The following is a 115343-nucleotide window of genomic DNA, read 5'->3' as shown; positions in this document are numbered from 1 at the left end:
GCGGGAAGTTCCTAACCCCTCAGAGTTATTTTTAGGCAATCGTGACGACCCAGCACCAGGTACAGCAATTGTAGTGGCTTGTGAAGGTACTCGCCCCATTGTTGTGGAATTGCAAGCCCTTGTAAGTCCCACCAGCTACCCCTCACCCCGACGTGCAGCCACCGGCATAGACTATAACCGCCTCGTGCAAATTCTCGCCGTCTTAGAAAAACGCGTGGGAATTCCCATGTCGAAATTAGATTCTTACGTTGCTTCTGCTGGCGGATTGAATGTAGAAGAACCAGCAGTAGATTTAGGAATAGCAATTGCCATCGTTGCTAGTTTCCGCGATCGCATCGTTGACCCAGGTACAGTATTGATAGGGGAAGTTGGGTTAGGCGGACAAGTGCGATCGGTTTCCCAAATGGAACTGCGGTTGAAAGAAGCCGCTAAATTGGGATTTAAAAGAGCGATCGTGCCAAAGGGACAAAAATTTCCCGACCTAAATATTGAGATTCTACCAGTATCTAAAGTCATAGATGCAATTATCGCCGCCATCCCCCATCAAGAACTGACAACCGACGATTTAGAACCCGATGAATATGAGTAAAGGGACTGGGTGCTGGTGGCTAGGTACTGGGTAGTGGGTATTAGAAAAACATTCCCCAATCCCCAATCCCCAGTCCCCAATCCCCAGCCCCTACACAAAAGGAAAACCCATCATGACAGTCATCACCCAAGATTACAAAATCACTTGGGAAAAACTCCCCAATGATTACAAACTGCCAGATGACCCAGTGGACAACATCAACCAACCAGCCTTAGCTGCTGCACTCACAGAAAGCCTACAATTAGCCGGAAAAATTTCAGCTAATGCCCTGACAACAACTAATTACGGAATTTGTGCCACTCTCAATAACAAAATAGTCATTAAAGCCCCTGATTGGGCTTTCATTGCCAAAATTAATGTTAATAGAGAAGAAGTAATCCGCAGTTACACGCCTCAATTACAGGGTGATATTCCTGTAATTGTGATGGAATTTGTTTCTGATACACAGGAGACAGAGTATTCTATCAAATCGACATATCCCCCTGGAAAATGGTTTTTCTACGAACGCATCTTGAAAGTACCAAACTACATCATTTTTGAGCCAGAAAGCGGCAGTATCGAAACGTATCGCTTACAAAATCCAGAAGAGTACATCTTGCAAGAACCTGATGAAAATCAACGCTACTGGATACCGGAAATCAATCTTTTCCTTGGCGTGTCGGAAGGGACTCGTGAAAATCGTACAGGAAAGTGGTTACGGTGGTGGGACGAACAAGGAAACCTTCTACTTTGGGGTACAGAATTAGCCGAACAAGAACGCCAACGCACTGAACAAGAACGCCAACGCGCCAAACAAGAACGCCAACGCGCCGAACAAGAACGCCAACGCGCCGAACGACTAGCAGCACAATTGCGGGCTGCTGGAATTGAACCTGAAGATTAGACTTTTTGTAAATAATTAAAGATTGCTAGGTTTAGTTAAAAATTTGCTAAATCTAGCATTTTTTTTATAGCAATGAAATTTTAAATATCTCGAATTAGACATAATCTATTCTCGTTAAAACTTGGGAATTATTGATAGAAATTTTTGAATTTATATTTGACAAGTATAAATTTATACATTAAAATGAAAGCATGATAAAGGCGATCGCCCAATCCCGCAAAGATGAATGCGATCGCCCTTATCTGTCCCCCTTATCAGGAGATAAATACAATCATGGCACAACCAGAAGATTCCGCCCAGTCAAAGTTAGAACAGTTCCTGAGTGAAAATTTAGATACACCCAGCGTCAATCAACCAACTCAAAAGCCAGTTCCTCAAAGAAAACCGGTTAAGCATCTACTGATTGGTTCAACCAAAGCCGTTACCAGTACAATTCACTACTTGCAGGTAATTGGCTACGCCAGTGTAGGGGAATGGAGTCCACTGATACCCACCGGCAACTCAGATGAGGTAATGAGTATTTTAATTCGGCAAATTCTGATGCAATAACCTAGATGTAGAGACGTTGCATTGCAACGTCTCTAAATTTTTTAGACATTAGTTTTTATCTAATTTCTGTTCCCAAGTCTCATTTTCCTGGGATTGTTGCGCCTCATTAGCAATCATCCCATTCATGTAAGTAACAATTACGATTAATTCGCCGATCGCTTCTAGTTCCGCCGCTTGTTCTGGTGTAAGAGAGTCTGCTTGTTTTCCATCTACAAGTTCTTGCATTCGAGCTTGCAATTCGTCTGTCAATTTAAAAAAATTCAGATTATTAACTTTTGTGACTACAATACCATTTTCTAGCCAGGAAGAGGGTTTAACAACTGCGATCGCCATAAGTTGATTACGATTGAATACACTGCTTATTGTAGGCTGCATCAGAATTGCCTCAAATCTCCTTTGCCAAACGCCGACATCTATGGTATGCCAAAATAAATATCAGTAAAACTACGGTTTTGACCAATGGCGTGGAATCCAGGGCAGCAGTTGTTTGGCAGACGCTACATCATCGAGAGAAAATTAGGCGAAGGTGGTATGGGTATTACTTACCTGGCTAAAAATAGTCAGGGTGAACTATGCGTAATTAAAACCCTGTCCGAAAGTATTCTAAATTATGCTTTTAATAATCAAAGCAAAATCAAGCAAGACTTTAAGAATGAAGCAGTACGCTTGGCAGTGTGTCACCATCCCCACATTGTAAAAGTAGAAAACGTGTTTGATGAGGGTGACTTACCCTGCATGGCGATGGAGTACATCGAAGGGGAAGATTTACATGAGCGAATAACCAAAAAGGGGGTATTGCCAGAGGCAGAAGCACTGCAATATATTCAGCAAATTGGCGATGCTTTGACAGTAGTTCACGCAAAAGGCTTGCTGCATCGAGATTTAAAGCCCAGTAACATCATGATACGTGCAGGTAAGCCAGAAGTTGTACTTATTGACTTTGGTCTTGCTAGACAATTTATTCCTGGTGAAGTTTTACAGCATACACAACTATTAACCCCTGGTTATGCACCACCAGAGCAATATTTAGAGGATGCAGAAAGGGGAGAATATATTGATGTTTACGCCTTAGCTGCCACATTATATTATTTGCTAACTGGAGAGTGGCCTATTCAAGCAAGAGCTAGAGAGCAACATGATACCCTGCAAGCACCGAAAGATTTAAATATCAACATCAGTGACAGGGTAAATGAGGCAATCATGAAGGGGATGGAGCTAGATTACAAATCCCGTCCCCAATCGGTGCAGGAATGGTTGGGTTTGTTGGGATTACTCAAATCAATTAACTGGGAGTGCGCCTATGTTATCCCAAAAATTTCAGAAAAAATAGTCTTTAGTCCTAATGAAGATATTTTAGCAACTGTAGCAGATAGTCTTATTCACTTATTTTCTTCAACTACAGGTGAAGTTATCCGTACTCTTCCCTCAGAAGACTACGCTTACACGGGTCATACCGAGTGGGTTTATTCTATAGCTTTTAGTCATGATGGGCAAATACTGGCTAGTAGTAGTTTTGACAAAACTATCAAACTATGGGAGGTGGCAACAGGTAGAGAAATTCGCACTCTCACTGGTCATACCGAAGCAGTTTATTCTGTTGCTTTTAGTCATGATGGGCAAATGCTGGCTAGTAGTAGTTATGACAAAACTATAAAACTATGGGAAGTGGCAACAGGTATAGAAATTCGCACCATCACTACTGAAAGTTCTATTGATTTTCTAGTCTTCAGTAGTGATGGGCGAATACTGGTTGATAGTCATTACAAACTGTGGGAAGTGGCAACAGGCAGAGAAATTTGTACCTTAACTTTAACTGTTAATTCCAGGTTTATTTACCCGATCCCCTTGAGTCATGATGGGCGAATGCTGGCTGGTAGTGATGGAAATAGTATCAGACTGTGGGATGTGACAAAAAACAGAGAAATTCACACTCTCAAGGGTCATACTGAATCAGTTAAGTTTATTGCTTTTAGTAATGATGGTCGAATGCTGGCTAGTAGTAGTTATGACAACACTATCAAACTGTGGAATGTAGCAACAGGCAAAGAAATTCACACTCTCAACGGTAATACCAAACCAATTAAATTTATTGCTTTTAGTAAAGATGGTCGAATACTGGCTAGTAGTAGTTATGACAAAACTATAAAACTGTGGAATGTAGCAACAGGCAAAGAAATTCACACTCTCAACGGTCATACCAAATTAGTTAAATTCATTGCTTTCAGCCATAATGGTCGAATGCTGGTTAGTAGTACTGGTAGGGATCATATTGTTAATGACACAACTATCAAACTGTGGGAAGTGGCAACAGGCAGAGAAATTCCCATTCTCAACGGTCATAACGAGTATGTTTCCGTCGCTTTTAGTAGTGATGGGCGAACACTGGCTACTAGTGGTAGGTACAACAAAATTATCAAGCTATGGGAAGTGGCTAGTGGTGGTTCGTGCAAAACTATCGAACTACAGGAAGCAGCAACAGGTAAACAAATTGATGATTTTTCGCTTGTCTTCGAGTCTTTTACCTCAGTAGACTCTCCAGCTTTCAGTAGTGATATGCGAATTTTGGCTAGTACTAGTAGGGAAACGTTCGGCAATATCACGTTGTGGGACGTAGCAACAGGCAGAGAAATTCGCACTCTTAAGCTATCTATAGGCGATCGCCTTTCTCTAACTTTCAGTAGTGATGGGCGAATGCTGGCTAGCGGGGGGGACTACAACACTATCAAACTATGGGAAGTGGCAACAGGAAAAGAAATTCGCACTCTCCCTAGACCATTTTTCAGCTCGTTTATTTTGTGTAACATTAATTCCCTAGCTTTCAGTAGTGATGGACGAATGCTAGCTAGTAGTAGCAGACATACGATAAGACTGTGGGAAGTGGCAACAGGAAAAGAAATTCGCACTCTAACTAGTCATCATTCCAAAACAGTTAATTCAGTGGCTTTGAGTAGTGATGGACTAATGGTGGCTGGTGGTGAGAGTTACAACACCATAACACTCTGGGAAGTGACAACAGGCAGAAAAATTCGCACTCTCGTTCATTCCCACTCTGTTAAATCTGTAGCTTTTAGTAATGATGGGCGAATGCTGGCTAGTGGTAGTTATGACAAAACTATTAAATTGTGGGAGGTCGCAACAGGGAAAGAAATTTGCACTCTCAGTCATTTTAGTCAGGTTTATTCTGTCGCCTTTAGTCCTGATGGAAATTGGCTTGCTGCTGGCGACGAAAGCGGAAACATCAAAATTTGGAGATGCAGCTAGTTGTAGAATAACAGCGTCACAATAATATTAGAACTAGCAGGCGATCGAAACAACATGAAAGCATACGAATTTCCAGCGAATGTCACTAGCGAAGGCAAAATAGAATTACCAGATGTGATTTTGCAACAGTTAGTAAATAAACAGCAGGTAAAAGTAATTATTCTTGTCAATGAACCCACAGAAGAAGAACAAGAAGAAGCAGCTTGGCATCGTCTTGCATCTGAGCAATTATTAAAAGGCTATAGCGAAGATGATGCTATCTACGACACGATTTAAGCAATGCAAAATTATCAATCTGGCTCAGTTCTTTTACTCAAATTGCCTTTTTCTGATGCAGTAACATTCAAACTGCGTCCGGTATTATTGCTTTTAGATACAGGAGATGATGATGTTATTGTGGCGCGGATTACCAGTCAAACAAGATATTAAGTCACAAAGTCTTACTTGGGCGATCGCACTGCAAAATCGCCTGATTCGCGTCAAAAAGCAGAATCAACCCAAATCCAGTCGACAAGTTTTCATCATTCAAGAATACTCAAGATAAGTGCCAAAGGTGTTGAGCAAACACAAATTTTTAATTTGAAACGAAAACGTTTTGACTTCAAACCAAAACATTCTCACTTCAAACGAGAACTTTCTCACTTCAAACCGAAATGTTCTCGTTTCAAACCAAAACGTTTTTACTTCAACCCAAAACATTCTCACTTCAAATCGGAATGTTCTCGTTTCAAACGAAAACGTTCTCACTTGAAACCAAAATATTAATGCTCTGAACTCGGAGTATCTCACTTGAAACTGAAACACCCAAGCTCAGAGCAACAAGTTTTATGTTTTTAGGTACAAGCGTCGAGTTAATTTCTCAACTTATGAAGTTTGTGGTTGCACTTTTTTAGCTTTACGGGCGAATCTTCGCCCTAAATCATCAACCATTGACTCTAAACCTGCGCCTTTACCGCTGACTTTGGCATAGTTATATACCATCAAACCCGCCGCATAAGCTTCGCTACCAACAGCCACAGATGTATCATCCACCAGTCCTTGCAGTTGCGTCAACGACAGCATAATGGGATACAGGGCTTCAAATAATTCAATATCTTGGCGCATTTCATTCAAGTCAAAAGAACGAGGTAAGAAATCAGGGTTTTGTGTGGCGATTTCCAACGCCTTACTCACAAACGCCCGACTCTTATCTCCCAGTTTGGGTAAAGCTTTACGTTCCTCGGTTGTCAAATCAATCAAGAAGGGTAACTTTTCACGGATAGTAGTTATAGCTTGCATCACGGCTTCCCTGTCTGTAGAGGAAAGTTTTGCACTAACTTTATTATCTGCCATTTTTCATACACCTTTAATGCTACTAAACTTCAGTATTCCCGAAAATATTTAGGCAGTAATAGTTATTTATTAGCAATTAAGAAAAAAATTTTATACTTTTAAATAAGTGATATCTCGCTAATTACCAACCTTGACTAAGTTTGACGATTGGAGTCCAGTGGCATTTGACCCAAGGAAGCCGAACATTTAGAGATAATAGTAGTAGCGGCAATCTCAAAATTTGCCATTAGCGGTGCGGTGTGCTAGCACTTGTGTCTATGCGATCGCCTGATTTTTAACACAGTCACTACACCAGTTTTATCATTAAAGTACATTGGGCGATCGCAGCAAGACTTAGAATAATTCTAAAAACAAGTTATGACTTATTTTCCTTCCTTTATTCCCCAATCCGATCCGCCGCTTCCTCCTTGGGAAACCCTACCAACGATGTATGATTTACCCAGCGACAACCCAGAGGAACCAGGTTTGCCAGACGATTTTCACTTTTTACAGCCTTTACTTTTATACTTAACTTTTCAGCCAATTAACTGGAATCCCGAACTAGTTTACAGCGCTGCTGACCTCAATCTCTACTACACTATCGAGCATCCTTTGTGGTACAAACGTCCAGATTGGTTCGGTGTAGTAGGAGTACAAAAACTATACAAAGGTCAAGATTTACGTTTAAGTTATGTAACCTGGCAAGAACCAGCAAATCCTTTTGTAATTGTGGAATTACTATCTCCAGGTACAGAAGAAGAAGATTTAGGCATCAAAAAAAGTGCAACGGATAAACCTCCTAGTAAATGGGAAGTTTACGAACAAATTTTGCGGATTCCTTACTATGTTGTTTTCAGTCGCTACACTAATGAACTTCAAGCATTTCAGTTAGTAGGCGGCCATTACGAACCGATGAATTTGACTGAGGGACGCATACTAATGCCAGAAATAGATTTAAGTTTAGGCTTATGGCAGGGTTCATTTCGAGACGTTGAAAGGTTGTGGTTAAGGTGGTTTACTTTAGCAGGAGAATTAATTCCCGCACCCACAGAAGAAGCTGTTGCCGCTAGCCAACGAGCTATAATTGCTGAACAAGAGGCTGCTCAAGCTAAACAAGAAGCTGCTCAAGCTAAACAAAAAGCAGAAAAACTGGCGGAACGTTTACGTCAGTTAGGCGTGAATCCTGACGAGATAGATTAAATATTGTAACTGCGGATATTATTTCTTTATTTTTTATTAATTTATGTTACTAATAACCAGCTTTTACAACACAGAGAAGAAACAATAAAAGTAGAAATTCCTCTATTAAGGAGCATAATTTTCTATTTTAGAACAATACTGACTTATACTCAGAGTTTATATATTATGTTGATGTAGCAACATCAGGTTGCACAAAGGTTAATTTTTAAGAGCGATCGCACATAGAGTACTTGAAATAAATATAATATTTTAGTTTGATAAATCTATAGCAACTTCAGTTTTGTCAAAAACTATGAGGTCATGCTAGATGCTAGGTGTTTGTAGGCTGAGTAGCGATCGCGCTACTGAGGCTAAGATAAGGTTAAACAGCCAATCTCAAAAGCGATTCCCAAAGCACTCGCAGATATTACCGCAGACACGGGGTATATCCCGACTGCTAAAATACTTATATATCAAGTAGTACTAAATTACTAAAACCTACTCAACAAAAAATTGCTAATTTGGTCACACAAGACCATCTAGAGATTGTAGAAAAGTGTATTTCCTAGTATTGACAGTGGTGCTAACCTCTATTTTATAGATGATATAAGCCTTTATCTGCTAGAGTTTCTGACTTTGAGCAACTAAATAATTTATCACTAATGTAAGATCGCTAGGAGTGCGATGATGATGTCACAGTCCCCTTTGACAAGACCAGAAATAGCCGCTGGAACTCTAATTGATAACCGCTATATTATCCAAAAACTTTTGGGGCAAGGAGGATTGGGGCGAACTTATTTGGCGTTTGATACCCGTCGCTTTAATGAAGCTTGTGTTCTCAAAGAGTTTGCACCCATCGGTACAGGCGAAAGTGGACTCGAACAATATCGTAACTTATTTAAAAGAGAAGCTAAAATTCTTCACCAACTGCAACATTCTCAAATTCCCAAGTTTTTGGCTTGCTTTGAAGGAGACGGTCGGCTGTTTTTAGTACAAGAATATGTCGATGGTAAAACATATTCTCGGCTGCTAGGAGAACTTCAACGCCAAGGAAGAAGTTTTTCTGAAGAGGAAGTTATCCAATGGCTAAAAAATCTATTGCCTGTGTTGGAATATGTCCACCAGCATAACATTATCCATCGAGATATTTCCCCCGACAACATTATGTTGCCAGACGGCAAAGATTTGCCAGTACTGATTGATTTTGGTGTCGGCAAACAAATTACTGATATCAACGAAACCAAAACTTCTAACCAAGTAACTTTCGTCGGTAAAATGTCCCTCGTGGGTAAAGTAGGATATGCTCCCCGCGAACAGATTAGCTTAGGTTTATGTTCTCCCTGTAGTGATATTTATGCATTAGGAGTAACAGCTATTGTACTGCTCACAGGTAAAGATCCATCCTTATTAATGGATCAGTATTCCTTAGAATGGAACTGGCGTTATTATGCCTATGTTACTGATGGTTTCGCTCAAGTACTCGATCGCATGTTAGCCGATAGACCCAACAAGCGATACCAAACAGCAACAGAAGTAATCGCGGATTTAGAGCGTCTCGAACAACCACAAATAGTGATGTATTCTGCGACGGCGAATGATTTGCCTCCCACCGTATTTAATCCTGAATATCAGGCCATGTCCGCAATTTCCGACTCATACAACCAAATGGGAGAAACCATATTTAGTTCGCCCGGTTTGCCTATGAGTCAACAATTGGGGCAAATAGAACAACAACAACCTTCTCTTAATCCAGCATTTGTGAAGCATTGTCAGCAAGAGTTAGCTTACCATATTGGGCCAATGGCAACTCTAGTTATAGAAGAAATATTGGCTCAAAATCCTTACATTCCACCTGACCATTTTGTAGAATTGATAGCCGCAGAAATTCCTGACTTTCAAGCAGCTTTTGAATTTAAAAAAAGCCTATTTTCCTAAGGCTTTAAATAATTCGTAATTAAGTTTACGCACACTCTACAAATTCTTGTAACTATTCTCTACGAGACACTACGCCAACGCGTTGGCGTTCTCGCACAGAAGCTGTTTTGGCAGCAGCCTCTGTCTTACCGCAAATAGCTTTTTAGCAATTTTTACTTAAGTGCTGCTTAATTACGAATTATGAATTACGAATTACGAATTATTTTAATCTCCCGTGCTTCCATGAGTACGTTTGATTCGTTTCATTGCCATTTCTAAGCTTAATTGCATCCGCTTAAAAGCTCTAGCTAGATTACCAATTTCATCATTAGACATCTGCTCAAATTCAACTTCTAAATGTCCCGTACTGACTTCCTCAGCAATGCGAGTCATACGTTTGAGAGGCATCACAACCTGTCGATTTAAGAAAAAGTTCACTAACAGAATAGTTGCGATAAAAATCGTTGATACGATGAGAACGATTAGTAAAGAAGATTGATTAGCTTTGTTAATAACGTTATTAGCTGGTACTGATATAATTTGGGCGCCAACAATTTCATTCAGCTTCCACCCAAATCCATTCGCTGTACCATAAAGAGTAATCATACTTTGAGGTGCAGCTTCAGGTACACTGTGACACTTCAAACAACTTTCTTCAGAAATTGGCAACGGACGAGCAACATAAAAGATATCTCCACCAGGAATTGAGCGAAATCCACTCACTTCTTTCAAGTCTGGTTTATTTCTGAACTTTTCTACAACTTCTGTCTCAAAACCGTCTGCTTTATCTCGAAGATTCGTGGGATTGAGAGTTGCTTCTTTATAAAAGAAGTCACGGTAATCTGGTGTTTTCCGCAAAATTTCAAATACCTCTCGTGCTGAGTATGCAGGTACACTTTGCGGCAAAAACTCCGTTACTAATTTATCAGCTAACTCAGGATTGACTTGAGTACTGGTGTACTTACGAACAGAACTCATTGTTTGCATCAGCATCAAAGCTGTTGAGCTAATATCTTGTTTGGCATTCTCCCTCAGCAAAGAAGAAAGGGCAAATCCGCTTAAGCTTAGACCAAATGTCAAAATCACTAGTAGCAGAATTGTAAACTTTTGTTTCAAATTTAGATTCTTCAGCATAATTTTAGATTACCTACAAGTCAAATTATTATGAACAAATATGGCTAAAGTCATCGTTGATAAGATGAGCGATCGAGTTTCATATTTTGGTGTAAAGGCATAGTTTAACTAAAACTATAAGGATATATCCAACTTTATACTATTAATTAATAGTAATTATTGAGGTGATGAAAATGTTATCTAAGTAACTAACTTCAGAAAGCTACAACAACAATACAAATGGAATTCCCAAAAATTCGTGTTGGCTGTTCTGATACCGTGCCAAAATAAATACCAGAAAACGTCAAATATTACTAATGGTGTGGAATCCAGGAAAGTCTTTATTCGGAGGGCGCTACATTATTGAAAGCCAACTAGGCGAAGGTGGAATTGGCATCACTTATCTTGCCAGAAATCAAAGAAATCAACAGCGAGTCATAAAAACTCTCAAAGAAGAAATCCTGAATCACCCCGCTTGGATACTCCACCGAAATAAATTACGGCAAGACTTCCGTGATGAAGCAGTTCGGCTGGCTGTGTGTCACCATCCTCATATAGTAAAAATCGAAAACGTCTTTGATGAAGGAAATTCGCCTTGTATGGTGATGGAGTACATCCAAGGCGAGGACTTAGGACAACGCTTGAAGCGGGTAGGTTTGCTATCAGAAACAGAAGCACTGTTGTATATCCGGCAAATTGGCGACGCTTTAACGCTGATTCATTCTAAAGGGCTGTTGCATCGGGATCTCAAACCGCGCAACATCATGATTCGCATTGATAAATCAGAAGCAGTGCTGATAGACTTTGGCATTTCCAGAGAATTTATTCCCAATGTAGTTCAAAGGCATACAGTGTATCGCACTCCTGGTTTTGCCCCACCAGAACAGTATGAATTAGAAGCCCCACGAGGAGAATACATTGATATTTATGCCCTAGCCGCGACTTTGTATAATTTGCTTACAGGAGTTGTACCAACAAGTGCAGACGATCGCCGTCACAATGTTAATTTAGAACCACCACAATACTTTAATCCCAACATCAGTAATAGAGTAAATCAAGCTATCATGTGCGGCATGGATTTGGAGTCAACTTATCGTCCCCAGTCCGTGCAGGAGTGGTTGAATTTACTTGAAGGCGATTCTAGAGAAGATTTAGCAACAATACCATTATCTTTAGCGGCCAAGCCCAAACAAGAATCAGCTAGACCCGTTGTTCAATCACCTGGGCCTGTTGTCATACTAGATCAGCAGAACTGGCAATGCATACAGACCCTTAAAGGTCATTCTAGTATGGTTCATGCGATCGCCATTAGCCCAGACGGACAATATCTTGCCAGTGGTAGCAACGACAAAACTATCAAACTTTGGCAACTAAGTACTGGTAAGCTAGTGCGTCAACTGGGTCGTTGGTTTTCTGGTCATTCCAGCATGGTTCATTCCCTTGCCTTTAGCCCAATTTCCCTAAATTCTTCTTATCAAGGAGAGTCTGGCAGAACTGGGGGGTTAACAGATATCAACTCAAGAATTTTGGCTAGCGGGAGTTGGGACAACACTATTAAATTGTGGGATGTCAACACAGGCAAAGAAATTCGTACTCTCATTGGTCATACCAACTGGGTAAATTCCGTTGCCTTCAGTCCAGATGGCAAACTGCTCCTGAGTGGTGGTGCTGACTGTACAATAAAGCTTTGGCAGGTACACACTGGTATAGAAATCCAAACCTTTAAAGGTCATGCCGACCCAGTTTCATCAGTCGCCTACTCTCCGAGAACAGCTACAACCGCCAACAGCCAAGAAAGACAGCTTGTAGCTAGTGGCAGTAATGACTACACCATCAAACTTTGGCAAGTATACACAGGCAGAAACATTTGCACGCTGGTTGGACATAGCTTTTTTGTCAACTGTATCGCCTTCAGCCACGACGGAGAAATCATCGCTAGTGGGAGTGGCGATAACACAATTAAACTGTGGCATGTCAACACAGGCAGAGAAATTCGCACACTCAGCGGTCATTCTGATTCAGTTTGGTCAGTCGCCTTTAGCCGGGATAGGCAATTTATTGCTAGTGGTAGTTGGGACAACACCATCAAACTGTGGCATTTACACAGTGGTACAGAAGTCAGCACACTAACAGGCCATTCCAGTTATGTCAGATGTGTTGCTTTCAGTCCTGATGGACAAACCTTAGTCAGTGGCGGTGATGACGATACGATCAAAATTTGGCGACGTGGGAAGTAAGACAGATGGGGAGATGACGAAGTGTGGGGAGTGTGGGGAGTGTGGGGAGTGTGGGGAGAGAGGGGAGTGTGGGAAGAGAGGGGGGAGAGGGGAGTGTGGGGGGAAAGAGAATTAATGCTTCCCCATCCTCCCACACCTCCCACCCCTCCTACACTTCCTGCTTGCCCCATGCCCCATGCCCTATGTCCACCTCCCCATCTCTTCTAGCCTTGCGATAGAATTGCGATCGCCCAAAAATTGTCACAATAATGGCGGCAACCGTTATTTTTGACCAATAAATAAATTTATGGGCTTTGGTATAGGCGATTTATTTTGGATTTTCCTGCTTCTTACTTCTTTGCAACCCCTTTGGCAAAAACGCCAAATAGAATATCGGCGCTTGCGTGCTTTACAAGAATTCCAGCAGCAACGCAAAAGTCGGGTGATTTTGTTAATTCACCGTCAAGAGTCCATTAGCTTACTGGGAATTCCCTTATCTCGCTATATCACTATCGAAGACTCAGAACAGATACTGCGAGCAATTCGTCTCACTCCCCCAGATGTGCCAATTGATTTAATTTTGCATACTCCTGGTGGTTTGGTTTTAGCTACAGAACAAATTGCTAGAGCATTAATTCGCCACCAAGCAAAAGTTACAGTCTTCGTACCCCACTACGCCATGAGTGGCGGTACCATGCTAGCTCTAGCTTCTGATGAAATTGTTATGGATGCCAACGCCGTTTTAGGGCCAGTCGATCCCCAACTCGGTAACTTCCCAGCAGCTAGTATCATCAAAGTAGTCGAAGATAAACCCATCAGTGAAGTTGATGACCAAACTTTAATTATGGCTGACCTCGCACGCAAAGCAATACAGCAAGTACAACGCTTTGTGCGGACTTTGCTCAAAGACAGTATACCTAAACAAAAAGTTCAGCCAGAAAATATCGAATCGATTATCGAAGCCTTAACAACTGGACGCGTTACCCACGACTATCCCATCACTGTTGAGGAAGCTACAGAAATGGGGCTGCCCATAACCGTCGGACTGCCCAATTCTATTTATGATTTGATGGATTTGTACCCACAGCCACAAGGAGGACGACCCACTGTCCAGTACATTCCTATGCCTTACAATGACCGTAGTCCATCTCTACCTGTGCCCAAAGGCAGACCTTTAGAAGAACCCAATAATCTGTAATTCGTAAATTGATAAGGTAGGGCATTTAGACCCCAACTAATTCAAGACCACCAAATCGGAGATTTTGGTAGAGGACTCAAACCCAATAATTACGAATTAGTAATTAATTGAGAAGCCTACACCTCCCTTTGGGGAAGTGTAGGAAATGTCACAAATTAACAACTACGAATTATCTTGAGTTGAGGCTTCGAGGTAGAAATTTTTTGGTGGCAATTAAGGTGTAGATGTAGGTGAAGCAGTTGGCGTAGCTGTTGGTGTAGCAGTTGGTGTCGCTGTTGGCGTAGCAGTTGGCGTAGCAGTTGGTGTCGCCGTCGGCGTCGGACTTGGTGTAGCCGTTGGTGTCGGACTCGGTACACTTCTTGGTTTAGTCGTCGGTTTAGCCGTCGGTGTTGGTGATGGCTTAGGAGTTGGCTGACCCACAAGTCCTTTTGCTTCTGCATCCAGTTTTTGCCGGAGTGCTAAATTAGCAATTCCGGTTTCTTGCAACTGATTTTTCTTTTGGTATTCCTTCACCGCAGCTTCAGTCTGAGGACCATAAAAATTATCGCGAGGAAGCGGAGGATTAGGCTTCACCACCGCATTCAAATTCCCTTGCAGAATTTTAACGATGTTAGCAGCATAAGCTTGGGTTTGTGGCCCCGCTATGCCATCAACTGGTTTTAGCCTATAACCAGTCTGAAATTCACGAATTGCTTTTTTGGTTTCTTCGTCCGTCAACGGCGTATTTGTTACCTTGACGTTGTAGCCTAATCCCCGCAACACAGCACGAAATTGCTGTGGCGTATAACTACGTTGAGGGGCTGCAAAACTTGTGTCTACAACTACTATGCTAGCAGTTAACAAGCAAGTAGCAGCAAAAGCCGCGCTTGATTTTCCAAACCCACACCACATAAATGAAAACTCCTTTGGGTTAAATCAGCAGGATTATAGACGTTAACAGCTGCATTTTAAGTTTCTTTAATAACTTTTTTCGTAATTGTTTAATGATTTTTGAATAATTTGTAATTTATGTTTGTCAAACTTAACTGCCAATACAAAAACTAATCTGTGTCATCCATCAAAAGAAGTATCTTATATTAGCGGAGATAATTGGTTGCCGAAATTTGGTAGTCAATAAATCAGAGAGTTAATATTGGAAATCACGGAAAAATGTATAATTCAAAACAAAAAAAATGAAAAATATAAAAACTTCTGACAAGCGCAATCTTTGGTTTGAAAGATTTATGGCAATCCTGGCCACGGTAAATTTAAGTTTAGTTTTGTTTGATTTAAGTTACGTACATTGGCGGGATTTATACTTACAAAAACTTCCCCAAATTGTCCAAATTTATGACCCTATCAAAGGTATTGAACCGCATCGAGAGACGAAAAAGTATCTAGAAACCTTAGACGCATTGGAAGAACAAGTCAGCCAAACAGGATTACAGTCGCCTGAAGTCAAAAGCAAACTAGAGGAAATAACTCGTCTGAGCAACGAGATAATTGACACTAACCCATTTGCAGGGGCGAATAAGAGTGGTACCCTAGAAAAAATCAAAAATCGGATGCGCGATCGCATCGACAATGAATCTGCAAAACAGTCCTTTGCCATTTTTTGGAGTCAACCGTACTTAACCCAAAAAGGCTGGCTTCCAGAAATTAATTTTTTCAACCAGAGAATCCGCCCTTTGATTGCCACTAACTACTACCGCCGAATTGGCGAAAGTGGCGAATTTATCAATAATTTCTGGATTATCGACTCAGTATTTGTGATTTTATTTGCCCTAGAATTGCTGGGGCGTACCTTTTTAATCAGACGCCAACATCCTGGTTTAAGCTTCTTAGAAGCACTCTTGTGGCGTTGGTACGACCTGTTACTATTAATACCATTTTTTAGATGGCTGCGGGTTCTACCCGTATTGGTTCGTCTCGACCAAGCAAAGTTATTGAGCTTGTATCGAGTGCGCCGACAAATTAATCAGGGAATTGTTGCCAATTTTGCCGAAGAACTGACAGAAATTGTAGTGGTAAGGGTAATTAACCAAGTCCAGGCTTCAATTAAGCGGGGTGAATTAATCCGCTGGCTGTCGCAACAAGAGAATGTGCGTTCCTACATAGATATTAATAATGTCAATGAAATAGAAGCGATCGCAGGCCTTTTGGTAAAAACAGTTGTTTACCAAGTGCTACCCGAAATCCAGCCGGCGATCGTTGCCATTTTGCGTCACAATATCGAAACCGTCATCCATCAAGTTCCCATCTACCGCAACCTCCAGAACCTCCCAGGCGTCGGGCAAGCCCAAACCCAACTCAGCCAACAACTAGCAACCCAAATCACAACAAATCTTTACAAAACTTTAGTTAGTGCTGTTGAAGACCCTGTTGGTGCAAAACTCACCAGTCAACTAGTACAAAGTTTCACCGAAGCCTTGACAGGGCAAATCAAAGAAAAGCACTTGCTTGCAGAAATTGAAAGCTTACTTTCTGACTTCTTAGAAGAAATCAAACTCAACTACGTTCAGCGTTTGTCCCAAGAAGATATCGAGCAAATCATCGAGCAAACCAGACAACTACGAACACAAGCATCACTTCCAGCAGCAGTGGAAAGATGAGGGAGGGAGAGAAGAGGACAAAGGGACAAGGGGACAAGGGGAGAATAACTCCTAACTCCTAACTCCACAGTCCCAATGCCCAATGCCCAATGCCCCACTACAAAAGAAATGCGCTAAACTCGAATTAGGGCGAACCTGTATTGGTTCGTCACAAGACTTCTTGGAAGATATCCCTATCGCAGGAAGTGGGTCGATGCCCACTTTTTTTATTGAATTTTCTCATGGCTCATCCCTTAGTACCAAAAATTATTGATTTGGCAACACCAGTGGCAGAAGAACTGGGATTAGAACTAGTGGGCGTGGTTTTTCATACTAACCAAAGTCCACCAGTACTGCGGGTAGATATTCGCAATCCTCAGCACGACACTGGGTTAAATGATTGTGAGAAGATGAGCCGTGCTTTAGAAACCTCCTTAGATGCTGCGGAAATCTTTCCAGATGCTTATGTCTTGGAAGTGTCCAGTCCTGGTATTTCGCGGCAATTGGTCACCGACAGGGAGTTTATCTCTTTCAAAGGATTTCCTGTCATTATCTCCACTTCCCCACCTTATGAGGGACAACAAGAGTGGACTGGTCAGCTGATTCGCCGGGATGAGACAGCAGTTTACTTAAACCAAAAAGGTCGTGTAGTCGAAATTCAGCGCTCTCTAATTACTAGAGTGCAGCTAGACGAACGTCGATAAACAAATGACTAAAGACTAGGGACTAGGGATTAGGGACTGGGGACTGCGGACTGCGGACTGGGGACTAAGAACTGGGGGAGCTTCAGGTGCAGAGGGGCTTCAGGTGCAGAGGGAAAGTTGCAGTAAATCTTTCCCCTCCGTCCCCCTGTGTCTTACCATGCCCCATGCCCCATGACGCCACTTGCTCCACATTTGGAGACCAAATGACCGCAGTGGCTCCCCCATGCCCCAATCCCCAGTCCCCAATACCTAGTCCCTAATTTTTACAGGAGATTGCTTATGTCAATGGTTACTTTACCTGGATTAAAAGAATTAATTGAAAGTATTAGTCGAGAGCGTAATTTACCTCGTCTTGCAGTTCAATCAGCTATTAGAGAAGCACTACTCAAAGGCTACGAACGTTATCGTCGCGCTCAAAATTTAGAGCGCAAACAGTTTGACGAAGATTATTTTGAGAATTTTGAAGTAGAACTGGATATAGAAGAAGAAGGATTTCGCGTTCTTTCCACTAAAACTATTGTTGAAAAAGTCAGTAATACAGACCATCAAATTTCTCTAGACGAAGTTCAACTAGTAGCTCCCGAAGCACAGTTAGGCGACTCCGTAGTACTGGATGTGACACCAGATCAAGGAGAATTTGGTCGCATGGCAGCCATGCAAACCAAGCAAGTACTAGCGCAAAAACTCCGGGATCAACAGCGCCAGATGGTGCAAGAAGAGTTCCAAGATTTAGAAGGAACCGTTCTGCAAGCAAGAGTCCTGCGGTTTGAACGTCAATCAGTAATTTTGGCAGTTAGCAGTGGTTTTGGTCAGCCAGAAGTGGAAGCGGAATTACCAAAGCGCGAACAGCTACCCAACGATAATTATCGGGCAAACGCCACTTTCAAGGTATATCTCAAAAAAGTTTCCCAAGGTCAGCAACGGGGGCCGCAGTTACTAGTATCGAGAGCCGATGCTGGTTTGGTAGTTTATCTGTTTGCTAATGAAGTACCAGAAATCGAAGACGAAGTAGTACGGATTGTTGCCGTAGCTAGGGAGGCAAACCCCCCTTCCCGTTATGTAGGCCCCCGGACTAAAATAGCAGTAGATACTCTCGATCGCGATGTAGACCCAGTTGGTGCATGTATCGGAGCTAGGGGTTCGCGAATTCAAGTGGTAGTCAACGAATTACGTGGTGAAAAAATAGATGTAATTCGCTGGTCACCAGACCCAGCAACATATATCGCTAATGCCTTGAGTCCAGCACGGGTAGATGAAGTCCGCCTCATGGATCCAGAAACCCGGCAAACTCACGTACTAGTGGCTGAAGACCAACTGAGTTTGGCCATTGGCAAAGAAGGACAAAATGTCCGTTTAGCAGCACGCCTGACGGGCTGGAAAATTGATATCAAAGACAAAGCCAAGTACGACCATGCCGGAGAAGATGCTAAATTTATAGCTTCGAGAGCGAAATATCAAGCAGAGCAAGAAGAGGATGAAGATGATGTTGATTTTGAAGAATTAGAGTCGGAAAATCAAGACGACTTGGAAGAAGAACTAGATAATGATACTTTTGATGCTGAGGATGAAGAATAATTTCTCAATTTTGTTAAATTTTGTTACTGTTGATTTTAATCCCAATCTCAAAGATTTTTTGTTGAAAACGAGTTGGTATAAGTAAAAAATAGTAATAACGAACTTCTTTCTACACGGAAAATGCTGAACTGAGATCCTCACAAAACTGATGAAACCAAATTATCGGCGCTGTATTAGCTGCCGCAAACTAGGTTTAAAAGAAGAGTTTTGGCGGATTGTACGCGTCTTTCCTTCTGGAAAGGTACAATTAGATCGGGGTATGGGGCGTTCCGCCTATATTTGTCCTCAAGCGAGTTGCCTACAAGCAGCTCAAAAGAAAAATCGACTAGGGCGATCGCTACATGCATCAGTGCCAGAAACGCTGTACCAAAGCTTGTCGCAACGTCTAGCCAGCAATAATACCCAAAATCAAATTTAATTATTTGGAACAACTTAGTAGCGTCATCAGTAGAGAAATTGTGCGAAAGTCGAATTAGTCGCGCCTTTTTCATATTCTCTGTCGAACGTTAGGGTTAGTGCCAAAATAGTAAATGGGTGTAGAAAGCATTCGGCTCTTTTGTCAAAAGAGGGGCGGAGCAACACTACCAGAACAAATGTACTCGATTGTGTTGTGGAAGACTCAGAATCAGCAAAACAAAAAACTAGAAAATGGCAACCTGGTAGCGCTCAGGCGCATTTCGGCGTCAAGGGTTCCCATAAAAATCTTTTATTTAAAAAATTTTTATGGGCATCTCTCAACCATCATTCTTGGTGGGGATGCCATCATTAAACCGAAACATCTCTCTTTCCTGATTGGAGGCACCGGCAAAATCACCAAGGGCAACCTAAAAACAGTAATCAAAGGATGGAGATGTCGCAAACCAGGCAGCCATCCGCTAAAACTGTAAATTAAAGGGGAAGAGTGGATGAACAACGGCAAAGTTAGAATCTATGAATTATCAAAGGAATTGAATTTGGATAACAAAGAGCTATTAGCAATTTGCGACCAGCTCAACATTGCGGTCAAAAGCCATAGCAGCACGATTTCAGAATCCGAGGCAGAACAGATTCGTACTGCTGCACAAAAACTCGCAGCGACAAATGTCACGCCTAAAAAGGAACCAGGTACAACCAGCCATAAATCAAATTCACTACCAAACGGCGGACGTAACCGACCTGCTGCACCCCACAAACAGCAAATTTTGGAAATACGCAAACCGAAAATATTGAGAAATACTACCTCCAACGCCTCAGAGGCGTCAGTTGCTACCAATACCCAAGCTGCTTTGTCTGAAGCTAATCCTCCCTCACCTCCACGGCCTTTCGCTACACCAGTCTCACCCATGAAGCCGACGGCACCAACTCGACCCGTACCCCGGAATCAATCTGAGACCACAGAGCAACCTCCTGTGCAAGATTTGGAACAAACACCTCCTCCAAATCAGCCACAGGAAAAAACAGTTGCCCAAAAACCGGAAAAAGTAATTTCACCCAGACCGAAACCGGAGAAACCTCAAAAACCGCAATTAGTTGCGCCACCGGCAAGACCAGCGGCAGAACAACCACAGGTAGCTGACCAGCAACCTCCGGCAGACAAACCGATCCTCAAACGCGAACGTCCACGGCCCGCAGAAGGCGATCGCGACCATCAAATTATTAAGCCAAAAGTCGCTAAGCTGCCAACAGACCAGGCCTCGCCAGCGGCACCACAAAAACAGCCTCGTCCCACTACTTCACCCGGCAAACCGGAGCCAAGGGGAAGTCGTCCATCAGCACCATCACCAATAGGAGATGGGCAACGACCAAGACCTGCCCGTTCTGGTGAAGCTGTAGCAGCAGCAATGCCAATTGCTACTCCACCAAGACATTTGTCAGCAATAGCGGCGAAAACCGAGGTATTAGGTGAGGAGCCAATCGCCCCTGACCTCCTGGATTTAAAACGCCCAACTCCACCCCGACCAACCAAAGGCGGCAAAAAGTGGGTAGAAGAAGAAATCATCGACGAAGTTAAAGAAAAAGCAGGCAAGGCCGGCGTTAAAGGCAAGCGAAGCAAGCCAATACTTCTGGATGATGACGAGTTTGAAGACGATTTGCTGGATGATGACGATCTAGACGCACCAGCCACCGTCCAAGTCAGCCTTTCCATCGCCCGTCCCCCCAAACCCAAATCGGCTCGGCCCGCACAAGCCCCAGCGGCAGCCTTGGTTAGTGCCCCAACAGCAAGAGGTAAAAAATCGACTTCTAACCGCGACCAAAACCGTCGCCAAGAAGTCGAAACCAAGCGCGAACGTCCAGAAAAAGTTGTGGTCACAGGGCCAATGACTGTCCAAGAATTGGCTGACCTGTTGGTTGTTGCCGATACAGAGATTGTGAAAATCCTGTTCCTCAAAGGCATGGCAGTCAGTATCACCCAAAATCTGGATATTCCAACAATTACTCTGGTAGCAAAAGAACTAGAAATAGAAGTTGAAACTGCCGAACCAGAAGCAGAAGCTCGGAAAGTTACCGAAATGGTCAGCGCTGAAGATATGGAAAATCTCCATCGCCGTCCGCCAGTGGTAACAATTATGGGTCACGTAGACCACGGTAAAACAACTCTACTCGACTCGATTCGTAAAACCAAAGTAGCTGCTGGCGAAGCAGGTGGTATTACCCAACACATTGGTGCATATCATGTGGATGTGGTACATGAAGGCAAACCACAGCAGATAGTCTTCCTAGATACCCCTGGTCACGAAGCCTTTACAGCGATGCGGGCACGAGGAGCGCGGGTAACAGATATTGCTGTGTTAGTAGTAGCTGCGGATGACGGCGTTCGTCCCCAAACCATCGAAGCTATTAGCCACGCCCAAGCAGCAGGAGTGCCAATTGTCGTCGCCATCAACAAAATTGATAAAGAAGCTGCCCAGCCAGACCGGGTGAAACAAGAACTCACTCAGTATGGTTTAACAGCAGAAGAATGGGGCGGCGACACAATTATGGTGCCGGTGAGCGCTATCAAAGGCGAAAACCTAGATACGCTCTTAGAAATGATTCTCTTGGTAGCAGAGGTAGCAGAACTATCTGCCAACCCAGACCGGGCTGCAAGAGGAACTGTCATTGAAGCACATCTGGATAAAGCCAAGGGAGCAGTTGCTACCCTGTTGATTCAGAATGGTACATTGCATGTAGGAGATATGCTAGTAGCAGGCTCCGCCTTTGGTAAGGTGCGGGCAATGGTGAACGACAGAGGCGTCAGAGTAGAAGCAGCCTCTCCCTCCTTTGCTGTTGAGGTATTGGGCTTAAGTGATGTACCAGCAGCAGGCGACGAGTTCGAGGTCTTCGAGAACGAAAAAGAAGCCAGAACCCTAGCAGGCGATCGCGCCGACAAACAAAGGCTATCCCGCCTGTTGCAAGGACGTGTCACCCTCACAACCCTCTCAGCTCAGGCACAAGAAGGCGAGTTGAAAGAACTCAACTTAATCTTGAAGGGAGACGTGCAAGGTTCTGTGGAAGCCATTGTGGGAGCGCTCAAGCAAATCCCCCAAAACGAAGTCCAAATTCGGATGTTATTGGCTACCGCTGGGGAAATTACCGAAACAGATATCGACTTAGCATCAGCTAGTAACGCTGTAATTATTGGCTTCAACACTACCTTTGCCAGTGGCGCAAGACAAGCCGCTGATGAAGCGGGTGTAGATGTTCGGGAATACAACGTTATCTACAAACTCTTGGAAGATATCCAAGATGCCTTGGAAGGTCTTCTCGAACCAGAGTTGGTGGAAGAGCCCTTGGGTCAAACCGAAGTCCGCGCCGTCTTCCCAGTTGGTCGTGGTGCCGTTGCTGGGTGTTACGTTCAATCTGGCAAGCTAGTTCGCAACTGCAAAGTGCGGGTGCGACGTGGCGGTAAAGTGATTTATGAAGGCGTGCTGGACTCCCTCAAACGGATGAAAGAAGACGCCCGCGAGGTAAATGCTGGTTATGAATGCGGTGTCGGCATTGATAAATTCAATGACTGGGCTGAAGGTGATATCATCGAAGCCTATCAAATGGTTACCAAGCGCCGTACTCTCACCTTAACTAGATAGTGCTGAGGGTAAAATGGTTACAAGTTAGGAGTTAGGAGTTATGAGTTAAAACTCTCTAACTCCTAACTCTTAACTTTTAGCTCATAACTTTAATATATGGCTTCATTTCGCTCTGAACCAATTTTATGGATTCACGTCGCCGGATTAGCGACGTTACCTATTTTTTCAATACTCTGCTTATTGTTCCTGTCTGTGGGTGAGCCGTTTTTGCCCGTCTGGATGGAACTATTCTTAGTAGCCGCCATTGGTGTTGTGCCGCTGCTATGGATGCAGCTGCGTCGCCCCTTTTACATCTTTGGCCTTTTGGGAATAGCCTTAAAACCAGAAAATTTGACAGAGCGGCAGCGAAAAATTCTTTATTTAACTAATACAAAGTTAAATCGTATCCTAGCCCTAGTAACAGCAGTATTGTCGATTTGGGCGTTGTGGCATATATATCAATTTGCCCCATCAGTAGCAAATACAGCTAAGTTTTTACCGCAATGGCGCAGCCTTGGTTTAATACTTGCTGCCTTAGCCTTTTTAGCCAGTAATCTATTTTTACAAATACCCGTTAGTGTCATGCGAGTTTTAGTGACTAATGACACAGAATTTGCAGCCATAGAACCGTTATCTTTAGAAAAGATTAAACAAGATTTTACAATTTTAGGCGTGCGGGTTAATCAAATGTTACCCCGATTGTTTGAATCTTTGTTCGCAAGAAAAATAGATTCGCAGCAGCCCCCAGAGTAAATACTATTTTATTTGAAGTGGCTAGGAGCAGACGGTCTTACGCGCGGACATGAGGGAGTGAGCGAGAAGTATTAACCAATACCCCATGCCCAATGCCCAATTACTAATAACAGAGGAATGAGGAATTATGGCTCAAATTCCAGCTTATAGTGATCGCCAATTTTCTGCTGATAGTGAAATTTGGTATAGCCTCAAATGTGCTATTTCTACTAGTTCTGGTTTTCAACGCTGGCAACTAGAACGCGGCGCTCAATTACAGGGACTTCGCTTAGAACAGCAGGTACAACGATATTTACGAGAAACTTTAGAAACTTTAGCTTATTAGATACTCAGTAAATCTTGTAGGTAACAAAGTTGGTGGTAGCCGTTGTCCAAGCGATCGCCACAACTTCCAGTCATGATATCCCAGCATAATTAATTCCGAAATCCAGCTATAGTACTTTGACCCAGTAAGGAATTTAAACCCTTGTCTGGTTAATGGAGACTTTAGCTGGATTTATGCTGTGCTGTACTATTAGGACTTGAAAAGGCTGATTCTCCACTCCTACGGAAGTCAAAAATCAGATCCGATTGCCATAGTAAAATTTTCTGAATTAAAGTATATAACTTATGTATAAGTTCTGTGATTTATCTCAGGAATTTAGCTGAATTAGTGCTAATCATTCGGTATAGTTTTGCATGGGTTTTATAGCAGCTTACAAAACTGCTAGCTTTAACCTTGTTCGACATACCGTAATTCAGCACATCACAGACTCAAAAATGAAACATCGGGGTTTTGAGACTTCTCCAGCGAAAAATTTTCGCCATCTTTCTGGCAATCATCTCAGATATAGTCTACGCATGGCAGCCGGGCTAACGGCTTTGTTAGTTGTTTCTGGTGGGTCAATAGTACTACCTGGTGAGGTCAATGCTGGTGCTACTCACCCAGAAGGTATCGTCCCAATCACAGCGCAAGTTCCCACCACTGCAACAGTCATTTACGTTAATCCTACAACTGGTGCAGATAACGCTGGTGCTGGTACTACCGCTAATGCACCTTACAAGAGCATAAGTTTTGCTCTTAGTCAAGCCCAACCAGGGACAACAATTCAGCTTGCACCTGGAAATTATAGCCAGGAAACTGGGGAAACCTTTCCCATCTTGCTGAAACCAGGGGTGACACTGCGGGGTGATGAAGCTACTAGAGGTCAGGGAATATTAATTTCGGGTGGAGGTTTCTACACTAGCCGCACCTTTGCCAGACAGGACATTACCATCCTTGCCGACCAAAATACGACCATTACAGGGGTCACTGTCACCAACCCAAATAGCCGAGGTACTGGTGTTTGGGTGGAATCAACGAATCCCATCATCAAAAACAGTACTTTTACTAACAGCATCAGAGAGGGCGTTTTTGTTACTGGTACAGGCAACCCCAAAATCGAAAGTAACATCTTTGTGCAAAATAAAGGCAATGGAGTTTCAGTTGCTAAATCTGCCCAAGGAGAAATCCGCAGTAACTTATTTCAGGATACTGGTTTTGGTATAGCGATCGGTGGCACTTCTACACCCTTAGTTGTAGAAAACCAAATCATCGAAAACCAAGACGGTCTTTTTATCTCAGAGTCAGCTAAGCCCGTATTACGTAAGAATGTCATTCAAAACAATAAGCGGGATGGTGTTGTAGCGACTGTTAGTGCTTTACCTGACCTTGGTACCAATGAAAATCCTGGTGGTAATCTGATTCGTAATAATGCTCGTTATGATGTCAACAATGCTACTAAAACTGGTACAATTCTCGCTGTTGGCAATGATATCGATCAAAAACGAATTGCTGGTTCAGTAGATTTTGTTGCCGCAGTTGTTGACGTACCCCCAGGAGGAACTGTCGCCTTTAAAGATGTGCCAGCAAATTACTGGGCAAAAGTGTACATCGAAGCCTTAGCTTCCCAAAATATTATTGCTGGGTTTCCTGATGGTACTTTTAAACCCAATGAACCTGTAACCCGCGCCCAATTTGCCACCATTATCACTAAGGCTCTGACACCACCAGCCAAGCGCCCAGCTATTAAATTTAAGGATGTAGCAAGCAATTTTTGGGCTTTTGCTGCAATTCAATCTGCTTACCAAAGTCAATTTGTTTCTGGTTATCCTGATGGTACTTTTAAGCCACAACAACAAATTCCGAGAGTGCAGGCGTTGGTAGCTTTAGCAAATGGTTTGGGCTTGACTGCCAACGATCAAAGTGTTCTTTCGTTTTACACCGATGCTGGTCAGATTCCTAATTATGCGATCGCCCCTGTTGCTGCTGCAACTGTACGACAGCTAGTAATCAATTATCCGACTGCTAAGCAACTCAATCCTAATCGTCAGGCGACTAGAGCAGAAGTCGCTGCCTTTGTTTACCAAGCACTTGTTAATAGTGGACGTGCCCAACCAATTCCTTCATCGTATTTGGTAACGGTTCAATAAAGAGTGCTCAGTTGTAAAGGCTTAATTGATTAATTGAAAGCGCCAGACTGGTAAATTACCAGTCTGGCGCTTTCAGTATTGTGAATTTTATTAAATTTCAGGTTTGAGTTATAAAATTTGGGGTCTTTAAATATAGTTGACCCCATTTGAATGAAATTGAGTTTATAGTCAGGGTCTTTATATTGGCTGACCCCGTTTCAACGATTTATAGTTTCTCAGAAATTTTTACTTTTTGAGATTTCGTAATAATTTCTTTATTTTTTCTTTCCTGATATTTTAATTATTATCAAAATATTTAAGCTGATAAAGATATGTAAAAAAGCATTGCAAAAATTAACAATCCAAATGGATTCAGGAATTAGTATTTTTACCAGATTTGCGGCTTTCTTGGCGACGCTGCTCCCAGCGCCAAAGAAAAACCATCAAGGTAACGATTCCTATTTGGAGAGCTAAATTCGGCAAAGCACTGTCAATATCGCGCCCTGCAAGCACTCTGAAAAAAAAGATGAATGCCCCAATTAAGCCAGAAGCACCAAAAGTAATATAGAAAAATTGTCGCAAGCCCCGATAAGGCGCTGCCATTTCTGCTTTGAGGCGGTTATATTGTTCGGGGCTAAGGCGATTTTTCGGATTTGGATTTACCATAGGTGAATCATGCTATACTATTCGATTGTGTACGCCGATGTGGCTCAGTGGTAGAGCAGCTGATTCGTAATCAGCAGGCCGTGGGTTCAAATCCCATCATCGGCTTTTATCAAGTATTACTAAACACTAAAGCTTGGCATAAAGCAAGCATTTAGCCAAATCAGTGTCAAAAAATAGCATAGCTAGATCGATTAACGATGGTGAATCAGGCTAAAAAATCCAAAAAATTAAATCTCCAACTCAGTTTCGCAGAAGGCTTTTAATAAATCAATACAATTAGCGATCGCTCCTAAATGAGCAATTTCATAACCGTGGGTATTTTGAGTAGGAAATGCTAAACAAGCAGCACGTCCAACATGTCCAAATTTCATGGCAATTGAACCATCGCTACCAAATCCACTCAGAGTTGTGAACTGAATTGGCATATCCAACTGCTTAGCACATTGGCGTATTTGTCCATTTAATCTCTCATCATATATCCCATAAGCATCTTGAGATAAAAGTACAGGGATTTCCCCATCCTTAACAGGATATTCCTCAGATAATGGACAAATTTCTAAAGCAATTAAGGCATCTAAACGCTGATTTTGAGTAAAAAATAAGGCGCCAATTGCCCCGACTTCTTCTTTTGCTGAAGCCACCAGATAAACATCCACAGGTGGCTGTTTTAGACTTTCAGCTAAAGCTAGCAAAATGGCAACAGAGGCTTTGTTATCTAATGTGTAACTAGCAATATGATCCTTTAATCTAATTGGCAACTTGCGATGTTTGCCAATCACCATTCTCGTTCCAGGTCGAATCCCAGCAGTTTCGAGTTCAGCCGTAGTGCGTTTGGTTTCAATCCAGGCATTTTCCCACTTGACGCTAGTATCTTCCTGCTGGACTTTTTGCGGAGATTCGTGGGAAACGTGGCGGGAACCAAAGCTGAGAATTCCGTTGATGGTTTCATTGTCTCCCAGCAAATCTACCACACCTTCGCCGTAAATCCAGGGAAAAGAACCGCCGAGTTTGCGGACTTCAACGCGACCTTCATCACCGATATTTTTAACAATCCCACCAATTTCATCTTTATGGGCTGTAATGGCGATGGCTCGGTCTGGACTTCGCCCAGGGATTTTTGCAATAATGTTGTCGGCGCGATCGCACCAGACTTCTACACCCAGTGCTGTAAATCGTTGGATTAACAACTGGTTAATTTCGGCTTCTGCACCACTAGGAGAATGATGCATCACCAACTCTGCAATAATTTGAAATAAGCGATCGTAATCCCACATTAATAATATTACTTGTCAACTGTATGAGACGATTGTGCGCTAGAAACCAGACCCGCAGTCGTAAGTGCCGACCTTTTTTGCTGGCGCTTGAGTACTCCTACTGTACCGAAAGTACCAACTGCCAACAATGTCCCCAACTCTGTCGAAGGTTCCGGAACAGACTTAGCCTCAATCGCCGCCAGTGTAGTGTCCGCTATCACCTGATGAGTAACGGTGGTTGGGTGGTAATTGCCCCAGATGAGAAGCTTGTTGTTGACAGGGTTACATATATCTAACTGAGATCGACAAGATTCCATTACATTCGTAAAACCCAATTCACTTGCCTGATTAAATTAAAGAATAAATATTAACAGGGGTAATCTTTGATATTTGTTAGACCTGTGAAGATTTTTAATAAGTTTAAAAATCATCAAGGGCGATAATGTGACAACTTGTTTTTCTGGCTTACTTCAAAACTAGGCAACTCTGTTAAGTTTCTTTACGTTATTTTACTTAACTATGCCTTAAAATTTCATCAATCACAGATAAAAATGCTGTAAATACTTAGATTTACATTATCTTTGATAAAGTAGGCAATAACTTTAACTTTGCTTTAATTTCAACGCATCAGCCGCTGAGACACCTTCCCCTTGAGTTCCGAAGTACCACAAAGCTGTAGCAGCCTCAGCACGAGTTACTGGTTTTTTGGGTTGAAACAAGGTCGTATAGCCAAATACCCGCCGAATATTCGATTGTTCCCCATTTTGAAAATCAGCCAAAACTGCTCTTAAAGCCTTAGAATCAATTCGGGCTGCGTCTTGAAAACCCCAGGTTTGTTTGACAGCATCCAAGTTAGCAGAGGGTAAGGCTTGGCGAGTATCTAAGGGTAATTTCCACAGCAGTAACACCTCCCGTGTTAAGGGAGCATCAGGACGAAACAAAACAGCTGTAGAATCTCCAGATAAAGGACTGGGAATTAACCCAGCCTCAGCTAATCCCTGAATTGCTGGAAAATCAGGGTCTTTTGAGGATACATCACTAAAAGCTGGTTGAGTGCTTTCTGCTGCTAGGCGAATTTGTTTAGCTGAATTGCTGGCATACATAGCATTATTAGCAGCAATTAGCCAACGGGCGTATTCGCGACGTGTAACGATTTTACCGGGTTCAAATTGGTTAGTTGTGGCAGCAGAATTACTCTTAGTTGTCTTTGGTTCTATAGACAAAACACCTAAAGCAGCTAAATCTTGAATGTGCTGTCGCCATTCTTGTGGTGCTTTATTGAGATCGTTGAATGTCTGAGATTCACGTGTGACTGTGGGAGTTGTTTGGTTATTAGTTGTGGTTGGTGGCTGCGATGCCGAGTTTGCAGGTGGTACAGGGCCGATGAACTGCGGATCTCCTGCTTGGGGAACATCCTTACTACTATTGTTAGCATTTGTACTTGGAGTAGGTTGTGCTGTTGCAGTACTACTATTTGGTACGTACTCAATCAGTAATTCTGTGGCTGTTTGGGGTTGATTCGGTGTAGCGTTAGTAACTGATTGAGGCTGAATCGAAACTTTCAACAGTGAATTATCACGACGTGCCTCAAAAGCACCTACTCCATCATCTGTTGGCTGTTGCGAAATTTGCCAGTTATTTGTTTGCAACTGGTTACGATAAAAGCTAGCAATCAAGTTGCTAGGATCGGAACTCAACCAACGAGTTGAGACTTTGTTTTCGGAATCGCTAGCAGGTGTAACTTCCTGTAGTTTGGCATTGGAATATAGTGGAATATCTTTAGGGAAATCAGCTGGTAACTGAACTGTTGAGTCGTTTTGCTGTGCTTGTGGTTGGTTAGTCTGAGATTCTCCAAAGACAACCGGATTATTTTGCAGTTTAGGATCTGCTGCCAAAGACTCCTCAAGGTTTTTGGACACTGGACTGTTAGCACAGGCTGTTAACGAAGTGAATAAAACAGCCAAACTCAGAAATACAGCTGGACGTTTAGCAGGAAGCACAGGAAATCACAAATTGAGTTTCAGTTCCTACCCTAGCGCAAACTGTCCATTAAATGGGAATGGAGGATGGGGGGACGTGGGACAGGGAGACGCAAAAACATGGAGAAATTACTCACTGCATCTTCTTCTCTCACTGCATCTTCTTCTTTCACCCCGTCACCGCGTCCCCCAGTCTCCGCGTCTTCTTTATTGAGAATGTCTCAAAAAATTAGTAAACGGTAGCAGAAGCTACCGTGTTGTCTTCGTTTTACAGCCATTAGGTTTTGATAATTCCCATGCTTATTTATAGATTTCCCTAAAATTCTGCGAAAGTAACATTTTTGGGAAAAAACATAAATAAACCCACAGTGGTTACCATAGAGGAGTTTTATGCTGTAAATACTCAAATTTTAGGATGGTTATTGAGATTTTTCGTTACTAGACAGGATAATTGATTGATATCTCATTAAATAACAATCTAGCAAGCAAAAGCGTCAACCTACGCCCAAATGCACTAATTTGATGCGATCGCCAAACAACTGAAGTGGTAGACTATGAATAAAGCCCCCCTTAGCCTCATCAAAAAAGGGGAATCAATGAAATTGGCTAACGCTGGCTTAAATATCGATTCTGAAGATTATTCATCTGACGATGGTAAGCTGGATAATGAAATGTCTGAAAAATGCCAGTGTTGAGTAATTCCAGGAACTTAGCGTAAGTTTTTAGTTCTTGAGGGTAGGGGTTATGTAAAGCAGTTAACTGGTTTTGGATTTTGGATGAAAACACACCACGAGGCTAGCGCGCTGCTGAGGATTTTAGATTTGTTTCACTCACTAGGGGTGAGGTATGTAGCTTGCTAAAAAGCAGCAGTGCTAAAAAATCTCAAATCTCAAATCTCAAATCTCAAGTTCCTAGTTAAGTGTCGTAGCCGTTTGGGTAGCATCTAGCAATGATTCTTTACCAAGAGTGCTACTTATGCTCTAGTGAAGAGTTTGTTGGTAGCGCTACATAGGCGGCACATCACCCCCGAACGATTAAACAAACACTTTCTCCTCGCCACTCCCGTATGTTTCTTAAAAGCCTCAAAAGTAGTGAGTGCTTCCTCTTAAAGTGCGATCGCTGGTATGTTATCCAAAGCTCCTTCAAAGCAACTTAACCTCTATTCTTTTGGAATAGCAAAGCAGTTGTTTGAGAAAGGCCCCCAACACCCCGTCCCTGGCAATTTATGAAGGCAGTAATTACTATAGACTATTTGCCAATCCTACTGTTGATTGGATAGAGGTACAAAAGATACTTCATCGAACGCACTGGCAGTTGAAAAAACTACACTCTTGGCCTAAATAGTTAACAGCTACCTGATAGATCGGATACAATTAGCATCTACGTTTGGTTCAGTGTTCCCTTGTTCAAAACGACTAATCATATTCACATACTGCTGTACTAGCCAATTTGACATAGTATTAAATTTTTGACATGCTGACTCTGCCGAAAAATTTTGATTCAGGGCAAATAAGGCTTATATTCAAGGAATATGAGTGTTTCTTGAAGATGAAGTCAGCCAAAAGAAGGCAAAAGGCTCAAAAACGTATATCTTATGTCAAAAATGCAGATCTGATATGAGTATGAAAAATCTAAAATAGATATTAAATTGAAGACAAACCAACGACCATCGACAACCATTAGTCCATTTTACTTTTTGTAAAGCGTCGCCGGGTTGTTACCAGTGCTGAAACACGATTACATGCAAGTTTCCCAGGATCAGCCTATTTATTCTGAGGCTCCACTCCAGCTGCTACTTTTTGTCGATGGCCGCCCAAAGTCCCGACAGCAAGTGCAGCGAATACGTGCTTACTTAAAAGAGTTGCAGGCTGAGTATAGTTTTGAACTGCAAATAATCGATGTTGGTCAACAACCTTACTTAGCAGAACACTTTAAATTGGTAGCAACACCAGCTTTAATCAAAATCCATCCGGAGCCACGGCAGATTCTAGCTGGGAGTAATATAGTAGCGCAATTGAAAAACTGGTGGCCTCGCTGGCAAACCGCCGTAGACACCTATTTAAAATTACAGGAAGACTTACAAGAGCGTATAGACGATAATGGTCGGGTGGCCTCACCCAAATCTACAATTCGTTCGGTCGCCGTTTCTGCTGAACTTATCCGCCTTTCAGACGAAATTTTTCGCTTGAAACAGGAAAAAGAAAACCTTCAGGAACAGCTACAGTTTAAAGACCGAGTGATTGCTATGTTGGCACACGACCTCCGCAATCCCCTAACTGCTGCGGCGATCGCCATAGAAACTCTTCAATCTAACTACAATGTAGAAACAGGCGAATTCCAGCGCCTCAAACCGTCCATGACGGCACATTTATTAAAACAAGCCCGCGGTCAAACTAAAATTATTGACCGGATGATTGCCGACCTTTTGCAGGTAGGTCGTGGCAAAGACACGGAGATACCTATTTTACCACAAAAAGTAGAACTAGGTAAACTGTGTTTAGATGTGCTAGAAGAATTACGCGATCGCTACACCGCAAAATGCCAAGAGGTAGAAACCGATATCCCCAAAGACTTGCCATGCGTATATGCTGACCCAGAACGCATCCGGCAGGTGGTAGTAAATCTGTTGGATAATGCGATCAAATATACACCCAAAGGCGGGAAAATTAGCATTGCTGGATTACACCGCACCACCCAGAAAGTTCAGTTCAGTATTGGTGATACTGGGCCTGGTATTCCTGTAGAAAATCGCGATCGCATCTTTGAAAACCACTTCCGCCTGCAACGGGATGAAGGTACAGAAGGTTACGGCATTGGCCTTTGTTTATGCCAACGCATCGTTCGAGCACATTACGGTCAAATTTGGGTAGACTCTGCCCCCAATAATGGGGCATGGTTCCACTTCACACTACCGGTTTATCCTTCTTAGTCATTGCGTATGGGGCATTGGTTCTTGTGAACTCACAAAGGACTAATGGCCAATGATTAATAGATCTGCCTTGAAAATAGGGACTGGGGACTGGGGACTGGTGACTAGGAAAGAAATATTTTCATTCCTTCGTTGTGAATTTTGTTCATGGAGTCTCTTGCATAAATCAAAAATAAGAACCCCAAACACCCAAAGCTATGCTTTGTCTCCCCCCGCAGGCGGGGTGGGGTGTTTGGGACTTCTGCAAAAGGTCTAATGAATACTTGAAACAAAGCGATCGCGCCCCCCAGCTTTTGCTTGGTAGAGTGCTTTATCTGCCCGCACAATTAAATCTAAAGGTGAGGATTCCCAAGTCGGGACAACAGTTGCTACGCCCATACTGAGGGTGACGTACCGACTCACCGCTGAACCATCATGAACAATTTGCAAATCTCTGACTGCTGCTTGCATTCCTGCGGCAACGTGAACTGCACCAGAGGCATGTGTATATGGCATAATCACAGCAAATTCTTCGCCACCATAACGGGCTACTAAATCCTGATGTTTTTGTGCCTTTTGGCTTAAGACAGTACCCACCTTTTGTAAACAGACATCGCCGGCAGGATGACCATATTTATCGTTGTAAAATTTAAAATAGTCGATATCGCATAAAATAAGTGACAGGGGGCATTCCTCCTGTGCTAAATTAATCCACTGAGTATTAAGATAATCGTCAAAACGACGACGATTCGGTAAACCTGTTAAGCCATCAACATTTGCGAGGTGCTGCAAAGCTTGGTTTGCTGCTTCTAGCTGTTTGTATACTTGCGCTTGCTGTAGTAGTCGGCGTAGCCTTTGGCGCAATACAGGCCAGTGAATTGGCTTAGTAACATAATCAGTTGCTCCTGCCTCAAAAGCACGGTCTACAGATTCCTCATCGTCCAAGCATGTGATCATCAAAATGGGAGTTCGCTCCCATATCTTGGAGATTACAGTATTGCCAAGCACAGAATCAGTATCAAAGGTTGCGAGTGCTGAGATCAGATTATTTCTAGCAATCTGAAGCAATTGTTTACAGCAAGTAAAGCCATCCATTACGGGCATTACAGCATCCAGCAAAACTATATCTGGTTTAATAGTCTCATAAGCATCTAAACATTGCTTACCATCATTGACCTCGACCACTCGGTAACCTTCTTGCTCCATAGCTTTACGCAGCAACACTCGAATGGTCTTGTCGTCATCAGCCACTAGAATCAGTGGTGGTTGCTTAGAAAGAGAAAATGGGCTTATGCCTGACATGAGTTACATTCTACTTGCGAGACTATCCTGAAAAAGGCTGAGCAATCACATCGCATCGGAGCGATCGCTGTTTCCATCGACGCCAGCATTTGTGGCAAGGGTATGTTTAGCTTGACAATCAACTGTTTTTTGAGAATAGACTGCTCAATATTATTGAGCCAAGCAAGCGGTAGATAACTAATTTGCATATACAATCTATAATTGGAACTCAAAGGCAATTGCTACCTTTTTGTTCCCCTATGGTTAGGGACGAAATGTTACTGTTATATTTCCCCATTATTAAAGTTAAATTGCAATTCTCTTGAGAATTGTAAATTCACAGCTTAATTATTTAATTTTGTCGTTCGTTTAAAAACGTAGCTAGATAGGTCAAAGTAATTGTCAACCCTGAGTGAGAATATAGCTAATACTAAATAAATAGGAATATTACTTAAATTCAACCAATTGAGTCTATTCGTCAACCATTGAAGTGATTTAGTATAATTACATAAGATTGATATTCATTATGTAGAAAGGTTTATTCTTTAATTAATCATTCTTGAAGAAATCAGTAAAAATTCTTATGTTCGCTCATGAATTTAGGATACTTAGGATACTTAAATCAGTTGAGAGCAGATTAATTTAGTAATTAAGATTTTATAAATATAATTAATAAAAAATTTAAAATATAATTTTTATATATATCAAAATAAAATTTATAATTAGATTAAAATCAAGACACCAAAATCGAGCATTCGATGATTGTTGATGAATCCAAAAGAATAAGCGATCGCGTAAACAAGGAAAACTCAGAGTAACAAAGTAAGCAGATAAAATCTTTAGATATTATTTACAGAATTGTTACACAAAATTTATGATTTGATTGCTGTATAAATTATGCTTTTTATACAAAATAAACACTAATTTTTTTGCAAAAAAAATCAAAACCATCTACATTCACTAAAACTCAAAAATGCCAAATCCATTAATGTATCAACAAGATAATTTTGTTGTTCTAGAAACCAATCAACCAGAACAATTTCTGACATTATCAGAGTTATTAGAAAAACTTAAAACAACTATCCAGCAACTTCAAATTCAAGATTTGCCACCTGACTTGCAAAAATTTGATACTGTCGAGACCCAAGCACAACATTTAATCGACACCAGTTGTGAATTAGATATTGGCCCTGGACAATATTTGCAATGGTATGCAGTTCGTCTAGAAAAGTAATACCATTTTGGATTTTAGATTTTGAATTGGGAATTGCTTTGTGTGCCTGAATTGTATGAATTAGGTGGGGAGCAAAGGGGCAGAGGAAGAGGAAGCACAGGGGAGAGTAATCGCTTCTCAGTCAACAATAAACACTCTCAGTCCCCAGTCCCCAGTCACCAATATTATTGACTATTGACTATTGGCTCCTTTTGAGCATCTTTTATTAATGCTACTTCAATTTTATTTTCAGATGGTTGGGTTATTTGAATTTCAACTCCAGGCCCGAAATAATTGGTCATCTTTTCTTGTTTTTTTTGCCATAAGTCAATTGGTATTAGCGGTGAATCAAATTCTAAAATTAAGGTGTAACTTCCATTGACTTCTGTTTCTCGTAACCCTGTAACTATTGGTCGTTCTTCATCGCTAGGACTCAAACCCAAAAAATCAAGTGTTGTATCAAAATGGGCATCTTGACCATAGCAATATCTGGTAATGTCTTTGCGAATTTTATTTTGAGTTACAGTTGCTTGCTGCTGACGCAATTTTAATGTTGATGGTGACGTAGGTTGGCTAAAGGGTATTGGCTTGAGTTCATTAGCTTTCAGTGCCAGCCCCCCCAACAATAGAGGAATCCCGTAAAAAAATCCGACAAGATTGAGTGTCGCATTATCAGCAGCATAGGCAACAAAGCCAATGACGGTTAATATGCTACCGATAGTTAAACCGAGTGTTCCCAAAGAGATTTGGCCTAGCATGAGCTTAGATGAGTATAAATTGCTAATATTTCATACTATTTCTCAAAATCTTGGCAACAAATGAATTGCCTGTAGGGGTTTACAGTTGTGTGCGCCTACCTACGTACCTATAGTAGGAATTTTATGAAATAGTATTAGTTTTATTATCATCGGCTATGAGTCACAAATTACGAAAGAGTATTAGCCCATCTTGCTTGCAGCATTCTCAATGAGTCATACCAATTTTGGATTTTGGATTTTGGATTTTGGATTAAAACCCTTTGCCAACTGTCTTTAGAAGCAAATACGCTTGGGTTAAAGGAAGTCAAACCCAGCCTACTTAGTGTTCCAGAATATTAGATTATGAGTTAAGTTTAAACTTAAAGGTACTTAACACGAAGAAAAAATAATGGATCTACAGACTATAAAAGAACGAATCGCCGTAGTGCAAAGTAAGCGGGACTACTTGCTGAGTCTACTGGAACAGCCAAACTTGGGAACTTTAAGAATTGACGTAAATCAGGCTTTGGAGGAACTAGATGAGTTAATTGATGAATTTAGACGCACGGTTCCGGAAACAGAAGTATAGTTAGGGAACTCCAAGACATAAAAACAACCCCTTGAAGTTGCTGACTGATGACCGTTGACTGTGAACAGTGGGATATTTTTTTATTTGGAAGTGCCTTCAGCTAGGCTCTCCATTAGAGTAGAAAGTATGAAAAAGCGCGTCGGTGTAACCTTAAACTTCAGGATATACCGACGTTTCTTAAGAATATAGTGTCTTCAAATCCCTGGAATTGAGCTAAGCTTGGGCTGCTAATGTAATATATTATCAATCATTCACTCTGTGACTGTGCCATTTCCTGCACGCATACCTAACTGCCTAACTAAAGCAATTAGTTCTGAGGTAGGTACGTCTTTTTTACAAACATCATCAAAGCTAGACATTTTTTTTGTCTTCTGGAAACTTACATCCTCTACTGAAGAGTAAGCAAGGATTTGAGTGTTAGGAGATATAGCTTTGATTTGGCTAGATGCACTCCAGCCATCCATGACTGGCATTTGTAAGTCTAGAACAATTACATCAGGTTGCCAACGTTTAACCATTTCTATTGCTTCTTGACCATTACTGGCTAAGCCTACAACTTGGATATTTTCCTGGCAGGAAAAAGCCAATTGTAAGGTTAAACGAGTAAGTTCGTGGTCATCAACTACTAGAACGCGCAAGGTAGAAAACTCACAGGATAACATTAACATTGAGGGATAAAGACAAAATTATTTACAATAACCCCTCTAGTTTATGGGAATAAGTGCCAGTACTTACTCTATCCTATGGTTGAATAACTTCTATAAACCTATGACAAATAACTTAGATAACTTTTCAAAAAATTAAAATTTTGTAAAGAAAACTAAGTCGATCTAGTTTTGACACTCCCAACAGCTAGAAGCTGGCAGATTCTTGCTTGACAGGGATTCAAAATAGGTAGAAGCTAGCAACTTGCGCCTTTGATTTTCGGTCAAGATATGGGGAACTTAATATTTATTAATCAATCAGGTTTGAGGCTACACCAGTTGAGCGTAAGGCCATATTAAGCAGAGTTTTTTGAGAATTGGCTTCTGGAGAATCATCATAAGGACGCCGTTGAATATAAGTGCCATCGGCTTGTAATTCCCAAGCTTGACGATTATCTGCGAGCATAATTCCTAGAATTTCTTGCAAATCTTTAGCAATATCTGGGTCTTTGATTGGGGTAATTACTTCCACTCGTCGATCTAAGTTGCGGCGCATCCAGTCGGCACTGCCAATATAAATTTCCTCCTGTGTGTTGTTATGAAAATAATAAATCCGAGAGTGTTCTAGAAAGCGACCGACAATGCTGATTATATGAATGTTTTCACTAATGTCTTTGAGTCCTGGGCGTAAACAACAAATGCCTCTCACAATTAAATCAATTTGCACTCCAGCGCGGGAAGCTTCATATAAAGTAGCGATAATTTCTGGATCTACTAGAGAATTCATTTTGGCAACAATGCGTCCAGAAAAGCCATTTTGAACATTTTCGATTTCGCGGCGAATAAGTGCCAAAAAACGATCGCGCATATTCACAGGTGCAACCATCACCTCTCGATAAGACTTTTGCCGAGAGTAGCCTGTTAAGAAATTAAATAAATCTGTGATGTCAGCACCCACTTCTTCACGGCAAGTAAACAATCCCAAATCTGTATACAACCGTGCAGTTTTCGGGTTATAATTACCAGTTCCAATATGTACGTAGCGACGCATCCGGTCTTTTTCTCGTCGTACCACCAAGACGGTTTTACTATGAGTTTTTAGCCCGACTAAACCATAGACAACATGAACTCCAACTCTTTCTAGTCGTCTTGCCCAGTAAATATTATTTTCTTCATCAAACCGCGCTTTTAATTCCACTAGCACAGATACCTGCTTGCCATTTTCGGCGGCGGCGATTAAAGCGTTAACGATGGGTGAGTCGCCAGAAGTCCGATAAAGAGTCATTTTGATGGCTAGCACATTCGGGTCGTAGGCGGCGTAGGTAATAAAGCGCACCACCGAAGCCGAAAAAGATTGATAGGGATGGTGTACTAACAAATCTTTTTCGCGAATTACCGCAAAAAAGTCTTTTCCTTCGTCTGTTTCTAGTGCATCTGGGTCTAAACTGGGTTCTCTAAGACGTTGGAGGCGTGATGGTACAACAGATTGACGTGGTGGATCTTTGAGTTCTGGTAGTGGTAAGGACATGAAAGACATCAAATCCCGCAGTCCTAAAAGGCCATCTACTTCGTAAACATCACTGTCTGTTAATTCTAAATCTTGCAATAATCGCGATCGCACTGGTTCAGGTGTTTGGGATTGAATTTCTAGCCGCACTGGACTTCCACCCAAACGCCGTTTTCGCAGTTCTTGTTCGATCGCTAATAATAAATCATCTGCTTCATCTTCTTCTAAGATTAAATCGGCGTCGCGGGTAATCCGAAATGGATGATATTCTTGAATATTCATCCCTGGAAATAAAGATTCTAAGTTATGAGCGATCGCTTGTTCTAAAGGTACGCCAACCCAATGAATTGGCTTTTCATTATCTAGGGTTGCTAACTCAGGAGGTAACGGTAAAAATCGCGGCAGAACGTTAGGAACTTTAACTCTGGCAAAAAATTCTTCATCGGTGTCTGGATTTTTCACCACAACTGCCAAATTCAGACTGAGATTAGAAATAAAAGGAAAGGGATGACTGGGGTCAACAGCCAGGGGAGTCAAAACAGGAAAAACTTGTTCTTCAAAATAGCTGTCGAGATGATTCCGCTGTGTCTGATTTAAATCTATATAATTCAGGATATGGATGCCGTAATTTGCTAATAGCGGGCGGAGTACTTGCTCAAAATGTTGATGCTGTTTCTTTACCTGGGGAATCAGGGTAGACCGAATATCGTCTAGCTGTTGTTGTGGTGTGCGACCATCGGGAGTTAACAGGCTGACCTTCGCTTCAACTTGTTGCTTTAAAGCAGCAACGCGCACCATGAAAAACTCATCTAAATTAGAACAGAAGATTCCTAAAAACTTCAGGCGTTCGAGAAGAGGAGTGCGATCGTCACACGCTTCATGTAAAACTCTGCCATTAAATTCTAACCAGCTTAACTCTCGGTTAAGATAATATTGTGGATCGTTAAGATTAATAGGGGTAGTGCTTTTTTTAGATTTCGCCATAATGACTTAAGGGCAGGCAGGTGTAGCCATTTAACTTGGGGATACTAAACATAGTAAGTTAAATGGTGCTTGAGCGTTACCTGAGGCAACAGTTAGTTATAGCTGCTTTTAATTATGTGGAATATTAATATTTCGTAGGGGCGCACAGCTGTGCGCCCCTAAAACGTTATGTCTTAGAATTCAAATCATTGCTCAGAGCATATTACCCATGAAGATGCACTCAAGATTTAGCAAAGATATGACATGGTTAATTTGGAAAATTTCCGAGCAATTATTAAGCGCAGTTTACAGATGATTTTGGTCTAAAAGTAAGTCTCAAGTCATACCTTTAGTATTTTTTAGATGTAGTTTATAAAATACAAAGTTTAGTAAACATTACCACAACTGCTATACAGGCATCGATTAGGCAAAAGGTTTGCTGAATCTCTTGTATAATTGAGATTTTGTTGTTGGCATTGAGATCTACACTCACAATTTTTTTATTAATTTTTTTAATTTATGACCACCAGTATTTTGAAAAAATTCAGTGTTATCACTGAAATGTTTATGGAGAGCAATAGTTATATTGAAAACGCAAAGATGAATACACAAGGAGCTTGTGAATCATGAAACTTTCTACAATTATCAAAGGCAGTGTTTGCGTATTAGGTTTAGTTGGTGTTAGCAATTTCTTTGCTGCACCTGCAAAAGCAGATCAAGCTGCTGCTCGTGGTGCGGTTACAATCGTTAGACCATCAGGTTCTTCTATTAGTGTTAGTGGTGAAGTAGTTGCAGCTCCAGGTGCAGACTTTAGCGCTGTTAAGGTTGAATTTACAAGTTCTGGTACAATAGGTTCAAACCAAGAAACTCTCACAGATTTAACAGTAACCCCAACTGCGGGTAGTGGAACAGTGGCAGATGCCAGTACAATCGAAGGGGCGATCGCAGCACTAATTACTAGTGACACTTTTTCAACAGTTGAAGACATAGCAACCCTTGTCAGAGCAAATAGTGCTGGCGGTTTAGAATAGATTGATTGTTAGCTCAAAGAAAATCACGATAGTGTAAAAACTCATAGGCTTTTAGTCTAGATTTTCTTGGCTTTGGTTTTAGGAAGCATTGCCAGCAGTAGAGATAAAATCATTGTGCATCCCCACGCTAGGCATTTGCATCGAAATATTTGGTAATAGGCAGATTAATTCCCTGACTCAATCTCCTTTATCTATATCCATAATCTTGATGCGGGATAAGATAAACGGGAAGATGTAAAAGATTTAAGAAAAAATACAGCCCCTTAAATGTAGTTTAGGGGCGGTATTTCCAAACTTATCCACAATATTACCATATAAACCCGGTTTCTCTAAGAAATCGGGCTTTTAATCTTTGTTTAAATAGATACTTCACGAAATCTTCTTAATAAGGCAAGAGGCAAGAGGCAATAGGCAATAGTCAATAGCTAAAAGGCAATAGGGACAAGACAATAACGCAATAATTACTCTTGCCTTTTGCCCTTTGCCTTTTGCCTTTATTGCCTAAGTGTCAATCGTTATACCAAATTTTAGTAGTCTAGCAATCAAATCTTTTGGGAAGTTACCGCTATATTTCTCATGCCAATTTAAAACAGCATGAGGAATAAATCAGACATGTATAGCGTATTTTGCCAACTATCTGTAACGTGCAAAAAAAGCATTTATTTGCTGGGCTTTATCAGTTTAACTAATTTTATTGCATCGCCAGTAAATGCACAAGAAGCTGTGGCGCGTGGTGCTGTTTCTATAGTTTCGCCTTCTGGCGCTTATCAAAGTGTTAGTGGTGAACTGTTTTTACCTGTTAGTAATAATGTTTTAAATCCCGGCACAAGCACCACTCTAACAGTCACACCTACTTTTACAAATATTGGCACAATTAATGAAAGAATAACTTCCTTATCTCTCACGGTAGGAACAGCCACAGAAGTAATAACAAACAATAACAATTCACTTTTGAATCAAAATGTAGAAACAGTCAATAATTTAACATCAATTACCGATGCAGGCTCTCTGATTGAGACAATTAACGATACTAACAGTTTAGGAGCTTTAGAATAATTCATAAGTATTTAATGTTCTGGCTGCATCTACAAATATCAGGAATTTCGAGACAATAGGCAAGAAGTTTTAAGTTTCTAATTTTTTGAGAAAATAAATAATCACTCTATTCTGTTTTTGGGGATATTGAATAATCAATATAGATCTCTAAAAAACTACATATAGTACATTTGATTTTTGAAATATAGGTAGGGTGTGTTATGCCGTAGGCTAACGCACCGCAAATAATTCATTCAAGGTGCGTTGCGCTGCGCGACAACGCACCCTACATGTACCACATCTTGCAGCATCTAAAACCTATAACCTCCTTTAATTTGCATATCAAACCCATTTTCGCCCGTACCAATTAGAGACTCTAAAAAAACATTATTATCTGGAAACTGATGTCTAAAAATTAATCCGTAATTTATGCCAGAGACTCGGCTATTTAAACCAACATTTCTCGTGGCATAATTTTTAACATAAGCACCAAGAGAGAAATTTGTACCGAGTCTTTGTAAACCCTTTAATTCATAGAATAAATTTTCACCAAATTCTAGGTTTGCATTAATATTTAAACCCGTGCTAGTGCTGAGTTCACCACTAAATAAGCCTAATAATTCACCATTGCTATTTTCTTGAATATAAGCGATCGCAGGCGCTAAAGAAAAGCTTAAATATTTTTGTTGACGATTAAAGTAATAGCTTAAGACGGCAGACAAAGGATTATTGACATTCGATGCACTATTCCAGTTAACTTGTAACGACGGTACGTGAGTATTGATAGCTACTGGTTTTTTATTTGCATCTAACTGGACATGAGTTTTAATCTGGTTAACCAAAGCAGTAACATATATACCTACAGATGGTTCTGGTAATCCTAAATTATTATTAGAAACTCCTGGTGCTGATTGAGCATCTACATTAAACCAAGTTCCCAGGCTAGCGCTATAGTTTAAATCACCACTGGAACCAGCTGCTAATAATTCGACTGAAGGTAAAGAAAGATAACCATTAAAACCGTTAAAACTCACACCTATGAGGTCAACTCTGGTGAGTTCAAAATAATCGAATGCCAAATCAAATGTCCGGACTGGAAGTGGCACTATAGTATTATCTGCTGAACTAAATTTTTGTACAAATTGTCTGCCTTGGGAATTAGTTAAAATAACTTCAGCGGCACTAGATTCGTTAATGGGACTAATACCAGTATTATTCAAAGGAATTTGATTTCCTATGAAAGTCAAAGGGCCAAATCTTTCATTAGAAAGTCTCAGGGTTGAAAAGAATGTATCGCCTGGATCTAAAAGTTCAATATCTCTTTGTAAAAATTGGACGGCGCGTTTGTGATTTCCTGTTCTCAGTTCTAAGATACTAGAATTATTGGGAGTAATTTTACTCTCAATTGTCATATTACCAGATACTTGTTCCAGGTTACTTGCTGCATTAGAATAGGCTAAAGTACGATTAAGTCTGTTATTAATTTGTCTTCTTTGATTTGGTGTAGACTTTGTATTTAATTCAGCAAAACTTTCTCCATTTTTAAATCTTTCCCGCGCCTCTTTTAAACTTTCATCGATATTATCTATTTTAATTAATTTAAAAATTCCACCTAATGCCAGTCCTAAAGTAGAATTAACTGTTTGTATGCCATCAATATTAAAGTCACTAAAATTAGCTGTAATCGAGAATCCTGGGCTAGCAAAAACATTAGAATAACTGGCACTAATTTTTTCTGGGTCGTATTGAATAATAGTGCGGTTATGAGGATAGCTAGCATATAACCTGTGCCAATCAGAAGTTTTTTGTGGAGCCTGGGATACAACCTCAAATTGGGGGTCTCTTTTGCCAAAAGATACCCAAAATAAAGAATTTAAATAACTTAAGTCTCTCTCAGTTTGTGTGAGATAAGGATTGACTGCTATATTTAATAAATCAGGATTACCAAATCTCCCTCGTTGGGCAATCTTAACGCCTGGTAATGAAGAAACAGGAGCAGTAAAACCAAAACCTTCACCTGTTAAGATATCGCCCCAAAAAATGCCAGCTGCTTCTAGAGCCGAATTAGGAATAATTTCGCCGCGTTCGAGTCTAACATTTCCTCCATCTAATAAAGGCTTTAAATTAGTAGTCGGAAAGGCTTGCAAAATTCGAGGGGTATTAGTAGCATCTAATAAATCAAATAAAGCTTCGCCACCTTGATTACTCAAAGTCGAACCACTGCCAAGATTTGGGGTAGGATTTCTCAAAATTGTGACATTAGGATCTTCAGGATTAACTCCGCTATTAATTATCACTCTCCCAGCAGGTACTCCTTCAGGATTAATTAGTTGCCCTGCTATAGAAACTATAGAAAAATTATCAACTCCAACTTCGCCGATTAACTCGTCAAAATTGACAGGTAAAGCAGTGAGAGATTGTAAACCCCAAAATGCTTGGGTTGATGTCATATTTTGGGTACTGTAATTTTCTCTAGATCTACCTTGGTAAAGAATACCTGCTTGTGTACCTTTAGTTTCAATTACTAATCTATTGTTATCGAGAACCCAGTAAAATTGGTCAGATTCAGGAAATTTTCCATAGGTAAATTTTTCAATAACCTGATTATCTTCAGAAAATCTGATACTTAAATCTGTATCTATATAATTTTCGTCTTGATTTGGCTTAAATAATTGAGGTTTAAAAGTCAGGTTATCTGTAGGATTAGTAATCCAAGGATACCTAGTGGCACTTGCAGTCAGAGCATCAATAATTATTTTCTTTTGGGTTGCTTGGGGTTGTTTTTTTGTTCGACGTAGTTTTTCTATTAGTATTCTTTGCTGGAGTGTATATGGTTTTGGTTGATTTGTATTTGATGGTTTAATTGTATCTGGTTGAGGTTTTTCTTCATCTTCTTCGGGTGGCTTGGGAGGGTTATCTTTATATTCTTCGATTGGGATAACGTCAGCTATTATCGTTCTATGTAACTGTTTTGGCTTGTCTAAATTAGATTTAGCGTTTTTTAAAGCTTGTTTTAAAATTTCTTGACTTTGAGAGTTATTTATTGCATCAGATTTGATTAACGGTCTGTTAGGATTAGCAATTAAATCAACATTGCTTTGATTGTCTACGGTGATGGCGATCGCAGATATTTCAATACACACAATTCTGCAAAAAATCGTTGAAGATAAAAAATATATCCCTATAATTTTTAGCTTCTTTTTGAATCTCATTAGGGAGATATTAACAATTGCCTGAGTTGATTTTTTCAAAGATTTCACAAGAAAAGATGTTTGCAGTTCAAAGTATTTGATATTGGTTAATCTGGGAAATTAATAATTATTTAAAATTCGGATTTATTATTCGTTTATTTGATTCGATGCATTCAACAGTTTTGCAGTAAATATAGATACTCGAAAAAAAAGTTGATTTGTTATCCTGCCTGTAAAGAATAAAATAGGATTCAGCAGATTTACTGCAACAAGAGTGTAATTGTTGAGCAAAAATTCAACCTCAGCAAAATCACCAAAACTCAGATATTTAGGTATTTTTTAGCCGTATAAATACGTAAAGTGAGGATATTCATACCGTTTCTTTGTGAAGCTGCGCCAAACTCTCTCAAACTCTTACCTTGGCGCTCTTCTCTACGAGACGCTACGCGTTGGTGGAAGCCTCTCGTAGAGAAGGCGGTTCGTTAAAAAATTAAATGCATCTTCATACAGAGTTGGTATCAGTCAAAAAAATGGAGTAAAAAATATGTTTCAAGCTACTCGCCGCCGTCTGGCAATTTGGTACACCACCGTAACTGCTGTATTACTACTACTGTTTGCAAGCGGTGTTTATTTATACGTCCGTAGTACACTGATTGAGCGAATTGACGATACCCTTAACCATGTAGTGGAAATAGTAGAGCGATGTTTAACAACAAACCCATGTGCATCTAGACTCATAGTTGAGCCAGTCAATTCCAGCGCTGATAAATTTTTGATGAATGTAGAGGCGAGTTTTCCTGAGAATGCCAACAGCGTAGAAGATGACCACATCGACCTAGAGTGGTTTAATCCCACTGGTGAATTAATTTGGTCAACGCTATCTGAACCTTTAAATATTCCCATTCATGCCAACCGCACTGGTGAAACTGTCCATGTAGTTAAGGCAGAAAAAAATCAAGATAATAATCTGCATTCCCCACTGTTATTACGACAAGTCACACAACGGGTGGAAGTGGGACGGCAAGTATTAGGATATTTGCGTGTTAGTCATCCTTGGTTTGAAGTTACTAAGCCGAGCCGCGAATTTATTTTTGATTTGGCGTTGGGTATTGGGTTAATGCTGGTTTCTGTGGGAGCAAGTGGCTGGTTTCTTTCGGGTAAAGCTATGGAACCAGTTGGCGAGTCTTATCAACGTCTCAAACAATTTACTGCTGATGCTTCTCATGAACTGAGAAGTCCCATTACTTTGATTCAAACCAATGTGCAAGTCGCCCTTGCTGACTTGGAGTTAGCAGAGGCAGAAACTACTGCTTCTGTGCAGTATCGGCAACAGTTAAAGATGGTGGAACGGTTAACACAGCGTTTAGGTAGGTTAGTCAACGATTTACTCTTTTTAGCAAGACAAGATAGTGGTATCAGCAAAGATGCCTTTGCGGCTTGTCCTTTGGATGCTTTGTTGATGGAAGTAATTGAAGAACAACAACTACTATTTCCTGAAAAACAAATTGCTTTGACTCTAGACTTAGTTGACCCTCCCGCCTCGGAAACTAGCCCCAAATTACTAGAAAATTGGTTTACCCTTGTGGGCAATTGGGATCAACTGGTGCGACTGTTCACAAATTTGATTGCGAATGCCTTGCATTACACACCAGCAGGCGGACAGGTGAAAGTAGAATTGGCACGGATAGAGGGAATACATCGCGTTTCTGGGCGACGTTACGCCAGTGGCCAACTGCAAGTTAAAGTGAGTGACACCGGAGTTGGAATTCCACCAGAGGCCTTACCGCGCTTGTTTGACCGCTTTTATCGGGTAGACCCAGCACGCACTCATAGCACTGGGAATAAAGCTACAGCCAGTGTTAGTGGTTCAGGATTGGGATTAGCGATCGCTGCTGCTATTGTCGAACATCACCAGGGTCATATTCAAGTTGAAAGCACCCAAGGTATTGGTACTACCTTTACTGTGACTTTACCAATAACTCTTGAGTCTTAAATTCTCTATTCAATAAATTTGCTTTGATTTTTGAATTTGTTAGGCAGGGAGTGGGTTAAGACGCGATTAACGGCGTCTGTACGGAGTAGGGAATCAGCATTTTTTAGTTGATGGCGAGTTTTTCACCCAATCAAATATCGGTCCGATATTGTTTCTTGTGGCAGATGTAAATGTTTAGCTTTTTTACTAGCGGCATCTGGAAAAACAGAGAAATTAATTAATACCAAAATGCCCAAGCTAAAAATAATCAAAGTATCTACAGTTTTTGAATGGTTGAGCTTTTCAGCCTTCAGAAGTAAATTTTATGTCCAAAAATATATGATTTTCAAGTCTAGAGTTAGATGTAAAACACGTAAATATTTATTAATTTAAAAATGTAATTCAAGAATTTAGAACTCAAAATTCAAAAGTCAGAGGTGTTAAAGAACTAAGATTACATACCGAATTAATATATTTATCTTTCTAAAATCCTGACAAATTTTGAATTCTGATACCTAAATTCTTAACATTTAAAAGTTTTCCAAATCAGCCAACCTAAGTCTTTCTAGGAGTTAATAATGATTAATAATTATCCAGTTTTTCGCAAATCTGCTGAATTTTTAGGTGCTATTTGCGGAGGACTACTAATTACACTGCCAGCGATTCCTCAAGCAGTAGCACAACAATCTACCCCCCGCGTTAACCCTTGTCCTAGTATTTTCTACGAAGAACCACATAACTCTCGCGTTGTGGTTCCCCAAGGATGTCCTCCCAACGCGCTAACCCAAAGACTAGCAGCCCAAGGGCTTCTTCCCGTCCCTGCAACTCCATCACCAGAACAAGCAAGATTAGGTGTCGGTGGTGAAGAATCTCCAGTACCATCACAACCAGGTGCTATTCCACCAAGTCCGGTTCCACCAACTCAAGGGCAAGTACCTCCTACCTCACCACAACCAGGTGCTATTCCACCAAGCCAGGGCCAAGTACCTCCTACATCACCACAACCAGGTGCTACGGTACCTGTACAACCAGCACAAACCCCGAACATTACGATCGCACTCACAAATAGTAGAGTTGATATCAAGTTGGTGAATGACACTGCGGCTAATGTAACTTACCAAGTCATCGGCGATACGGCACCGCGATTGCTACGAGGTAAATCCAGTGTCACACTCCAACGCTTAACCGTACCCGTAAGCGTGACATTCCAACGAGAAGATGGCGGACAACTGACGGTAACTCCACAAACCTCATCAGAAGCAGGAACCTTAGAAGTTACATTTAACGAAACTGCCGATGCAAGTCAAGGTAGAAGTGCCTTGAGAATTGAGCAAAACGGTTCAGTGTTCTTTAATTAAAAGAGAATTGAGGATTAGTTAGGAGTTAGGAGTTAGGAGTGAGGAGTTAGTTATATGGCAACGTGTTAGGCTAAAGCCATAACGCACGCTACTTAAGAGCTACTCCTAAACCAAACTCCAAACTCTTAACTCCTAACTCCTAACTTTATTCACCGCCTGAGCATTTTAGTCAGTTTATCCAGCAATAGCACTTCTTGTTTGCTGTCTTCTAATTTTCGCGCCAGTATAATCGCTCTTTCGTAAAAATTACGAGCAGTTGGGTAATTACCTAACTGCTCGTATAATTGAGCATAGGATTCAAAAGATTTTAATTCTTCTCGCACATTTTGTAATTCTTTGGCAAGTATTAAACGCTCTTGTAATAAATCAAAAGCGCGTTGGTGGCGACCGGCAGCACTGTGAGCTGTAACTAAACCATCAATTGCTCGTAATTCATTAGTGCGATCGCGATTAATTTTAGCAATCTGCATCGCTGCACCATAAGTACCAATGGTATCTTGATAATTTCCCGATGCTAAATAAGCCTCACCTAAATTATTTAAGGTGTTCGCCTCACCAATGGCATCACCAGTTTGACGCCGAAAAATTAAAGCATTCTCATATAATTTAATTGCTTTATTATAATCTCCCAACCTCGCTGTGGCTAATCCTAAATTACTCAAAGATAGTCCTTGACCTTCAATATTTTTGACATTCTGAGCAATTGTAAGTGCCTCTTGGGCAGTTTTGCCAGCAGCGACAAATTCTCCTTCTTGTAATAGAAATGTCGCAATATTATTCAGAACAAAAATCTGAGATTGAAAATCTTTAGTATCACGAGCGATGGCTAATCCTCGCCGTAAAGCATCTTCCGCTTCTTTTGGACTACCTAGCTGGATATAAGCCTTAGCAAGCAAATTATAAGCCAAACCCTGGGCTTTCAGGTCGCCAATTGAGTGGTATAGTTCTAGTGCCCGCAGGCAAGAGGCAATTGTTTTGTTAGCATACCCAGAGGCATATTGTTGTTCGCCGATACGCAGTAAACTGTCTGCTTCATCTCTCGATTGTCGCCCAACGGAACTATTTAAAGGACGGTGGAGTTGTTCGGTAATATCAACCGCACCCGCCGCTATGGGAGTCAGCAAAAAAGTAAACAATAAAAAGCCGTGCAAAAATACTTGACGCTGAAAAATCCCAGTTACATCAACTAAGTCTACCTTGTGCCTTGGAAATACAAGCTGTTGTCTCATAAAACTTACCCATCAAATTGCAGGCTTAAGTAGAAGGTCTAAAGTGAAGTTTTAATTTTAATTTGAAGACAACTAATACTCGCATTTATACGTAAGCTACGCTTGAGCAAAATCTTCACCAAGATAAATAGCACGAATATCTGTGGGTAATTTGTCCTCTAGCATACGATAGCCTTCTTGGAGAAAATTGGCTACTTCGTTAGGGGCGATCGCTTCTCCTTCAGCTTGCAAATAAGCAGCAATTCTAGTGTCACTCCAATGAAAAGTTTGAGACATCAACACAATTAAGCGCAGAATTGGAGGTAATTGATCTAATGCTTGTTCTACATAGCACCATAGCGGCGGCGAAGTTGCCTCTAAAGAATAATGGATTGCTTCTGTGGGTGGTACTTTAATCTCGTTAATACAAAAAGCAGTCATGTTAATTAACCAATTTTGCATGGTTAAGGTTTCTTGGTTCGATTCACCACGAGTTAAATTTAATCCGCCGAGTTCGTAGTAGATATGTCGCCAAGTGAGGGCAAACAGATAATCTGCTTGCACAGGCGATCGCGCCGAATGCCGAATTAAGGTATACACTATGGGGCTATAGCGGCAAAAAATCACTGTAAAATACTTGCCAGCATCAGGATACTGCTGAAACAGAGTCAGTAATTCATCGTCACTATGATGAAACAGTGACTTAACCAGGGGGTGATTAGCTTCAGGAAAAGAAGGAATTTGCATCAGCCTTTAGATTGATAGTTGTTAAAAATAATTTTGGCAATTGCACTCTTGTAGTTAATCGCATAATATCTTGGTGTTGCTCAAGTTGTAGCCCCAGACTCAGACTAGTTAAATATTGATAAACTAAAAACAAGGACTTGATTTTAGTCTTAATCGACAATCATAAAAGCCTCTCCCTTATAGAATCCTTATTTGTTCATGGTTATAGCAGTTAGCGTGATATCGTTCCTTTTCAGTCCCCTTACTTTAGCCTCCTTTTTGCCCTCCCTGCCTTTGGATAGCCTCTTCTCCACCCAAGGGATCATGGTGATGCTGTTGGCGGCTTATGCTGGTGCCATGTGGATGTTCCTCACCAGTGCGCCAAAAGTACACACTGTGATGGTGTCAGATTTGGAGATTGCCCGACAGCTGTATGAAGGGCTGCTAGATTTGCCAGCAGCGGAAGTGCCTTTGCACTACTACTACAACTACGAACAAACCATAGGTGCAACTGGAATCGATCCGCTTTATATGTCTACCTCACCGAGTTTGTCTAGCAAAACGATGAATAATGGCAGTGAAGGACTGTGGTATCAATTGAAGAAAAATACCCAGCTACACGTCATTACTGGTGCAAGTTTAGGTAGCAAAAATCAGCAACGTCACGTCTGCTTTGACCACGAATGTCTGGAAATGATTTTAATGCGAGTGGAAGTGCGCGGTTTAAAATTCAAGATTCGTAACAGCAAGCCCCTGAATTTTTTGGTCAAGGACTATGAAGGCCGGATTATTGAACTAGCTGAAGTAGCGAATTAGTTCTTCAAAATTTTAGATGATTTCAGATTGGGTGGGGCAATTCGCTTCACCCAATATTTGTTTTTGGATTTTCGATTTTGGTACAGCGTTACTACAAGCAGTGTAAATAAACTACGCGATCGCTCAAAATCTTCAAAGGCTTTTTTAAATCTATTTAATATTACTTAAATACGCTGTTATCAGATGTTCATATTCATATTCTGTATCCCCAAATTCTTGTTGCATATTAATTTCAATAACACTTAGTAATGCTTAATCAAAAAATTATGCAAACTTATCCAATAATTCTTCAGCTAAATCCGCCAGCTAAATTTCATTAAATTCATCACTTATTGCCAGTTGAATAGTTCTTGAATAACCCGCAGTTAAACCAGCCATTATCTAAGCTTAATGTGAATCAAATAACTTTTCAGTGAATCCGCTGGATTATCAAGAAAAAAGACTAAGCAGAAGAATGGCATTTTCAAGACGTAGATTTCTCTCCATAGCTGGTGCTAGCGCGGCTGGTGTTTCAATGCTTTCGCCCTTGGAAGCTTTATATGCTAGGGCTGCTCGTGGTCAAGTTGCACGAGGAATTGGTTATGGCCCCTTAGAAGCGAAACTGGCTGAAAATGCAGGTGAACTTGTTGGTGTTGCTTTTAATGGTGTTGAGTTGAGCACAAACCCCGTGTTGGAACTTCCTCCCGGTTTTAACTACACCGTAATTTCATATACAGGCCAATTCATGGATGATGGGAACAAAGTACCAGGCGCTCATGATGGCATGGCTGCTTTTCCCGGCCCTAACAACAGGACAATTCTGGTACGAAATCACGAGTTAAATCCGACTCCTAATGGTGCTGTTGCACGTCCGGAATTTGTGTATGACCAAATTGGGGGAGGTACAACAACTATTGTTGTTGGCCCCGATCGTCGAGTAGAAAAACATTTTGTGTCTCTGGCGGGGACTATTCGTAACTGCGCTGGTGGGCCGACTCCTTGGGGTTCTTGGGTTAGCTGTGAAGAGACTCTGACTATTGCTGCCAAAAGGCATGGCTATAATTTTGAGGTTCCTGTAACATCTGAGATTAAGGTTGCCGACCCAGTTCCCCTGGTAGCAATGGGTCGCTTTAACCACGAAGCGATCGCAGTCGATCCGGCAACTGGATGGGTATACCAAACTGAAGATGATGGAACTAGCTCCTTCTATCGCTTCATTCCAAATGAATATGGCAACCTCCGAAGTGGTGGAACCCTTGAGGCGCTGGTCATTGACGGAAAGTTTAGAGTGAATACTCGGACGAATTTCGCTCAATATAAAAACCAACCACTACCAGTCAGTTGGGTAAAAATAGGGAATGTCGATCCTGGTCCGAATGAAACTCCCGTGAAGACTCAGGCACAAAATAATGGTGCGGCGATCTTCTCACGCGGTGAAGGTTGTTGGTATGGCAATGGGTTGGTCTACTTTACCTGTACCAATGGTGGCAATGTAGGACAAGGACAAATTTTTGCTTATAACCCTAGCAACGATACTATCACGCTAGTTGTGGAGTCTACTGGTATTGAGGAACTTAATGCCCCTGATAACGTTACTGTAGCTCCGTTTGGAGACCTCTTTGTGTGTGAAGATGGTAGCGGTATAGAATACGTTCAGGGCGTTAACCAACGAGGTGAAGTGTATCGCTTCGCAGCAAACGCTATACCTGCTCCCTTTAATGGCAGTGAATTTGCTGGTGCTTGCTTCTCCCCGGATGGTAAAACATTATTTGTCAATATCCAAAGTCCAGGAATTACCTGTGCGATTTGGGGCCCTTGGACACGTCGTCGCAGCTAAATTCCATGCCTCTGGTGAACTACAGAAAATAACTTTTAGTAGTCCAACAGTGAAATAAAATTAGGCAATAAATTTTTGGTTGGTGTATTAGGGTTTGAGGTGTTGAGAATTTTACTCATACCTTACTTACACCCACAATGCAACATCAAATCAAGATATAAAATGTCTTACAGTTATTCTTATTTATAACTGTAAGATTTTCCTATATGAATATTTGATTATGGCTTTGGTGATAAAAATTGGCACTTTAGCAGATTTTTTTTGAATATATCTGATACTAAATTACAAACTTTTACTATATTTTCTAATATTTCACAATAGTCAAATTTCATTTTTGTTATTCTATTTTTTTTGATATAAAAAGAAATTCTATTATTTTGATTTTTTGCCCACTCTATAGCAAATTCTTCATAAGAATAAACTTTTAAAGCATCCTGATAAGCTAATAATGCTTTTTCCAAATTCTCTATTTGATCGCCATAAATACGGTTTCCATAGGCAGTTCCCAAATTCATTTTAGATATACCCCAAAACTTATGACAATTATCAAAATTAAAAATAATTTCAATAACCTCGTAACAGGCAATTGCAATATCTAAATTGTTAGCTATGTTTCCATGTGGAAATTGTGCAATTAATACACCAAAATTACCAATAACACCTGCTAGTGCTTGATCCGCCTTGTATGAGCTTTCTTCAGCAAAGTAATAAGTAATTTTTAGTCCAATGACGCAACAATTCAGCAAAATTTAAACTGAGTTTATCTAAATTATCTTGCAAGAAAGGATAAATTACCTTAGTACGCTAAACCAGGATCTATAACAGATGCTTTCTGTATGAGTAATCTTAATAGTTGTTTAATTTCTTGGGCTTGCAAATAATGATAAACCTCAAAACTGGAGTTACTCGCTGGAATTTTTAAGATTATTTTATCAGTCTAAGCAATGGGTGTAAAATTCCCCGTCTTAAGATTGGAGATATAGCACCAAGCTAGACTATAGTCTGTACCAGTTTAAATATCTGCCAATCTCTCCAGCAATTCTTCAGCTAAATCTAATAACTCAATTTCATCAAATTCATCGCTAGTTCCCCGATTCATTTGTCCACCCGTCACATTAGCAGCCAACACATTTTTCACAGCAAAAATTCTATCTTCTTCTTCAGATAAACTAAGACATTTTTCCAATTGAGCCGCAACTTCTTGGATTGTCCTTGTACCCAAACGCTCTCTAACTTTCACTGCTGTCGGATCGTTACTTTCCAAGAATTTAACCACATCATCCCCACCAGAAAACTTCTTAACGGCTACACGCACATATTCCCGCACGCTCATGTTTGCCGCCAATGCCTTTTGGAAAACTACATCTGGTACATCTACTAGCAATACACCTTCGTTATCGCTGGCTTGATATAAGTCATCCCCTTGTTTGACGGCTACCAGTAAATCTGCGCCCAAAGCATGTAAATAGTGCAACACTGATTCTAACTCATGTTCTTTTAAAGCTGACTCCAATTTGGACACCGCCGCCTGCTTTACTCCCAGCTTTTCTGCTAGCTGTGCCTGAGTCAATCCTGATTTATTACGTATTTCCCGCATAGCATCGGTAAGATATAGCCGCAGGTACTCTAACTTACCCGCCAAAATCACCTCTGGGTCATCGCTTACCTTTTGCTGCAACCAAGCTTGAAAATTAGGCTTTTTCATCATTCCTCTGCTGCAATTCACGTAATCTTACTCTTGCAGGTTCTTTGTCTCTATCTTTGATAGCGTCGTCATATTTTTTCATAAAGGCGTGCAGCACCACGAAACGCCCAGGTGTAGCAGCCGTTAAGATAAAGCGTGGATTATGTTCGCTCTTAGTCATCCGTAACTCATACAAGTCATCTTCCAGCTTCTCAAATATGCCACTGGTAAGTGATGCGAGTCCTTTGTTACAGAGGTAGCCAAGATTAACTTGCAGACGCCTGGTTTCGGAAGCACTTAGTAATGGTTTTGGTGGATTTTCTGGTTGTTCCTCTTCAGGAATCATCCTGATGAAAAAAGCAAGCAAATCTTTGGGGATTTCCCCATTGACATCTTGATAAAGTTCCCAAGTCCAAGTCACTTCCTACCTCACAGCATAATATTCTTTATAAAGAATGTCAATTGTGTTATTCTTTAAAAAGAATATTATATAGTAAAAGTAAGTGCGAGTTAGGTAAAAAAAGAAATAGTCATAAAAATGGTGCGTTAGGCTAAAGCCACAACGCACCCTACTGTTGAATGCTAGTTAGTGCCTCAACTCAATTGTTCATACTTGAATTTCCCCTTAATAAACTTGTTAAAATATTGACCTTTGGACGGTGCATTATCTAAGCTTTCCTTAATACTAGAAGGTACTTTGAAATACTCGTAAACACTTCCGCTATCAAATTCAATAGTTAGTGTTTGAGTTTTTTCATCGTGGCTAAATTGCTTAATAAGGCTACCTTCAGGCTTGAGTAGGGGGAAGGCAATTACATCGCGAATGCTGGGAGAATCAGTTAGTAACATTACTAAGCGATCAATCCCAATTCCTAAACCACCAGTAGGCGGCATACCATATTCCAAAGCTGCCAAAAAGTCTTCGTCTACACCATGCGCTTCTAAATCACCAGCGGCTTTTCTAGCAGATTGCGCTTCTAAACGTTCTCTTTGGTCAATGGGATCGGTAAGTTCTGAGAAGCTATTACCAGTTTCTCGCCCTACTATGAATAACTCAAATCTTTCCACCAAACCAGGTTGAGAACGGTGGGGTTTTGCTAACGGCGAAATTTCTACCGGGTAATCAATTACAAAGGTAGGCTGAATTAACTTTTCTTCTACCTTTTGTTCAAAGGCTTCATTTAAGAGTTTGCCAATGGATTGCACATCATCTATTGCTTCCAATCCAGCATTTTTACTTGCTGTTTTTGCTTCTTCCAAAGTTTGGAAAGAACTGAAATCTAATCCCGTAAACTCTTTAACTAAATCGTTCATCGTCACCCGCCGCCAAGGTGGTGTTAAATCTATGGATTCACCTTGGTAACTAATTTGTAGGGTGCCGAGTACCTCTTGGGCAACAGTGGTAATAATCCCTTCTGTTAGCGCCATCATATCGTTGTAGTCGGCGTAGGCTTGGTAAATTTCAATTGTTGTAAATTCGGGATTGTGTCGAGTCGAAATTCCCTCATTGCGGAAAATTCGCCCTAATTCAAACACCTTTTCAAATCCACCCACAATTAATCGCTTCAGATGGAGTTCTGTGGCAATTCGCAGATACAACTCCATTTCTAAAGTGTTGTGGTAAGTGATAAATGGGCGTGCATCTGCACCCCCAGCTTCACTTTGTAAAACTGGCGTTTCAATTTCTAGAAAATCCCGCTGTTCCAAATAGCGACGAATACCGGCAGTGATTTGGGCGCGACGGCGGAAAGTTTGCCGCACTTCGGGGTTAACAATCAAATCAACGTAGCGCTGACGGTAGCGCTTGGCAACATCCGTTAATCCATGCCACTTGTCGGGTAGGGGCAACAGAGATTTAGTCAGGATGGTGTATTGTTTGACGTAGACAGATAACTCGCCCTTTTCAGTCCGTTTAATAGTACCTTTAGCTCCCAGGATGTCACCTGCATCTGTGAGTTGTTTCAAGTGATTGAACGCATCGGCATCAATCTCTGCCATGCCTTCTTGGATGCGATTTTTCTCTAAATAAAGCTGAATCGTGCCGGTTTCATCTTGCAAGGTGAAGAAAGCCAATTTACCGAAAACCCGACGCGCCATAATGCGTCCTGCTATGGCAACTTCTAAATCAACTTCCTCACCACTGGCTAAATCGGCAAATTGTTCTTGCAACTGCGCTGCGTGATGGGTGGATTCCCAACGATAGGCGTAGGGATTAGTGCCTAACTGCTTTAGCTGGTCTACTTTTTCCAGCCTCGCGGCACGGAGATCTTCTTCCGACATGTTAACGAACTAAATAGGGCAAGATTAATTATAGATGCTGCAAAAGTTGGCAGTGAGACATAATCGCCTAAAACTCATGTGCGTAGGCGTAGCCCACCGTAGGTATCGCCAAACCAAATACAATGACACAAACTAGAGTCCGCTTGTGGAATATAGATGAATATCACCGGATGCTTGAGACGGGTATTATCGCAGCCGATGAACGGGTGGAACTGATAGAAGGGCAAGTTATCCCCATGAGTGCCAAAAATCCGCCACACGCAGCCACAACCCTATGTGCATCTGATTATCTCAAGCGGCTGCTAGCAGAAGTCGCCCTAGTTCGCGTACAAGACCCTATTCAATTAACCCAATATTCGGAACCTGAACCAGACATTGCTGTTGTCCGAATTGATGCGCGAAAGTATATTAATCATCATCCTGCACCGAATGAAATCTTTTTACTCATTGAGGTGGCGGATACAACATTAGATGGCGATCGCAAACAAAAAGCGCCTCTTTATGCTAAAGCCGGAATTACTGACTACTGGATTTTAGATGTGAATCAGCGTCAGGTTTATGTTTTCCGGGAACCTGGCTTAGAAGGCTACAATCTAGAATTTATTTTGCCAGAAGATGCAACGTTATCGTCGATCGCATTTCCAGAAATTGAAATTCAGATTAGTCAACTGTTTCCATAAGTGTGGCGATCGCCAACATTTTACTCTAGAAATCAAACTTTATTTTTGATTTACTTTTAGCAAATACCGAGATAGAATCGCCTTCATTTTCAAGTTAGTAAACTTCTGTATTGCGTCTACTAATTCTTGCTGTTCTGGTTGTAAATTGAGTTTTTTTAGAGCTTGATTGATATCATTACCAGCGCGGAGATTGCGAGCAAGTTGGGCACGCTGGGATGAGTTTAATACTGCCTGAATTTCCTTATTTCGTCTCTGACGTATACCCTGGAGTTGTTGGCGTTGTTGGGGAGTCAGGTTAATCTCTGAAATTGAGTTAGAATCGCTGGTAGCTTTAATAGTTTTGGCGACAAGAATACTAGAATTAGTATTTAGTTGAACGGGTGCAGCTAAAGCAATTCCCTGCATAAATAGAATAAAAGCAAGGATATTAGATAACACAAAAAGCCGTTTTGTCAAGAGAATTGCCATATTGAAAAATGCTTAATTTAATACTCGGATATGGGTATGGGGATTGGGGCATTGGGCATTAGTATTTTTTCCTTATTTCCCCATCTCCCCGCTCCCTTTTAAGAATTATTATCAGGCCTTTTCATTCTGTTAATTTCGCGTTGTAATTCTTCAATTTGGCGGCGCAAAGTTTCTTTTTCATTTTCGGAAGAATCTGCGGGAACATTTACAGCTCCTGAGGCGGGCGATCGCTGGTAGTTTCCTCGGCGAATTTGCTGATATTCTTCTGATACTGCCCACTGCTGTAAGTAGTGCAAGCGCTCTACAGGAAAAGGATGAGTTGGCATTCCACCTTGAAACCCAGTGTACATTAAGAATTTATACACTTGGTTGAGTCCATCTTCATCAAGTGCTTGATAATTTTCAGACTGCTTAATAAATTCTTGTAAACTGCATTCATTGGCATATTTGATACTACCGCCTGTGACTTTCATCATCGAAGTCATTACAGTATTTAAGTCATCTATAACTAATAAAGCGGCGCGATCTGACGATAGCTCAGCTTTACGTCGCCATTCGTAAAAAGCCAGCAACAAACCCTGACTAACAAAATCACCAATGCCAAAGGTTAATTCCCCAACTCTAGAAGCGACACTCCTCGCCCATATCGCCATTTGAATTAAAATAGTATGACCACATTTAATATGCCCCAGTTCATGGGCTAGCACCGCCCTAATTTCGACTTCGTTTAGTAAGTCTAATGTACCTGTATTTATGACTATGTAAGGATGCTCTTGTCCAAGTGCGTAGCTATTAGCTTGGGAATTTTGCTCAACAAACAGTGCGGGTTCTGGATAAATGTCCAAATCTCGCACGCATTCCCGAAAAATCTGGTAGATGGTGGAATATTGACGCGGCCCGACTTGGATGGTGTTGCCCATTAAATAAACTAACTGAGGGCGTTCAGCGAAAAATTCCACAAATTTACGGGCCAAAAAATCAAATCCCGGTAAATTACGTAAAGCTTGCTCAGCTTGGCTATCCAGGGGATGCCTGAAGGCTTCGCTGGAAATTCCTGTGTAGGTTGGCATAATTAGGTAATTGGTGATTGGTCATTAGTCATTGGTCATTGGTCATTAGTCATTAGTCATTAGTTTTAGACAAAGAACAAATGACAAAGCCCAAAGTTAAAAGCTAAGGCTTCCTTATATTCAGACGCCAGTTGCTATCCTACGGTAACGCTCAGGGCGAACAAGCTCAAAGAACCGTGGAATGCAGTGGCTCAACGGCAGTTCCTTTAAGCGGGGGAACCCCGCCACCGGACTGCCTGAACCTTGTAAGAGAAGACAAATGACAAATGATAAATGACAAAGGACAACATAATAGAAATGGGGCTTTATTCGTAAAAGTCACTTTGTTATGGGATTAAAAGCGTGTGATTGAGGCAGAAGTTCATTTGTCACTACATAACTTTTTGCGATCGCAGGCGGGGTTCCCTTCCTGGCCCCATCATTTGACGATGGCACGGTTGGTAGCACGCGCCTTGCGCCTTGAACGTAGCGCCCTCATTCAAGTGGGGGCTGTTTGTGGCTATCAAGGACGATATCGTACCAGTTTCGTAGCATCAGCCCTGATGTGGCATGGCCCTGTAATTATTGTTGCTCAAGAAGCAGTGCAACAACTTCTGTTGCGGGTGGAAATTCCCCGCCTACAGCAGTGGCTACCAGCCAACAAACCGATTAGGACAGGTGACGCATGGCCTGATGCCCAGTTCCAAGGGCTACTGTTGACCTCCCCAGAAGCTTGGTTAAAAGGACAGTTGGCTGATGGCGATCGCTTTCCCCCAGGTATTCCTACAATTATTGATGGTGTAGACGATCTCGAAGATTGGGTGCGTCATCAGCTTACCCAAGAAATTCAACCCCATGATTGGGATCGACTCATGTTAGCTTGCCCAAACCAAGCTGAAGCAATTCGCGAAGCACGGATACAACTGACACACGAACTTTTTCAGCATCCTGCTAATCCCTATGAGTGCTATCTCATCTCTGGACTAGAAATAGACATTTTAAACCGTCTTTATTCTACTTTAGACCTCAGTAATCTCCCAGATAATTGGAAACATTTCTGGCAAGAATTTCAATTGCTCAACGAAAATCTTTCCTCTCCTACCTCCCCTGCTTCCCCTGCCCTCTTCTGGGCGACTGTTGCCCGTCGCCAAGGTTTATTTTCTTTACACTACGCCCCAATGGAATTAGGGAAAATACTTTCCCCCATTTGGCAGCGACAACCAGTAGTTTTAATTGGCAGTGCTATAGAACCAGAAACAGAGGCTCCCCTTTTCCGCGAACGTTTGGGTTTGGAAGATGTAACTTGCCTGAAATTTTCTTCTGAAAGTCAAGCCGAAGCAATTCAACTGTATGTACCCTATAAATTACCCCTACCCAATACACCAGAATTTCAAGCGGCGTTTATTCACAAAGTCCGCACGCTGGTTTGTCTAAGTGCTACAGCACCAGGATTGACTGTTATTTTGGTGGGCGATGTCCCACTCAAGTCCCAAGTCGGGACAATTTTGGCCTCAGAATTTGGTTCGCGGGTACAGGTAGAAAAAACTTGTTTAGATGAAAATGGTATTTTGGTGAGCGGTTGGGAATTTTGGCGAGAACATCAGCGAGTCTTGCCTGCACCCCAGCTGTTAATTATTGCGACTTTACCGCTACCATCTTTGGAAAATCCTCTAGTAGCTGGTAGGGTAGCCCGTTATAAGCGATCGCATCAAGATTGGTTCCGTTTATATTTATTACCAACCGCCTTGAATGAATTACAACGAGCGATCGCTCCAGTGCGAGAAAGTCAAGGTATTGTAGCTTTACTTGATAGTCGTGTAGTTAACCGCAGCTACGGCGCCCAAATCCTCGCTGCCTTAAGTCCTTTAGCACGCATTAACTATCTCGATCCCAGTCTGTTTTCTAATACAGATGAGGAAAATTCTGCATAAGGGCATTGGGCATTGGGCATTGGGCATGGGTTATTAATTCTTATCCCTCACTTTCTGACTCCCTCATCTCCCAATACGGTTCGGTTAAAGGGGAAAGGGAAAAGGGAAAAGGTTAATTTCAAACTTTTTCCCTTTTCCCCTTACCCTTTTCCCAGCCCACATCAGAGATGAAAAATGCTTATCCGAACCGTATTGCCTCATCTCCCTCATCCCCATGCCCAATATTAATTGTCTATAACCACAATTCCTGGCAAGATAAAGTTAGAGCCAAAGTTGATTTCAATTGCTAATTATGGGTGAAGCAAAACGTCGGAAAACCGCACTAGGGGAAGCATACGGTCAAGAAAGTCGCGTCTTGTCTTGGGTTCCCATCACAAAAAGCCAAGCGGAATTATTTGTTGCTTGGACTACTCGCGGTGCTTGGATAGGTATTGGTCTCATGGTTGCAGCATGGCTAACCATTCGTTTTATCGGCCCTGCTTTTGGTTGGTGGCAAGTAGTTGCTTAATAATTATTGAGTATTTTGAACACCAGCTAAAATTAATGCGATCGCCTCTTGAGAGTGCTGTTCTAACATTACTGCACTCAAAAGTCTCTTGTCTTGAGGATAATGCTGAGCATTTCCAATGCCAATAAAGTAAAACAAGCAAGTTCCCATAATATTAATCGCTGATTGTAAGGGATCGAGTTTGCGAAAGATACCTGTGGCGACTCCTCGCTCTAAAATTTTCACCAATATTTTGTCAATACTCAAAGAACTACTGTGTTTGTAATATTGCCCTTGATTTTGCACTGCTTCGTGAAACATAATCAACGGTAAATTGGGATTGCGCGATACACAATCGAGCAATGCTACCAGAAATGTCTCTAAGGCAACTTCCGGAGAAAGATCGTCTAAATCTAATTGTTGAGTAGTTTGCAAAAGGTCTGAGTGCGATCGCTCTAAGACAGCCTGATATAATCCTTCTTTGTCCTGAAAGTAGTAATAAATCATTGACTTTGCCACACCTGTTTTCGCGGCAATTGCTTCGGTTCTGGCTGCGGTTAGACCATGTTTGGCAAACTCTTCTTGGGCTGCTGCTAAAATCACAGCTTGAGTTGCTTCAGCATCTCGAACCTGCCTAGTATTTAATGATTTTTTCCCTTTTGCTTGACGTGCCACGAGATTTCTAATTGAGCAATAGACTTGTCATATCATCTTTGGTAAAAGAGTTATATCAGGGAACAGGCAATAGGCAAGAGACTGGAAAATTTTTTGTGTACGGGTTCAATGCTTGGCTTAGCCCTAATACGAAATCCAAAATCCTTTCATCGAAAATTGTCTGACTTTGTTTTCCATAGAAAAAGCTCAAGCATTGCTGCCTGAGCTTTTTCCAGAGTAAATTAATTTACTGGTGTCTAATTAATTTAGTAACGGTTACGGTTGTAGCCACCACCGCCACGGTTACCACCACCGAAGGAGCCACCTCTATCTTCTCTGGGCTTGGCTTTATTAACTTTCAAGTCACGACCCAGCCATTCAGCACCGTCAAGAGCTTCAATGGCAGCTGCTTCTTCAGCATCTGAACTCATTTCCACAAAACCAAAGCCGCGTAAGCGACCTGTTTCACGGTCTGTAGGCAACTGAACGCGCTTTACAGAACCATATTCTGCAAAAACAGCACTCAGAGCTTCTTGTGTAACTTCATAAGAGAGGTTACCTACGTAAATTGACATGAAATATCTCCAAAATCATAAAAGTATGCAGAGATTTAGATTTCGGAGAGAAGTCTGTAATACCACAAGGAAAAAGCCTGTCAATACTAAGAACAAACACTGTCGCCGAATTAATTCTCATTTCATTCCCCATGATGACACAATAGTCAACCTTCTGGGGGAAAGGTTGAAAAATTTTTATAAAAATTTATGTTAACTAGCTCAATAACCGTATCGGAGTCGGGAGATGAGGGAAACAAATGAATTCAAAATTCACGCATTCCCTCTTGGAAAGTTCTGATGGTCGGAAATCGTCGATCAGACTTTCCGCAAAATTCTTGCATTAAAGAAATTCTGCCTTCTGCCTCCTAACTTGAAAATACTACTTCGACCAATATCGATGTAGATATCTCTATACCCTGATGCCTCTGCCTCCTCTTTTCCCATGCCCAATGCCCAACTAATAAATATTTATCTTTTGAATTCAGTTGACAAACTACGGTAAATATTAGTATTTTTAGTTGAATAGAGTTATGATTTAAAAACAAACAAATCTTTTAATACCACCCATATTTAAACATGGGAAAAAAGTTTCATATCTTCGGTTAAAGCCAGTTTTCTCCTATGGGTAGATTACAGAAAACTGAAAACTATTTATACTAAGTTTATAATTGATTAGCTGCAAGAAGATTGTCTACCTCTGCATAAGAAGTAGCGTGGTGAGAATTGTGGGATTTTTATGGGAAAACAGAGAGTTTCTGTATTTAGAAACTTTTTGTTAGAGAGCTTATTCATTCTCGCCGTTTTTTATTGAAAATATCTCTCAGAATTACTTGGGAAAACACGGCTGTTTAATCCCAAAGGCTCCCCCATAGGAGAAAACTAGATGATTTTGGACATAAATAAGCCGCACAAACAGGTGAAAATGACAGATTCTGTAAACAATACCCAGCTAATTAATATCAAGTTACATTCAGTTGCGAAAACTCAGGTAGCGATGCCTGCGGCTGGCTGTGCCAACGCAGATGTCAAAAACAAACTTCTGGCAAAAAGTGGGGAAAGGGAAAATTTTTTTGCCTCCACTTCTTTGAGGAGTTTATTGATACCCTGTTTAGTTGGTATAGGCCTACTAACAGCCAGCTGCGGGGCGCTACCTAAGGAATCAGCTGAGGCACAATCTCAGAGTCCTGGTGGACGGGCAAGGGGTGGTGGTGCAACACCTGTAGATATGGCGATCGCTCGAACAGAGGCGCTGCAAACACAACCAGAATATACAGGTAACACAACACCCTTTCGGATAGTGTCACTGCGATCGCAGGTTGAAGCACGATTGTTAGCTTTGAACCTAGATGTGGGGGATACAGTTAACCAAGGCCAGACTGTGGGGCAATTAGATGATGCCCTGTTACTAACAGCTTTCAAGCAAGCGGAAGCCGAACTTGCAGCCCTCAAATCAGAAGTAGTCAGGGCAACTACCCAAGTAAGTAATGCCCGTGCAGACGTGGAACGCGCGAGGCTAGAAGTAGTGCAAGCTCAGGCAGACTCGCAAAGGCAACAGAAACTATTCCAAGCCGGAGCGATCGCTCAACAAACTGCCGAACAAGCGCGTACCCAGGCACAAACAGCTGCCCAGGCATTGCGGGCGGCTCAAGAGCAAGTCCGTACAGAACAGCAAGCCGTCGCCGCTGCTCAAGGCAGAGTGTTAGCCCAACAGGCTTTGGTTGCAGAAGCCAAAGAACGCAGATCTTATGCTCGGCTCACATCCCCCATTACTGGCGTAGTTACAGAAAAAGTCACAGAACCAGGCAATCTTTTGCAAGCAGGTAGTGAAGTTTTAAAAATTGGCGACTTTAACCGTGTGAAAGTAGTCGTCCAAGTTTCCGAATTAGAACTAGCACAAATTCAGGTTGGACAATCTGTAAAAGTCCGCTTGGATGCTTTCCCCAGTGAAACATTAATTGGTAGATTGACACGGATTTCTCCAGCTGCTGATGCTACAGCTCGTTTGATTCCTGTAGAAGTAGTAATTCCCAACAGTGATGGGAAAATTGGCAGCGGACTATTGGCGCGAGTCAATTTTGAAAGCCAAACAGCGCAACGGGTAGTCGTGCCGCAAACAGCTATTCAAAAACAAGCTCTTCAGCAGAAAAGCAATAGAGCAGACACACAAAACAAAACTGGAACCTTATTTGTTGTCACTGATGCACAAGGCAAAGCAAAAGTAGCGGCGCGTGCTGTCACCTTAGGGAAAAGAGCTGATGGCAAAGTGGAGATTTTGTCTGGCTTGCAACCGGGGGAACGCTATGTTGTTCGTAGTGGTAAGCCGTTAAAAGAAGGTGATGCTGTAAGTCTCTCAATTCTTTCAGAAAAACAATAGTAGGGTGAGCAATAACCACCATACCGATGAAAAAAGTACTTACTAGTCATTACTCAGCACTTAGGACTTAGCACTTAGTATCATGCAACAAGCAAATAATAATGGCAATAGCGGATTTAGTCTGAGTACGATCGCTATCCGCCAACACATTGGTACATTCATGCTCACCGTGGCAGTAATTGTCATTGGGATATTTTTTCTCACAACTATCCAAGTCGATCTCTTACCCGCAATTACCTATCCACGAATTGGCGTTCGGCTAGAAGCCCCCGGTATTTCCCCAGAAGTAGCAGTAGATGAAATCACCAGACCTTTAGAAGAAGCTTTACGGGCAACCGAGAATGTAGTGCAAGTTTTTTCCCGCACCCGTGAAGGACAAGTGAGCCTCGATTTATACTTCCAACCAGGGGGCGATATTGACCAAGCCCTAAACGATGCGACTGCTGCTTTTAACCGAGGTCGAGGACAACTACCAGATACGATCGAGGAGCCACGCTTATTTAAAGTCGATCCCTCCCAATTGCCGGTTTATGAATTGGCACTGACATCTGCTTCGTTGCCAGGTAAAGATTTACGCGTATTTGCTGATGAAGAGTTAACGCGTGAACTCAGTGTTGTGCCGGGAGTCGCCTCAATCGATGTATCTGGTGGTGCTGAGGAAGAAGTAAGAGTGCTTGTTGACTTAAACCGATTGCAAGCTTTGGGTGTGGGCTTAAATGATGTATTAGATGAATTAACAGCTCGTAACCAAGACACTTCTGGCGGTCGGATTCTGGGGCAAAATTCCGAGCCATTGACTCGGACTGTAGGACGCTTCCAAAATGCTAGTGAAATTGAAAACCTCTCTTTAGAAGTTTCCTCCCCTACCTCCCCTGCCTCCCCTGCCTCCCCTGCTTCTCCTACTCCTTCGCGCCGCGTCTACTTGCGAGATTTTGCGGAGGTAATTGACGACACAGAAGAACAGCGAGTATTTGTTTACCTCAATCGTCAACCTGCTGTGAAAGTTTCAGTCCAAAAGCAGCCTGAAGCCAACACAATTACCGTTGTCAATGCTGTTAAGCAGCGAATTGAACAATTACGGCAATCGGGTTTAATTCCAGCAGACATGAGCTTGAGTCCTACCACAGATGAATCTGTTTTCATCCGCAATTCTTTAAATGATGTCATCTTTTCGGGGATTTCTGGGGCATTGCTAGCAGCAGCAGCAGTGTTATTATTTTTGGGATCGTTTAGACAAACATTAATTATCAGTTTGACGATTCCGCTGTGTACTCTGGCAGCGATCGCTTTGATGAAAATCTTTGGCTTAACTTTGAATGTGTTTAGTTTGGCAGGTCTGACATTAGGAGTCGGTCAAGCAATTGACACATCGGTTGTGATCCTAGAGAACATCTCCGAAAAAGCAGGGATGACTCCCAATCAGAAAGAAATGGAGGCAGAGGGACAGAGGAGAAATTCAAAATTCTTTATTGACACTGCCATTAATGCTTCCCAAGAAGTTGAATCTGCTTTAGTTGCTGCCACAGGCGCCAACTTAGTTTCTGTAGTACCATTTCTCTTGATTGGCGGCTTTATTGCACTGCTATTTAATGAACTAATTCTGACAATTAGCTTCGCAGTGGCAGCTTCCCTGGTCGTTGCGATTACAGTAGTGCCCATGCTGTCTTCTCGACTTTTGGGAATTTCCTGGTCTAGTCGCATCAGTGAATTTTGGCTGCTTAGACAGTTTAATCATCGATTTGAAGATGCTACGCGGGGATACAGTAACTTTTTAACCAAGGTTTTACGCCATCGGCTCCTAGTAGTAACTGCTGCTTTACTAATTTTAGGTGGCAGTAGCTTCTTGATGTTTGGTCAAATTCCCCAAGAAATTTTACCCCGCATCAGTACCGGACAAGCTAACTTGAGAGCGCAGTTTCCTCCCGGTACACCTTTAGCAACTTCTGAGAAAGTTATGCAAATTGTCGATGATATTTTGCTCAAACAACCAGAAACGGAGTCTGCTTTCACAACTGTCGGTGGTAATTTATTTGGCAGCAATACTACAGAAAATCCTTTACGTGCCAGCAGCACCATCAATCTCAAACCAGGCACCGATGTCGAAGCCTTCGTCAAAAAAGTAACTCAGGAATTTAACAAACTCAACTTGGCAGGAATTCTGCTGCGCCTCAATCCTGGTCAAGTGCGGGGTTTAATCTTGAGTAATTCTCCAGTGCAAGGCTCAGAAATTGACGTGATTTTGCAAGGCGAGAATGAAGAGAGCTTAACCCAAGCAGGCGCACAAGTGCTGGAGGCATTGCAGGAAAGGGCAAAATTAGCGACATTCAGACCAGATGCCGACCCCCGACAACCGGAAATCCAAATTCGCCCAGACTGGGAACGGGTTTCGGCTTTAGGATTGAGCGCTCAAGAAATTGGTGCAACAGTCCAGACAGCAATTGAAGGTTCAGTTCCCACGCAAATTCAACGTGGTAATCGTTTAGTTGATGTGCGGGTGCAGCTGAATAAAGAAGCTATTGAGCGTCCTTCACAGCTAGAGCAATTACCGCTATTTACAGAAAATAATCAACTAATCCGCCTTTCAGACGTTGCCAACATTCAAGAAGGTCAAGCGCCTGGTGAGGTGCAACGGATTAATCAGCGCCAAGCTTTTATTGTGGCAGGTAATCTCAGCGAGGGAGCTAGTCTAGGTGAAGCCATAGCAGAAGTCAATGAAATACTTCGGGACGTAGACTTACCTGATGGCGTCTCAATTGTCCCTAGTTCTGCTCAAGAAACCAATCAGCAACTTCAGGATGCTTTAAAAACTTTGGGAGCGTTGGCGACGTTCTTAATCTTTGTAGTGATGGCGGTGCAATACAATTCGCTGATTGACCCATTGGTAATTATGTTTACCGTACCACTGGCGTTAGCTGGGGGAATTTTTGGACTTTACATTACCCAAACTGCCATTGGTGCAACTGTAATTGTTGGTGTGGTGTTGCTGGTGGGAATTGTGGTGAACGCGGGGATTCTCATGGTAGAACTGGCAAACCAAATTCGGGAAGAAGTTGGTTGTACTCGCCAAATCGCCATTATCAAAGCTGCTCCTCAACGCTTGCGCCCAATTATGATGACTACAGTCACTACCATTTTGGGACTGTTTCCCTTGGCATTAGGTATTGGCGAAGGTTCTGAGTTTTTGCAGCCTTTAGGGATTGTAGTTTTCTTCGGGATGGCGATCGCAACAATGCTAACGTTGTTTATCATCCCCTGTTTTTATGTCCTACTCCACGATTTGCTGGGTGGAAATTGGGCAAAGCCAGTGTTAACCATGTTGCGTGGATTTAAGAAAAAACTTATTTCCATCACTGATAAGCATTAAAAATTACAGCACAATTCAGGAGTCAGAATAGTTTCTCACTTGATGTGCCAACGAGATTTTTTTCGTTGGCACATTCTTTATTGGACTACTACAAGAGGGTTGACTCCCCAATGCCCTATGCCCTATGCCCCATGCCCCTTTACATATCTTCTAATTCAATTCCTTTGGTTTCTTTAATAAAAAACAGAACGAAGAAGAAGGAAATAGCTGCCGCAATTGTATATAGGCCGTAAGCAGCACCTAGTCCGAAATATTGGAGGATGGGAGGAAATGTTGTAGAAACGGCAAAATTAGCAACCCATTGTATTGCCGCAGCCACTGAAAGTGCAGCAGCTCGGATCTTGTTATTAAACATTTCTCCTAACAGCACCCAGGTGACTGGCCCCCAGGAGAAACCGAAGCAAAATACATAAAAATTAGCTGCTAAAAGAGCAATCAGACCGGCTGAACCGTTAAGAGTCAGGTTGCCAGCAGCGTCTAGTTGCGCGGTTCTAAAAACAGCAGTCATCGTCCCCAAGGTCACGACCATACCAAGTGACCCTAAAATCAGCAAAGGCTTGCGACCAAATTTATCTACAAAGGCGATCGCAATTAAAGTAGTAATAATATTGACCGCCGCTGTAATTACTGTAGTCGTCAGAGAATCTTTTTCAGAAAAACCAACTGCCCGCCACAAAACGCTGCTGTAATAAAAGATGACATTAATCCCAACCAATTGCTGGAATACGGATAAACCTATTCCTATCCAAACAATCGGCAAAAGCCCACCACTTCTTCCTAACAAATCAGAAAACTTAGGCTGACGTTCGCGTAAAACTGTTTGCCGAATTTCTTCGATTTTTGCCAGTGCGTTACCCCCCAAAATCTTAGTCAGCACGCTAGCAGCTTCTGGTTCCCGTCCTTGAGCAACCAAGTAACGTGGGGATTCCGGAATCATTAAAGCTGCCATTCCGTAGAGTACCGCAGGAGGAATCTCTGTCCAAAACATCCACCGCCAAGCCGCTATTCCAAACAAAAACGGCGACTCGGCTGAACCAGCTGATACAGCAATAAAGTAGTCACATAACAATGCGATGAAAATACCAACTACAATCGCTAATTGCTGGAGAGATCCCAACCTTCCTCGCAAATGGGTAGGAGAACATTCTGCAATGTAAGCTGGCGCGATGACGCTAGCAGCCCCAACTGCAAGCCCACCCAATAGCCGCCAAAAGGTAAAATCCCAAATACCTACACCAAGACCGGAACCAATGGCACTAATGGTAAACAACACCGAAGCAACTACCATTGCCTTAACTCGACCATAACGGTCTGCAATTTTTCCTGCATAAAAGGCTCCCACCGCAGATCCCAACAATGCCAGCGACACAGCAAGGCCAGTCTCTACACTGTTAGCGTTAAAAGCTTTGGAGATAGCTGCAACTGCACCGTTAATCACTGCGGTGTCAAAACCAAACAAAAAACCGCCAAGAGCCGCAGCACCAGCAATCAAAATCACATAAAACGTGTTGGATTTTCGACGTTCAGTAGTACTAGTCATGGTTATATCTCATAGATTAGTTAACCTGAATAGAATGAAAAATCTATTGTTATTAAATCAAGATAGAAGGATAATTTTGTATAGCAGTACCTCATATTTATGAGGCAATGCGTTACTTTTGGTTCGGAATTTGAAGCAATGGAATTTAAAATTTATATTGCATTGAGACATGCAGATAAAGTTTATATTGTCATGTTTCAAACTTGGAAAGTTTTCAATTTTTTATAGAATTTTATACACAGATTTAAACTTCAATAGAAGGCAGCATGGGCTTACGTCTATCTGTGCTACATGACCATAAAAGTCTGTATTTTATTCAAAGTAAACTTCTGTATGTACAGCTAATTAAACCAAAAACAAGGAAATTTTTGGTTTAAAAATCAAAACATAAGCCTTTTATTACATACAAATAATCACATGATAATATTTGTGAATATATGTCTGTAATCGCAAAAAATGACCAGCTTTTTACTAAAACTTTCAGAAGCTGATATTTTTCAAGAAAACAAAATTGTATTTATATTTACATTATTTTTAGCTTAACCTGCATCATTGCAAATGCGATCGCTGTTTATTGAACTTTACAAAATAAACCAGATTATTACGTCTTTAGATATATACAGCAGTTTGAAAATTAGCGGAATGCAAAACCTAAAACTCAAAATCAGATATAGACATTTTTTGCCTTCTGCACGTCTCAAAATCTCTAACTTTGTATTTCATGCAAACAAAAACTACATTAGTTCAAAATTGCATCACCAAATAATTTGCAAAAATTCAATTGCTTTTAGCTTCAGCACTATTAAAAAAACTTAATAATAATCATTCAATTTCTATTAATAAAAAACTATTAAGCATTATTACTTATTGACAAATGCTTAATTTTCTGAATTTATTATCAGGGGTTACACTTAAGTTCTAACTTATATTTTTTATAAAGATTACGTGAAATTACTAGTAATAGTGATAAAGCAATATAAGAATTGCTTTATAAATCAACCTATGGGTAAATATCAAATAAGTAAACAAACGCAGATTAACTGTTATTTAAGTAGCAAGTAGATAGCAGTTGAAGCATTAATCTTAATTGTTTGATTTAACTCACCCGGTATACATAGCATTCTCTCAATCAATATAAAGAGGACGTAAAATGGCTAAAATAGCAACCAAAATAGCCTTGTCTATTCTAGGAGCAGCAGGAATTAGTTTTTTATCTTTGGCACCAGCAAGAGGCGTCATCTTCGTAGAACCCATTGTGACGACTATAAATGAAGATGTATTTGAAACCAGACCCCCAAGAACCCTTGGAGCAGATATTCTCCCAGGGCAAATAATAGAATATGGTGTTCCAGATCGAGCGAATAACTTGCTTAATGGTACTGGTAATGATATTGGCAGCTTAGTCTTTGACTTAAAAACGCTTTTCTATACTAATCCGGATTCTACTCCAGCATTTGATAATGAGCCGGTGCAGTGGGGAGACGTTGATGGAGATGGCAAAATTGGTTTCTCTAGTGTTCCTGAACTTAAAGATATCTTTGCAAACGTTACCGTTGAGGACAACATTCTTACTTACAGTGGTGGTGTAATCCCAGACGGAACGATATTTTTTAATAGATTTGCTACCCAGCCCAATTTAACCCCAGGTGAGGGAATCATTCCAGCGATACCAGAAGGCCAAGTGGATAGAGATGGCCCTATCAGAGTAGCTTCTTATTACACCGCCATTCCCGAACCAACTAGTGTTTTGGGTATCTTAGTGTTTGGCGCTTTGGGCGTAGCTTTCAAAGTAAAGCGATCGCAACACTGTTAATGCTTTAATTCCCGATATACTGCTAATGTTTCCTGATGGACACGGGCAACACTTAGCCGTTCCAGGTTTTGATTTGCCCGTTGTTTCCATTGTTGCAGCATCTCAGCATTACTAAGTAATTGTACTAAGAGGCCAGCTAAAGCATGGCTGTCTTTTGCTGGCACCAAAAGACCTGCTTGACCATTATCCAAAGCTTCGGGAATTCCATCTACCTGAGTGCCAATGATGGCAGTTCCAGCTTCTCTAGCTTCCGAAAGCACCAGGGGACAAGGGTCGCGGTGAGAAGCCAGCACAAATATGTCACAAGATTTCAAGTAGCGTTGGGGTTCTGGTTGGAAGCCCTCAAAATGAATGCGTTGTGCCACAGAAGTTGCTTGTGCCTGTGCCTCAAATAGCTGTTTATCAGGGCCATTGCCTACCAAATAAAGATGCACTTGCGGAAAATCCGAGGCAATTTGCTCAAAAGCAGCGATTAACTCAGCAATTCCCTTGCGTTGATACATTCCGGCTACAGTGGCGATCGCTGGACGCTGTAATGGTAAAGTTTGATAATCTTCTATTTGTCGCGTGCGGGGACTACCCAGCGTTCCATTGCACACTACCCGCAACTTATTTTCTGGGATACCGCGCCTAACCATAGAATCTTTTACAGCTTGACTGACGGCAATTACCCTGTTAGCTAAACCCATCAGTAGGCTAGCACGTTGAAATTCATTGTGTACTGTGGAAACTAAAGCATAACGATTTTGAAAAATGCGTGCTAGTAAGACTCCCGTCATCATATGTGCGTGAACGATATCGGGTTGGAATTTTGCTGCGATCGCTCTGTAACCAATAGCTGCTTTAATCGTATTTATAGGTTTGCGAGTTTGGTCTAGTTCGTAATGTTTAACACCAAACTTTTTTAGTAATATCTCGTATTCGCCACCACCAGAAATAACCGCTACCTCATGACCAGATTTTGCCTGTAAGCAAGCCAAATCCACAGCCACATTTACAATACCGTTACCTATCTCTTGAACATGGTTCAAAATATGTATAATCCGCATAATTGTGGAGATATGTATAAAAAATAAAGATAAATAACTGAGTAGACAAAGACACAATTCTTGAGTTTTTAAAGACAACTCAAAATTAGTCAGTAGTGTATAAAATTAGCAAATTACTACTGACTAATAGCGTTTTTCATCAGCTACTTAGCTTTAAAGACTTATTCAGTAACGGCTTAATAAATCGGGATAAAAGAAGATAAGAATTAGGTAAACTCTGGGTGATACTGCTTCCAAAAATTATCGCCCTGTGCCAGTTGCGTAAGTCCTGTAATTATTTAGTCAAATTTAGAACTTACGCATTGACAAAAAACAGTTGAATTCTGAATTCTGAATTCTTACGATTCAATCAACACAAATTTGCGAACTTGGGAATTGTTTCCCTGAGTGCGACGCGATAAAGCCGCACTTACCAAAAACTTCCAAGACTGAGGAGAAAGTGCAGACAGTTCAATCATTGAAAGAAAACTTTTAATATTTTTTTGCTTGAGTGCCACTATACTCCAATGTAGCTTTAGGTAATTTTTGATATCCTGAAAACGAGGAATTTTGAGGCGGTGTTCTTCATTGACTAAAGCGTAAATTTTTTCCTTCATTAAGATATTTGTCGCCAAGCGCCGAGATAAAGAAAACTTTTGATTATAAGCACCAGGCCAGATAGTCCGGTAAGCAAGACACTGATTTAAGAAAATAGCATCGCCAAACTGAGCAATCTTAATCCACGAATCGATATCATCACAGTTAGCATCAAGTGTAGAGTCCCAACCACCAGTTTGCACAAAAGCATCGCGCCGACAAGCTACTTGTGCAGGTGTGCCAAAGGGTACAACTTCTAAGAGCATACCGTAGTGAATATCGGCTTGGGGAATATAAAAAGCTAAACCGGGGCCAACTTGGGGAGTGCGGGAAAGTTCAACTTCATTGGCATCTACCTGAGCCGCCACACAAGAGCAGATTACAGCATCGGGACGAAGGGCGATCGCAGACGTTATTTCTTCTACACAATTAGCAGCTAAATAGTCATCATCATCAAGAAACTTAATCCAGTCACCAGTAGCTTTGGCAACTCCAGCATTTACCGTCGCTGCATGACCAAGGTTGACTTCATTACGATGATAAACAACCTTATCGCCTAAGCTTTTAACATAGTTTTGGGTGTCATCAGAAGAACAGTCATCAGCAACAACCACCTCACACTCGATTGTTTGGTTACAAGCCGAATCAATTGCTCTTTTGAGCAAATCCAAACGATTATAAGTAGTAATGACGACGCTAAATTTCATAAATTCATACCTGTGATACAGCATTTTGCAATATAGCTTCCCTTTGGAGGCTGTTGTATCAGTGAAATTATCAATCTGCAACAGGTAGACTGAAATGGGATTGTCGATTTATAATTGACGATCGTGAGTTTTTTAAGCAAACACCAAAGACTATGAACGCTCAAGAGATTATCCGCTCCATTGAAGCGGAACAGCTAAAATCAAATCTGCCCGATATATATGTGGGCGATACAGTAAAAGTAGGAGTGAAAATCAAAGAAGGCGATAAATACCGCGTACAACCCTACGAAGGAGTAGTGATTGCCAAGCGCAATGGTGGCATCAACGAAACTATTACAGTCCGCAAAGTTTTTCAAGGCGTGGGTGTTGAGAGAGTCTTTCTGTTGCATTCTCCCCGGATTGAGAGCATCAAAGTCATGCGTCGCGGTAAAGTACGCCGTGCCAAGTTGTATTATCTACGCGATCGCGTCGGCAAAGCAACCCGGATCAAGCAACGCTTCGACCGTCCTTTGTAGTTATTTTCTTAATAAAGTATGGGAGAAATCTCAAGCCTCAAGCGGCATCTGCCGCTGACTTGTTTTCTCCATAAAATTGATGTATGATAAAAATCTCAATCTTGCGTTAAACTAAAATTTAGTTCAGCGCAATGACTGAATGAAAAACAGCTTGTGCGCTCTTAGTTCAGTTGGTAGAACGCAGGTCTCCAAAACCTGATGTCGGGGGTTCAAGTCCTCCAGGGCGCGCTCAAGAGCAAAAAACAAAGCCCGAAATAATTACGCAAGCTGCTAAAATAGCAGTTAGTGTTAATAGTTTCGGGCATAGCTATTGCATTTGCAGCTGTTTTGCTTTCAGTAAAGTCGAATAGAGTCGAAGCTGCAAACCAGGACGACTGAATTTTAGATTTTAGATTTGAGATTTTGGATTGAGAAGAAATCTAAACATCTAAGATAAATGGACAACCCAAAATCTCAAGTTGAGCGTCCTTAGCCCAAATTTGGGTAAATCCAAAATCCAAAATCCAAAATCCAAAATTGAGTAACAAACGGGGGATAAAGGGTCGTGGCCAAAAAAAGTGAAGCAGAATTGCCAGAAAACACAAATGGGTTTAGTTTCGGCAACTTCATACAAGGAATCAAAGAAGAACTTGAAAAAGTAGTTTGGCCTAGTCGCAAACAGATAGTGAGCGAATCCGCCGCCGTGTTGTTAATGGTGGCACTCTCGGCATCTTTGATATACTTGGTCGATGCATTATTTGGTTGGGCAGCAAAACAGGTGTTCTAATGAGTTTTGCAACAGACGAACCGCGCAACTCAATGTTGCAGTCAGAGGAAACAACAGAAACAGCAGAAACAGCGTCAAAAGAAGCACGTTGGTATGCTGTCCAAGTCGCCTCAGGCTGTGAAAAGCGTGTAAAGACTAATTTAGAGCAGCGAATTCAAACTTTTGATGTCGCTGATAAAATTATCCAGGTGGAAATTCCCCACACACCAGCGGTCAAAATCCGCAAAGATGGTAGTCGCCAGCATACAGAAGAAAAAGTTTTTCCAGGCTATGTGCTGGTGCGGATGAAGATGGATGATGATACTTGGCAGGTGGTACGAAACACATCCCACGTGATTAATTTTGTTGGTTCAGAACAAAAACGCGGCAGTAGTAAAGGCCGCGGACACGTCAACCCCATACCACTGAGTGCTTCAGAAGTAGAACGTATCTTCAAACAGACCAGCGAACAAGAGCCGGTCGTTAAAATTGATATGGCTACTGGTGATAAGATAATTGTGCTTTCTGGCCCATTTAAGGACTTTGAAGGCGAGGTCATTGAAGTCTCCCCAGAACGAAGTAAGCTTAAAGCCTTGCTGTCGATATTTGGTAGAGATACACCAGTAGAATTGGAATTTAATCAGGTAGAGAAACAGAGCTAAATACAAATGGCGAAGAAAGTAGTGGCGGTCATTAAACTGGCCTTAAATGCTGGAAAAGCCAACCCAGCACCGCCAGTAGGCCCCGCCTTGGGTCAACACGGCGTCAACATCATGATGTTCTGCAAAGAGTACAACGCCAAAACAGCAGACCAAGCTGGAATGGTAATACCCGTAGAAATTTCGGTTTTTGAAGACCGGAGTTTTACATTTGTACTCAAGACGCCACCAGCGTCAGTACTGATTCGCAAGGCAGCGAAAATCGAAAGAGGCTCGAATGAACCCAACAAAAAGAAAGTTGGTAAAATTACCAGAGCGCAATTGCAAGAAATAGCCCAAACAAAACTTCCCGACCTCAACGCCAACGACATCGACGCGGCGATGAAGATTGTGGAAGGAACCGCTAAAAACATGGGCGTAACGGTAACGGATTAGTCATTGGTCTTTGATGAATAGACAAATCTAAAATCCAAAATCTAAAATCCAAAATTGTATCGGGGGAGAGGCAAGGCTTCGGAATGACCCCAGGAGAAAAAAATGACAAAAAAAGTATCGCGTCGCTTGCAGGCGCTACAAGCAAAAGTAGAAGATAGGGATTATCAACCCCTAGATGCTTTAGCGCTGTTAAAAGAAACAGCAACAGCTAAATTCGCCGAAGCCGCTGAAGCGCATATCCGGCTGGGAATTGACCCGAAGTATACAGACCAACAGTTGCGGACAACGGTAGCACTGCCCAAAGGTACAGGACAAATCGTCCGAGTGGCGGTGATTGCTAGAGGTGAAAAAGTAACAGAAGCAACAAACGCTGGTGCTGATTTGGCTGGTTCGGAAGAACTAATTGACGAAATTCAAAAAGGCATGATGGACTTTGACAAGCTCATTGCCACACCCGATGTCATGCCACAGGTAGCGAAGTTAGGTAAGTTGCTTGGGCCTCGTGGTTTGATGCCATCACCCAAGGGTGGAACCGTGACATTTGACATCGCAAGTGCGATCGCTGAATTCAAAGCTGGTAAATTAGAATTCCGCGCCGATCGAACTGGCATTGTGCATGTTATGTTTGGTAAGGCAACCTTCTCGCCTGAAGATTTGTTAGTCAACCTGAAGGCGTTGCAAGAAACAATTGATCGCAACCGTCCTTCAGGAGCTAAAGGCCGTTATTGGCGGACATTTTATGTAGCTGCTACTATGGGGCCAGCGATTAAAGTTGATATCAGCGCCCTACGAGATTTGAAACTAAGCGAAGCAGCATAGAATTTTAGATTTTAAATTTTAGATTTTAGATTGGAGGCTCATCACAAGAGACTGAAAATTTTATAGATTTTCAACTTCCGATCTGAAATCCAAAATCCAAAATCCAAAATCCAAAATTGAATAAGCTAAGCCGGAGACAGCAGGTGCTAATAGCTTAATATCCTGCCGAGGTAAAAACTCTAATTGCCAGAATGACCACCGATAAAGGTGTGATCACTATGGCCTCAGGAGTCTTACTAATCAACCCCGGCTATGTCAGCTGGGGTTTGTTGTTTTGGATTTAGTTGAGAAAAACGCAAAAGTAGGAAAATCGCTGATTGTTTTGAGGAGGTGAGATTGGAATGGGTAGAACGCTAGAAGATAAACAAGAGATCGTAGCTGAACTCAAAGAAACTTTGAGCCAGTCAACTCTGGCACTAGTAATTGAGTATCAGGGGCTAACGGTTGCTGAAATTACCGACTTACGGCGGCGGTTGCGTCCCAGTGGCACTGTTTGTAAGGTAACTAAAAATACCTTGATGGGCATTGCTATTCAAGATCAGGAAAAATGGCAGCCATTATCAGAACTGCTCAAAGGTTCTTCAGCTTTTTTGCTAGTCAAAGAAGATTTTTCATCTGCAATTAAGGCTTACCAAGACTTCCAGAAAGCCACCAAGAAGACAGAACTTCGCGGCGGTGTGATGGAAGGTCGCCTACTCAAAGAAAATGATGTCAAGGCTTTAGGTGACTTGCCATCTAAGGAACAACTCATGGGCCAAATTGCTGGTGCAATCAATTCCTTGGCAAGCAAGATTGCTGTGGGTATCAACGAAGTTCCAGGTTCGCTGGCTCGTGCTTTGCAGGCTGTGGCCGAAGCAGAAAAAGGTGGTAGCACCGAAACTACTGCTGAATAAAGTTAGTGGTTCATCAGTTAAGAGTCTACTGACTAATAAATAATCAAAAATTACAGGAGTTATATCAATGTCAACTGCAACCGATGAAATTTTGGAAAAACTTAAAGGCCTAACTTTGCTGGAAGCTGCTGAGTTAGTTAAGCAAATTGAAGAAGCTTTCGGTGTTAGTGCTGCTGCACCTGTTGGCGTGGCGATCGCCGGCCCTGGTCCTGCTGCTGCTGCTGCTGAACCAGTAGAAGAAAAAACCGAGTTTGACGTGATTCTCGAATCAGTTCCCGCTGATAAGAAGATTGCCGTACTGAAGATTGTACGCGAATTGACCGGTCTGGGTCTGAAAGAAGCTAAAGACTTGGTGGAAGCTGCACCAAAACCAGTTAAGGAAGGTATTGCTAAGGATGCTGCTGAAGATGCTAAGAAGCGCATCGAAGAAGCTGGCGGTCAGGTGACTATTAAGTAGTCACAATTACGTTACTTGTTTTTATATCGAGAAGCCTGAATTATTCAGGCTTCTTTTTTTGGGGTTGGTTAACTTTAACGCGAGCTTCCAACGAGCGGCATTCGTTATGCCTTAAGAGAAACTACTGGACAAATTATTGCCATGAAAATGCAGCAACACGATATCTTAAAGGTGGAAAATACTATAGTTGATGCCCATGTCTGCTAAAGATGTCTTTCATGAGGTTGTGAAAATAGCTTTACAAAAGGACGGTTGGCAGATAACTCATGACCCACTGTTATTTAACGTCGGTGGTGTAAAAATGTCGATTGATTTAGCAGCAGAAAAACTGATTGCAGCGGAACGAGACAATGAAAAAATTGCTGTTGAAGTCAAGAGTTTTCTAGAAAAATCTTCTGCTATTTCAGAATTTCACACTGCGTTAGGACAATTTATAAATTACAGAGGTGCATTAAGGCGACGAGATCCAGAACGGATTTTATATTTAGCAGTACCTTTGACTACTTATAGAACATTTTTTCAACTGGATTTTCCTAAAGAAATGGTAGAAGAAAATCGAGTGAAAATGATTGTTTACGATGTTGAAAGTGAGGTGATTGTTGAATGGAAAAAATAGTACGATATCGTGAGATTGTAAAACAGATGCTTGCAGAGCATGGTAAGCAAAAACCTGCTTACGGGAATATTGAAGTTGAGACAATTTTTGATACGGAACGCGACCATTATCAAATCGTTTATTTAGGCTGGGAAGGTCAGGATTGGGTACACAGCTGTATACTCCACATTGATATTAAAAATGGAAAAATTTGGCTGCAATGGAATGGTACGGAAGATGATATTGCAGCGGATTTGGTGAATGCTGGGGTGCCAAAGGAAGATATTGTTTTAGGATTTCAGTCACCATTTATGCGACAGTTTACAGAATATGCTGTGGGTTAATGTGGAAATGTTCAGCATAATTAGCTGTAATAAAGTGCGATCTCATTGGTAAAAATCCTATTGAGTTTATTAGGTAAGGCATGACACATATAACTATGAACTTTACAACGCTCACTAGTTTACATTACATCCTTTCTTCTAAAATTTTATTTATAAGTAGACCACGAACATTACGTCCTTTTCTACTAGCAGTACCTTGATGTGTATAATAATAATATTGAGCAAACATATTTATAGATACATCTTCTTTCTTATTTTTATATAGTTCCTCTTCTAAAGAATTTAAAGCATGAGCCAAAATTTGCTCTTGAGGTAAATAACCATACTTGTTTTTAATTTTTATTAATTCAACAATTAAAGTAAATAAACTAGACTTTTTTATCCACAAACTATCTGGAAGAAGATTACACGCAATAATTAATTTAGATACTTCATTAAAATTATCAGACATTAACTTTTTATTTGGATATTCATTATTATACTTCTCTACATAGGTCTTTACTTCTTTATCACTAGTAAAATAACCGCCTTCTTCTATCGTGGACATAATTAGCAAGACATATTCAAGGTCTTTCATACGAGAAAATTCACCTTCACTAAAAACCTCTAAATTTGTAAAAAGAAGATTATTTTCTAAAATATCTTTAGCAGTTGTGATGAACTCTCCTTCATATAGTGAGTTGCTAATTTCTATTGCATTGAGCGCATATTGTACAGAGTTTATTCTTTTAAAAACTTCTCGAATTTCACTTTCTGGAATTCTTCCTAAGTCTCTCACGACAACCGTATAATCAAAAAAATCTGTTTTTTCTTGTGTAGATAATTTTTCAAATTTCCTGATATTTTTAATATTGAATTCTGGTGAAGCTGTAACATATTGGTAGATTGTACTTAATCTTTGTTGTCCATCTACTACAAGTGTTTTTGATGTCTGAGTATCAAGATCGATTTCACCATCAGCCAGATATATTTCAGGAAAAGGAAGTTTTAATAAAATTGTTTCTATAAATTTTTCTTTATGGGCGTCATTCCATACAAGCTTTCTTTGAAAAGATGGAGCAAGTATTAAATTACCATTTTTCATCATATTGAATAAATCTAAAACTTTTTTATTAGTTGCAATACCATTTTTGTTCATTTTAAAACTCCTTTTGTCTCAGTTTTTTAATATTCTGCATGTGATATTTTTCAAACAACTCAGAATTATAATAAATAGCCCCCGCTATTTTTTGGGGTGTATATTTATAAGAAATTGATTTAAAATATTCAAACCAATTATTTGTGCCATAATATTTAAATGGAAATAAATCTGGTCTTAGCCAACCTTTAAAAAAATATTTTAAAAATTTTTGATATTTTTGTTCTTCTCTCTCAGTTCTAGATACCAAGCTTATATCGAAATCATATAACTCTGACCAAAATTTTTCAAAAATTTCTGTAGATATAATAGCTATATCTATATCTGATTCTTCAGAAAACAAATTCCAGAGTTTACTTGGAGCTACACTAAATCCTAATTTAGCTGAACCAACCATTAGTACACATTCTGGTCTTTCTTGAAAATGAGTAGCAATTTCATGTTTTAGGTCAAAATATTTACCTTCGTTATCTTTAAAAACATAAGGTGTACCATGTATTATATATTTTTGAACAATTAATTTCTCTGTTAGAGAAGAATCACGTAATGCTGCTTTGAATATATCAATCTTTTGATTAATATGACTTTGGTCAATTATTAGAGTCTGCCACATGGAGTATTTTGTTTAATCAACGTTGCTTGAGCCAAGTTTGATCGCTAAAAATATTATGTGAGTTTAAATGCCAAAAGCTACCAAGTCAATAAGTGCATATACTTAATCAAATAGTGATTTGATTTTTTAGGTTTGTTAGGTCGAACTAAAAACAACAGAAGTTAAAAACTATTAATAGCCAGAAAATACAACTGGATAATTAAAACAGGTATTTTTACAAAAACGCGATCGCAATTATTGAGTTTACCGCGATCGCCTTACTCATTCATTATGTAGTGGACAAGCTGTACATCTTGATAGCATTGAATGAAGTAACCGTCAGCAATGGAGCGAGGGCGATGTACGCAACCGTCACACAACCACTGACTTTTCAAGAGTTTCTTGTCTGGGACGATGGTTCAGGCAGAGAGTTTGAGTTATTGGATGGAATTCCTGTACCGTTATCAGAACCAAATGCAAATCATGAAGATTTAATCGAGAGGCTGTGTGCCTACCTTGAAAATCATTGCCAAGAAAATGACTTGCCTTACGTGTCGCGCCAGTCCAAGCAGGTTCGGCTCAAGACAGCACCACCAGAGAAGGAAAAAAGCCGCAAAGCAGATATTGTCATATTTGCTAAAGAAGAATGGCAGAGGATGAAAACTAGCTCTAGTTCTGCTGCTGCATATATTCCACCACCGGGAATTATTGAGGTGGTTAGCAACAATTGGAAGGACGACTATCTGACAAAACTTGCTGAATATGAAGAGTTGGGCGTTTTAGAATATATCATCGTGGACTATGCTGCTTTTGGTGGTATTCGGTTTATTGGCTCTCCCAAGCAGCCAACCATTACAATCTACCAACTTGAAGATGGAGAGTATTTACCCGCAAAGGTCTTTCGAGGGCAAGATGGAATTGATTCTCGATTGTTTCCAAACATTCTCTTAACGGCCGAACAGATTTTTGCAATGAGTCACTGATAGTCAACTATGGTTGAAGCACTACTTAAAACCAAGCTAGTAACTTTTGAAGAGTTCATACAGTGGAAACCAGAAAGTAACCGCTATGAACTACATCAGGGGGTAGTTGTTGAAATGAATCAACCTGTAGGAAAACATGAAGATATAATTTGTTTTTTAAATGAGAGAATTACGGCTGAATATCTTCGCTTAAATTTATCCTACGGAATACCCAAAACTGCTTTAGTAAAACCACCTGAAAGCGAATCAGCTTACTCACCTGATGTTTTGGTGTTAAATCGTCCCAACTTAGCAAACGAAACATTGTGGGAAAAAGAATCAACAGTTACTCAGGCTGCATCAATCTCCTTAGTAATTGAAATTGTCAGCACTAATTGGCGTGTTGATTATTTGATTAAAGCTGGAGAGTATGAGGAAATGGGTATTCGTGAATATTGGATTGTTGATTACTTAGGTTTAGGCGGTAGAAGATTTATTGGTAGTCCTAAACAACCAACTATCTCTGTTCATGAATTGATAGATGGGGAATATCAAGTTAGTCAGTTCAGGGGTAATGACCGGATAGTATCGCCAAATTTTCCAGAATTTTCGTTAACTGCTAACGAAATTTTTCAAGCAGAATGGCTTGTTTAAAAGAGAAGTCAGAATTCAGAAGTCAGAATTTAGAATCAATATAATCAAGTGAATTTTGACGACTGACGCCTTTATTCTTTCTTTTTTAAATCAAATAAAAAGCGATTTTTTATACTTTATTCGCTATCAAATCTCCGTTGCCAACCAAGCACGCAACACCTCTGCAACTGTCCAGGCTTGGGCAATACATCCGCGCGGAGTCATGGGGGCATCGCCATCAAAAATTTCGCTGAGACTGCCAATGCCATGCGTTGTTAGATGATTAGCCATTGGTTGCAGAAATTGACGCGCCTGCTTAGGATTTTTGTAGACGCGCAGGTGTGCTAAAACAAACGGCCCTAACAACCAACCCCAGACGGTTCCTTGGTGGTAACCGCCATCGCGTTGATACTGGTTGCCTCCGTATTTTCCTTGGTATTGGGGATGATTTGGGGCAAGCGATCGCAATCCATGTGAAGTTAGTAGCATCTGTCCGCAAATGTCTACCACTGCTTTTTGTTGGGCTGGTGTCAGCGGGCTTTCGGGTAAGGAAACGGCAAAAATTTGGTTAGGACGCGCAGATGGGTCATCTCCGTCGGGAGTATCCAACACATCGTAGCAGTAGCCAGTTTCTTGATTCCAAAAGCGAGAAAATCTGATTTGGGCGCGGTCGGCGATCGCCTGATACTCTTGGTGTGGCTTGCCAATCAAACGAGCAAATTTAGCCATTGTTCGCAAAGCATTATACCACAGAGCGTTGACTTCAATTGGTTTCCCAATGCGAGGCGTTACTACCCAATCTCCAACTTTTGCATCCATCCAAGTGAGTTGTACGCCTTTGTCTCCTGCATATAGTAAGCCATCAGTGGCGTCGAGGTGGATGTTGTAGCGGGTGCCGCGACAGTGCCAGTTGATGATGTCTGCCAGCACGGGAAACAGTTCCATCAGCAAATCATTATCTTCAGTGGCGTTGTAATAAGCTCGAATAGCTTCAAAATACCAAAGAGTTGCATCGACTGTGTTGTATTCTGGTGTCTGGCCTGCATCCGGGAAACGATTGGGCAACATTCCCTGATCTACGTGCCTAGCAAAGGTGCGAAGAATGGAACGTGCCACCTCTGGGCGACCGGTGGCGAGGGTTAAACCAGGGAGGCTAATCATGGTATCGCGTCCCCAGTCGCTAAACCAGGGATAACCAGCGATGATAGTTTTGCCATAAAGGTCTTCTGGAACTGAGCGATCGACGATAAACTGGTCGGCAGCTAAAACTAAATGATTCACCCAAGCAGGAGAATCGGCAGCATTCAGAGGTCGGTTAGATTTCCAGAGTCCGATTAATTTTTGTTCTAGGGTGTGACGGTGTTTGAGTGCTGCTTCGCCGTTCAATTCTGCTTGCTTGTGAGTGCTGGCAACAAAGGTAATAGATTCTCCTGAATTGAGGGTAACTTCAAAGGTGGCGGCGTGGAGGTGGTCTTCTTTGTCGGTTAATCCCCGATAGCGTTCAACTGCTAGGTCAAAGTTATAGTACCAATTATGGGCAGGGGAGGCGCTGGCACGGTCAGTAAGCAGATATATTGGTACGGCATCAGGATAGGCAGTTACACAAATTCCCTGTTCCACCGGTTCGACGGACATCTGCCAATCATTGTAATTATGGGTGTCGCTGTGATAATCGCGGTAGTTAACGATCGCTTTAAGTGTCAACTTCAGCGGTTGGGTGGCACGACGCAAAGTATATTGGACATAAGTTGTATTAGCTGCCTGTTGCATCCAAATTCGTTTTTCTAACAACGCATCAGCAACAGCAAAACGCCAGAGAGGAACTGTACCTTCTAAAGAAAAATGTTCAATCTGTAGATAGCCGTGGGGACTGACAGTACCATCTGCCCAACGATCGCAGTGTAGAGAATAAAAGCGATCGCCATACAAAACCGTTTCATCTAGCTTTGCCAACAGTAAGGTGCGACCGAGAGGCGGTTGCAAAGCTGCTACTAGTAAACCATGATAGCGGCGAGTCAATAAACCTGCCACCGTTCCAGAGGCGTAACCACCAATGCCGTTAGTAACCAACCATTCCCGTGACTCGGCTATGTCGAGATTACCGCAGATTTCCCGCCCAAATTCAATACACATAACTCAACACTCTTGCTGGCGATCGATATTTGGATTATCAGTTATCAACCCTGTAGTGTGGTGAGATGGACATTAAGAAATTATAAAAAAGTAATTGCTGAACCTAGAATCTTCGCAGATATCAATTCAGAAACGAGAAAGCCCTCATGTAGAGACGCGATTTACCCTTGTCTGTCTTACGTGTCAGTTTTTTAGACGCGATGAATGGCCGTCTCTACAGAGAATGTACTCGTAAATTGGCGTTGCTGATTTGATATATGAAAACGATTGTGCATAATATCAAAATCCTGTAGAGACGTTGCAATGCAACGTCTCTACTACAACGAGGTTAAGAAAATCTTCTTTCCCAGTCCTCAGTCCCCGGTCTCTATTTCAACACAGGCATCGAATCTATTTTACTTGTTAATTGTGATATTTTAGCAAACCATCTTTGGCTTTGCTGCTGAATTCATTAATTATGCTGTAAGTCTTTAGTAATTCAATTTTATGGCATCAACAAATGATGACGTTGCCGTAAGAGATAATAGTCATTCCTGAAAATGATTGTTAAACTTTAAGTTATAAATACAAGCATAATTAATTATTTTAGAAAACTATCCTACAGTTATTGTTTGGTAAAGTTGCAATTAATGAATAAACAAGTAAAAGCGATACGAGTTGCTTGGTGCAGTCCAACTGATTTGCCCCAACCAAACAATTTATTCCTCAACTTTGAGTGGATTCGAGTTGATATTTCAGCTTTATGTAATAAGGGTTTTGATGCTGTTGTACTCGATATCAAAACTTTTGAAAACTTAGAGGAACTTAAGAATATATACACCACTATTGGTTTACCAACAGTAGTTTTGATAGATACGATGGAGCAAGAATCTACTGCCCTTTCTTGGTTAGAAGCAGGAGATGAAACTTGTAAACGCGATGCAATTGATTGGCAAATAGGTTTGCGTTTGCAGCGCAGTGTGTGGCATAGCAAGCAAAAGCATTCATTTAACCTTGATAAGTTAACGGGAACTGCTAATTTTCGCAAGTTTAATGATTATGCCATCGAGCTTTTGACATCGAAAGAAGATGGAGAGTCTGTATGTTTGATTTACCTAGATATTGACCGTTTCAAGTTTATTAATGATAGTCATGGTCATATTGCCGGAGATCAGGTTTTGCAAGAGGTTGGGCAGATTCTCCAAAAGTACTCGCTAGGAGCAGGTATCGTCGCTCGGACAGGGGGTGATAAATTCGCTATTTGTATGCGTGGCAATACTGAGCAGGGAAAAGCTTTTGCAGAATTTCTTAGAACTCAGATTGAGACTCATGAATTCTGGCTTAATGAAAAGTCTTGCATTCATATCACAGCTTCTTTGGGAGTGGTGCCGATGACGGGACATTCATCTATGGAGCAACTATGGCAGGAAATTAATCAATGCGTCTATGCTGCTAAGCAAAAGGGACGCAACCAAGTTGTGACTGCTGAGGAATTTGATGCTATTGCAGATGCTTCTGGACAAGACAAGCTAATCACTGATTTTGAGCATCGAATTCGCGTGACTGCTGAGAGGATGATTAATGAAATGGTGCTTAAGGCGAGTCGTTTAGTGAAGAAATACAGAGCAGAAGCCGAACACGATGGCTTGACTGAGATTTTCAATCGTCGCTATCTCGACAGATTACTACCACGGGAAATAGAAAAGTCTCACAAATATCAGCAACCACTAACAGTGGTACTCCTTGATTTGGATCATTTCGGTGAAGTAAATCGAACCTACGGTTTCCCCACTGGAGATCGAACACTGACAACTGCTGCACAAGTATTTAAAAGTAACGTCAGAGCAGTGGATTGGGTTACACGTTATGGTGGCGAAGAATTTTGTATTATCATGTCCGATACCGATTTGAACACAGGATATCAGATAGCTGAACGAATTCGCCTAGCTCTGAGCGAAGAAATACTTACAGCTTACAACGGTCAGCAGTTTCGACTCACTGCTAGCATTGGAGTTGTGGAACTCATGCCAGAAGATAATCCTATTTCTTTGTTGCAGCGTGCTAGCGACAAAGTTCGAGAGGCTAAGAAAAACGGGCGCAATCAAACTCGCTTCTGATTGCTAATATTAGATAAATATTTGAAAGCTTGACTCTGGGTTTACTATCGGGCTGCTATTTGTTAGCGATCGCATTACCCCTGATAAATACTGACAGAGTACCAGAGACTGCACCAAAGAAATATAGAAGTGCGATCGCTTTATAATTCAACAATTAATTAACTGGCGATCGCAACTAGCTTTTTACGCTTAGAACGCTTGCGATCTGATTTTTTCTTCAATCCTACAGCTTGCGCTTGATCGCTATCTGAACCATATTGTCCGCGTATAACTTCTTTCATCGCTAACACAGTATTGTGAAATTCCCATTCTGCTAATCGCGCTGCATCCGCCGCGGCACGGTATAAAGTTAGCTTCTCTGTTTCCGCTTGTTGCTGCACCAACATTGCTTGATAAGCTTGCTGTAACTTATCAACAGAAGCATCAGCACGGGTTGTATCGTAGCTGGTGATAGTTTGTAAACCGTGCCATGAAGTTACATCTTGGCTTATAGATTGACGGCTCAAACGGCGTGTTGTGTCTTGGGCTGGCATAGAAGCATAAGTAGTAAACTATATATTTAATGTACCCATTATGACTAAATTTGTATCAGTAAATTGAAATAAAGAGTAATTTAATGGTTGCGAGGCGATACAACTCAATTGCGAAGCGACACAACTCAATTGCGAGTCGATGCAACTCAATTGCGAGACGACACAACTCAATTGCGAGACGACACAACTCAATTGCGAGGCGACACAACTCAATTGCGAAGCGACACAACTCAATTGCGAGTTGATGCAATAGCATTGTCAAGGATAAATCGTTGATGGAGATAGTTTTTTCTTAAACCTTGTGTCCTCTGCCCTCACCAGCCCATCATTGACAGCAAGACCTGGCAACACTCTAAAATAAAAACACAAGGGCATATATTATAGTAGATAATATATATGAATATCTTCTTTACTCCAGAATTAGAGCAATTTATCCAAAGTCAAGTTGCCAGTGGTAAGTATGCCTCGACCGAAGAAGTGATTGTTGCGGGTGTTAAACTGCTGGAGGAAAGGGAATCTATTTATAAAGGTAGATTTGAAGAATTGCGACGAGAAATCATGATTGGAGTCGAAGCTTCGGAACGTGGGGAAGTTATTGACGCAGAAACAGTTTTTCATCAACTAGAACAGAAACTACAGCAGCGTCGTCAGCAGGCTGGTGAATGAGCAATATTTGTAGATTTACTGCTCCTGCAAGTCGAGCCACTAACTTTTTCACAATCTAAAATCTAAAATCAAAAATGGCGTTATCTTGATATTAGCCACTACTGAAAATCTAACCATGACTAACAGCCTAGCCATTGCAGAAGACATCAAAACTCTTCGCCAAGTTGAGGAAAAACTAGGTTTAACACTGTCTTTTAATGGCGAGTTTTTTACTGAGTGGATGAATGAGCTACCTGCATTGACTGAAGCAGAACAAGTCAGGTTAGAACAAGTTAGAAAAAACTATCTTTATCAGATTTCTGATGGAATTCTTTTAGAAGAAACTGTAAAAATGGTAGTACTTTCACCATTGCTTGAGCTTGCAGGATTCTATCAAGCACCTTACAAATTTAAAACTGAAGTATCTGTAGAAATTGAAGCACAAGGAGATAATGAAGAAATTTTACGAGGACGGATTGATGCTTTGGTTTTACAAGATAGATTATGGATTGTTTTAATTGAGTCAAAGAAGACCACATTTGATTTAGAACTAGCCATACCTCAAACATTGGCATACATGGCGGCTCATCCTGAAATAGAACAACCTTTATACGGAATGATAGCTAATGGTAGCAGCTATTTATTTATCAAAACTTTGGGTAAACAGTATGCTATTTCTGACCTGTTTGCAACCCGTTCGCAATACCGCAATAATCTTTATCAGGTTCTAAAAATCCTCAAGCATTTGGGACAAATCATCGCATATCGTTAAAGTTTGATCGAACAGTAGCTTCAAGCATCACCTACCGTTGGCGTAGCGTCTCGTAGAGAAGCAACAAGACGATGTTCTCTATCAGCAGCAAATTCTAAGCAAGCCCTGATATCTGCTTCTGTCAATTCAGGAAAGTCTTCTAAAATCTCAGAGTGAGACATACCTGCTGCTAGCCAACCCAAAACATCGTAAACGGTGATTCTCATTCGTCGAATACAGGGTTTACCACCTCGTTTGTCAGGTTCTATAGTAATGATGTTGCGATAACTCATCTTTTTTATTAGCTGTATAATACCGTTTCTAAGTCTAGAGCAGCCTAAGACTGCGCTGCAACGGTCAAATAAAGCGATCGCCTTACCTACCACTTACATTAAGTGCGATCGGGCAATAATTTCAGATGTTTACGGAAAGTAATTATGTTGGGGTGATTTACCCCTAAACAAAGTTCAGCAATTTCCAAAACTTTTTGAAACAGTGGTTCAGCTTCACTGTAGCGTCCTTGGGAATAGTAGAGTAAAGCCAGATTGTTGTAACTGGTGGCGACATCTGGATGCTCTTCTCCTAAGAGCCGTTGTACTATAAATTTAAATGTAGGGTGCGTTGTCACGCAGTGCAACGCACCATCTTACAGCGCTTTTCATTTGGATGAAATACATACTTGAATACTAAATTATCGTAAGGGCACAACAATGTTGTACCCCTACTGTGGTCTATTCAACTGCAAATTGCTGTAAAAAGAACTAATTACACAAGCGATCGCTTTGAGAAGCAATATAAATTTAAATGTATAGCAGTTGAAGCAATACGGTTCGGTTAAGTTTTAATCATTTAAACATCCCCCCAACCCCCCGATAAATTGGCTACGGTGTACACACAAGTTGGAAATAGTAGTTTGTCAAGGAATAATTGACGAGTAAATTCTTTGTAGAGACGGCGATTTATCGCGCAATACAGTTCAGTTAAGCATTTCTTTCTTCTCTTTGCGTCTTTATACCAATTCTGTATGAAGATGCGCCGAATTATATAACGAACCACAAAGGACGCAAAGTACACAAAGAAACAGCTAAAGAAATTTAGCGCAGCCTCATAAAGAAACGGTATTAGCGTCCTTGGCGGTTTGTTAAAAAAAAAGAGTTTTGACTTTAACTGAACCGTATTGATTTATCGCGTCTGTATAACGTGACAGTAAAAAGACGCGATTCATCGCGTCTCTACATGAGGGGTTTTGGCCTATTGCCTCTTCCCTGCTATAATTTCCACAATGGAGAATAGGGAACTCGAATCCCTGACCTCTGCGGTGCGATCGCAGCGCTCTACCAACTGAGCTAATTCCCCTTAATTAATTCACCAATGAATATTTTATCATTCAGTTAGTGATGGCTGGGACTGTTTTTGAGAATAAACTTCTTGGACGCGTTCGAGTTCCAAATCAGTGAGGTAATCGACAGTCCAGTTACAGCAGCGCTGAAGCATGTGGAAGGGGTAAGTATTCGCTACACCCACCACTTGCATGTGCGATCGCTTTGCTGCTTGAATACCAGCTGGTGTATCTTCAATTGCTAAACACTCTTGCGGTTGCAGATTCAATTCGGGATATTCTTGGTTCAACTTCTTCACAGCCAGAAGATAACCGTCGGGTTCTGGTTTACTGGTAGTGATATCATCACCGGCGACAATAATTTTAAAATGTTCGCTCAGTTTAGCCCGATTGAGTACCAGTTCTATTTCTTTGCGAATAGCACCGCTGACTAATCCTAATTTCAGATTGCGCGATCGCATTTGAAATATCAAATCTTCTACACCTGGATATAAAGGCAGTTTCTCTATTTTTTCCAGTTCTAGTGCGTAAGCTTCGGCTTTGCGATGCAGCAGTTGAGTTAAATATTTTTCCGTAGCTACTCTACCACGATTGGAGAGTAGTTGAGTAAAACAAGCGCGATCGCTGCGTCCCAAAGAAGCTTGACGCTCATCAACCCGCTGTGGTTGGAGATTCTCTTGAATGAGAATCTCATCAATCAGTTGCAGGTGGATTGGCTCGTCGTTAATGATGACACCATTAAAATCAAAGAGAACTGCCTTTAAACTCATGCGATTATGCCAAAAGCTGGCGATCCAAGTTCCTCCAAATTATTATTATCTATTGTGGTGCCGATTGAAGTTGCACTATATTGACGGATATTTTCAGATGCAATCGGTTTAATGCCGCTAGTTACCTGATTTATCCACCAAACATCTTGAGTTCGCACTGCTTCAAACCCTGCTGCACCCATATTCGCTTCAACACTACCATTGGCATATTCACGAATATATGGTTCTTCAAAAAGGTCATTGAGCCATTCTAATTGACGCAGAGTCTTTTGATTGCCATCTTGAATTAACACTTGTCCTCCAGTTACCAGCAACCGGAAGCTTTCTCGCAAAATTGCTAGTGATACTGTATCTGGTATTTCGTGAAATAGTAAAGAAGCTGTCACCAAATCAAAGGAAGCATCGCTAAAACCAGTTTTCTCAGCATTCCCATGTCGCCAGACTATATCTAAACCAGCGGTTCGGCTTTTATCTTCTGCCCTTACCAACATATAAGGTGATAAATCCAAACCAATAACTTCGGCTTCCGGAAAAGCCTGTTTTAACATTAAAGTAGTGGAACCCGTACCGCAACCCAAATCAAGTATGCGTCGTGGTTTCACCTTCACAGCATCAATTAAAGCCTGACGGACAACACTTTCGCTAGGCGGGAGAACATATTGGGTTATGGGATCGTAAGTCACTGCTGCATCAGAGGTGAGATATCCGCCTTTAATCCCGTGAAAATTTTGGCTGCTGTAGTACGATGGAATTATGACATCAGCTCGGCGATAGCGATCGCTTTCTTTCTCCCAATCAATACTTTGTTGATAACGCCGCAACCCATCTTCATCAATGAAAAAACGCGCTACAGGCGATAAAAAACGTTCCCAGATTGTATCTTGACGCACTGCCATAGGTATATCACCAAGTGTAAAGACTGTTTTAATCAGGTCATTTTCTTTACAAATTTTAATACATCTTTTCATAGTGTAGCGATCGGTTGAGGCTTAAAACCGAAAGATACTACACTTGTAATATGAAATGGTTTTTGTAAGGTGGGCATGGGGCATTGGGCATTGGTTATTAATTCTTATCCCTCATCTCCCCTCGACTACCTAATGCCAAATTAGCAATTTAAAACCTAAAATTAAAAATCCCAAATTAGAAAACTATGCCCTACGAAAAATTAGAAATTACTACACCAGCACCTGTTTTATCTTGGGCGAATCACGCTTTGGGGCCAGAAGAAACCAAGATGGCAAAGAATGTGGCATCGCTGCCATTTGTCTTTAAGCATGTAGCTTTAATGCCAGATGTTCATTTAGGTAAAGGTGCTTTAGTTGGTTCTGTAATAGCCACCAAAGAAGCAATTATACCTGCTGCTGTGGGCGTAGATGTGGGTTGCGGGATGAGTGCTATCAAAACCCCATTTACTGGCGAACAATTGGAAGGTAAACTCAAAAAAATTCGTTTGGATATTGAAGCAGCAATTCCTACAGGATTTAACGAAAACAAAGACGTTGAGAAACCTGTCACCAATTGGCAAGGCTGGAATGATTTTAAAGACTTGCATCGCGGCGTACAAGATCTGCAAGGCAAAGCGATGAAACAAATGGGTTCTCTGGGTGGAGGGAATCATTTTATTGAAGTGTGTCTCGATACAGAGAATCAAGTTTGGTTAATGCTGCATTCTGGTTCGCGCCACATTGGCAATAATCTAGCTCAGTGTCACATTAACACAGCCAAAGAATTAGCCAAGATGGCAGGTGAGAAATTACCCGATCCCGATTTGGCTTACTTTGTCGCTGGTACGCCAGAATTTCAAGCATACTGGCACGATTTACAATGGGCGCAAGAGTATGCGCGTGTCAACCGCGATGTGATGATGGCGCGTTTTAAGCACATAGTCGCAAAGCATGTCGCAGGTGGAAAGGCTACTAAACCTTTATTAGAGGTGAATTGTCATCACAATTACGCCGAAAAAGAAGTGCATTTTGACGAGGATGTTTACGTTACTCGTAAAGGTGCAGTCCGCGCCCAAACAGAAGATTATGGCATTATCCCTGGTTCAATGGGGGCAAAGTCTTTCATTGTCAAAGGTAAAGGTAATGCCGACAGCTTTTGTTCTTGTTCTCATGGTGCAGGTCGTTTATTGTCTAGAAATAAGGCAAAAAATGTCTACACTCTTGATGATTTGATTGAGCAAACTCAAGGGGTAGAATGCCGAAAAGATACTGGGGTTTTAGATGAAATTCCCGGCGCTTACAAACCCATAGAACAAGTGATGGCAAATCAAGCGGATTTGGTGGAAGTTGTAGCAACACTCAAGCAAGTTATGTGTGTGAAAGGTTGAAAAAGAGGGAAAACGGATGAATAGGTTGACTTTTTATCCTTTCCCCTTGTTGAGAAATTATCACGCTGACTTTTGTTACAGCCTTTTTCATGTATTTGAACCACATCTGTCGTAGGGGTGCAAGGCCTTGTGCCCCTACCGCGTGGCTTATTTATGAAAATAGCTGTAAGTTATTCTGTTGGCACAAACGAAACATCTGGAGCAACCTTTGGTTTCATCGCTTTCAATGCTGGGCAAGATAAAGCCAGCACTAAAACCAGTAACACGTCTGAGCTTGCGGGGCGATCGCTTTATATAATGGGCGATTATTGAGTAGACTACATAAATATGTGAGTCTATATAGTGGTTTTAGAATTTATCGGAGATAAAAAATGAATATATTTGGTATCGGTCTGCCAGAAATGGCTGTAATTATGGTAGTAGCGCTGTTAATCTTTGGCCCAAAGAAGCTACCAGAGATTGGCCGCAGTGTAGGCAAAACAATTCGCAGTTTTCAAGAAGCTTCTAAGGAGTTTCAAAATGAGTTTCAAAAAGAAGCCGAACAATTAGAAGAAGCTGTGAAAACTACCGCTGAATTGGAACCCAAGCAAATCGAGCCTGCTAAATCACAGCAGGATACTGCTAATTCTTCACAGGTTGGTTAGGAAAACATACTAATTTGGGCATTGGGGATTGGGCATAGGGCATAGGGTATAGGGCATGGGGCATTGGGCATTGGAAAAGAACAAGGAAAAGACTTATTGCAATTTGTCTCCCCATCCTCCCATCTCCCCACCCCCCCATGCCCCATTCCCCATGCCCTATGCCCCTATAATTGATTGACTGTAGCAAAATGACAGAAGCTGTTACACAACCAGCTTTGGTGATTCCCCAGCTAATTGTCGGGTTGGGGAATCCAGAAAGCAAATATGACCAAACACGCCATAATATTGGCTTTGCTGCTGTGGAAGCTCTCTGTAGTGCTTGGCGCATTACCCTAGCGGAAAATCGCAAGTTTCAAGCAGAGTATGGGGAGGGTATGGCACCAGGTGGAGGTAAAATTCGCTTGCTCAAGCCTTTGACTTATATGAATCGCTCAGGACAAGCCATACAAGCGGTGACCAGTTGGTATAAATTACCGCCTGAGTCAGTATTGATCGTTTATGACGATATGGATTTACCCTTGGGTAAGACTCGTCTGCGCTTGTCTGGTTCCGCTGGGGGACATAATGGAATGAAAAGTGCGATCGCACATCTTAACACTCAAAATTTTCCCCGTTTGCGAATCGGTATTGGTAAACCCAAAAATGCAGTTAGTAAAGATGATTCAGATACTATCTCCCATGTACTAGGGCGATTTTCTGCTAGTGAAAATCAGCTGATGTCTCTTGTACTTCAGTTCGTGGTTGAGTGTGTAGAACTAAGCCTCAAGCAGGGAGTAGAAAAGGCGATGAATATTTGTAATAGCCGCACCATTAATAATTCTGATTCTTAGGATTCGACGAGAGTGTTGAGTTAAGAATTATTCTCCTTGTCTCCCTTGTCCCCTTGTCTTTCCAGTTCCCTCAACGGCGCTTATCTTGGTTGATGGGCAGCGATTTTAGCTTGCTCCATCCAACCAATATAAAGCTCCTATACACTCTGTGCATAGGTAAATTGACTTATCGACACCCTAACAAAGGGGTGCGGCACATCTTCCTTAATTTTTGTAAGTATAATGGCGCGGGCTATGCCTACGCGCCGTTACCTGTTGTAGGTTATTACCTCAAGCAACGTCAGTACCAAAGCAAATAGGTTTATTTAAAACGTCTTTTGCGTCTAGCTGCCACTGCCTTACGTTTGCGTTTTTCCAACGGTGTTTCAAAGTGCCGATGATATTTTACGTCAGCCAATATGCCAGCTTTGGAAACCTGGCGTTTAAACCGACGTAAAGCTGAATCTATTCCTTCGTTCTCTCCTAGAACAACCTGGGTCATTCTTGCCTTGTCCTCATAATCAATAGTTTCCATTGTAATAGTAGCCTCAACCTTAGTAAAACCCCCCCGAACAAAGCCATAATTAGGAGGCTATTGGTCTGGTTGAGATTGAGTTATCTGTACTTCACACTTGCTGAAATCAGCATTTAGCTACAAGTTTAATCCAATTCAGGTAGTTGACTGTTGACCGTTGACCGTTGACGGTTCACAGTTAACAATAGCAAGGGAATATTTTTTTACTTGGAAGTCCCTTACATAACTTCTTTACCTTTATTAAATTGTGAAGTTTGGTTATTGAAGCCTTATTAATTTTGCATTTTGACTTCTGAATTCTGGCTTTAAAAGTTGATTCTGCCCTGATTAAATAACTTATATCCGACCATTAATGCAGTGAAAGCAACCAATAAATTCCATAAGCTAGTCGATCTAAAAATTATTCCACCACTCAAAAAAACTAGTACTATACCAACACCTAACAAAATCCATCCCAAATTGCTAGCCTCTCTATGAAAAAAGACCAGTGTAAAAGCACCTGCCATCATTGCTAAAACTGAGGCTGTAGCAGGTAAACTACGGGAAAAAGAATAGTAACCCGTCACAAATATAATGTTTTGAGTAAAAAAATATAAGCCTGTAAACAGCAATATTAAACCTATAAGTTTGATCGACAGCCTGCCCATAGTATTTGTATATTATTTTATGTGGCTGAACCTAATTTTATTCGGAATTATACTGTGGTTTTGCAATTAGTACTAAAATTTACGTAAAATTAGTTTAATTTTGATTAAGTGAATGTACGTAAATAACTGAGCTGTGTGGAGGTGTTGGTGTAAGTAAAAGCGATTACAGAAAGTACTTCTTGCCAGGGTGCGATCGAGGTGCTTTAATAGCGATCGCATTCTGCAAAAGTTTCCTACATACAAGACGCCCAGCGGCTCAATATCAGACATTGCTGCTGGTGTCGATCAAATTACAGACTCAAAACATTTAACTCAAAGGTATGACAAGCTAGTAGCATATCCTTGACACTAGATTCTCCCAAACAGCTAAATAGGAGCATATATGGAGCCAATCATTGCTATAGTCTTAGCCCTTATAGGCTATGCCTTAGGTTCTGCCAAACTGATTAATCAAGGTAATGAAGCTTTAGTAGAACGCCTGGGACGGTATCATCGAAAACTTAAGCCAGGGCTAAACTTTATTGTTCCCTTGGTGGATCAAATTGTCATGGAAGATACCACGCGAGAGCAGTTTATTGACATCAAACCCCAGAATGTAATTACCAAAGATAATATTTACGTAGAAGTAGACGCAATTGTATACTGGCGGATTATAGATATTGAGAAAAGCTTTTACGCTATTGAAGATCTTCAAGGGGCATTGGTGCAGCTAGCCACAACTACGTTGCGGGAAATTATTGCTCAAAACACCCTTGAGCAAACCAACGTCTCTAGAGCGGAAATGGACAGAGCTATTCTAAATCAATTGAATGAAATTACGGCAGATTGGGGAGTACAAATTCTGCGCTTAGATCTTCAAAGAATTACTTTACCTGAGAGTGTACGTAAATCTAGAGAAGATGAGCAAGCTGCTGAAATCAGAAAACGGGCACTGATTACCGAAGCTGAAGGACAAAAAGAAGCCGCCATTCGCAAAGCAGAAGGAACTATGACTTCAGTTGAAATCATTTCTAAAGCCTTACGTTCTAATCCAGAAAGTAAGGAAATTCTGCGGTATCTCGTGGCTCAGGATTACGTCAAGGCTAGCCAACAACTAGGCGAGAGCAATAATGCCAAAATTGTCTTTGTCGATCCAGCTAACTCAACAGAAATGTTTCAGGAGTTGATTGCTGAGTCAGTGGATAACGACGATCGCCCCAGGAAATCAGAAAACGGGACTACCTAAAGGAACTCCAACAAATAAATTATCCTGCTTGAAGTTGTTGACAGATGATTGTTGACCGTTGACTGTGAATAGTAGGATATTTTTTATTTAGAAGTCCCTACTCCCCACTCACCGCATTTCTTAAGATTTACGCTGTGTGTGTCGGAATATTGCATCAGCTACCAGGGAAACATCGCGCATTTCTTGGACATCGTGAACCCGCAGGATATCAGCCCCATTCACGATCGCAGCACAACAAGCTGCTGCGGTTCCCCAAACTCGTGCTTTGGGATCTGGTTGATTGAGAATCTTACCAATAAAGCTTTTACGAGATGCTCCCACTAGAATAGGACAATTGAGTGCCCTGAGCGATCGCAATCGCTGAAAAATTTCTAAATTTTGCTCATAATTCTTCGCAAAACCAATACCAGGATCGATAATTATTTTATTTGGGTCAATGCCCACAGCAGTTGCAGCCGCGATTTGTTTTTCCAAAAAACTAAAAATCTCTGCCATCAAATCCTGATAATCAGTCATCTGTTGCATGGTTTGTGGCGTTCCCCGGATGTGCATTAAAATAATCGGCACACCTAAACTGGCCACGGTTGGCAACATTTCCGAATCAAAGCTACCGCCAGAAATATCATTAATCATATCTGCCCCAGCCTCTGTTGATGCCCTGGCTACAGCAGCACGGGTAGTATCTACAGAGATGGGTACTGAAATTTCCCGTCTGAGTACCTGTAACACCGATAGCACCCGGTCGAGTTCCTCTTGGAGAGTTATTTGTTTTGCTCCTGGTCGAGTTGATTGACCACCCACATCGATAATGTCAGCACCAGCAGCCACCAATGCTTGCGCCTGGACTAAAGCCGCAGAGGTGGTGTTAAACTCACCCCCATCGCTAAAGCTATCAGGCGTTACATTCAAAATGCCCATCAAATAAGTCCGCTGTCCCCACTCGAAACAGCGTCCCCTGATTATCAAGTTATTTGGCATAAAAAGCAGTCAAAAGTTGAGTTTAATTTACGCAAACTTTAAATGTTTTTAAGTGTGCTTGCTATAACACTGCTTACTGAGAAAAGGCTACAAAGTAAGGGTATTAACCAGCCATTATCCAGCATGAACTACGCCAAGCGATTAATCAGTGTATTGTTGACAGGAGCAATTTCAGTTTTAAGTTTCACCAGCGTTGCATCTGCCGAACGTGCAGAAAAATTTGTCAACGTTGGCTTTGATAGTGACGGCGACCCGTTCCTGTTGGACACCACGACAATGGGAAAAAGAGAGCGTGGATTTGGTAGCGTCCTCAAGGTTTATCAGCTCAAAAATGGACTGATGAGTGAGTTTTTGGTTCACGCGGCTTGCGGAGACGAGAGATTGTCAATTGTCGGTTTTAGAACCTACAGTCAAGGAGTTAAGTTGACTGAAGATAAGGTGCGCCAAGAAGTGGCTGTTAGAACTGATAGCCCTGTAAGCCAAGCAATGACTTACTACTGCCACTCTGTTGGCGCTCGTGGTTGGTAAAATATTGTCATCGTGTAGGAGATTAAAAACATTTTGTGGCGATCGCATTGATAGCAGATGCGATCGCTTTTTATTACTGCTATGCTCTACCTATTCGTTTGAGCAATTCGGCTTCAAATTCTTCATCTGTTGTGCAAAGCACACCGGGGCGAGCGCTTAGTCTGTCCATGTATTTGTGAAAAGCAGCGGTGTCCTGTGGATGAGTTCTCACATAGGCTAGCAACTCTTTATCTGACATCTGCTCAAAATCAGGCTGGGTCATTTGATAAATACCTCCCCGTTTGGAAATATTTCTACTTCGATTGTCTCTCCAATTAACACGAAAAGTCTTCTGTTTCGCTCGTCTAAACGAACTACGTTGATTGACTGCATTAAATTACTCGCTGCTACGCATCTTCGATATAACGCTTTTAACTGCTCCACCGTTGGCTCCAATTAATCCCCTCCTTTCCAGTCAACATCTGTTTATTGGTGCCATCGGTTGTTAGCTTCCTTGCATAGCATGGGAACGATAAAAGGCGCATCAGACTGACTTATAATTGACAATCCGAGCGAAACTCTCAGCTTCGAGACTTGCTCCTCCCACTAAAACGCCATCAATTTCTGGTTGAGCCATGATTTCATCAATATTATTTGGCTTGACTGAGCCACCATATTGAATTGATACATTTGGATTGCTCAATTGGCTACGAATTAAGCCAATTATTCGATTAGCTTCTACAGCTTCACAAGTATCACCAGTGCCAATTGCCCAAATTGGTTCATAGGCTATCACCAAATTGTTCTGATCTATATCTACCAAGCCTTTGTCGAGTTGGAGACTAATCAGCGATTCAGTTTCTCCCTTATCTCGTTGTTCTTTGGTTTCGCCAACACAGAGAATTGGGGTCAAACCAAACCTTTGAGCTGTTCGCAGGCGCAGATTAACGGTGGCGTCCGTTTCACCAAAGTATTGGCGTCGTTCGCTATGACCGACAATCACAAAGCGTGCGCCAATTTCTGTCAGCATAGGGGCAGAAATTTCACCTGTGTAGGCTCCATATTCTTCCCAATGAACATTTTGCGCCCCCAGTTGTACGCGACTACCATGTAAATTCCTAGACAAAACGCTGAGATTAGTGAAAGGAGGGCACAATAGTATTTCACGTTCTTCAGGCGTTTCCTGTAGGTGGGGCAGAAATCCTTGTAAAAACTCTTCGGACTCTGCCTGGGTTTTGTACATTTTCCAGTTACCGGCAATAACTATTTTTCGCACGGGTAATTTCGTCAAGATCCTAACGCTACTAGATGCATTTTTCACTCTACTACTTTTTCGTACACTCCTCGTCGCTTAAGGATTGAAACTGGCTCTAGTTATTACTCAACTACAATAAATTTAAAATCCTCAGCAAGAGTTAACTCAAATGGGTAAGCTAGTACTGCCAAATCTTCAGGGTAAGCAAATGGGGCAAGTAATAGTTACCCTCACTCTCACAAATCGAATCGACCGAGTTCTGGCTGAACGAGGCTTTATTTCTTCGGAGGAAGTGCGCTCTTGTACGCTGGATGATGTTTTAAGTAGGTCGGTGTGAATATTTATCGTTAGGAATAGGCAGGAGGCAGGAGGCAGAAGGCAGGAGTGAACAGGGTTTTAACCTAGTTTATGTTTCTTTACATACTTTGGTTTTTTTGAATCGTTCTACTTAGTCTCAGTATGCTGCCAGTTGTGTTACGGCGCAAGAAAATCAGGACAATTAATACTAATTAATGAAAAACCTTTTATTTATTTGTAGTCAAAATAGGTTGCGAAGTCCTACCGCCCAAGCTGTATTTTCTGAATATGAAGGGTTAGAAACGGACTCGGCAGGTTTAGATCGCTACGCAGAAGTACCAGTTTCAACAGAAGCCATCGCCTGGGCTGATATTATCTTTGTTATGGAAAAGTCCCATAAAAACAAGCTATCAAAAAATTTTCAGCACTGCCTTAAAGATAAAAAGATTATATGTTTAGATATACCAGATGAATATGAGTATATGGAACCAGCTTTAATTGAGTTGTTAAAACAAAAGGTGCTACCTTTATTAAAAATTAAACGCTGAGCATGATAAAAGATTTTAATTTCTACATCAAAAATATTGAATAAATAAAGTAAATATAGGAATTTATTTGTTAGCAATCTGACTTTTTGGGTTGTTTTACCACCCAGTAGTTAGAAATTACCAGTTATCAGTTACCAATGTTTTCTGATAACTGTTGACTGTTTACAGATTTAATATGGTAATCTCTAATTTTTATCTGAACATAAACATAGTAATGCTATGTACCTACCTCATTTCAGGAGTTTGTTGCAGGATTAATAAGGTATTGTATACCTCCTTTTTTAAGTTATTGTTATTTTGCAGTTCTATAGTAATTTTGTTGAAGCGATCGATACTCAGACCATTATCTTCGACAATTTTTTGAGAACGAGTACAGTAATTTACTGCGATATCTTGAGCTTTCCTGGGAAGACCATTGATGCTGTTAGAATCATTACAAACAATCTTCGGAATTTCTCCACTACCAATAAGTTTTTTAATTTCTTCAAACGCGTTTTGACGCGCTGGTTCCATTGCTAGCACCGCTTGGGCATAGCTTTTAATTTCTGTATTGTTTACTGGTGGAGTTTGACCATAAGCTTTTGAACTTGATGAAAAACCGTTGGAAATCAAACCCACAGTGGCTACAAAACCGAAAAATAATGATTGGGAAAGGATTTGCTTTCGGCTAGATTGAGAAAAGAAATGAGAAATTTTCTTCATATTATGTGTAATACAGAACTACATCAGGGATCTTATAACAACTTTGAATTATTTTCGGAGTAGGAAGTTCCAGTAACTACCTAATATATCGAGCTTTTATATTTATTGTGAACTTGCTCGGCATATTTGACAAAGCTCAATTACTTTCGTTTGGAGTGCTGACATTTCTGAGGCTCCTTGTTTAAGGCTCACTTCTAATTCCAGTAGTAGGGGTAAGCAAGAGATTAACTGCTCTAGAGAAAGGAGCCTGATTTCTTGCTGTAGGAAGTAGATGCGTTTAGGGTTACCGATATCAGCAGCTTGAGCGATCGCTTGTTGATTTCGCTCTCCACTTTCCATCATAATCTTTACCCATAGCCAAGTGCGAAATTGTCCAATTAATGTAGCAACTATCCGTAATCCTGGTTCGGCAGCATTCATGAGATCGGCCAAGGTAATCAAAGCTTTTGCAGTATCTCCTGTTCTAATTGCTGCTGCTAATTGTAAACTATTTTGGGTAGTATTTCTTACTAACTTCCTGACGATATCTACGTCTAAAGGTTTGTTGCTACCTTCGGCATATAGACGCAGTTTTTCCATTTCATTGTAAAGAAGGCGCGTATCATTTCCTACAGATTCAGCCAACAACTCAGCAGTATTGGCAGTGAGTTTTACGCCCAGAGTTTGAGCTGCTTGGTTAACAGATTGCACCAACAACTCTGTTTTCCAAGGGGGAATAAGTGGAAATTCTCTAAACTCGGTAGCAAATTGTTTTAACAATTTCGTAGACTTGAGGCGTTCATCCGGTTTATTACGGCTGGTGAGTAATAAAAAAGAATTTTCGGGGATTACTGATAGCGATCGCCCTAATTCTGCCAACACATTCTCTGGACAGTGCTGACAAACAGCGGTGTTAACTAGCCAAACCAAGCGCCCACCAGCGCCAAAACTTGGCGTCATCGCCTGATTTAACGCTTGGATGACAGCATTATCTCCATCCGGTGGAAATGAAGTGTAGTTAAAACTAATCCATTGGGGATCGAGGACGCGATCGCGCAGCATAGCGATCGCTTTTTCCATCGCAAAATCATCTTCACCCCAGTAAACGTAGATTGGCATAGATAATCTCCTAATGGGGGCATGGGGCATGGGGCATTGGGCATTGGACATTGGGTATTGGGCATTGGGTATTGAGAGTAGCGGATGAGTCTTTGATAGCCGCTGACGAGTTTTTGATACTCGTGAATCCAGTTCGGCTTTCCACATGCCCTATGCCCTATGCCCCATCCCCCATTCCCAAAAACTAAATACTTTTGAAATCATTCTCTTAATCTGGATAATTTTCCCTAAAATCTATCAAGTGAGAGCTTGAGGCTATGAAGATTGGACGATAACTATCAAACTTACTTAAATCGCTTGGCACGGTTGACGCTGCCGGAAGCTCACAGATCCCAAGCCCAGCATATCCAGGAATCTTCTAAATTTCAGGCAAACTCTGGGGTGAGAGAAGCAACTTCCTTTCCTGGCTATACGTTAATTACGCCGCCTGCTGAAGAAGAATCAGAAAACTCTGCTTTCTATGGCAAATTACAGATTTACCAACAGGAACTTTTGCAGTTACCTGTAAACCCTGATTTGATTGTGCCTGTACCTCCTGCTAGCTTCCATCTGACTTTAGCGGATTTAATTTGGGACAATGCCTTTGTTGATGCCCGCGAAACAAATCCCCAATTCGACCGAGAGTTACACTCTTGTGTAGCGGAAATCTTCCAGCAATATCAACAATCGATGACAAACAGGAATCATCCTATCAAATGGGGAATGCTGGGATTGATACTGATGCCAAGAGCTGTAGCTGTTTGTTTAGTACCTCAGGATGAACGCTCCTATGATGAAATTATTCAATTTCGCCGAACAATTTATCAAAACCCGAAGTTAATCGCTTTGGGTATTGAGCAGCACTATCACCTGACAGCACATATTACATTAGCCTATTTTGGCGAAGTTCCATCTGATTTAGACCGTACAAACTTCAGTACGCTCCTTTCTCAGTTGAATCAAAAATGGTTGTTGAATTTGCCAGAATTTTTGATTAATCGTGTCGAGTTGCGTAAGTTCGACGACATGACACGCTATTATCGGGAACCAGACTGGCCAATTTTAGAATTTTGACCTGAGACTGTTATTTTTCAATAAATAAACTTGCCTTGAAAGGGCATCGGGCAACGGGCATTGTAAGAGAGTTTTTTAGTAGGTGCGTTAGCTTTTGGCTAACGCACCGTTTTATTTAATTTCTAATATTCAATGGTAGTGAGTGAAGGGAGGCAGGGGAGATGCGAGAGATAAGAATGAAACTTGTGAACCTCCAAGCTTCGTCGCTGAATATCTGAGCTTGGTGAATGAATATCTGAGCTTCGTCGCTGAATATTTGAGCTTCGTCGCTGAATATCTGAGCTTCGTCGATGAATATCTGAGCTTCGTCGCTGAATATCTGAGCTTCGTCGCTGAATATTTGAGCTTCGTCGCTGAATATCTGAGCTTCGTCGATGAATATCTGAGCTTCGTCGCTGAATATCTGAGCTTCGTCGCTGAATATTTGAGCTTCGTCGCTGAATATCTGAGCTTCGTCGATGAATATCTGAGCTTCGTCGCTGAATATCTGAGCTTCGTCGCTGAATATCTGAGCTTCGTCGCTGAATATCTGAGCTTCGTCGATGAATATCTGAGCTTGGTGAATGAATATCTGAGCTTCGTCGCTGAATATTTGAGCTTGGTGAATGCCCATAGTAACCGATCGCCAAATCAACTGCGGCGATCGCACTCGACAATGCGGTATTGTATTATCACTTAACTTATTTAGCAGAATAATTCCGTCTCAATTTCTGAAAAATCCAGGCTAAACATTGCACTTTTGAGAAAAATCCTTTAGCAATCAATATAGAAGGCTGGGATGAGACAACCCGGAAGTCAAAAGAATATCACCTATACACGCGTTATCCACCTAAGTCATGTCATTGACTTGGATATTCCCCAATGGCCTGGCGACCCGCCAGTAGAGTTTGAAACTGTCGCTGAATCCAACAACGATGGCTATTACCTGCGGCGTTTTTCCTTGGGGGAACATAGCGCCACCCATATCAATGCTCCTAATAGTTTTTATAGTCATAGTATCGGAATTGACCAATATCCAGCCCAGTCTTTAGTTGTACCTGCGGTAGTCATAGATATCCGTGAAGCCGTGAAAGCTAACTTTGATTATGCTCTGGCGATCGCTGATATTTTAGCCTGGGAAGAACAATACGGTGAAATTCCTGCCAACTGCGTAGTTATATTGAATACTGGTTGGCAAAAGAAGTGGTTTGATAAAAATGCGTTCTTCAATCAGGATGCTCAGGGAATCAGCCACTTTCCAGGGTTTGGTAGTGATGCTGCCCAATTTCTACTTGAGCAACGGCAAATTGCTGGGGTAGGAATTGATACTCATGGTGTAGATCCAGGGCAGGATACCAGCTTTGCTACTAACCGCTTGGTATTAGAGCAACCGCGCATTGTACTAGAGAATCTGACTAATTTGGATCAGCTACCACCTAAAGGTACTACTTTAGCGATCGGAATTCTGAGATTGCGTGGTGGTTCTGGTTGTCCTGTGGGAGTTTTGGCATTTGTGCCTTAAGGCAATAGGCAAGAATTAATCCTAAATTCTGACTTGACGATAACGTAGAAAGCAAGCAAACTTAGTACCAAAATCCACTGAATTATCAGTCGGAGGTCTTTGTAATGATAACTCCGCTATCTTGCCGCAATTTCATAGACGGTCAATGGTTGACCGCTGTAGGGGAAGCAACTCTCGAAAGCCGCAACCCTGCTGACAGAACCGAACTTGTTGCCACATTTCCCCGTTCCCAAGCCAAGGATGTAGATACAGCGGTAGCCGCCGCCCGCAAAGCCTACCAAACTTGGCGCCAAGTCCCAGCCCCAGCTAGGGCAGAATACATTTTTCGCATCGGGGAAATATTACTCGAACACAAAGAAGAACTGGCCCAGTTAATTAGTCGAGAAATGGGTAAACCCCTGACAGAAGCTAGGGGAGATGTGCAAGAAGGTATTGACTGCGCCTTTTATAGTGCTGGTGAAGGAAGGCGACTTTTCGGGCAAACCACACCCTCGGAAATGCCCAATAAATTCGCCATGACAGTACGAATGCCCATTGGTGTCTGCGCCTTAATTACCCCGTGGAATTTCCCGGTGGCAATTCCTTGCTGGAAAGCGATGCCAGCATTGGTGTGTGGCAATACAGTCATCCTCAAACCTGCTGAAGACACATCTGCCTGTGCAACTAAATTAATTGAAATTTTCCAACAAGCAGGTTTACCGCCAGGAGTCATTAACCTGGTGCATGGTGTAGGAGAAGAAGCCGGGAAAGCTTTAGTCGAACATCCCGATGTTGATTTGGTTTCCTTTACTGGTTCTTCTCAAACTGGTGCTTTTGTCGGCGCGACTTGCGGACGCACTCACAAGCGCGTCTGTCTGGAAATGGGCGGCAAAAATGCCCAAGTGGTAATGGAAGATGCCGATTTAGAACTAGCTTTAGATGGTGCAGTTTGGGGTGCTTTTGGCACAACCGGTCAACGCTGTACGGCTACGAGTCGCCTGATTTTGCATCGCGATATCAAAGAAAAATTTACTGCTATGCTTTCTGAGCGTGCCAGTAAGTTACGCTTGGGTGCTGGTAATGACCCAGATACAGATATAGGGCCGATAATTAATGAAAAGCAACTTCAACAGGTAAGCAAGTATTTAGATATTGCCCGTGAGGAAGGGGCAAAAGTTTTAATTGGTGGGGAAATTGCATCTGCTGGCGAATTAAAAAATGGTTACTTCTTTCAACCGACTATTTTGGATGATGTAACTCCCAATATGCGCGTTGCCCGTGAAGAGATATTTGGGCCAGTGGTGGCATTGATTGAGGTGAGTTCTTTTGAAGAAGCGATCGCCATTCTCAATGATACCAATTATGGTCTTTCCTCTTCCGTTTATACTCGCGATATTAACCGCGCTTTTACTGCCATGCGTGACATCGAAGCAGGTATCACTTATATTAACGGCCCCACCATTGGCGCAGAAGTACACTTACCTTTTGGTGGTGTCAAACAAACCGGCAACGGACACCGCGAAGCTGGAACCACTGCTTTAGATGTGTTTACTGAATGGAAAAGCGTTTATGTTGACTTTTCTGGAAGTTTGCAACGTGCCCAGATAGACAACAGAAATAATTCGTAATTCGTAATTCGTAATTCGTAATTAAGGAACAGAGCAATTTAATTGGTTTGTTGTTTTAAGCTTTGCCGTTGATGGGTAGAGTAACGATTACGAATTACAAATTACTGTAAATAATTGGATTTCGCAGTTGAATTATTCAGTAATTCTAAAAAACTATGTTAAGTATTCCTGTTAACTTAAATTTACCTCGGACACCGCGCATAATAAGTTCTTTGCCTGGAACTCGCGCTCAAGAAATTATACAACGCGATCGCGCCGTCACTTCTCCTTCTTATACCCGCGATTATCCCTTGGTGGTGGCTCGTGGTGAAGGCTGTATGGTGGAAGATGTGGACGGCAATGTGTTTCTGGATATGACCGCAGGTATCGCCGTCACCGCCACCGGACATGCACACCCGGAAGTCGTCAAGGCAATTCAAGAACAGTCGGCGCGTTTGCTGCACATGTCGGGGACGGATTTTTATTATGAACCGATGGTAGAATTGGCAGAAAAATTAGCTGTTCGCGCCCCCTTTCCCCAGCCAGAGAATAACACTGGATTTCCCGCCAAAGTATTTTTTACCAATTCTGGGGCAGAGTCTAACGAAGGAGCGATTAAATTAGCTAGATATTACACCAAGCGATCGCTAATCGTCGCATTTTTAGGCGCATTCCACGGACGCACTTATGGCGCAATGTCTCTGACTGGTTCCAAAGTAGTGCAGCGAGCCAATTTTGGCCCCTTAGTTCCAGGGGTGACTCATATCCCCTACGGCACTCACGCGAGCTTAGATTACTTAGAAAAACAGCTGTTTACCACAACTTTACCACCGCAAGAAGTAGCGGCAATTGTAGTTGAGCCAATTCAAGGCGAAGGTGGATATATTGTACCAGAGGACGGTTTTTTAAAACGCATTCGGGAGATATGCGATCGCCACGGTATTTTAATGGTGGTGGATGAAGTACAAGCCGGAATGGGGCGGACAGGTCGCTTATTTGCGATCGAGCATTGGGGAGTGATGCCTGATATTATTACTACCGCCAAAGGTATCGCCAGCGGTCTACCTTTAGGGGCGATACTTGCAAGACCAGAGTTAATGACTTGGCCTCCTGGTTCCCACGCTACCACATTCGGCGGTAATCCCGTAGCATGTGCGGCTGGTATTGCCACCCTCGAATTACTCGAAAGTGGTTTAATGACCAACGCTACCCAGATGGGAGAATTATTACAAACTGGACTTACCGAATTACATCAAAAATTTCCCCGACTATCGCCACCACGGGGTAAAGGTTTAATGGTTGCGGTGGACTTATTAGATGAAGCAGGTAATTTTGATAATAAACTGCGCGATCGTATTATCCAAGAATCCTTCTTACAAGGTTTATTATTGCTAGGTTGTGGCAAAGCAGCAATTCGTTTTTGCCCCCCCCTAATTATCGACAGCGACCAAATCCAAACCGCCCTCCAAATTCTCTCAAATATCCTCTAACCTCACGCAAAAACTCTTTGCGCCTTTGCGTCTTTGCGTGAAAAAATCATTCATCCCCCATCAACATTATGAAACCCCAAATAGCCCTCCATCTCTGGAAACTACTCTGGCAACAATACAGCGCCAGAGTAAATCATGCCCGTACCTACCAACAAATGATTACCGCTGCTGGTGGAAACGTCGCCAACGACCACATCGCCTTTCGGTCTTTGCGTCTATTAGTAGATACTCCCCAAGGTAAAATTAACCTCGGCATTGGCTACCTCGAACAAACTATAGAAGCTTTAGGTTACGTAGCGGCTGGAGAGTATACTTTTGCCAAAACTCATCTTTATGCCCGTCATTATCATCATCCACAGCAAGAGGAATTTAACTTACCCAAACTGTTTATCAGCGAATTAATTGTTGATGAATTGCCTAGCAATATTGCTCAAATTATCTCTCAAACAGTATCTTCAATTGAATATAAACTCGCTTCATCTGTTAATTCTCTTTTAGAAAAAGAACAAAACACTGAAACCATCGCCAAACAACTCCAACAAATATTTACCCGTCCTTGGCTACCTCCCTGGCGTTCCGTTGTCGAAGAGGTGAATCAGGTTACTCAGTATGGGGCTTGGGTATTGCTGCACGGTTATGCTGTGAACCATTTCACAGGCTACGTTAACGCCCAGAACACCGCGAAATATCCAGATATAGATAGTACCGCCAGTAGTTTAGCTAACTTAGGCGTACCAATGAAAGCAGAGATAGAGGGAAATGTTGCTTGTGGTTTGCGTCAAACGGCGACTCAAGCAGTAACGGAAATGGTGACGGTATTAGATGATAAAAGTGGTCTAGAAATTCAGATTCCTTGGACTTACGCCTATTATGAAATTGCTCAGCGCTATCCAGTGGAAGTAGAACCTGGAAAGCAAGTACTTTTTGATGCTTTTTTAGGAAGTAATGCTCAGCAATTGTTTGAAATGACGCGTTTATCTAAGTAGAAATGGGGCATGGGGCATGGGGCATTGGGCATTGGGTATGAGATAAAGAGAAAGCTGAATTGTATTGACGAGTATCAAAGACTCATTCACGAGTATCAAAGACTCGTTCACTAGTATCAAAGACTCGTCGGCGAGTATTAAAGACTCGTTCGCGAGTATCAAAGACTCGTCGGCGAGTATTAAAGACTCGTTCGCGAGTATCAAAGACTCGTCGGCGAGTATTAAAGACTCGTTCACGAGTATCAAAGACTCGTCGGCGAGTATTAAAGACTCGTTCACGAGTATCAAAGACTCGTCGGTGAGTATCAAAGACTCATTCACGAGTATCAAAGACTCGTCGGCGAGTATCAAATTGCGATTTGGGTATCGCAACTGTGAAAGGACATCCAGACTTGATACTAAATCAGCTTTTATAACCCCTCTTTCTTCTCATCCTGCTTTACTTGCTTCCTGTCCCCTCCCCTAAATGCGCTCAGATATTTTTTTAATTGGAAGTCTCTTATCTCATGTAAAGATGATTTTGGTGTGAAATAAAGAGTAAATTGTGAGTTTTGACAACGTTTGTAAGGTTTTAGCTGAAAAATACCCAAGAGAATTTGTTAGTTGGTTACTGGCCGAAGCACCGACAAAAGTTAAAGTACTGAAGACAGAATTAAGTTTAGAACCAATCCGTGCAGATTCTGTGACTTTTCTGCAAACAGCCAATCGAATTTTACACATTGAATTTCAAACTCGCACCATCTCAAATCCGCCGCTTCCATTCAGGATGCTGGATTACTCCGTGAGGTTAATACGTCAATATAACGTCCCAGTCACCCAAGTAGTAATTTTTTTACAAGAGACAAATAACGAAATTGCTTTTACTGAAGAATATGTAAATGAGACAACAACTCACCGTTATCGAGTTTTGCGGATGTGGGAACAAGAATCAGCATTATTTCTTGATAACCCTGCATTATTACCTTTAGCACCATTAACACGAACAACTTCACCCCAAAGGTTGCTATCCCAGGTTGCCCAGAGTGTTGCTAGAATTTCCGATAGGAATACTAGGCAGGATATTGCAGCTTACGCAGAAATTTTAGCTGGTTTAAAGTTTGAAAAGGAATTGATTCGTCAATTTTTAAGCGAGGATGTGATGCAAGAGTCAGTAATTTATCAAGATATTTTACAGAAGGGACAACAACAGGGGCAACAACAAGAAGCCTTTCGGTTTTTGATACGTCTGTTAACTCGGCGGTTTGGTGAGATAGATTCGTTGATAATTGAACGTATTCGAGTATTGTCTACCGAACAATTAGAAGTATTAGGAGAGGAATTTGTAGATTTTTCTGAAATATCTGATCTAGTAGTTTTACTAGAACAGCAGGAGAGTAGTTAAAAAATTAAACACAAATTCAGGAATTAATTCGTTAATTTCCGCTACCCCATGCCCCATGCCCCATGCCCAATGCCCAATGCCCAATGCCCCATTCATTTAACAAATTCCGGTAGTTCTATCCAAAAACGACTACCTTGGGAGACTTCTGACTCCATACCTACTTGTCCGCCCATGCGTTCGATGCCTTTACGGACGATCGCTAGTCCAATTCCTGTACCAGGGTAGGCTTCTATGCTATGTAGGCGCTCGAAAACACCAAAAATCCGTTCCCAATGCTGGGGCGAGATACCTATGCCGTTGTCTTCTACCCACAAACGCACGCAGGGTTCGCGGCGTTCTGTCCAGATTCTGACTTGGGGTTGGACTCCAGAAGCTACAAATTTAATGGCGTTGGTTAGTAGGTTTGTAACAATTTGCTCAACGGTGCGGTAGTTTCCCACAACTTCTAACAATGGTTCAGTAATTGTTACTTGGGCTTGGTTTTGTTGCAGTGATACTTCTAATTGTGTCAGCACTTGCTTGACTAGTGAGTTGAGGTTAATTGGTTGCAGCGGCAAATCAATCCGACTCAAGCGGCTGTATTCTAATAGGTCTATCAACAGGTTGTCCATGCGCTCGACGTTACTGGCGATGCGATGGAGTAAATCTTGCCCGCCTGAATTCAATAAAGTATCGTAGTCTTCTAAAAGAATTGTGGCAAATCCCCGAATCGCACGCAGAGGTTCTTGTAAGTCGTGGGAGATGGAATAGGCAAAGGCTTCTAAGGCACTGTTGGCTTCTTCAAGCTGTTGTGTGCGGTTGTGAACTAGTTGTTCGAGTTGTTCGGTGTAACGCTGTAATTGTTCGCGCAAACGAGACTGCTGAATGGCGATCGCTAACTGATTTGCCACCTCACGGGCAATTTCTACGTTTTCCTCAGTTAATGACCACGGTTGAATTACGCCTACGTTCAAAGAACCGATTAGCTCTTGTTGAGCAATCACAGGTACATTCATAATTAAGCGAATGCCTTGGTCGAAGAGCTGTTGTTGAACGCGATAGGGTCTAGGATGCTCAGCCAGGTTTTCAACCATCATCACCTGGTTTTGCTGCAAGTTTTCAATGTTGCCAAAATCATCCAATGGGAAAGTTTCGCCGGTGGCAAAGCCAATGCGATCGCTAGACTGGACAGCTAAGACAGTGGCTTGTTGCTGTTCCAAATCAAACAACGTCACATCCATTAATTGGCAGGGAAGTAAGGGATAAGTCGCAGCTAAGGCCGCTTGGGCAATTCCTTTGGGAGAAATTGCCCCCAAAATCGACCGATCTAACTCTTGGAGAGTTTGTAATCTTGTAGCATAGCGCTTTAGTGCTTCTTCTGAGCGTTTGCGCCCGGTAATGTCTTCCACTAGACCATCAATTACCTCTTCTCCATTAGTAATATTGAGAGTTTCATTCACTGATATCCATATATAGCTACCATCTTTTCTACGTATTCTTAATTCCCGTTCTCGTCTTTTGTTTGGTGTAATATCTCCGGCTCTGGAAAAAATCTCATTAAAGTTAGTATTAGACTCAATTTCTTCTAAAGAATCAAGCCTCAAAAGGCTGAGAAATGCACTGTTAACTTCTAATAGGTGTCCGTCGGGAATTGCGCGAAATACGCCAACATTTAATTGGTTGAGTAAAGATTGCAGGCGGTTCTCTAAAAAGTTAGCTCTTTGGCGAGTTTCATTGCGTTCTAAGACAGATCTCACCGTTGCGGATAAACGAACTAAATGCTTGGGTGACTTAAGAATATAATCATCGAGTCCGCTTTTCATTGCCTCAACGGCTATTTCCTGATTGCCTGTGTTAGTAAACATAATCACCGGGCGATCGGGATAGCGGTTCTTTAAAAGATGTAATATTTCTAAACCATTGTTCCAACGAAGTTGATAATCGGTGATTGTCAGATCGAAGCGACCTGCTGCCAATGCTTCCTCAAACTTTTCTGGTTCACCCACTTCCTCTATTTCTACATCAGGAAATTCTCGCCGCATCTCTCGGATAATCATGAAACGGTCATTTGGATTGTCGTCAATAATCAGAATGTGCATGAGTAACCAAAATTGATGCTTGAGAAGCTTTAAGTGCAGAATCTTTACTAAGGTAAAGTTAATTTAATAACTTGCAACTTTTGTAGTATCTGTTAAGAATGTAATGGCTAAGTTTTAACTCTTTTGGTGTCAGACTCTTGGCGAGAACAGACCCTAGTAACGATCTCAACTTAAAGCTATTTTTTAGATAAATAGACCATGTTCTACAGATAGAACGCAATGCTCATTGGTATGAACTTAAGCTAGAAATAGCTTAACTGTTGGTTTCATGAACAGCGTGTAGGGAGTAGGATGCACGGTATAGGGAAATTCATAATTAAAATTAGAAGTTTGTACAAGAGTGGGTTTGAAAGCGTGTTTGCCAACACAACTTGTCTAACTGAGGTAAACCAACGGCTGTTGATTTAAATTTAGCCAGTAGGCATCAACTAACTTTATCATTGCGGTTAAATCATTGAATGCCACGGGTTTCACTAAATAAGAATTAACACCCAAGTCATAAGCTTTATGAACGTCGGTTGTTTCTTTAGAAGTTGTTAGCACAATGACTGGTAGGCGTTTGAGTTCGGGTTGTTGCTTGAGCCACTCCAAAACCTCAAACCCAGATTTGCGGGGCATTTTCAGGTCTAACAAAAACAGTATCGGCAAAGGGTAGCGTTCTCGGTCAGCATATTCTCCTTCACCACAGAGGTAAGAAATAGCCGCTTCTCCGTTGCTGACAACTTGTAGGGGCTGCATCAGATTAGCTTTGTGTAAAGCACGACGAATTAACAGAACTTGATTGGAGTCGTCTTCTGCCAGTAAAATTGTCTGCTGCTCTGTGTTCATGTTCTCATCGAAAGTTTTTTTGTAGTTCAATCCAAAACCGACTTCCTTGACCTACTATTGACTCTACACCGACCTGTCCCCCCATACGTTCAACACCTTTGCGGACAATGGCTAAACCAATGCCAGAACCAGGATAACTTTCTTGAGTATGTAATCTTTCAAATACGTTAAAAATTCTCTGCTGATATTCTGGTGCAATGCCAATACCGTTATCTTCTATCCAGAGGCGAATGGAGGACGTTCTTAAAGAGGATGGGGAGCAGGGGAGATGGGGGGCACAGGGGAAATCACTGCAACTTCTTTTCTCTTTGCTCCTGTGTCCCTCCGCTTCCTCGTCTTCCCCTAAGACTTCTGCCCAGATACGAATTTTGGGTTGTCTGTTAGCGGGGACGAATTTAATTGCATTACTCAGCAGATTTACGAGTACTTGGATTAAAATTGTGCGATGCCCTGTAACTTCTGGAAGTGGTTGCTCTATGTTTACTTGAGCTTGTGGCGATGAGCTACACCCCGCCTTTAGCGCTCGCAATTCTACTTCTAGTTGGTTTAACGCTTCTGTAACAATGTCTGTTAAGTTAAGTACGCAAAGATTAATTTCTACTTGACTCAGGCGCGAGTAGTCGAGCAAGTCTTGAATTAGTCCATCCATTCGTTCAGCAGAGGCGACAATCCTTTGGATATAATCTTGTCCATTGCTGTCCAAGCGATCGCTATAATCTTCCTGTAGTGCTTGAGCTAAACCTTGCATTGACCGCAAAGGAGCGCGTAAGTCATGGGAGACTGAATAAGCAAAGGTTTCTAGTTCTTTGTTGGCTTCCAATAGGGCGGCTGTGCGTTCGGCGACTCGTTCCTCTAATTCATTGGCGTAGTTCTGTACCGCCTGTGCCACTTCACGATAGCGAGTTTCACTTTCTCGTAACTTAAACTCTGTGCGTCTCCAAGCTGCATTTAATTCGGTAGTTAGCAGCGATACAATCACAAATAACCCCAAGCGGATAAAGCTATCGAGGGTTAAAATACTCAGTGAATAAATTGGTTCTAAAAAAAAGAAAGCGATCGCCAAGCTACACAGCACGGTTGCCAATAAACTTGAGCCACGAGTCCCATACCACGAACTCACTACCACGGCTGCAAAAAACACTGAAAAAGTAATATTCTCTAATAGTGGCGATATCAGTAGAGAAAATAACAGTGCTAAACCGCTAGCGAGTACGGCAATACCGTATTTGTACCACACAAACTTCTGGAATAATAATTACGAATTACGAATTACGAATTACGAATTACGAATTATTCTGGCACTAAGTTAGCAATAGTTTCAATTAACTGGGCTGGATCTATTGGCTTGCTAATGTGGGCTTGAAAACCGACTGCTTTGGCTCGTTGTTCGTTACCTTCTCCAGCATAAGCTGTCAGAGCGATCGCTAAAA

General features: G+C 41.5%; 115 protein-coding genes, 3 tRNA genes and 1 other annotated feature (2 of these 119 cut by a window edge). Of the genes, 68 read left to right on the top strand and 50 right to left on the bottom strand.

Annotated features, from left to right (window positions below; all coding sequences use genetic code 11):
- The 3 genes from radA to H6H03_RS18225 form a co-directional block, all read left to right on the top strand.
- Positions 1-589 carry the 3' portion of a DNA repair protein RadA gene (gene radA, locus H6H03_RS18235; RefSeq protein ID WP_190956506.1) on the top strand. 938 nt of this gene lie to the left of the window's left edge, so the window shows 589 of its 1527 coding nt (coding positions 939-1527); its start codon lies off the left edge, out of view; its stop codon occupies positions 587-589.
- Positions 590-701: 112 nt separating this feature from the next.
- Positions 702-1472: a Uma2 family endonuclease gene (locus H6H03_RS18230; protein ID WP_190956505.1), complete on the top strand. Its 771-nt coding sequence runs from the start codon at positions 702-704 to the stop codon at positions 1470-1472.
- A gap of 273 nt (positions 1473-1745) precedes the next feature.
- On the top strand, positions 1746-2021 hold the full coding sequence (locus H6H03_RS18225; RefSeq protein ID WP_190956504.1) for a hypothetical protein: 276 nt from the start codon (positions 1746-1748) through the stop codon (positions 2019-2021).
- Between the two features lie 48 nt (positions 2022-2069).
- Here H6H03_RS18225 and H6H03_RS18220 read toward each other — a convergent pair whose 3' ends face one another.
- Entirely contained in the window at positions 2070-2396 is a 327-nt protein-coding gene (locus tag H6H03_RS18220) for a hypothetical protein (protein WP_242057898.1), read from the bottom strand.
- An 84-nt stretch (positions 2397-2480) separates the two neighbouring features.
- Between H6H03_RS18220 and H6H03_RS18215 the strand changes: the two genes are divergently transcribed.
- From H6H03_RS18215 to H6H03_RS18205, 3 genes are read left to right on the top strand one after another with little or no spacing between them, the layout of a single operon-like run.
- Positions 2481-5282, top strand: a complete 2802-nt coding sequence (locus tag H6H03_RS18215; protein WP_190956503.1) for a serine/threonine-protein kinase — start codon at positions 2481-2483, stop codon at positions 5280-5282.
- A 54-nt stretch (positions 5283-5336) separates the two neighbouring features.
- Entirely contained in the window at positions 5337-5558 is a 222-nt protein-coding gene (locus H6H03_RS18210) for a hypothetical protein (protein WP_190956502.1), read from the top strand.
- Between the two features lie 3 nt (positions 5559-5561).
- Positions 5562-5711: a hypothetical protein gene (locus tag H6H03_RS18205; RefSeq protein WP_242057897.1), complete on the top strand. Its 150-nt coding sequence runs from the start codon at positions 5562-5564 to the stop codon at positions 5709-5711.
- Between the two features lie 435 nt (positions 5712-6146).
- Here the strand turns inward: H6H03_RS18205 and H6H03_RS18200 are convergent, their stop codons facing one another.
- Positions 6147-6614, bottom strand: coding sequence for a hypothetical protein (locus tag H6H03_RS18200; RefSeq protein WP_190956501.1), 468 nt, complete (start codon positions 6612-6614; stop codon positions 6147-6149).
- Between the two features lie 357 nt (positions 6615-6971).
- Between H6H03_RS18200 and H6H03_RS18195 the strand changes: the two genes are divergently transcribed.
- Both H6H03_RS18195 and H6H03_RS18190 read left to right on the top strand, forming a co-directional pair.
- Positions 6972-7793 (top strand): Uma2 family endonuclease, encoded by an 822-nt coding sequence (locus H6H03_RS18195; RefSeq protein WP_190956500.1) that lies wholly within the window; start codon positions 6972-6974, stop codon positions 7791-7793.
- Positions 7794-8462: 669 nt separating this feature from the next.
- The gene (locus H6H03_RS18190) at positions 8463-9707 is read left to right on the top strand and encodes a serine/threonine-protein kinase (RefSeq protein ID WP_190956522.1); all 1245 of its coding nucleotides are present in this window, start codon (positions 8463-8465) and stop codon (positions 9705-9707) included.
- A 204-nt stretch (positions 9708-9911) separates the two neighbouring features.
- Here H6H03_RS18190 and H6H03_RS18185 read toward each other — a convergent pair whose 3' ends face one another.
- On the bottom strand, positions 9912-10820 hold the full coding sequence (locus tag H6H03_RS18185) for a c-type heme family protein (protein WP_190956499.1): 909 nt from the start codon (positions 10818-10820) through the stop codon (positions 9912-9914).
- A 296-nt stretch (positions 10821-11116) separates the two neighbouring features.
- Here H6H03_RS18185 and H6H03_RS18180 point away from each other — a divergent pair, with 296 nt between their 5' ends.
- On the top strand, positions 11117-13036 hold the full coding sequence (locus H6H03_RS18180) for a serine/threonine-protein kinase (RefSeq protein ID WP_190956498.1): 1920 nt from the start codon (positions 11117-11119) through the stop codon (positions 13034-13036).
- Here H6H03_RS18180 and H6H03_RS18175 read toward each other — a convergent pair.
- Positions 12943-13206 carry a hypothetical protein gene (locus tag H6H03_RS18175; protein WP_190956497.1) on the bottom strand — a complete coding sequence of 88 codons (264 nt, stop codon included), beginning with the start codon at positions 13204-13206 and terminating at the stop codon, positions 12943-12945. The two genes, H6H03_RS18180 and H6H03_RS18175, sit on opposite strands and share 94 nt — an antisense overlap.
- Before the next feature lie 116 nt (positions 13207-13322).
- Here H6H03_RS18175 and H6H03_RS18170 point away from each other — a divergent pair, with 116 nt between their 5' ends.
- Positions 13323-14213 carry an SDH family Clp fold serine proteinase gene (locus H6H03_RS18170; RefSeq protein ID WP_190956496.1) on the top strand — a complete coding sequence of 297 codons (891 nt, stop codon included), beginning with the start codon at positions 13323-13325 and terminating at the stop codon, positions 14211-14213.
- A gap of 213 nt (positions 14214-14426) precedes the next feature.
- Here the strand turns inward: H6H03_RS18170 and H6H03_RS18165 are convergent, their stop codons facing one another.
- Positions 14427-15104, bottom strand: coding sequence for a peptidoglycan-binding domain-containing protein (locus H6H03_RS18165; protein WP_190956495.1), 678 nt, complete (start codon positions 15102-15104; stop codon positions 14427-14429).
- Positions 15105-15385: 281 nt separating this feature from the next.
- Between H6H03_RS18165 and H6H03_RS18160 the strand changes: the two genes are divergently transcribed.
- From H6H03_RS18160 to H6H03_RS18120, 9 genes are all read left to right on the top strand, one after another.
- On the top strand, positions 15386-16804 hold the full coding sequence (locus H6H03_RS18160) for a hypothetical protein (RefSeq protein WP_190956494.1): 1419 nt from the start codon (positions 15386-15388) through the stop codon (positions 16802-16804).
- A gap of 221 nt (positions 16805-17025) precedes the next feature.
- Positions 17026-17487, top strand: coding sequence for a ribosome maturation factor RimP (gene rimP / locus H6H03_RS18155; protein ID WP_190956493.1), 462 nt, complete (start codon positions 17026-17028; stop codon positions 17485-17487).
- Positions 17488-17766: 279 nt separating this feature from the next.
- Complete coding sequence (nusA, locus tag H6H03_RS18150) at positions 17767-19062, top strand: transcription termination factor NusA (protein ID WP_190956492.1); 1296 nt, start codon at positions 17767-17769, stop codon at positions 19060-19062.
- A gap of 148 nt (positions 19063-19210) precedes the next feature.
- Entirely contained in the window at positions 19211-19480 is a 270-nt protein-coding gene (locus H6H03_RS18145) for a YlxR family protein (RefSeq protein ID WP_190956491.1), read from the top strand.
- Between the two features lie 112 nt (positions 19481-19592).
- On the top strand, positions 19593-19949 hold the full coding sequence (locus tag H6H03_RS18140) for a hypothetical protein (protein ID WP_190956490.1): 357 nt from the start codon (positions 19593-19595) through the stop codon (positions 19947-19949).
- Positions 19950-19967: 18 nt separating this feature from the next.
- A complete protein-coding gene (gene infB / locus H6H03_RS18135; protein ID WP_190956489.1) occupies positions 19968-23108 on the top strand; it encodes a translation initiation factor IF-2 in 3141 nt (1046 codons plus the stop codon).
- Positions 23109-23204: 96 nt separating this feature from the next.
- The gene (locus tag H6H03_RS18130; protein ID WP_190956488.1) at positions 23205-23840 is read left to right on the top strand and encodes a low-complexity tail membrane protein; all 636 of its coding nucleotides are present in this window, start codon (positions 23205-23207) and stop codon (positions 23838-23840) included.
- A 127-nt stretch (positions 23841-23967) separates the two neighbouring features.
- A complete protein-coding gene (locus H6H03_RS18125; RefSeq protein ID WP_190956487.1) occupies positions 23968-24165 on the top strand; it encodes a hypothetical protein in 198 nt (65 codons plus the stop codon).
- A 434-nt stretch (positions 24166-24599) separates the two neighbouring features.
- Positions 24600-26291: a DUF1565 domain-containing protein gene (locus H6H03_RS18120; RefSeq protein WP_190956521.1), complete on the top strand. Its 1692-nt coding sequence runs from the start codon at positions 24600-24602 to the stop codon at positions 26289-26291.
- 351 nt (positions 26292-26642) lie between these two features.
- Here H6H03_RS18120 and H6H03_RS18115 read toward each other — a convergent pair whose 3' ends face one another.
- Positions 26643-26936, bottom strand: coding sequence for a DUF3493 domain-containing protein (locus H6H03_RS18115; protein WP_190956486.1), 294 nt, complete (start codon positions 26934-26936; stop codon positions 26643-26645).
- A 33-nt stretch (positions 26937-26969) separates the two neighbouring features.
- Between H6H03_RS18115 and H6H03_RS18110 the strand changes: the two genes are divergently transcribed.
- Positions 26970-27041 (top strand) — tRNA-Thr (locus H6H03_RS18110).
- A 122-nt stretch (positions 27042-27163) separates the two neighbouring features.
- Here H6H03_RS18110 and H6H03_RS18105 read toward each other — a convergent pair.
- The 3 genes from H6H03_RS18105 to H6H03_RS18095 form a co-directional block, all read right to left on the bottom strand.
- Positions 27164-28210, bottom strand: coding sequence for a M42 family metallopeptidase (locus H6H03_RS18105; RefSeq protein WP_190956485.1), 1047 nt, complete (start codon positions 28208-28210; stop codon positions 27164-27166).
- 8 nt (positions 28211-28218) lie between these two features.
- A complete protein-coding gene (locus tag H6H03_RS18100) occupies positions 28219-28506 on the bottom strand; it encodes a PEP-CTERM sorting domain-containing protein (protein WP_190956484.1) in 288 nt (95 codons plus the stop codon).
- A 285-nt stretch (positions 28507-28791) separates the two neighbouring features.
- Entirely contained in the window at positions 28792-30189 is a 1398-nt protein-coding gene (locus tag H6H03_RS18095) for an S-layer homology domain-containing protein (RefSeq protein ID WP_190956483.1), read from the bottom strand.
- 533 nt (positions 30190-30722) lie between these two features.
- Here H6H03_RS18095 and H6H03_RS18090 point away from each other — a divergent pair.
- Together H6H03_RS18090 and H6H03_RS18085 are read left to right on the top strand one after the other, a co-directional pair.
- Positions 30723-30863, top strand: coding sequence for a hypothetical protein (locus tag H6H03_RS18090; RefSeq protein ID WP_190956482.1), 141 nt, complete (start codon positions 30723-30725; stop codon positions 30861-30863).
- Between the two features lie 1028 nt (positions 30864-31891).
- Complete coding sequence (locus tag H6H03_RS18085; RefSeq protein ID WP_190956481.1) at positions 31892-33097, top strand: histidine kinase; 1206 nt, start codon at positions 31892-31894, stop codon at positions 33095-33097.
- A gap of 252 nt (positions 33098-33349) precedes the next feature.
- Here H6H03_RS18085 and H6H03_RS18080 read toward each other — a convergent pair whose 3' ends face one another.
- The gene (locus tag H6H03_RS18080; RefSeq protein WP_190956480.1) at positions 33350-34378 is read right to left on the bottom strand and encodes a GGDEF domain-containing response regulator; all 1029 of its coding nucleotides are present in this window, start codon (positions 34376-34378) and stop codon (positions 33350-33352) included.
- Positions 34366-34566: a hypothetical protein gene (locus H6H03_RS18075; RefSeq protein WP_190956479.1), complete on the bottom strand. Its 201-nt coding sequence runs from the start codon at positions 34564-34566 to the stop codon at positions 34366-34368. Before H6H03_RS18075 ends, H6H03_RS18080 begins: the two co-directional genes overlap by 13 nt.
- A gap of 764 nt (positions 34567-35330) precedes the next feature.
- Here H6H03_RS18075 and H6H03_RS18070 point away from each other — a divergent pair.
- The gene (locus tag H6H03_RS18070) at positions 35331-35591 is read left to right on the top strand and encodes a chlororespiratory reduction protein 7 (protein ID WP_190956478.1); all 261 of its coding nucleotides are present in this window, start codon (positions 35331-35333) and stop codon (positions 35589-35591) included.
- Positions 35592-35755: 164 nt separating this feature from the next.
- On the opposite strand, the gene H6H03_RS18065 is transcribed toward H6H03_RS18070, so the two are convergent.
- Positions 35756-36328 (bottom strand): DUF2854 domain-containing protein, encoded by a 573-nt coding sequence (locus tag H6H03_RS18065; protein ID WP_190956477.1) that lies wholly within the window; start codon positions 36326-36328, stop codon positions 35756-35758.
- Between the two features lie 388 nt (positions 36329-36716).
- Between H6H03_RS18065 and H6H03_RS18060 the strand changes: the two genes are divergently transcribed.
- Positions 36717-36896 (top strand): hypothetical protein, encoded by a 180-nt coding sequence (locus H6H03_RS18060; RefSeq protein WP_190956476.1) that lies wholly within the window; start codon positions 36717-36719, stop codon positions 36894-36896.
- Between the two features lie 251 nt (positions 36897-37147).
- On the opposite strand, the gene H6H03_RS18055 is transcribed toward H6H03_RS18060, so the two are convergent.
- On the bottom strand, positions 37148-37564 hold the full coding sequence (locus H6H03_RS18055) for a response regulator (protein ID WP_190956475.1): 417 nt from the start codon (positions 37562-37564) through the stop codon (positions 37148-37150).
- 286 nt (positions 37565-37850) lie between these two features.
- Positions 37851-40031, bottom strand: coding sequence for a polyphosphate kinase 1 (ppk1, locus tag H6H03_RS18050; protein ID WP_190956474.1), 2181 nt, complete (start codon positions 40029-40031; stop codon positions 37851-37853).
- A 605-nt stretch (positions 40032-40636) separates the two neighbouring features.
- Here ppk1 and H6H03_RS18045 point away from each other — a divergent pair.
- Both H6H03_RS18045 and H6H03_RS18040 read left to right on the top strand, forming a co-directional pair.
- The gene (locus H6H03_RS18045) at positions 40637-41041 is read left to right on the top strand and encodes a hypothetical protein (protein WP_190956473.1); all 405 of its coding nucleotides are present in this window, start codon (positions 40637-40639) and stop codon (positions 41039-41041) included.
- 612 nt (positions 41042-41653) lie between these two features.
- Positions 41654-42097: a hypothetical protein gene (locus H6H03_RS18040; protein WP_190956472.1), complete on the top strand. Its 444-nt coding sequence runs from the start codon at positions 41654-41656 to the stop codon at positions 42095-42097.
- Positions 42098-42387: 290 nt separating this feature from the next.
- Here H6H03_RS18040 and H6H03_RS18035 read toward each other — a convergent pair whose 3' ends face one another.
- The gene (locus H6H03_RS18035) at positions 42388-45219 is read right to left on the bottom strand and encodes a hypothetical protein (protein WP_313931872.1); all 2832 of its coding nucleotides are present in this window, start codon (positions 45217-45219) and stop codon (positions 42388-42390) included.
- 592 nt (positions 45220-45811) lie between these two features.
- Between H6H03_RS18035 and H6H03_RS18030 the strand changes: the two genes are divergently transcribed.
- Both H6H03_RS18030 and H6H03_RS18025 read left to right on the top strand, forming a co-directional pair.
- Positions 45812-47260 (top strand): sensor histidine kinase, encoded by a 1449-nt coding sequence (locus tag H6H03_RS18030; RefSeq protein ID WP_190956470.1) that lies wholly within the window; start codon positions 45812-45814, stop codon positions 47258-47260.
- Positions 47261-47817: 557 nt separating this feature from the next.
- Positions 47818-48597: a hypothetical protein gene (locus H6H03_RS18025; RefSeq protein ID WP_190956469.1), complete on the top strand. Its 780-nt coding sequence runs from the start codon at positions 47818-47820 to the stop codon at positions 48595-48597.
- 149 nt (positions 48598-48746) lie between these two features.
- Here the strand turns inward: H6H03_RS18025 and H6H03_RS18020 are convergent, their stop codons facing one another.
- Positions 48747-49826 carry a tetratricopeptide repeat protein gene (locus tag H6H03_RS18020; protein ID WP_190956468.1) on the bottom strand — a complete coding sequence of 360 codons (1080 nt, stop codon included), beginning with the start codon at positions 49824-49826 and terminating at the stop codon, positions 48747-48749.
- Between the two features lie 96 nt (positions 49827-49922).
- Complete coding sequence (locus H6H03_RS18015; protein WP_190956467.1) at positions 49923-50552, bottom strand: sigma-70 family RNA polymerase sigma factor; 630 nt, start codon at positions 50550-50552, stop codon at positions 49923-49925.
- Between the two features lie 198 nt (positions 50553-50750).
- Here H6H03_RS18015 and H6H03_RS18010 point away from each other — a divergent pair, with 198 nt between their 5' ends.
- Together H6H03_RS18010 and H6H03_RS18005 are read left to right on the top strand one after the other, a co-directional pair.
- Positions 50751-51347 (top strand): glyoxalase-like domain protein, encoded by a 597-nt coding sequence (locus H6H03_RS18010; protein ID WP_190956466.1) that lies wholly within the window; start codon positions 50751-50753, stop codon positions 51345-51347.
- 454 nt (positions 51348-51801) lie between these two features.
- Complete coding sequence (locus H6H03_RS18005; RefSeq protein ID WP_190956464.1) at positions 51802-53163, top strand: alkaline phosphatase PhoX; 1362 nt, start codon at positions 51802-51804, stop codon at positions 53161-53163.
- Between the two features lie 218 nt (positions 53164-53381).
- Here H6H03_RS18005 and H6H03_RS18000 read toward each other — a convergent pair whose 3' ends face one another.
- From H6H03_RS18000 to lysS, 4 genes are all read right to left on the bottom strand, one after another.
- A complete protein-coding gene (locus H6H03_RS18000; protein WP_190956461.1) occupies positions 53382-53909 on the bottom strand; it encodes a hypothetical protein in 528 nt (175 codons plus the stop codon).
- Between the two features lie 266 nt (positions 53910-54175).
- A complete protein-coding gene (locus H6H03_RS17995) occupies positions 54176-54871 on the bottom strand; it encodes a helix-turn-helix domain-containing protein (protein ID WP_242057896.1) in 696 nt (231 codons plus the stop codon).
- Positions 54855-55268 carry a type II toxin-antitoxin system RelE/ParE family toxin gene (locus H6H03_RS17990; protein ID WP_190956459.1) on the bottom strand — a complete coding sequence of 138 codons (414 nt, stop codon included), beginning with the start codon at positions 55266-55268 and terminating at the stop codon, positions 54855-54857. The genes H6H03_RS17995 and H6H03_RS17990 overlap by 17 nt, the downstream gene beginning before the upstream one ends.
- A 173-nt stretch (positions 55269-55441) precedes the next feature.
- Complete coding sequence (lysS, locus tag H6H03_RS17985) at positions 55442-57127, bottom strand: lysine--tRNA ligase (protein WP_190956456.1); 1686 nt, start codon at positions 57125-57127, stop codon at positions 55442-55444.
- A 122-nt stretch (positions 57128-57249) separates the two neighbouring features.
- Between lysS and H6H03_RS17980 the strand changes: the two genes are divergently transcribed.
- On the top strand, positions 57250-57807 hold the full coding sequence (locus tag H6H03_RS17980) for a Uma2 family endonuclease (RefSeq protein WP_190956454.1): 558 nt from the start codon (positions 57250-57252) through the stop codon (positions 57805-57807).
- A 39-nt stretch (positions 57808-57846) separates the two neighbouring features.
- Here H6H03_RS17980 and H6H03_RS17975 read toward each other — a convergent pair whose 3' ends face one another.
- Complete coding sequence (locus H6H03_RS17975; RefSeq protein WP_190956452.1) at positions 57847-58275, bottom strand: hypothetical protein; 429 nt, start codon at positions 58273-58275, stop codon at positions 57847-57849.
- Between the two features lie 98 nt (positions 58276-58373).
- On the bottom strand, positions 58374-59345 hold the full coding sequence (locus tag H6H03_RS17970; RefSeq protein ID WP_190956449.1) for a M48 family metallopeptidase: 972 nt from the start codon (positions 59343-59345) through the stop codon (positions 58374-58376).
- 344 nt (positions 59346-59689) lie between these two features.
- Between H6H03_RS17970 and H6H03_RS17965 the strand changes: the two genes are divergently transcribed.
- Positions 59690-61255 (top strand): helicase C-terminal domain-containing protein, encoded by a 1566-nt coding sequence (locus tag H6H03_RS17965; RefSeq protein ID WP_190956447.1) that lies wholly within the window; start codon positions 59690-59692, stop codon positions 61253-61255.
- Positions 61256-61547: 292 nt separating this feature from the next.
- On the top strand, positions 61548-61763 hold the full coding sequence (locus tag H6H03_RS17960; RefSeq protein ID WP_190956444.1) for a DUF2839 domain-containing protein: 216 nt from the start codon (positions 61548-61550) through the stop codon (positions 61761-61763).
- Positions 61764-61766: 3 nt separating this feature from the next.
- Here H6H03_RS17960 and H6H03_RS41800 read toward each other — a convergent pair whose 3' ends face one another.
- Together H6H03_RS41800 and H6H03_RS17950 are read right to left on the bottom strand one after the other, a co-directional pair.
- Positions 61767-62417, bottom strand: a complete 651-nt coding sequence (locus H6H03_RS41800) for a TetR/AcrR family transcriptional regulator (protein WP_190956441.1) — start codon at positions 62415-62417, stop codon at positions 61767-61769.
- 245 nt (positions 62418-62662) lie between these two features.
- Positions 62663-62971: an RNA recognition motif domain-containing protein gene (locus H6H03_RS17950; RefSeq protein ID WP_096541447.1), complete on the bottom strand. Its 309-nt coding sequence runs from the start codon at positions 62969-62971 to the stop codon at positions 62663-62665.
- Between the two features lie 865 nt (positions 62972-63836).
- Here H6H03_RS17950 and H6H03_RS17945 point away from each other — a divergent pair.
- Both H6H03_RS17945 and H6H03_RS17940 read left to right on the top strand, forming a co-directional pair.
- A complete protein-coding gene (locus tag H6H03_RS17945) occupies positions 63837-65327 on the top strand; it encodes an efflux RND transporter periplasmic adaptor subunit (RefSeq protein ID WP_242057895.1) in 1491 nt (496 codons plus the stop codon).
- An 82-nt stretch (positions 65328-65409) separates the two neighbouring features.
- Positions 65410-68691, top strand: a complete 3282-nt coding sequence (locus tag H6H03_RS17940; RefSeq protein ID WP_190956438.1) for an efflux RND transporter permease subunit — start codon at positions 65410-65412, stop codon at positions 68689-68691.
- 139 nt (positions 68692-68830) lie between these two features.
- On the opposite strand, the gene H6H03_RS17935 is transcribed toward H6H03_RS17940, so the two are convergent.
- Positions 68831-70231, bottom strand: coding sequence for a sugar porter family MFS transporter (locus H6H03_RS17935; RefSeq protein WP_190956436.1), 1401 nt, complete (start codon positions 70229-70231; stop codon positions 68831-68833).
- Between the two features lie 1150 nt (positions 70232-71381).
- Here H6H03_RS17935 and H6H03_RS17930 point away from each other — a divergent pair.
- The gene (locus H6H03_RS17930; protein ID WP_190956434.1) at positions 71382-72044 is read left to right on the top strand and encodes a hypothetical protein; all 663 of its coding nucleotides are present in this window, start codon (positions 71382-71384) and stop codon (positions 72042-72044) included.
- Here the strand turns inward: H6H03_RS17930 and H6H03_RS17925 are convergent.
- Complete coding sequence (locus H6H03_RS17925) at positions 72041-73093, bottom strand: glycosyltransferase family 4 protein (protein WP_190956432.1); 1053 nt, start codon at positions 73091-73093, stop codon at positions 72041-72043. The genes H6H03_RS17930 and H6H03_RS17925 overlap by 4 nt on opposite strands.
- A gap of 338 nt (positions 73094-73431) precedes the next feature.
- Positions 73432-74376: a glycosyltransferase family 2 protein gene (locus H6H03_RS17920; RefSeq protein ID WP_190956430.1), complete on the bottom strand. Its 945-nt coding sequence runs from the start codon at positions 74374-74376 to the stop codon at positions 73432-73434.
- Between the two features lie 152 nt (positions 74377-74528).
- Between H6H03_RS17920 and rplS the strand changes: the two genes are divergently transcribed.
- From rplS to H6H03_RS17870, 10 genes are all read left to right on the top strand, one after another.
- Entirely contained in the window at positions 74529-74891 is a 363-nt protein-coding gene (gene rplS / locus H6H03_RS17915) for a 50S ribosomal protein L19 (protein WP_190956428.1), read from the top strand.
- Between the two features lie 155 nt (positions 74892-75046).
- Positions 75047-75119, top strand: a tRNA-Trp gene (locus H6H03_RS17910).
- Between the two features lie 316 nt (positions 75120-75435).
- Positions 75436-75657 (top strand): preprotein translocase subunit SecE, encoded by a 222-nt coding sequence (secE, locus tag H6H03_RS17905; protein ID WP_190956426.1) that lies wholly within the window; start codon positions 75436-75438, stop codon positions 75655-75657.
- Entirely contained in the window at positions 75657-76298 is a 642-nt protein-coding gene (nusG, locus tag H6H03_RS17900) for a transcription termination/antitermination protein NusG (protein ID WP_190956424.1), read from the top strand. The genes secE and nusG overlap by 1 nt, the downstream gene beginning before the upstream one ends.
- A 6-nt stretch (positions 76299-76304) precedes the next feature.
- Complete coding sequence (gene rplK, locus H6H03_RS17895) at positions 76305-76730, top strand: 50S ribosomal protein L11 (protein ID WP_190956422.1); 426 nt, start codon at positions 76305-76307, stop codon at positions 76728-76730.
- A 102-nt stretch (positions 76731-76832) separates the two neighbouring features.
- A complete protein-coding gene (gene rplA, locus H6H03_RS17890; RefSeq protein WP_190956420.1) occupies positions 76833-77549 on the top strand; it encodes a 50S ribosomal protein L1 in 717 nt (238 codons plus the stop codon).
- A gap of 112 nt (positions 77550-77661) precedes the next feature.
- Positions 77662-77829, top strand: a sequence feature (ribosomal protein L10 leader region).
- 61 nt (positions 77830-77890) lie between these two features.
- The gene (gene rplJ, locus H6H03_RS17885) at positions 77891-78442 is read left to right on the top strand and encodes a 50S ribosomal protein L10 (RefSeq protein ID WP_190956418.1); all 552 of its coding nucleotides are present in this window, start codon (positions 77891-77893) and stop codon (positions 78440-78442) included.
- A gap of 67 nt (positions 78443-78509) precedes the next feature.
- Positions 78510-78899, top strand: coding sequence for a 50S ribosomal protein L7/L12 (gene rplL / locus H6H03_RS17880; protein ID WP_190956416.1), 390 nt, complete (start codon positions 78510-78512; stop codon positions 78897-78899).
- 196 nt (positions 78900-79095) lie between these two features.
- Complete coding sequence (locus H6H03_RS17875; RefSeq protein ID WP_190956414.1) at positions 79096-79515, top strand: XisH family protein; 420 nt, start codon at positions 79096-79098, stop codon at positions 79513-79515.
- On the top strand, positions 79503-79838 hold the full coding sequence (locus H6H03_RS17870) for a XisI protein (protein WP_190956413.1): 336 nt from the start codon (positions 79503-79505) through the stop codon (positions 79836-79838). The genes H6H03_RS17875 and H6H03_RS17870 overlap by 13 nt, the downstream gene beginning before the upstream one ends.
- Before the next feature lie 124 nt (positions 79839-79962).
- On the opposite strand, the gene H6H03_RS17865 is transcribed toward H6H03_RS17870, so the two are convergent.
- The gene (locus H6H03_RS17865) at positions 79963-80976 is read right to left on the bottom strand and encodes a DUF262 domain-containing protein (RefSeq protein ID WP_190956412.1); all 1014 of its coding nucleotides are present in this window, start codon (positions 80974-80976) and stop codon (positions 79963-79965) included.
- A 1-nt stretch (position 80977) separates the two neighbouring features.
- A complete protein-coding gene (locus H6H03_RS17860; protein WP_190956411.1) occupies positions 80978-81589 on the bottom strand; it encodes a hypothetical protein in 612 nt (203 codons plus the stop codon).
- A 293-nt stretch (positions 81590-81882) separates the two neighbouring features.
- Here H6H03_RS17860 and H6H03_RS17855 point away from each other — a divergent pair, with 293 nt between their 5' ends.
- Positions 81883-82551, top strand: a complete 669-nt coding sequence (locus tag H6H03_RS17855) for a Uma2 family endonuclease (RefSeq protein ID WP_242057894.1) — start codon at positions 81883-81885, stop codon at positions 82549-82551.
- A 9-nt stretch (positions 82552-82560) separates the two neighbouring features.
- Positions 82561-83184: a Uma2 family endonuclease gene (locus tag H6H03_RS17850; RefSeq protein ID WP_190956410.1), complete on the top strand. Its 624-nt coding sequence runs from the start codon at positions 82561-82563 to the stop codon at positions 83182-83184.
- A 126-nt stretch (positions 83185-83310) separates the two neighbouring features.
- Here the strand turns inward: H6H03_RS17850 and H6H03_RS17845 are convergent, their stop codons facing one another.
- Positions 83311-85296, bottom strand: a complete 1986-nt coding sequence (locus H6H03_RS17845; RefSeq protein ID WP_190956409.1) for an amylo-alpha-1,6-glucosidase — start codon at positions 85294-85296, stop codon at positions 83311-83313.
- 629 nt (positions 85297-85925) lie between these two features.
- Here H6H03_RS17845 and H6H03_RS17840 point away from each other — a divergent pair.
- Entirely contained in the window at positions 85926-87392 is a 1467-nt protein-coding gene (locus H6H03_RS17840) for a diguanylate cyclase (RefSeq protein ID WP_190956408.1), read from the top strand.
- 158 nt (positions 87393-87550) lie between these two features.
- Here the strand turns inward: H6H03_RS17840 and H6H03_RS17835 are convergent, their stop codons facing one another.
- The gene (locus tag H6H03_RS17835) at positions 87551-87925 is read right to left on the bottom strand and encodes a hypothetical protein (protein ID WP_190956407.1); all 375 of its coding nucleotides are present in this window, start codon (positions 87923-87925) and stop codon (positions 87551-87553) included.
- 87 nt (positions 87926-88012) lie between these two features.
- Here H6H03_RS17835 and H6H03_RS17830 point away from each other — a divergent pair, with 87 nt between their 5' ends.
- From H6H03_RS17830 to H6H03_RS17820, 3 genes are all read left to right on the top strand, one after another.
- The gene (locus H6H03_RS17830) at positions 88013-88201 is read left to right on the top strand and encodes a hypothetical protein (RefSeq protein WP_190956406.1); all 189 of its coding nucleotides are present in this window, start codon (positions 88013-88015) and stop codon (positions 88199-88201) included.
- 120 nt (positions 88202-88321) lie between these two features.
- On the top strand, positions 88322-88591 hold the full coding sequence (locus tag H6H03_RS17825; protein ID WP_190956405.1) for a type II toxin-antitoxin system ParD family antitoxin: 270 nt from the start codon (positions 88322-88324) through the stop codon (positions 88589-88591).
- Between the two features lie 115 nt (positions 88592-88706).
- On the top strand, positions 88707-89342 hold the full coding sequence (locus H6H03_RS17820; protein ID WP_190956404.1) for a type I restriction endonuclease: 636 nt from the start codon (positions 88707-88709) through the stop codon (positions 89340-89342).
- A 20-nt stretch (positions 89343-89362) separates the two neighbouring features.
- Here H6H03_RS17820 and H6H03_RS17815 read toward each other — a convergent pair whose 3' ends face one another.
- The 5 genes from H6H03_RS17815 to H6H03_RS17795 all read right to left on the bottom strand — a co-directional run bounded on the left by H6H03_RS17815 (position 89363) and on the right by H6H03_RS17795 (position 92326).
- Complete coding sequence (locus tag H6H03_RS17815) at positions 89363-89614, bottom strand: DUF433 domain-containing protein (protein WP_190956403.1); 252 nt, start codon at positions 89612-89614, stop codon at positions 89363-89365.
- A gap of 98 nt (positions 89615-89712) precedes the next feature.
- Positions 89713-89949 carry a tetratricopeptide repeat protein gene (locus tag H6H03_RS17810; protein WP_390842559.1) on the bottom strand — a complete coding sequence of 79 codons (237 nt, stop codon included), beginning with the start codon at positions 89947-89949 and terminating at the stop codon, positions 89713-89715.
- A 655-nt stretch (positions 89950-90604) separates the two neighbouring features.
- Positions 90605-90677 (bottom strand) — tRNA-Ala (locus tag H6H03_RS17805).
- A gap of 27 nt (positions 90678-90704) precedes the next feature.
- On the bottom strand, positions 90705-91430 hold the full coding sequence (locus H6H03_RS17800) for an HAD family hydrolase (RefSeq protein ID WP_190956401.1): 726 nt from the start codon (positions 91428-91430) through the stop codon (positions 90705-90707).
- Entirely contained in the window at positions 91427-92326 is a 900-nt protein-coding gene (locus tag H6H03_RS17795; RefSeq protein ID WP_190956400.1) for a class I SAM-dependent methyltransferase, read from the bottom strand. Before H6H03_RS17795 ends, H6H03_RS17800 begins: the two co-directional genes overlap by 4 nt.
- Before the next feature lie 257 nt (positions 92327-92583).
- On the opposite strand from H6H03_RS17795, the gene H6H03_RS17790 reads away from it, so the two are divergent.
- The 5 genes from H6H03_RS17790 to pth all read left to right on the top strand — a co-directional run bounded on the left by H6H03_RS17790 (position 92584) and on the right by pth (position 95239).
- Positions 92584-93765, top strand: coding sequence for an RtcB family protein (locus H6H03_RS17790; protein WP_190956399.1), 1182 nt, complete (start codon positions 92584-92586; stop codon positions 93763-93765).
- A gap of 153 nt (positions 93766-93918) precedes the next feature.
- Positions 93919-94077, top strand: a complete 159-nt coding sequence (locus H6H03_RS17785) for a hypothetical protein (RefSeq protein ID WP_190956398.1) — start codon at positions 93919-93921, stop codon at positions 94075-94077.
- Between the two features lie 59 nt (positions 94078-94136).
- Positions 94137-94409, top strand: coding sequence for a TatA/E family twin arginine-targeting protein translocase (locus tag H6H03_RS17780; RefSeq protein WP_190956397.1), 273 nt, complete (start codon positions 94137-94139; stop codon positions 94407-94409).
- 55 nt (positions 94410-94464) lie between these two features.
- The gene (locus tag H6H03_RS41345; RefSeq protein ID WP_277926161.1) at positions 94465-94587 is read left to right on the top strand and encodes a hypothetical protein; all 123 of its coding nucleotides are present in this window, start codon (positions 94465-94467) and stop codon (positions 94585-94587) included.
- 10 nt (positions 94588-94597) lie between these two features.
- Entirely contained in the window at positions 94598-95239 is a 642-nt protein-coding gene (gene pth / locus H6H03_RS17775; protein ID WP_190956396.1) for an aminoacyl-tRNA hydrolase, read from the top strand.
- Positions 95240-95540: 301 nt separating this feature from the next.
- Here the strand turns inward: pth and rpsU are convergent, their stop codons facing one another.
- Both rpsU and H6H03_RS40395 read right to left on the bottom strand, forming a co-directional pair.
- Positions 95541-95720: a 30S ribosomal protein S21 gene (gene rpsU / locus H6H03_RS17770; protein ID WP_008226419.1), complete on the bottom strand. Its 180-nt coding sequence runs from the start codon at positions 95718-95720 to the stop codon at positions 95541-95543.
- Positions 95721-96058: 338 nt separating this feature from the next.
- Positions 96059-96400 (bottom strand): hypothetical protein, encoded by a 342-nt coding sequence (locus H6H03_RS40395; RefSeq protein WP_242057893.1) that lies wholly within the window; start codon positions 96398-96400, stop codon positions 96059-96061.
- 382 nt (positions 96401-96782) lie between these two features.
- On the opposite strand from H6H03_RS40395, the gene H6H03_RS17765 reads away from it, so the two are divergent.
- Complete coding sequence (locus H6H03_RS17765) at positions 96783-97625, top strand: SPFH domain-containing protein (RefSeq protein ID WP_190956395.1); 843 nt, start codon at positions 96783-96785, stop codon at positions 97623-97625.
- A gap of 120 nt (positions 97626-97745) precedes the next feature.
- Here H6H03_RS17765 and folP read toward each other — a convergent pair whose 3' ends face one another.
- Positions 97746-98603, bottom strand: coding sequence for a dihydropteroate synthase (gene folP, locus H6H03_RS17760; protein WP_190956394.1), 858 nt, complete (start codon positions 98601-98603; stop codon positions 97746-97748).
- Positions 98604-98726: 123 nt separating this feature from the next.
- Between folP and H6H03_RS17755 the strand changes: the two genes are divergently transcribed.
- Entirely contained in the window at positions 98727-99131 is a 405-nt protein-coding gene (locus tag H6H03_RS17755) for a hypothetical protein (protein ID WP_190956393.1), read from the top strand.
- A gap of 79 nt (positions 99132-99210) precedes the next feature.
- On the opposite strand, the gene H6H03_RS17750 is transcribed toward H6H03_RS17755, so the two are convergent.
- The 3 genes from H6H03_RS17750 to tpiA form a co-directional block, all read right to left on the bottom strand.
- Positions 99211-99393: a DUF6887 family protein gene (locus H6H03_RS17750; protein WP_190956392.1), complete on the bottom strand. Its 183-nt coding sequence runs from the start codon at positions 99391-99393 to the stop codon at positions 99211-99213.
- Positions 99390-99554: a DUF6888 family protein gene (locus tag H6H03_RS42050; RefSeq protein ID WP_390842591.1), complete on the bottom strand. Its 165-nt coding sequence runs from the start codon at positions 99552-99554 to the stop codon at positions 99390-99392. Before H6H03_RS42050 ends, H6H03_RS17750 begins: the two co-directional genes overlap by 4 nt.
- Positions 99555-99654: 100 nt before the next feature.
- Entirely contained in the window at positions 99655-100386 is a 732-nt protein-coding gene (tpiA, locus tag H6H03_RS17745) for a triose-phosphate isomerase (protein WP_190956517.1), read from the bottom strand.
- 148 nt (positions 100387-100534) lie between these two features.
- Here tpiA and H6H03_RS17740 point away from each other — a divergent pair, with 148 nt between their 5' ends.
- Positions 100535-100702: a hypothetical protein gene (locus tag H6H03_RS17740; RefSeq protein WP_313931869.1), complete on the top strand. Its 168-nt coding sequence runs from the start codon at positions 100535-100537 to the stop codon at positions 100700-100702.
- 175 nt (positions 100703-100877) lie between these two features.
- Positions 100878-101210 (top strand): low molecular weight protein tyrosine phosphatase family protein, encoded by a 333-nt coding sequence (locus H6H03_RS17735; RefSeq protein WP_190956391.1) that lies wholly within the window; start codon positions 100878-100880, stop codon positions 101208-101210.
- Positions 101211-101435: 225 nt separating this feature from the next.
- On the opposite strand, the gene H6H03_RS17730 is transcribed toward H6H03_RS17735, so the two are convergent.
- Positions 101436-101912: a DUF4168 domain-containing protein gene (locus tag H6H03_RS17730; protein ID WP_190956390.1), complete on the bottom strand. Its 477-nt coding sequence runs from the start codon at positions 101910-101912 to the stop codon at positions 101436-101438.
- Positions 101913-102014: 102 nt separating this feature from the next.
- A complete protein-coding gene (gene holA / locus H6H03_RS17725) occupies positions 102015-103010 on the bottom strand; it encodes a DNA polymerase III subunit delta (protein ID WP_190956516.1) in 996 nt (331 codons plus the stop codon).
- A 264-nt stretch (positions 103011-103274) separates the two neighbouring features.
- On the opposite strand from holA, the gene H6H03_RS17720 reads away from it, so the two are divergent.
- From H6H03_RS17720 to H6H03_RS17695, 6 genes are all read left to right on the top strand, one after another.
- Complete coding sequence (locus tag H6H03_RS17720) at positions 103275-104063, top strand: DUF1868 domain-containing protein (protein WP_190956389.1); 789 nt, start codon at positions 103275-103277, stop codon at positions 104061-104063.
- Between the two features lie 142 nt (positions 104064-104205).
- A complete protein-coding gene (locus H6H03_RS17715; RefSeq protein WP_190956388.1) occupies positions 104206-104742 on the top strand; it encodes a hypothetical protein in 537 nt (178 codons plus the stop codon).
- 99 nt (positions 104743-104841) lie between these two features.
- Positions 104842-105564, top strand: a complete 723-nt coding sequence (locus tag H6H03_RS17710) for a cyclase family protein (protein WP_190956387.1) — start codon at positions 104842-104844, stop codon at positions 105562-105564.
- Between the two features lie 104 nt (positions 105565-105668).
- Complete coding sequence (locus H6H03_RS17705; RefSeq protein ID WP_190956386.1) at positions 105669-107171, top strand: aldehyde dehydrogenase family protein; 1503 nt, start codon at positions 105669-105671, stop codon at positions 107169-107171.
- A 155-nt stretch (positions 107172-107326) separates the two neighbouring features.
- On the top strand, positions 107327-108640 hold the full coding sequence (locus H6H03_RS17700; protein ID WP_190956385.1) for an acetyl ornithine aminotransferase family protein: 1314 nt from the start codon (positions 107327-107329) through the stop codon (positions 108638-108640).
- A gap of 68 nt (positions 108641-108708) precedes the next feature.
- Positions 108709-109626 carry a DUF1338 domain-containing protein gene (locus tag H6H03_RS17695; RefSeq protein ID WP_190956384.1) on the top strand — a complete coding sequence of 306 codons (918 nt, stop codon included), beginning with the start codon at positions 108709-108711 and terminating at the stop codon, positions 109624-109626.
- On the opposite strand, the gene H6H03_RS17690 is transcribed toward H6H03_RS17695, so the two are convergent.
- A complete protein-coding gene (locus H6H03_RS17690; RefSeq protein ID WP_313931868.1) occupies positions 109615-109947 on the bottom strand; it encodes a hypothetical protein in 333 nt (110 codons plus the stop codon). The two genes, H6H03_RS17695 and H6H03_RS17690, sit on opposite strands and share 12 nt — an antisense overlap.
- 223 nt (positions 109948-110170) lie before the next feature.
- Between H6H03_RS17690 and H6H03_RS17685 the strand changes: the two genes are divergently transcribed.
- Positions 110171-111007 carry a DUF4351 domain-containing protein gene (locus H6H03_RS17685; protein ID WP_190956383.1) on the top strand — a complete coding sequence of 279 codons (837 nt, stop codon included), beginning with the start codon at positions 110171-110173 and terminating at the stop codon, positions 111005-111007.
- Positions 111008-111099: 92 nt separating this feature from the next.
- Here the strand turns inward: H6H03_RS17685 and H6H03_RS17680 are convergent, their stop codons facing one another.
- The 4 genes from H6H03_RS17680 to H6H03_RS17665 all read right to left on the bottom strand — a co-directional run.
- Entirely contained in the window at positions 111100-113085 is a 1986-nt protein-coding gene (locus H6H03_RS17680; protein WP_190956382.1) for an ATP-binding protein, read from the bottom strand.
- A 375-nt stretch (positions 113086-113460) separates the two neighbouring features.
- The gene (locus tag H6H03_RS17675) at positions 113461-113913 is read right to left on the bottom strand and encodes a response regulator (RefSeq protein ID WP_190956381.1); all 453 of its coding nucleotides are present in this window, start codon (positions 113911-113913) and stop codon (positions 113461-113463) included.
- Positions 113914-113917: 4 nt separating this feature from the next.
- Positions 113918-115150, bottom strand: coding sequence for a sensor histidine kinase (locus H6H03_RS41795; protein WP_190956380.1), 1233 nt, complete (start codon positions 115148-115150; stop codon positions 113918-113920).
- Positions 115151-115203: 53 nt separating this feature from the next.
- Positions 115204-115343, bottom strand: partial view of a response regulator gene (locus H6H03_RS17665; RefSeq protein WP_190956379.1) — the 3' end only. Its footprint extends 2356 nt past the window's final position; 140 of the gene's 2496 nt are visible here — the last part of the coding sequence; its start codon lies beyond the right edge, outside the window — the gene reads right to left on this strand; the stop codon is at positions 115204-115206.

This window comes from Nostoc paludosum FACHB-159 (assembly GCF_014698835.1).
Classification (GTDB): Bacteria; Cyanobacteriota; Cyanobacteriia; order Cyanobacteriales; family Nostocaceae; genus Nostoc; species Nostoc paludosum.
This window is presented reverse-complemented; position numbering and strand designations above follow the sequence as displayed.

What these genes read in the sequence shown, in the direction of transcription:
- H6H03_RS17870 (WP_190956413.1), top strand. Translation starts at nt 79,503, where the DNA reads ATGGAAAAAATAGTACGATATCGTGAGATTGTAAAACAGATGCTTGCA.
- H6H03_RS17995 (WP_242057896.1), bottom strand. Translation starts at nt 54,871, where the DNA reads ATGATGAAAAAGCCTAATTTTCAAGCTTGGTTGCAGCAAAAGGTAAGC.
- H6H03_RS18165 (WP_190956495.1), bottom strand. Translation starts at nt 15,104, where the DNA reads ATGTGGTGTGGGTTTGGAAAATCAAGCGCGGCTTTTGCTGCTACTTGC.
- nusA (WP_190956492.1), top strand. Translation starts at nt 17,767, where the DNA reads ATGTCAATGGTTACTTTACCTGGATTAAAAGAATTAATTGAAAGTATT.
- H6H03_RS18010 (WP_190956466.1), top strand. Translation starts at nt 50,751, where the DNA reads ATGGTTATAGCAGTTAGCGTGATATCGTTCCTTTTCAGTCCCCTTACT.
- H6H03_RS18015 (WP_190956467.1), bottom strand. Translation starts at nt 50,552, where the DNA reads ATGCAAATTCCTTCTTTTCCTGAAGCTAATCACCCCCTGGTTAAGTCA.
- H6H03_RS17970 (WP_190956449.1), bottom strand. Translation starts at nt 59,345, where the DNA reads ATGCCAACCTACACAGGAATTTCCAGCGAAGCCTTCAGGCATCCCCTG.
- H6H03_RS17675 (WP_190956381.1), bottom strand. Translation starts at nt 113,913, where the DNA reads ATGAACACAGAGCAGCAGACAATTTTACTGGCAGAAGACGACTCCAAT.
- H6H03_RS17980 (WP_190956454.1), top strand. Translation starts at nt 57,250, where the DNA reads ATGACACAAACTAGAGTCCGCTTGTGGAATATAGATGAATATCACCGG.
- H6H03_RS17950 (WP_096541447.1), bottom strand. Translation starts at nt 62,971, where the DNA reads ATGTCAATTTACGTAGGTAACCTCTCTTATGAAGTTACACAAGAAGCT.
- H6H03_RS17795 (WP_190956400.1), bottom strand. Translation starts at nt 92,326, where the DNA reads ATGGCAGTGCGTCAAGATACAATCTGGGAACGTTTTTTATCGCCTGTA.
- nusG (WP_190956424.1), top strand. Translation starts at nt 75,657, where the DNA reads ATGAGTTTTGCAACAGACGAACCGCGCAACTCAATGTTGCAGTCAGAG.
- H6H03_RS18160 (WP_190956494.1), top strand. Translation starts at nt 15,386, where the DNA reads ATGAAAAATATAAAAACTTCTGACAAGCGCAATCTTTGGTTTGAAAGA.
- H6H03_RS18080 (WP_190956480.1), bottom strand. Translation starts at nt 34,378, where the DNA reads ATGTCAGGCATAAGCCCATTTTCTCTTTCTAAGCAACCACCACTGATT.
- rplA (WP_190956420.1), top strand. Translation starts at nt 76,833, where the DNA reads ATGACAAAAAAAGTATCGCGTCGCTTGCAGGCGCTACAAGCAAAAGTA.
- H6H03_RS17740 (WP_313931869.1), top strand. Translation starts at nt 100,535, where the DNA reads ATGGGTAAGCTAGTACTGCCAAATCTTCAGGGTAAGCAAATGGGGCAA.
- folP (WP_190956394.1), bottom strand. Translation starts at nt 98,603, where the DNA reads ATGCCAAATAACTTGATAATCAGGGGACGCTGTTTCGAGTGGGGACAG.
- rplS (WP_190956428.1), top strand. Translation starts at nt 74,529, where the DNA reads ATGAACGCTCAAGAGATTATCCGCTCCATTGAAGCGGAACAGCTAAAA.
- H6H03_RS17765 (WP_190956395.1), top strand. Translation starts at nt 96,783, where the DNA reads ATGGAGCCAATCATTGCTATAGTCTTAGCCCTTATAGGCTATGCCTTA.
- H6H03_RS18230 (WP_190956505.1), top strand. Translation starts at nt 702, where the DNA reads ATGACAGTCATCACCCAAGATTACAAAATCACTTGGGAAAAACTCCCC.
- H6H03_RS18175 (WP_190956497.1), bottom strand. Translation starts at nt 13,206, where the DNA reads ATGGGGCAAGCAGGAAGTGTAGGAGGGGTGGGAGGTGTGGGAGGATGG.
- H6H03_RS18215 (WP_190956503.1), top strand. Translation starts at nt 2,481, where the DNA reads ATGGCGTGGAATCCAGGGCAGCAGTTGTTTGGCAGACGCTACATCATC.
- H6H03_RS17840 (WP_190956408.1), top strand. Translation starts at nt 85,926, where the DNA reads ATGAATAAACAAGTAAAAGCGATACGAGTTGCTTGGTGCAGTCCAACT.
- H6H03_RS18125 (WP_190956487.1), top strand. Translation starts at nt 23,968, where the DNA reads ATGGCTCAAATTCCAGCTTATAGTGATCGCCAATTTTCTGCTGATAGT.
- H6H03_RS18130 (WP_190956488.1), top strand. Translation starts at nt 23,205, where the DNA reads ATGGCTTCATTTCGCTCTGAACCAATTTTATGGATTCACGTCGCCGGA.
- H6H03_RS18040 (WP_190956472.1), top strand. Translation starts at nt 41,654, where the DNA reads ATGTATAGCGTATTTTGCCAACTATCTGTAACGTGCAAAAAAAGCATT.
- H6H03_RS18210 (WP_190956502.1), top strand. Translation starts at nt 5,337, where the DNA reads ATGAAAGCATACGAATTTCCAGCGAATGTCACTAGCGAAGGCAAAATA.
- H6H03_RS17925 (WP_190956432.1), bottom strand. Translation starts at nt 73,093, where the DNA reads ATGCGGATTATACATATTTTGAACCATGTTCAAGAGATAGGTAACGGT.
- H6H03_RS18055 (WP_190956475.1), bottom strand. Translation starts at nt 37,564, where the DNA reads ATGTTAATGTTATCCTGTGAGTTTTCTACCTTGCGCGTTCTAGTAGTT.
- H6H03_RS18070 (WP_190956478.1), top strand. Translation starts at nt 35,331, where the DNA reads ATGCCAAATCCATTAATGTATCAACAAGATAATTTTGTTGTTCTAGAA.
- H6H03_RS18060 (WP_190956476.1), top strand. Translation starts at nt 36,717, where the DNA reads ATGGATCTACAGACTATAAAAGAACGAATCGCCGTAGTGCAAAGTAAG.
- H6H03_RS17680 (WP_190956382.1), bottom strand. Translation starts at nt 113,085, where the DNA reads ATGCACATTCTGATTATTGACGACAATCCAAATGACCGTTTCATGATT.
- H6H03_RS18045 (WP_190956473.1), top strand. Translation starts at nt 40,637, where the DNA reads ATGAAACTTTCTACAATTATCAAAGGCAGTGTTTGCGTATTAGGTTTA.
- H6H03_RS17710 (WP_190956387.1), top strand. Translation starts at nt 104,842, where the DNA reads ATGAGACAACCCGGAAGTCAAAAGAATATCACCTATACACGCGTTATC.
- H6H03_RS18140 (WP_190956490.1), top strand. Translation starts at nt 19,593, where the DNA reads ATGGGTGTAGAAAGCATTCGGCTCTTTTGTCAAAAGAGGGGCGGAGCA.
- H6H03_RS17835 (WP_190956407.1), bottom strand. Translation starts at nt 87,925, where the DNA reads ATGCCAGCCCAAGACACAACACGCCGTTTGAGCCGTCAATCTATAAGC.
- H6H03_RS17935 (WP_190956436.1), bottom strand. Translation starts at nt 70,231, where the DNA reads ATGACTAGTACTACTGAACGTCGAAAATCCAACACGTTTTATGTGATT.
- infB (WP_190956489.1), top strand. Translation starts at nt 19,968, where the DNA reads ATGAACAACGGCAAAGTTAGAATCTATGAATTATCAAAGGAATTGAAT.
- H6H03_RS18030 (WP_190956470.1), top strand. Translation starts at nt 45,812, where the DNA reads ATGTTTCAAGCTACTCGCCGCCGTCTGGCAATTTGGTACACCACCGTA.
- H6H03_RS18115 (WP_190956486.1), bottom strand. Translation starts at nt 26,936, where the DNA reads ATGGTAAATCCAAATCCGAAAAATCGCCTTAGCCCCGAACAATATAAC.
- H6H03_RS40395 (WP_242057893.1), bottom strand. Translation starts at nt 96,400, where the DNA reads ATGGGCAGGCTGTCGATCAAACTTATAGGTTTAATATTGCTGTTTACA.
- H6H03_RS18195 (WP_190956500.1), top strand. Translation starts at nt 6,972, where the DNA reads ATGACTTATTTTCCTTCCTTTATTCCCCAATCCGATCCGCCGCTTCCT.
- H6H03_RS17850 (WP_190956410.1), top strand. Translation starts at nt 82,561, where the DNA reads ATGGTTGAAGCACTACTTAAAACCAAGCTAGTAACTTTTGAAGAGTTC.
- H6H03_RS17945 (WP_242057895.1), top strand. Translation starts at nt 63,837, where the DNA reads ATGATTTTGGACATAAATAAGCCGCACAAACAGGTGAAAATGACAGAT.
- H6H03_RS18180 (WP_190956498.1), top strand. Translation starts at nt 11,117, where the DNA reads ATGGTGTGGAATCCAGGAAAGTCTTTATTCGGAGGGCGCTACATTATT.
- H6H03_RS17940 (WP_190956438.1), top strand. Translation starts at nt 65,410, where the DNA reads ATGCAACAAGCAAATAATAATGGCAATAGCGGATTTAGTCTGAGTACG.
- H6H03_RS17815 (WP_190956403.1), bottom strand. Translation starts at nt 89,614, where the DNA reads ATGAGTTATCGCAACATCATTACTATAGAACCTGACAAACGAGGTGGT.
- pth (WP_190956396.1), top strand. Translation starts at nt 94,598, where the DNA reads ATGACAGAAGCTGTTACACAACCAGCTTTGGTGATTCCCCAGCTAATT.
- H6H03_RS17695 (WP_190956384.1), top strand. Translation starts at nt 108,709, where the DNA reads ATGAAACCCCAAATAGCCCTCCATCTCTGGAAACTACTCTGGCAACAA.
- rplL (WP_190956416.1), top strand. Translation starts at nt 78,510, where the DNA reads ATGTCAACTGCAACCGATGAAATTTTGGAAAAACTTAAAGGCCTAACT.
- H6H03_RS17780 (WP_190956397.1), top strand. Translation starts at nt 94,137, where the DNA reads ATGAATATATTTGGTATCGGTCTGCCAGAAATGGCTGTAATTATGGTA.
- H6H03_RS18170 (WP_190956496.1), top strand. Translation starts at nt 13,323, where the DNA reads ATGGGCTTTGGTATAGGCGATTTATTTTGGATTTTCCTGCTTCTTACT.
- H6H03_RS17920 (WP_190956430.1), bottom strand. Translation starts at nt 74,376, where the DNA reads ATGAAATTTAGCGTCGTCATTACTACTTATAATCGTTTGGATTTGCTC.
- H6H03_RS17825 (WP_190956405.1), top strand. Translation starts at nt 88,322, where the DNA reads ATGAATATCTTCTTTACTCCAGAATTAGAGCAATTTATCCAAAGTCAA.
- H6H03_RS18065 (WP_190956477.1), bottom strand. Translation starts at nt 36,328, where the DNA reads ATGCTAGGCCAAATCTCTTTGGGAACACTCGGTTTAACTATCGGTAGC.
- H6H03_RS18105 (WP_190956485.1), bottom strand. Translation starts at nt 28,210, where the DNA reads ATGTGGGATTACGATCGCTTATTTCAAATTATTGCAGAGTTGGTGATG.
- H6H03_RS18075 (WP_190956479.1), bottom strand. Translation starts at nt 34,566, where the DNA reads ATGCAAATTAGTTATCTACCGCTTGCTTGGCTCAATAATATTGAGCAG.
- holA (WP_190956516.1), bottom strand. Translation starts at nt 103,010, where the DNA reads ATGCCAATCTACGTTTACTGGGGTGAAGATGATTTTGCGATGGAAAAA.
- H6H03_RS17820 (WP_190956404.1), top strand. Translation starts at nt 88,707, where the DNA reads ATGACTAACAGCCTAGCCATTGCAGAAGACATCAAAACTCTTCGCCAA.
- H6H03_RS17875 (WP_190956414.1), top strand. Translation starts at nt 79,096, where the DNA reads ATGTCTGCTAAAGATGTCTTTCATGAGGTTGTGAAAATAGCTTTACAA.
- H6H03_RS18185 (WP_190956499.1), bottom strand. Translation starts at nt 10,820, where the DNA reads ATGCTGAAGAATCTAAATTTGAAACAAAAGTTTACAATTCTGCTACTA.
- H6H03_RS18090 (WP_190956482.1), top strand. Translation starts at nt 30,723, where the DNA reads ATGAATAAAGCCCCCCTTAGCCTCATCAAAAAAGGGGAATCAATGAAA.
- H6H03_RS17930 (WP_190956434.1), top strand. Translation starts at nt 71,382, where the DNA reads ATGGCTAAAATAGCAACCAAAATAGCCTTGTCTATTCTAGGAGCAGCA.
- H6H03_RS17730 (WP_190956390.1), bottom strand. Translation starts at nt 101,912, where the DNA reads ATGAAGAAAATTTCTCATTTCTTTTCTCAATCTAGCCGAAAGCAAATC.
- H6H03_RS17785 (WP_190956398.1), top strand. Translation starts at nt 93,919, where the DNA reads ATGAAAATAGCTGTAAGTTATTCTGTTGGCACAAACGAAACATCTGGA.
- H6H03_RS18205 (WP_242057897.1), top strand. Translation starts at nt 5,562, where the DNA reads ATGCAAAATTATCAATCTGGCTCAGTTCTTTTACTCAAATTGCCTTTT.
- H6H03_RS18005 (WP_190956464.1), top strand. Translation starts at nt 51,802, where the DNA reads ATGGCATTTTCAAGACGTAGATTTCTCTCCATAGCTGGTGCTAGCGCG.
- H6H03_RS18020 (WP_190956468.1), bottom strand. Translation starts at nt 49,826, where the DNA reads ATGAGACAACAGCTTGTATTTCCAAGGCACAAGGTAGACTTAGTTGAT.
- H6H03_RS17865 (WP_190956412.1), bottom strand. Translation starts at nt 80,976, where the DNA reads ATGAACAAAAATGGTATTGCAACTAATAAAAAAGTTTTAGATTTATTC.
- H6H03_RS17845 (WP_190956409.1), bottom strand. Translation starts at nt 85,296, where the DNA reads ATGTGTATTGAATTTGGGCGGGAAATCTGCGGTAATCTCGACATAGCC.
- H6H03_RS17800 (WP_190956401.1), bottom strand. Translation starts at nt 91,430, where the DNA reads ATGAGTTTAAAGGCAGTTCTCTTTGATTTTAATGGTGTCATCATTAAC.
- H6H03_RS17975 (WP_190956452.1), bottom strand. Translation starts at nt 58,275, where the DNA reads ATGGCAATTCTCTTGACAAAACGGCTTTTTGTGTTATCTAATATCCTT.
- H6H03_RS17750 (WP_190956392.1), bottom strand. Translation starts at nt 99,393, where the DNA reads ATGACCCAGCCTGATTTTGAGCAGATGTCAGATAAAGAGTTGCTAGCC.
- H6H03_RS17735 (WP_190956391.1), top strand. Translation starts at nt 100,878, where the DNA reads ATGAAAAACCTTTTATTTATTTGTAGTCAAAATAGGTTGCGAAGTCCT.
- H6H03_RS17700 (WP_190956385.1), top strand. Translation starts at nt 107,327, where the DNA reads ATGTTAAGTATTCCTGTTAACTTAAATTTACCTCGGACACCGCGCATA.
- ppk1 (WP_190956474.1), bottom strand. Translation starts at nt 40,031, where the DNA reads ATGGCGAAATCTAAAAAAAGCACTACCCCTATTAATCTTAACGATCCA.
- H6H03_RS41345 (WP_277926161.1), top strand. Translation starts at nt 94,465, where the DNA reads ATGGGGCATTGGGCATTGGAAAAGAACAAGGAAAAGACTTATTGCAAT.
- H6H03_RS17705 (WP_190956386.1), top strand. Translation starts at nt 105,669, where the DNA reads ATGATAACTCCGCTATCTTGCCGCAATTTCATAGACGGTCAATGGTTG.
- H6H03_RS17860 (WP_190956411.1), bottom strand. Translation starts at nt 81,589, where the DNA reads ATGTGGCAGACTCTAATAATTGACCAAAGTCATATTAATCAAAAGATT.
- H6H03_RS17790 (WP_190956399.1), top strand. Translation starts at nt 92,584, where the DNA reads ATGCCCTACGAAAAATTAGAAATTACTACACCAGCACCTGTTTTATCT.
- H6H03_RS18100 (WP_190956484.1), bottom strand. Translation starts at nt 28,506, where the DNA reads ATGGAATCTTGTCGATCTCAGTTAGATATATGTAACCCTGTCAACAAC.
- H6H03_RS18200 (WP_190956501.1), bottom strand. Translation starts at nt 6,614, where the DNA reads ATGGCAGATAATAAAGTTAGTGCAAAACTTTCCTCTACAGACAGGGAA.
- H6H03_RS17755 (WP_190956393.1), top strand. Translation starts at nt 98,727, where the DNA reads ATGAACTACGCCAAGCGATTAATCAGTGTATTGTTGACAGGAGCAATT.
- rimP (WP_190956493.1), top strand. Translation starts at nt 17,026, where the DNA reads ATGGCTCATCCCTTAGTACCAAAAATTATTGATTTGGCAACACCAGTG.
- rpsU (WP_008226419.1), bottom strand. Translation starts at nt 95,720, where the DNA reads ATGACCCAGGTTGTTCTAGGAGAGAACGAAGGAATAGATTCAGCTTTA.
- rplJ (WP_190956418.1), top strand. Translation starts at nt 77,891, where the DNA reads ATGGGTAGAACGCTAGAAGATAAACAAGAGATCGTAGCTGAACTCAAA.
- H6H03_RS18145 (WP_190956491.1), top strand. Translation starts at nt 19,211, where the DNA reads ATGAAACCAAATTATCGGCGCTGTATTAGCTGCCGCAAACTAGGTTTA.
- H6H03_RS17960 (WP_190956444.1), top strand. Translation starts at nt 61,548, where the DNA reads ATGGGTGAAGCAAAACGTCGGAAAACCGCACTAGGGGAAGCATACGGT.
- H6H03_RS18220 (WP_242057898.1), bottom strand. Translation starts at nt 2,396, where the DNA reads ATGCAGCCTACAATAAGCAGTGTATTCAATCGTAATCAACTTATGGCG.
- rplK (WP_190956422.1), top strand. Translation starts at nt 76,305, where the DNA reads ATGGCGAAGAAAGTAGTGGCGGTCATTAAACTGGCCTTAAATGCTGGA.
- H6H03_RS18025 (WP_190956469.1), top strand. Translation starts at nt 47,818, where the DNA reads ATGATTAATAATTATCCAGTTTTTCGCAAATCTGCTGAATTTTTAGGT.
- H6H03_RS18225 (WP_190956504.1), top strand. Translation starts at nt 1,746, where the DNA reads ATGGCACAACCAGAAGATTCCGCCCAGTCAAAGTTAGAACAGTTCCTG.
- H6H03_RS18190 (WP_190956522.1), top strand. Translation starts at nt 8,463, where the DNA reads ATGTCACAGTCCCCTTTGACAAGACCAGAAATAGCCGCTGGAACTCTA.
- lysS (WP_190956456.1), bottom strand. Translation starts at nt 57,127, where the DNA reads ATGTCGGAAGAAGATCTCCGTGCCGCGAGGCTGGAAAAAGTAGACCAG.
- H6H03_RS18120 (WP_190956521.1), top strand. Translation starts at nt 24,600, where the DNA reads ATGAAACATCGGGGTTTTGAGACTTCTCCAGCGAAAAATTTTCGCCAT.